This window comes from Lactobacillus sp. UMNPBX19 (assembly GCF_002553805.1).
Classification (GTDB): domain Bacteria; phylum Bacillota; class Bacilli; order Lactobacillales; family Lactobacillaceae; genus Lactobacillus.
The window spans coordinates 1-94,971 of record NZ_PCYR01000003.1 but is presented as its reverse complement, the minus strand read 5'-3'; the positions used below and the strand labels follow the sequence as shown (position 1 = coordinate 94,971).

101 protein-coding genes, 2 tRNA genes and 1 pseudogene are annotated in these 94,971 nt (G+C 35.3%); 17 read left to right on the top strand and 87 right to left on the bottom strand.

The genetic code is table 11. The annotated features are described in order from the left end of the window. Window positions 1-209: 209 nt before the first annotated feature. The 5 genes from CP370_RS01960 to CP370_RS01940 all read right to left on the bottom strand — a co-directional run bounded on the left by CP370_RS01960 (window position 210) and on the right by CP370_RS01940 (window position 3,403). Entirely contained in the window at window positions 210-1,145 is a 936-nt protein-coding gene (locus tag CP370_RS01960) for an AAA family ATPase (protein ID WP_012845667.1), read from the bottom strand. Window positions 1,146-1,254: 109 nt separating this feature from the next. Beyond that, a complete protein-coding gene (locus CP370_RS01955) occupies window positions 1,255-1,932 on the bottom strand; it encodes a 2,3-diphosphoglycerate-dependent phosphoglycerate mutase (RefSeq protein ID WP_087713269.1) in 678 nt (225 codons plus the stop codon). A gap of 21 nt (window positions 1,933-1,953) precedes the next feature. Further along, window positions 1,954-2,196, bottom strand: coding sequence for a hypothetical protein (locus CP370_RS01950; protein ID WP_012845665.1), 243 nt, complete (start codon window positions 2,194-2,196; stop codon window positions 1,954-1,956). A gap of 1 nt (window position 2,197) precedes the next feature. Continuing rightward, complete coding sequence (locus CP370_RS01945) at window positions 2,198-2,455, bottom strand: hypothetical protein (RefSeq protein WP_087713270.1); 258 nt, start codon at window positions 2,453-2,455, stop codon at window positions 2,198-2,200. A 63-nt stretch (window positions 2,456-2,518) separates the two neighbouring features. Then, window positions 2,519-3,403 (bottom strand): cation diffusion facilitator family transporter, encoded by an 885-nt coding sequence (locus tag CP370_RS01940; protein ID WP_012845663.1) that lies wholly within the window; start codon window positions 3,401-3,403, stop codon window positions 2,519-2,521. A gap of 95 nt (window positions 3,404-3,498) precedes the next feature. On the opposite strand from CP370_RS01940, the gene CP370_RS01935 reads away from it, so the two are divergent. Then, the gene (locus CP370_RS01935; RefSeq protein ID WP_012845662.1) at window positions 3,499-3,825 is read left to right on the top strand and encodes a helix-turn-helix transcriptional regulator; all 327 of its coding nucleotides are present in this window, start codon (window positions 3,499-3,501) and stop codon (window positions 3,823-3,825) included. A gap of 26 nt (window positions 3,826-3,851) precedes the next feature. Here the strand turns inward: CP370_RS01935 and CP370_RS01930 are convergent, their stop codons facing one another. After that, window positions 3,852-4,541: a histidine phosphatase family protein gene (locus CP370_RS01930; protein WP_004895816.1), complete on the bottom strand. Its 690-nt coding sequence runs from the start codon at window positions 4,539-4,541 to the stop codon at window positions 3,852-3,854. A 262-nt stretch (window positions 4,542-4,803) separates the two neighbouring features. Between CP370_RS01930 and CP370_RS01925 the strand changes: the two genes are divergently transcribed. Further along, complete coding sequence (locus tag CP370_RS01925; protein ID WP_087713271.1) at window positions 4,804-5,400, top strand: DJ-1 family glyoxalase III; 597 nt, start codon at window positions 4,804-4,806, stop codon at window positions 5,398-5,400. A 233-nt stretch (window positions 5,401-5,633) separates the two neighbouring features. On the opposite strand, the gene CP370_RS01920 is transcribed toward CP370_RS01925, so the two are convergent. The 4 genes from CP370_RS01920 to CP370_RS01905 form a co-directional block, all read right to left on the bottom strand. Next, window positions 5,634-6,500 (bottom strand): NmrA family NAD(P)-binding protein, encoded by an 867-nt coding sequence (locus CP370_RS01920; protein ID WP_087284770.1) that lies wholly within the window; start codon window positions 6,498-6,500, stop codon window positions 5,634-5,636. A 585-nt stretch (window positions 6,501-7,085) separates the two neighbouring features. After that, the gene (locus CP370_RS01915; protein WP_087713272.1) at window positions 7,086-8,288 is read right to left on the bottom strand and encodes a helix-turn-helix domain-containing protein; all 1,203 of its coding nucleotides are present in this window, start codon (window positions 8,286-8,288) and stop codon (window positions 7,086-7,088) included. Continuing rightward, the gene (locus CP370_RS01910; RefSeq protein WP_198324516.1) at window positions 8,288-11,068 is read right to left on the bottom strand and encodes a DNA methyltransferase; all 2,781 of its coding nucleotides are present in this window, start codon (window positions 11,066-11,068) and stop codon (window positions 8,288-8,290) included. Before CP370_RS01910 ends, CP370_RS01915 begins: the two co-directional genes overlap by 1 nt. Window positions 11,069-11,129: 61 nt before the next feature. Next, window positions 11,130-12,014 carry a hypothetical protein gene (locus tag CP370_RS01905; protein ID WP_087713274.1) on the bottom strand — a complete coding sequence of 295 codons (885 nt, stop codon included), beginning with the start codon at window positions 12,012-12,014 and terminating at the stop codon, window positions 11,130-11,132. Window positions 12,015-12,186: 172 nt separating this feature from the next. Here CP370_RS01905 and CP370_RS01900 point away from each other — a divergent pair, with 172 nt between their 5' ends. From CP370_RS01900 to CP370_RS01875, 6 genes are all read left to right on the top strand, one after another. Beyond that, window positions 12,187-12,498, top strand: a complete 312-nt coding sequence (locus CP370_RS01900) for a hypothetical protein (protein ID WP_003549061.1) — start codon at window positions 12,187-12,189, stop codon at window positions 12,496-12,498. Next, window positions 12,498-13,574 (top strand): cell division protein, encoded by a 1,077-nt coding sequence (locus CP370_RS01895; RefSeq protein ID WP_087713275.1) that lies wholly within the window; start codon window positions 12,498-12,500, stop codon window positions 13,572-13,574. The genes CP370_RS01900 and CP370_RS01895 overlap by 1 nt, the downstream gene beginning before the upstream one ends. Continuing rightward, window positions 13,571-14,101 (top strand): hypothetical protein, encoded by a 531-nt coding sequence (locus CP370_RS01890; protein WP_087713276.1) that lies wholly within the window; start codon window positions 13,571-13,573, stop codon window positions 14,099-14,101. The genes CP370_RS01895 and CP370_RS01890 overlap by 4 nt, the downstream gene beginning before the upstream one ends. Window positions 14,102-14,307: 206 nt before the next feature. Further along, a complete protein-coding gene (locus tag CP370_RS01885) occupies window positions 14,308-15,408 on the top strand; it encodes a Rep family protein (protein ID WP_087713277.1) in 1,101 nt (366 codons plus the stop codon). Window positions 15,409-15,465: 57 nt separating this feature from the next. Then, on the top strand, window positions 15,466-15,654 hold the full coding sequence (locus CP370_RS01880; protein ID WP_057717972.1) for a hypothetical protein: 189 nt from the start codon (window positions 15,466-15,468) through the stop codon (window positions 15,652-15,654). Window positions 15,655-15,731: 77 nt separating this feature from the next. Further along, window positions 15,732-16,784, top strand: a complete 1,053-nt coding sequence (locus CP370_RS01875; RefSeq protein ID WP_087713278.1) for a site-specific integrase — start codon at window positions 15,732-15,734, stop codon at window positions 16,782-16,784. A 69-nt stretch (window positions 16,785-16,853) separates the two neighbouring features. Here CP370_RS01875 and rpsI read toward each other — a convergent pair whose 3' ends face one another. The 39 genes from rpsI to rpsL all read right to left on the bottom strand — a co-directional run bounded on the left by rpsI (window position 16,854) and on the right by rpsL (window position 39,654). Beyond that, the gene (rpsI, locus tag CP370_RS01870; RefSeq protein WP_004895822.1) at window positions 16,854-17,249 is read right to left on the bottom strand and encodes a 30S ribosomal protein S9; all 396 of its coding nucleotides are present in this window, start codon (window positions 17,247-17,249) and stop codon (window positions 16,854-16,856) included. Between the two features lie 13 nt (window positions 17,250-17,262). Continuing rightward, window positions 17,263-17,706: a 50S ribosomal protein L13 gene (gene rplM / locus CP370_RS01865; RefSeq protein ID WP_011161528.1), complete on the bottom strand. Its 444-nt coding sequence runs from the start codon at window positions 17,704-17,706 to the stop codon at window positions 17,263-17,265. 102 nt (window positions 17,707-17,808) lie between these two features. Further along, window positions 17,809-18,600 (bottom strand): tRNA pseudouridine(38-40) synthase TruA, encoded by a 792-nt coding sequence (gene truA, locus CP370_RS01860; RefSeq protein ID WP_087284772.1) that lies wholly within the window; start codon window positions 18,598-18,600, stop codon window positions 17,809-17,811. Between the two features lie 3 nt (window positions 18,601-18,603). Continuing rightward, entirely contained in the window at window positions 18,604-19,401 is a 798-nt protein-coding gene (locus tag CP370_RS01855; RefSeq protein WP_004895828.1) for an energy-coupling factor transporter transmembrane protein EcfT, read from the bottom strand. A 189-nt stretch (window positions 19,402-19,590) separates the two neighbouring features. Continuing rightward, on the bottom strand, window positions 19,591-20,748 hold the full coding sequence (locus tag CP370_RS01850; protein WP_004895831.1) for an RNA-guided endonuclease TnpB family protein: 1,158 nt from the start codon (window positions 20,746-20,748) through the stop codon (window positions 19,591-19,593). A 142-nt stretch (window positions 20,749-20,890) separates the two neighbouring features. Beyond that, on the bottom strand, window positions 20,891-21,754 hold the full coding sequence (locus CP370_RS01845) for an energy-coupling factor transporter ATPase (RefSeq protein WP_087284775.1): 864 nt from the start codon (window positions 21,752-21,754) through the stop codon (window positions 20,891-20,893). Next, window positions 21,730-22,578 carry an energy-coupling factor transporter ATPase gene (locus tag CP370_RS01840; protein ID WP_012845647.1) on the bottom strand — a complete coding sequence of 283 codons (849 nt, stop codon included), beginning with the start codon at window positions 22,576-22,578 and terminating at the stop codon, window positions 21,730-21,732. The genes CP370_RS01845 and CP370_RS01840 overlap by 25 nt, the downstream gene beginning before the upstream one ends. Before the next feature lie 185 nt (window positions 22,579-22,763). Continuing rightward, entirely contained in the window at window positions 22,764-23,147 is a 384-nt protein-coding gene (rplQ, locus tag CP370_RS01835; protein ID WP_003649454.1) for a 50S ribosomal protein L17, read from the bottom strand. Window positions 23,148-23,173: 26 nt separating this feature from the next. Next, window positions 23,174-24,112, bottom strand: a complete 939-nt coding sequence (locus CP370_RS01830; RefSeq protein WP_012845646.1) for a DNA-directed RNA polymerase subunit alpha — start codon at window positions 24,110-24,112, stop codon at window positions 23,174-23,176. A gap of 45 nt (window positions 24,113-24,157) precedes the next feature. Continuing rightward, entirely contained in the window at window positions 24,158-24,547 is a 390-nt protein-coding gene (rpsK, locus tag CP370_RS01825) for a 30S ribosomal protein S11 (protein ID WP_003647813.1), read from the bottom strand. Window positions 24,548-24,571: 24 nt separating this feature from the next. After that, window positions 24,572-24,919: a 30S ribosomal protein S13 gene (gene rpsM / locus CP370_RS01820; RefSeq protein WP_003647814.1), complete on the bottom strand. Its 348-nt coding sequence runs from the start codon at window positions 24,917-24,919 to the stop codon at window positions 24,572-24,574. A gap of 33 nt (window positions 24,920-24,952) precedes the next feature. Further along, window positions 24,953-25,069, bottom strand: a complete 117-nt coding sequence (gene rpmJ, locus CP370_RS01815; protein WP_003647815.1) for a 50S ribosomal protein L36 — start codon at window positions 25,067-25,069, stop codon at window positions 24,953-24,955. A 14-nt stretch (window positions 25,070-25,083) separates the two neighbouring features. After that, window positions 25,084-25,305, bottom strand: coding sequence for a translation initiation factor IF-1 (gene infA, locus CP370_RS01810; RefSeq protein ID WP_003647816.1), 222 nt, complete (start codon window positions 25,303-25,305; stop codon window positions 25,084-25,086). Window positions 25,306-25,378: 73 nt separating this feature from the next. Continuing rightward, window positions 25,379-26,032 carry an adenylate kinase gene (locus CP370_RS01805; protein ID WP_087713279.1) on the bottom strand — a complete coding sequence of 218 codons (654 nt, stop codon included), beginning with the start codon at window positions 26,030-26,032 and terminating at the stop codon, window positions 25,379-25,381. A gap of 11 nt (window positions 26,033-26,043) precedes the next feature. Next, window positions 26,044-27,339: a preprotein translocase subunit SecY gene (secY, locus tag CP370_RS01800; protein ID WP_004895849.1), complete on the bottom strand. Its 1,296-nt coding sequence runs from the start codon at window positions 27,337-27,339 to the stop codon at window positions 26,044-26,046. Continuing rightward, window positions 27,339-27,779, bottom strand: a complete 441-nt coding sequence (gene rplO, locus CP370_RS01795; RefSeq protein ID WP_003649460.1) for a 50S ribosomal protein L15 — start codon at window positions 27,777-27,779, stop codon at window positions 27,339-27,341. Before rplO ends, secY begins: the two co-directional genes overlap by 1 nt. A gap of 25 nt (window positions 27,780-27,804) precedes the next feature. Then, window positions 27,805-27,990, bottom strand: a complete 186-nt coding sequence (gene rpmD, locus CP370_RS01790) for a 50S ribosomal protein L30 (RefSeq protein WP_024273012.1) — start codon at window positions 27,988-27,990, stop codon at window positions 27,805-27,807. A 9-nt stretch (window positions 27,991-27,999) separates the two neighbouring features. Then, on the bottom strand, window positions 28,000-28,524 hold the full coding sequence (rpsE, locus tag CP370_RS01785; protein ID WP_003647820.1) for a 30S ribosomal protein S5: 525 nt from the start codon (window positions 28,522-28,524) through the stop codon (window positions 28,000-28,002). A gap of 17 nt (window positions 28,525-28,541) precedes the next feature. Beyond that, on the bottom strand, window positions 28,542-28,901 hold the full coding sequence (rplR, locus tag CP370_RS01780) for a 50S ribosomal protein L18 (protein WP_004895852.1): 360 nt from the start codon (window positions 28,899-28,901) through the stop codon (window positions 28,542-28,544). Between the two features lie 27 nt (window positions 28,902-28,928). Beyond that, window positions 28,929-29,459: a 50S ribosomal protein L6 gene (gene rplF, locus CP370_RS01775; RefSeq protein ID WP_012845644.1), complete on the bottom strand. Its 531-nt coding sequence runs from the start codon at window positions 29,457-29,459 to the stop codon at window positions 28,929-28,931. 24 nt (window positions 29,460-29,483) lie between these two features. Then, window positions 29,484-29,882, bottom strand: a complete 399-nt coding sequence (gene rpsH, locus CP370_RS01770; RefSeq protein WP_004895856.1) for a 30S ribosomal protein S8 — start codon at window positions 29,880-29,882, stop codon at window positions 29,484-29,486. 24 nt (window positions 29,883-29,906) lie between these two features. Continuing rightward, window positions 29,907-30,092 (bottom strand): type Z 30S ribosomal protein S14, encoded by a 186-nt coding sequence (locus CP370_RS01765; protein WP_003647824.1) that lies wholly within the window; start codon window positions 30,090-30,092, stop codon window positions 29,907-29,909. Window positions 30,093-30,106: 14 nt separating this feature from the next. Beyond that, complete coding sequence (rplE, locus tag CP370_RS01760) at window positions 30,107-30,649, bottom strand: 50S ribosomal protein L5 (RefSeq protein WP_004895859.1); 543 nt, start codon at window positions 30,647-30,649, stop codon at window positions 30,107-30,109. 14 nt (window positions 30,650-30,663) lie between these two features. Further along, window positions 30,664-30,903 carry a 50S ribosomal protein L24 gene (rplX, locus tag CP370_RS01755; RefSeq protein WP_004895861.1) on the bottom strand — a complete coding sequence of 80 codons (240 nt, stop codon included), beginning with the start codon at window positions 30,901-30,903 and terminating at the stop codon, window positions 30,664-30,666. A 20-nt stretch (window positions 30,904-30,923) separates the two neighbouring features. Next, window positions 30,924-31,292 (bottom strand): 50S ribosomal protein L14, encoded by a 369-nt coding sequence (gene rplN, locus CP370_RS01750; RefSeq protein WP_003647826.1) that lies wholly within the window; start codon window positions 31,290-31,292, stop codon window positions 30,924-30,926. A 33-nt stretch (window positions 31,293-31,325) separates the two neighbouring features. Then, window positions 31,326-31,592, bottom strand: coding sequence for a 30S ribosomal protein S17 (gene rpsQ / locus CP370_RS01745; protein WP_003647827.1), 267 nt, complete (start codon window positions 31,590-31,592; stop codon window positions 31,326-31,328). Window positions 31,593-31,614: 22 nt separating this feature from the next. After that, window positions 31,615-31,812 carry a 50S ribosomal protein L29 gene (rpmC, locus tag CP370_RS01740; RefSeq protein ID WP_003647828.1) on the bottom strand — a complete coding sequence of 66 codons (198 nt, stop codon included), beginning with the start codon at window positions 31,810-31,812 and terminating at the stop codon, window positions 31,615-31,617. Beyond that, window positions 31,802-32,239, bottom strand: a complete 438-nt coding sequence (rplP, locus tag CP370_RS01735; protein WP_004895865.1) for a 50S ribosomal protein L16 — start codon at window positions 32,237-32,239, stop codon at window positions 31,802-31,804. The genes rpmC and rplP overlap by 11 nt, the downstream gene beginning before the upstream one ends. Before the next feature lie 2 nt (window positions 32,240-32,241). Next, a complete protein-coding gene (gene rpsC, locus CP370_RS01730) occupies window positions 32,242-32,910 on the bottom strand; it encodes a 30S ribosomal protein S3 (protein ID WP_004895867.1) in 669 nt (222 codons plus the stop codon). 14 nt (window positions 32,911-32,924) lie between these two features. Next, window positions 32,925-33,278 carry a 50S ribosomal protein L22 gene (rplV, locus tag CP370_RS01725; protein WP_003649465.1) on the bottom strand — a complete coding sequence of 118 codons (354 nt, stop codon included), beginning with the start codon at window positions 33,276-33,278 and terminating at the stop codon, window positions 32,925-32,927. 20 nt (window positions 33,279-33,298) lie between these two features. Beyond that, window positions 33,299-33,586, bottom strand: coding sequence for a 30S ribosomal protein S19 (gene rpsS / locus CP370_RS01720; RefSeq protein WP_003647831.1), 288 nt, complete (start codon window positions 33,584-33,586; stop codon window positions 33,299-33,301). Window positions 33,587-33,607: 21 nt separating this feature from the next. Continuing rightward, window positions 33,608-34,444: a 50S ribosomal protein L2 gene (gene rplB / locus CP370_RS01715; RefSeq protein WP_004895870.1), complete on the bottom strand. Its 837-nt coding sequence runs from the start codon at window positions 34,442-34,444 to the stop codon at window positions 33,608-33,610. A gap of 19 nt (window positions 34,445-34,463) precedes the next feature. Further along, entirely contained in the window at window positions 34,464-34,760 is a 297-nt protein-coding gene (gene rplW, locus CP370_RS01710; RefSeq protein ID WP_004895873.1) for a 50S ribosomal protein L23, read from the bottom strand. Then, on the bottom strand, window positions 34,760-35,377 hold the full coding sequence (rplD, locus tag CP370_RS01705; protein ID WP_004895875.1) for a 50S ribosomal protein L4: 618 nt from the start codon (window positions 35,375-35,377) through the stop codon (window positions 34,760-34,762). Before rplD ends, rplW begins: the two co-directional genes overlap by 1 nt. Before the next feature lie 14 nt (window positions 35,378-35,391). Then, the gene (gene rplC / locus CP370_RS01700) at window positions 35,392-36,021 is read right to left on the bottom strand and encodes a 50S ribosomal protein L3 (RefSeq protein ID WP_003649467.1); all 630 of its coding nucleotides are present in this window, start codon (window positions 36,019-36,021) and stop codon (window positions 35,392-35,394) included. Between the two features lie 26 nt (window positions 36,022-36,047). Further along, a complete protein-coding gene (gene rpsJ / locus CP370_RS01695; RefSeq protein WP_004895879.1) occupies window positions 36,048-36,356 on the bottom strand; it encodes a 30S ribosomal protein S10 in 309 nt (102 codons plus the stop codon). Window positions 36,357-36,626: 270 nt separating this feature from the next. Continuing rightward, window positions 36,627-38,723 (bottom strand): elongation factor G, encoded by a 2,097-nt coding sequence (fusA, locus tag CP370_RS01690; RefSeq protein ID WP_012845640.1) that lies wholly within the window; start codon window positions 38,721-38,723, stop codon window positions 36,627-36,629. Window positions 38,724-38,752: 29 nt separating this feature from the next. Continuing rightward, window positions 38,753-39,223, bottom strand: coding sequence for a 30S ribosomal protein S7 (gene rpsG, locus CP370_RS01685; protein ID WP_004895884.1), 471 nt, complete (start codon window positions 39,221-39,223; stop codon window positions 38,753-38,755). 23 nt (window positions 39,224-39,246) lie between these two features. Then, window positions 39,247-39,654, bottom strand: coding sequence for a 30S ribosomal protein S12 (rpsL, locus tag CP370_RS01680; RefSeq protein ID WP_003647838.1), 408 nt, complete (start codon window positions 39,652-39,654; stop codon window positions 39,247-39,249). Window positions 39,655-39,820: 166 nt separating this feature from the next. On the opposite strand from rpsL, the gene CP370_RS01675 reads away from it, so the two are divergent. Further along, the gene (locus tag CP370_RS01675) at window positions 39,821-40,492 is read left to right on the top strand and encodes an A24 family peptidase (RefSeq protein ID WP_012845639.1); all 672 of its coding nucleotides are present in this window, start codon (window positions 39,821-39,823) and stop codon (window positions 40,490-40,492) included. A gap of 74 nt (window positions 40,493-40,566) precedes the next feature. Here CP370_RS01675 and rpoC read toward each other — a convergent pair whose 3' ends face one another. The 16 genes from rpoC to pth form a co-directional block, all read right to left on the bottom strand. Continuing rightward, window positions 40,567-44,238: a DNA-directed RNA polymerase subunit beta' gene (gene rpoC / locus CP370_RS01670; protein ID WP_004895890.1), complete on the bottom strand. Its 3,672-nt coding sequence runs from the start codon at window positions 44,236-44,238 to the stop codon at window positions 40,567-40,569. A gap of 17 nt (window positions 44,239-44,255) precedes the next feature. Then, window positions 44,256-47,894, bottom strand: coding sequence for a DNA-directed RNA polymerase subunit beta (locus tag CP370_RS01665; protein ID WP_087284781.1), 3,639 nt, complete (start codon window positions 47,892-47,894; stop codon window positions 44,256-44,258). A 174-nt stretch (window positions 47,895-48,068) separates the two neighbouring features. Beyond that, on the bottom strand, window positions 48,069-50,525 hold the full coding sequence (locus CP370_RS01660; RefSeq protein ID WP_087284784.1) for an ATP-dependent Clp protease ATP-binding subunit: 2,457 nt from the start codon (window positions 50,523-50,525) through the stop codon (window positions 48,069-48,071). 163 nt (window positions 50,526-50,688) lie between these two features. After that, window positions 50,689-50,762: transfer RNA gene (locus CP370_RS01655), tRNA-Pro, on the bottom strand. A 40-nt stretch (window positions 50,763-50,802) separates the two neighbouring features. Then, window positions 50,803-50,877 (bottom strand) — tRNA-Gly (locus tag CP370_RS01650). A gap of 101 nt (window positions 50,878-50,978) precedes the next feature. Next, on the bottom strand, window positions 50,979-52,523 hold the full coding sequence (gene lysS, locus CP370_RS01645) for a lysine--tRNA ligase (protein ID WP_004895895.1): 1,545 nt from the start codon (window positions 52,521-52,523) through the stop codon (window positions 50,979-50,981). A 14-nt stretch (window positions 52,524-52,537) separates the two neighbouring features. Next, the gene (gene dusB / locus CP370_RS01640) at window positions 52,538-53,545 is read right to left on the bottom strand and encodes a tRNA dihydrouridine synthase DusB (protein ID WP_087284786.1); all 1,008 of its coding nucleotides are present in this window, start codon (window positions 53,543-53,545) and stop codon (window positions 52,538-52,540) included. Window positions 53,546-53,604: 59 nt separating this feature from the next. Then, window positions 53,605-54,480 carry an Hsp33 family molecular chaperone HslO gene (gene hslO / locus CP370_RS01635; protein WP_087713280.1) on the bottom strand — a complete coding sequence of 292 codons (876 nt, stop codon included), beginning with the start codon at window positions 54,478-54,480 and terminating at the stop codon, window positions 53,605-53,607. An 82-nt stretch (window positions 54,481-54,562) separates the two neighbouring features. Beyond that, window positions 54,563-57,265: a YfhO family protein gene (locus tag CP370_RS01630; protein WP_012845634.1), complete on the bottom strand. Its 2,703-nt coding sequence runs from the start codon at window positions 57,263-57,265 to the stop codon at window positions 54,563-54,565. A gap of 82 nt (window positions 57,266-57,347) precedes the next feature. Continuing rightward, complete coding sequence (ftsH, locus tag CP370_RS01625; protein ID WP_087713281.1) at window positions 57,348-59,474, bottom strand: ATP-dependent zinc metalloprotease FtsH; 2,127 nt, start codon at window positions 59,472-59,474, stop codon at window positions 57,348-57,350. A gap of 83 nt (window positions 59,475-59,557) precedes the next feature. Beyond that, the gene (gene tilS / locus CP370_RS01620) at window positions 59,558-60,853 is read right to left on the bottom strand and encodes a tRNA lysidine(34) synthetase TilS (RefSeq protein WP_087713282.1); all 1,296 of its coding nucleotides are present in this window, start codon (window positions 60,851-60,853) and stop codon (window positions 59,558-59,560) included. Between the two features lie 22 nt (window positions 60,854-60,875). Next, the gene (locus CP370_RS01615) at window positions 60,876-61,232 is read right to left on the bottom strand and encodes a S1 RNA-binding domain-containing protein (RefSeq protein ID WP_004895911.1); all 357 of its coding nucleotides are present in this window, start codon (window positions 61,230-61,232) and stop codon (window positions 60,876-60,878) included. Beyond that, window positions 61,232-61,609 (bottom strand): septum formation initiator family protein, encoded by a 378-nt coding sequence (locus CP370_RS01610; protein ID WP_004895915.1) that lies wholly within the window; start codon window positions 61,607-61,609, stop codon window positions 61,232-61,234. The genes CP370_RS01615 and CP370_RS01610 overlap by 1 nt, the downstream gene beginning before the upstream one ends. Window positions 61,610-61,697: 88 nt before the next feature. Beyond that, window positions 61,698-61,940: an RNA-binding S4 domain-containing protein gene (locus tag CP370_RS01605; RefSeq protein WP_012845630.1), complete on the bottom strand. Its 243-nt coding sequence runs from the start codon at window positions 61,938-61,940 to the stop codon at window positions 61,698-61,700. A 16-nt stretch (window positions 61,941-61,956) separates the two neighbouring features. Then, complete coding sequence (mfd, locus tag CP370_RS01600; protein ID WP_087713283.1) at window positions 61,957-65,454, bottom strand: transcription-repair coupling factor; 3,498 nt, start codon at window positions 65,452-65,454, stop codon at window positions 61,957-61,959. Between the two features lies 1 nt (window position 65,455). After that, window positions 65,456-66,013 carry an aminoacyl-tRNA hydrolase gene (gene pth / locus CP370_RS01595; RefSeq protein WP_004895921.1) on the bottom strand — a complete coding sequence of 186 codons (558 nt, stop codon included), beginning with the start codon at window positions 66,011-66,013 and terminating at the stop codon, window positions 65,456-65,458. Between the two features lie 184 nt (window positions 66,014-66,197). Between pth and CP370_RS01590 the strand changes: the two genes are divergently transcribed. Both CP370_RS01590 and cbpA read left to right on the top strand, forming a co-directional pair. Further along, window positions 66,198-67,169, top strand: a complete 972-nt coding sequence (locus CP370_RS01590; protein WP_004895924.1) for an L-lactate dehydrogenase — start codon at window positions 66,198-66,200, stop codon at window positions 67,167-67,169. A gap of 146 nt (window positions 67,170-67,315) precedes the next feature. Beyond that, window positions 67,316-67,996, top strand: coding sequence for a cyclic di-AMP binding protein CbpA (gene cbpA, locus CP370_RS01585; RefSeq protein WP_004895927.1), 681 nt, complete (start codon window positions 67,316-67,318; stop codon window positions 67,994-67,996). Between the two features lie 62 nt (window positions 67,997-68,058). Here cbpA and alr read toward each other — a convergent pair whose 3' ends face one another. The 13 genes from alr to CP370_RS01520 form a co-directional block, all read right to left on the bottom strand. After that, window positions 68,059-69,189 carry an alanine racemase gene (gene alr, locus CP370_RS01580; RefSeq protein WP_087713284.1) on the bottom strand — a complete coding sequence of 377 codons (1,131 nt, stop codon included), beginning with the start codon at window positions 69,187-69,189 and terminating at the stop codon, window positions 68,059-68,061. Next, window positions 69,189-69,548: a holo-ACP synthase gene (acpS, locus tag CP370_RS01575; protein WP_087713285.1), complete on the bottom strand. Its 360-nt coding sequence runs from the start codon at window positions 69,546-69,548 to the stop codon at window positions 69,189-69,191. The genes alr and acpS overlap by 1 nt, the downstream gene beginning before the upstream one ends. Before the next feature lie 75 nt (window positions 69,549-69,623). Then, complete coding sequence (locus CP370_RS01570) at window positions 69,624-71,078, bottom strand: DEAD/DEAH box helicase (RefSeq protein WP_087713286.1); 1,455 nt, start codon at window positions 71,076-71,078, stop codon at window positions 69,624-69,626. A 15-nt stretch (window positions 71,079-71,093) separates the two neighbouring features. Beyond that, a complete protein-coding gene (gene murF, locus CP370_RS01565) occupies window positions 71,094-72,461 on the bottom strand; it encodes a UDP-N-acetylmuramoyl-tripeptide--D-alanyl-D-alanine ligase (protein WP_012845624.1) in 1,368 nt (455 codons plus the stop codon). Between the two features lie 162 nt (window positions 72,462-72,623). After that, window positions 72,624-72,875, bottom strand: a complete 252-nt coding sequence (locus tag CP370_RS01560; protein ID WP_004895935.1) for a type B 50S ribosomal protein L31 — start codon at window positions 72,873-72,875, stop codon at window positions 72,624-72,626. Between the two features lie 116 nt (window positions 72,876-72,991). Then, a complete protein-coding gene (locus CP370_RS01555) occupies window positions 72,992-74,590 on the bottom strand; it encodes an APC family permease (protein ID WP_087713287.1) in 1,599 nt (532 codons plus the stop codon). Window positions 74,591-74,693: 103 nt separating this feature from the next. After that, entirely contained in the window at window positions 74,694-75,458 is a 765-nt protein-coding gene (locus CP370_RS01550; protein WP_087284804.1) for an ABC transporter ATP-binding protein, read from the bottom strand. Beyond that, complete coding sequence (locus CP370_RS01545; RefSeq protein ID WP_087713288.1) at window positions 75,451-76,350, bottom strand: ABC transporter permease; 900 nt, start codon at window positions 76,348-76,350, stop codon at window positions 75,451-75,453. Before CP370_RS01545 ends, CP370_RS01550 begins: the two co-directional genes overlap by 8 nt. Next, complete coding sequence (gene trpX, locus CP370_RS01540) at window positions 76,347-77,339, bottom strand: tryptophan ABC transporter substrate-binding protein (RefSeq protein WP_087713289.1); 993 nt, start codon at window positions 77,337-77,339, stop codon at window positions 76,347-76,349. Before trpX ends, CP370_RS01545 begins: the two co-directional genes overlap by 4 nt. Before the next feature lie 285 nt (window positions 77,340-77,624). Further along, the gene (gene glyA / locus CP370_RS01535; protein ID WP_004895940.1) at window positions 77,625-78,860 is read right to left on the bottom strand and encodes a serine hydroxymethyltransferase; all 1,236 of its coding nucleotides are present in this window, start codon (window positions 78,858-78,860) and stop codon (window positions 77,625-77,627) included. Window positions 78,861-79,007: 147 nt separating this feature from the next. After that, window positions 79,008-80,450 carry a sucrose phosphorylase gene (gene gtfA / locus CP370_RS01530; RefSeq protein ID WP_004895941.1) on the bottom strand — a complete coding sequence of 481 codons (1,443 nt, stop codon included), beginning with the start codon at window positions 80,448-80,450 and terminating at the stop codon, window positions 79,008-79,010. Window positions 80,451-80,460: 10 nt separating this feature from the next. Next, complete coding sequence (locus CP370_RS01525) at window positions 80,461-82,659, bottom strand: alpha-galactosidase (protein ID WP_087713290.1); 2,199 nt, start codon at window positions 82,657-82,659, stop codon at window positions 80,461-80,463. Further along, entirely contained in the window at window positions 82,643-84,604 is a 1,962-nt protein-coding gene (locus CP370_RS01520) for a PTS sugar transporter subunit IIA (protein ID WP_004895943.1), read from the bottom strand. Before CP370_RS01520 ends, CP370_RS01525 begins: the two co-directional genes overlap by 17 nt. A 221-nt stretch (window positions 84,605-84,825) precedes the next feature. On the opposite strand from CP370_RS01520, the gene CP370_RS01515 reads away from it, so the two are divergent. From CP370_RS01515 to CP370_RS01505, 3 genes are all read left to right on the top strand, one after another. After that, window positions 84,826-85,653, top strand: coding sequence for an AraC family ligand binding domain-containing protein (locus tag CP370_RS01515; RefSeq protein ID WP_087713291.1), 828 nt, complete (start codon window positions 84,826-84,828; stop codon window positions 85,651-85,653). A gap of 77 nt (window positions 85,654-85,730) precedes the next feature. Further along, entirely contained in the window at window positions 85,731-87,146 is a 1,416-nt protein-coding gene (locus CP370_RS01510) for a C69 family dipeptidase (RefSeq protein ID WP_087284813.1), read from the top strand. Between the two features lie 136 nt (window positions 87,147-87,282). Continuing rightward, window positions 87,283-88,041, top strand: coding sequence for an NADPH-dependent oxidoreductase (locus tag CP370_RS01505; protein ID WP_087713292.1), 759 nt, complete (start codon window positions 87,283-87,285; stop codon window positions 88,039-88,041). A gap of 146 nt (window positions 88,042-88,187) precedes the next feature. Here CP370_RS01505 and CP370_RS01500 read toward each other — a convergent pair whose 3' ends face one another. Then, the gene (locus CP370_RS01500; RefSeq protein ID WP_087284817.1) at window positions 88,188-88,790 is read right to left on the bottom strand and encodes a nitroreductase family protein; all 603 of its coding nucleotides are present in this window, start codon (window positions 88,788-88,790) and stop codon (window positions 88,188-88,190) included. 149 nt (window positions 88,791-88,939) lie between these two features. Between CP370_RS01500 and CP370_RS01495 the strand changes: the two genes are divergently transcribed. Continuing rightward, complete coding sequence (locus CP370_RS01495) at window positions 88,940-89,260, top strand: helix-turn-helix domain-containing protein (protein WP_012845615.1); 321 nt, start codon at window positions 88,940-88,942, stop codon at window positions 89,258-89,260. Here CP370_RS01495 and CP370_RS01490 read toward each other — a convergent pair whose 3' ends face one another. After that, entirely contained in the window at window positions 89,261-89,713 is a 453-nt protein-coding gene (locus CP370_RS01490) for a hypothetical protein (RefSeq protein WP_087713293.1), read from the bottom strand. It abuts the gene before it with no gap. 86 nt (window positions 89,714-89,799) lie between these two features. Here CP370_RS01490 and CP370_RS01485 point away from each other — a divergent pair, with 86 nt between their 5' ends. Next, window positions 89,800-90,516: a DUF4097 family beta strand repeat-containing protein gene (locus CP370_RS01485; RefSeq protein ID WP_087713294.1), complete on the top strand. Its 717-nt coding sequence runs from the start codon at window positions 89,800-89,802 to the stop codon at window positions 90,514-90,516. A gap of 41 nt (window positions 90,517-90,557) precedes the next feature. On the opposite strand, the gene CP370_RS01480 is transcribed toward CP370_RS01485, so the two are convergent. Beyond that, window positions 90,558-90,824: a hypothetical protein gene (locus CP370_RS01480; protein WP_087713295.1), complete on the bottom strand. Its 267-nt coding sequence runs from the start codon at window positions 90,822-90,824 to the stop codon at window positions 90,558-90,560. Window positions 90,825-91,136: 312 nt separating this feature from the next. Between CP370_RS01480 and CP370_RS01475 the strand changes: the two genes are divergently transcribed. Then, the gene (locus CP370_RS01475) at window positions 91,137-91,652 is read left to right on the top strand and encodes a hypothetical protein (RefSeq protein ID WP_011161442.1); all 516 of its coding nucleotides are present in this window, start codon (window positions 91,137-91,139) and stop codon (window positions 91,650-91,652) included. 149 nt (window positions 91,653-91,801) lie between these two features. Here the strand turns inward: CP370_RS01475 and CP370_RS01470 are convergent. The 6 genes and pseudogenes from CP370_RS01470 to CP370_RS01450 all read right to left on the bottom strand — a co-directional run bounded on the left by CP370_RS01470 (window position 91,802) and on the right by CP370_RS01450 (window position 94,756). Further along, window positions 91,802-92,318, bottom strand: a pseudogene (locus CP370_RS01470) (AAA family ATPase). Then, entirely contained in the window at window positions 92,315-92,788 is a 474-nt protein-coding gene (locus CP370_RS01465; protein WP_087713296.1) for a methylated-DNA--[protein]-cysteine S-methyltransferase, read from the bottom strand. Before CP370_RS01465 ends, CP370_RS01470 begins: the two are co-directional and overlap by 4 nt. Window positions 92,789-92,861: 73 nt before the next feature. Next, entirely contained in the window at window positions 92,862-93,626 is a 765-nt protein-coding gene (locus CP370_RS09935) for an MFS transporter (protein WP_232458508.1), read from the bottom strand. A 110-nt stretch (window positions 93,627-93,736) separates the two neighbouring features. Further along, a complete protein-coding gene (locus CP370_RS09930) occupies window positions 93,737-94,042 on the bottom strand; it encodes an MFS transporter (RefSeq protein WP_232457407.1) in 306 nt (101 codons plus the stop codon). Window positions 94,043-94,078: 36 nt separating this feature from the next. Then, on the bottom strand, window positions 94,079-94,231 hold the full coding sequence (locus CP370_RS09925; protein ID WP_223658185.1) for a hypothetical protein: 153 nt from the start codon (window positions 94,229-94,231) through the stop codon (window positions 94,079-94,081). Window positions 94,232-94,234: 3 nt separating this feature from the next. Continuing rightward, on the bottom strand, window positions 94,235-94,756 hold the full coding sequence (locus tag CP370_RS01450; protein WP_255408019.1) for a B3/4 domain-containing protein: 522 nt from the start codon (window positions 94,754-94,756) through the stop codon (window positions 94,235-94,237). Window positions 94,757-94,971 lie beyond the last annotated feature (215 nt).

The window sequence follows — 94,971 nt, the reverse complement described above, 5'->3', positions numbered from 1 at the left end:
GTGTCTAACTAAAAAAATAAATCGACACTAAAAGATGTTTAAGTTGAAATTTAAATAAAAAATGAAGCCAAACTTCTTATTATGCTTGACTTTACGTAGAAAAAACCTCGAAATTCTTGTCCGAATTTCGGGGTTCATATCAATTTTCTTAACTGCTTAATTCCTTCTTAAAACTATCCATCAATAGGATTTTACAAAGAGCCTTTTTATTACCAAATATGTAGCAAACGTGTGGGATCAATCTTACTTAAATTAAATTGATGAACATGCTGGTGTTCGTTCTCTGGAAATTCTTTTACAAAATCAGCAATATTATATAGCCCAGTTGAATAAGACCAAACTCCCTTTACTTTTCGAATAGGATCTAACATTTCATTTCGAATTGGATATGCAGAAATTAAAAAGTGCTTATGGTGGAATTTAAATACAAAATATGGAAGCCTAAATTTTTCGATTACTTCTTCTCTAGTTTTACCTAAAGTTATAACGTTTCTATATGTTCCGTATTTCTTAGTAAATTCATCATTAAAAGAAAAGTAAAAGTTAGAAATATGCACATGTGGAAAATCTTCTGGTCTTACCTTATCTGGTACACAAATCACATGTGAATAATGATCTAAATTCTTTTCTTTTTGACTTAAGGCCCGTTCCATTCCATTCGGTAAAATTGAATAAGCCCAAGACGGAACTTCCGGATGAGCTTTATATTGCTCATACATCATTTTAATTACGTCAGGTTTCACCCAATCATAGTGAATTCTAACCTGATTACGCTGCAGTAAGCTTTCTAAAGTGTTATTTTGCATTAAATCGACTACAAATAATTCATAGCGATATTTTTCAACCCATGGACGAAAATGTTCAATTTTATCTGGCGTGATATGAGTTCCATCAACAATGATAGTTTCTCCATAGGCCATCTTATGCTGTACCAAATTATCAACCATTTGCTCTGTACGTACAGTAACATGACGTGGAATAACTTGATGCAGGTGATCTGTACTTTCCTCATAATAAACCGTCAAATCAGCTAATAGCAGCCTAATTTCATCACGAGAAATAGCGTAAGGCTGCAAGTGGTGACGAGCAATAAAGGAAGATTTTCCAGATCCAGGTGCTCCTCTTAGTAAAAATATTTTACGCATTATTTTCTCCTACTCTACAAGAATTTGTTCAAATATACTCGTAAAAAATTTTACCATAAAAATACCTATACAAACTATTAAAAAAAGAGTAGACTAGTCGGCTACTCAATCAATGTAGAATTTCTTTCTTTATAATATGCAAATTAGTATCAAAAGTATAAACAATTGGCTCTGCATTGGGCACCTCTACTTTTACAATATCCTCATTACTGATATCTTCAATTTTTTTAATCAAGGCACGTAAACTTGAGCCATGGGCTACAACCAATTGATCATGACCTGCCATTAATTCAGGTGCAATATGATCCCAAAAATAAGGCATTAATCTCTCCTGCGTTTGATGTAGACTTTCTCCTTGGGGCATTAGACGCATATCATACCTTTGATATCTACGATCTTGCACGGGCTGCGTTAATAAAGGAGGCACACTGTCAAAACCACGTCTCCATTCTAAGACTTGCTTAGTACCAAAAATTTTCTTTGAAACATCCTTCTTAATACCGCGAAGTGCTCCATAGTGACGCTCATTTAAACGCCAAGTCTTAGTAATAGGTAAATATAAAAAGCTACAAACATCTGCAATAATATTAGCTGTCATAATTGCACGCGATAAGACAGAAGTATGAATATGCGTTGGCACAAATCCAGCTATTTTTTCCACCTTAAGACCTGCATTTTTTGCCTGTTCAATCCCCTTTTTACTTAAAGGCACATCATTCCAGCCCGTATAAACATTGTCACGATTAGCTATACTTTCACCATGCCTAACTAAAACTAATTTGGCCAACTTTCTTCTCACCTACTTCATTTAAATCATAAAAAACAAAACAATTCCGGTAATGGTAAAAACGACCCCTAATATTGTAAAGGAAATGATATCAGCTTTACTATCAGATGGAATACCAGTAAGCAATTTTTTTGTTCCATTAATAGAATCACTTTGAATTTCTTTCGTTGCTACTTTATGTTTTTGATAACGATTGTAGGCAGTGTATAAATCCCATAATCCAATTAATAAAACTATGACTGCAACCCAAATATTTACCTTCATTTTATTTATCATCCTTGTGTATGCCTGTGCCATTTACTTTTTGGTCTAAGTTTCGAACTGCTTTCTTAAAAGCTTTAACCGAATTCTGATAAGCTTTGCCACCGTTTTGTTTCAAAAAATCCCCAGCTTGTTGTCCTTTTTCAGTTAAGTAGTCTTTGATATCGGGCCAATCATTTTCAGCAAAATCTTTAAATTGGTCTGTAGCTTTCTTTTGATAATTTTTTAGATTTTCTTTTAGATCATTAGTATCGAATTTCATTTTTTCTCCTTAAAATAAAAGGCTTTGCCCCTATTTTACCAAATAGCAGCAAAACCAGATTAACTAATCTTCTTTATCATCAAAAATCATTTTATCACTAATTCCACGTGTACATTCTGCCTGAAGTGTCACATGGTTAATTCCAAGCGGCTTTAATTTTTTTGCAATTTCTGTGTATATCTTTTCTAATTGCACAGCATCTAAATTTTTATCCACATTAATATGTGCATCTAACATCGTCACATTGTCTGAATATTGCCAAACATGCACATGGTGAATGTTATTCACATGTGGACAAGATAAAACTAATTCATTTATCTTATTTAAATCAATGCTAGGATTCGTTTCCATTAAAATATTAGCTGCTTTAATAGTAACTTCATAAGCTTCTTTAAGTAAAAAGACGGAAGCTGCTATCGTTAAGACTGGATCGACCCAGTAAATTTTCCAAATTGAAATCACAATCGCTCCAATTACAACTGCTACACTAGTTATTGCATCTGAAAGCATATTTAAAAATGTAGCTTTTGCATTAAGACTCGTCTTAGCTTCCTTCATAACTACTAGCATAGAAATTAGGTTAGCAGCTAAGCCGATTAAAGAAACAATTAACATGATTTTTCCTTTAATCGGTTCTGGATGACTAAAGCGTTGAATTCCTTCGATAAATAAATAAATACTGATTACTATTAAAATTATCCCATTAGTAAAAGCTGCTAGTATTTCCGCTCGATCATAGCCAAAAGTCTTGCTATTATTTCGCTTTCTCTTAGCAATTAAATTAGCAACAAAGGCTAAAATAATTGATCCAACATCGCTTAAATTATGTACGGCATCCGAAAGCAGAGCAAGTGAGCCTGAAACTGCTCCACCGATAAATTCCGCAATTGTAATAATAATATTTAATAAAGTTACCCAAAAATAACGTAGTGATGATTTATTCTTCATATTTTTTCTCCATAAATATATCGAATTTGGTATACTTATTACAGAAAGTAATAATATTCCATTTTCGATATATTGTCAATAAGAGGTGCTAAATTATGACACAAACAGATACAAATTTAGTCAGTGAAGCAGCCAAAATCTATAAAGTTTTAAGCAATAGTAGACGAATTTCAATTTTATTTTTTTTACGGAATGCTTCAAAAGAAGTCGACGTCTCAACAATTGCCACTACTCTCGACCTTGCGCAGCCGGTTGTATCAAAACAATTAGGTATTTTAGAAAAATACAATTTGGTTAAACATCATAAACATGGAACTCATGTCTTTTATTTTTTAAATGACCCTGACGTTTTATCAATGATTGATGCCATGATTGAACATGTAGAACATACTGCCAAAGAACATCCCACAAACTTATACTAAAAAAGATGCAACTTGATAGCTGCATCTTATAAATTTGGAATGTCAGTGTTTTTTACACCATAATTAATTATTTTAAATTTTCCATTATCATCAATTATTCCACGTGTCACACTGCCATTGTCTGGAAAGGGAATATCGTGATCATGTGTAGTTTGATCCCAGTATTTAATTCCCAAAGTCTTAATAAAGTCTCCGTGAGACACAATTAAAACTCGTCCTAGCCCTTTTGTTTCTTCAGCTAGTTGGCTAACAGCTTGGTCCATTCGATTATTGAGGGCTTCTGCATCTTCTGCTAAATGACGTGGATCAGCTTTCTTAGTTGCTTCACGAAAATCATGGATTCCTAGGGTTTGAATGATTTTTACCACATCATTTGTTGGTTTCATCCCTCCAGCTACAGCAACTTTTTCCCAAGTTTCGTCAATATCGTCACCTTCAAAAGTACCAAAGAATACTTCACGAAAAGCTGGAAGTTTTTTTATTTTACCAATCTCAGAAACTTCATTTGTATCAGCAATTAAGTGAACTGTATCAATGGCTCGCTTTAAGTCAGAACTATACATTTTATCAAAATGAACCTGAGATAAATTAGATGCTGTTATTTTTAAGTCATTAATTCCTTTTACAGTTAGTGGAGAATCAGCCCAGCCTTGAACTTTATTCAACTGATTAAACATTGTTTCCCCATGTCTTACTAAATAAACTTCAGTAGCCATTTTTACCCTCTTTTCTTAAATTGTTTCACAAATTTTCTTTCAATTATCTCAATGTTAACAGAATATTGCGTTAATTCAAGTATTTTTAAAAGCAACCCTATATTTAGTGTTTCACAAAATTCTTAGTACAACATATCTTAGTTTTATCTATAGTTATATACGCAATTGTAAGTTTATTTTTTTAATCTTTAAATTAAAAAATACTATTTTAATGGGTTAAAATAAAAGTTGTATAGTACTTAATAAAAAGGAGGACTTTTTTATGACAAAAGTTGCTGTTGTCTTCGCAGATGGCTGTGAAGAAGTTGAAGGACTTAGTGTCGTTGATGTACTACGTCGTTTAGATATTGATTGTGACATGGTCGGTCTTGATAAAAAAGAAATTAACGGAGACCATCGTATCTTACTAACCTGTGATAAAGTTGTGGATGATTCACTTTTAGAGTATGACTTAGTAGCTTTTCCAGGTGGAAGAACTGGAGCTTTAAACCTTAGAAACAATGAAAAACTAGCTAAGCTTATGATTCAAAGAAATAAAGAAGGCAAATGGGATGCAGCAATGTGTGCCGCTCCGATTGCTTTAGGTCACTACGGCTTGCTAGAAGGAGCTAACTACACCTGCTATCCTGGCTTTGAAAAAGAAATTGAAAAAGAAATTGAAAAAGAATGTCCAAACGGCCACTTTAGCACTGATATTACAGTTGTGGATAAAGAACATAAAATTATCACCAGTCGTGGACCAGCTACAGCCTGGGCCTACGCTTATACAATTGCTCAAACCTTAGGTTATGACACCAAAGAATTAGAAAAAGCAATGCTTTATGATTATCTAGCCAAAAATATTAATCAAAGCCTCTAGTTAACCACATCGAAAAAGAGACCAGATTTTATATCTGATCTCTTTTTTCGTATATAACAGCTAAAATAAGCAAATAGCTTTTAATCTATCCCTTAAATTAAAAGCTTGTGTAGTTAATATCAAGCTTACGGTCTTGTCTCAGCACTGCACTACACTTAATTACAATTAATTTTTCTCTAAGCACTTATTATACTTAATGTAATATCTTTTATTTTAGATTAAACTAATTTATTTTATAAACGTGCGATTTGATAGCCATTTCTTAAAAAATGTTCCATTTCTTCTGGTTCTCTACCAGTTAAGCGATGAAAGTCATCAGATGTTGCACTAAGAAGTCCCTTAGCTCCTCCAGCATACATTGATGCAAGTTCTTTTCCATCGCCTTCAGCAGCATAAATCTTTGCAAATTCATCAGTTGTTACAGGTGCATAGCCAATTTTATGGTCAGTGATTCGAGACATAATATATGATAATTCAACCATATTATAATTTTTATCCATACTTAACAGATAAGTTTGCCCTTGATCTCGCATTACTGGTTGCATGGCTAAACAAGCAATTGCATGAGCACTATCATTTCTTGTAATAAAGGATAATGGTTCGGCCCCAACTGGATAAATAATATTTTTTCGTTTAATTAGTTCTTCTAGATATGGGACCAGCGGATCCGCATACAAACTATTTTTCACAATACTATATTCAATTCCTGAGCTAGCAAGTCTTCTTGGTACATATGCATAAAATGGAGACATTACAAATGGATTATTTTCTTGATCTGCAAAAAAACTTACAAAAATCAATTTAGATTTAACTTCTTTTACAACTTGTAAGACATTTTCAAATTCTGTAATTCTTTTCTGCAAGTTATAAGTAATGCTGGGAATATAAATTACCAGATCAACGCCAGCAACTGCTTTTTTAAGGGTGTTGATATCAAAATAGTCTAATTTTACTTTTTCTACCGCAAGATCACTAAATTTATTAGTCTTTTTTAAGTTATGGATTCCAACTCGGATATTCTTTTCCGGAGTCATTGTCCTCAGCCAACGAGTAACTTTTTCTCCTAAATTGCCTGTTGCGCCTGTAATTAAGTATTTCATATAAATAACATAGAACCTTTCTTAAGATTAACTTTCTATATTATTATAGTTCAAAACCTTTAGAAATTCTTAATGTTAGTTTAAATATATGGTTTTACTTATTGGGCTATTTATTATAAGTTATTGAATTTTAGCCATATATAAAAAAAGACATCCCTTTCGAGATGTCTTTTGCATAAAACGTAATATAAAATATTAACGCTTTGAGAACTTGTAGCTAGCAAAACTGGAACAATTATCCATTTTCAAGAATTAATATCCATTCGATTCCATACTATTTTTGAATTAATTCACCATATAATGGAAGAAAACGGAATAAAATTCTTTAACTTGGAAAGCATTGTGACCAATTGTGACCAATTTAGGTCGATTATCTTACTTAACTTCATCCTTAGTTGGATGGAGTTTTTTTGATATAAAACAATTAAGAAATAGGTTTACAATATAATCCCTTTCTATAAAGTAATTGATCAATAAGTTCAAACGCTTGCCTAAAATTCAATTATTTAACACCTCGTACTTGCGAGTTATTGCCAGTTCTATCAATGAAATTTTTGTCCTCTATTTTCTTGTCTAACACCATTTTTATCTTTCTTTACTAACTTTTGATTGAATAAACCTTTTTATATAATCTGCAGTATTTTGTTCTGTACACATTTGCTCAACCGCATTAATAAACTGAGGTAGCTGTGCCCTATTCAATTCTGCCTCGAGCTTAGCTTTTGCGTATTTTAATTGGTCTGATGAAGGTCTCACAAAACTTCTAACGGTATCAAGATCTTCTTCAAGCAACTTACATATTTGTTCCTTCTGAATTTCGTCTTTAAAAATTACTATATTTTTTAATAAAGTATCTTTCTGAAAAGCATCAGGACTAATACCTCTTTCTCTATTATTTAAGAAAAATTGTTCTATTGCAAAATCTAATGAGTCCGTTAATAAGTACTGAAAATATAATGGCTTGTCACTCAAAGGATTCAAAGAACCTATATTGGGCGCCACTGTTAAAAATCTTGTTCCATCAAGCCAAACAACCATAATTTCTTCCAATATCTGTCCGTGATACATGAGTTTTAAAGTATCCCAATTAATCGTAATTCTTGTCTGATTGAGAGAATATGATTCTACAATATTCCGCCCTTCATCATTGCTTTCCAAATACATACAATAATCGGGATCAAGAATATATCTAAATCCAACTTTATCAGTTTCAAAGTATTCCCAATTATCTATTTCATTTAATCTAGATTTGTATATTTCAATTGGAGTTAAATCCAAGTGGAATCTTTTTTTCCAAAGCCTTTCAACTTGAAAATCTGATGCAGTTCCATTAATAGGTGTTTCAACATCATTTAACCTACAAAAAATTTGACCTGGTCTAATAACATTCTTACATTCTTTTGGATGATACTCCTCATTTAAAAACACAGGAACATCATCACTATTTTTAATAATAATAACATCTATTTCATGATTATCTATTTTTAAACTTCTAACCTTAATATTAGGAACAGAGTGATTAGCAATTGGTAAATTATTTATATAACTTGTTAATTTGTCAGTAGTTAATCTATTATTATCATTTTCTACGCCTATAATTTTATGATCATTATCTCTAATACCAAGTAATATATAACATTCTTCATGATGAGGTGTATTAACAAAGCTAAATATATCTTTTATCATTTCATCCTTCTGGTGTTTGGTATACCACTCCAGCTTAAAATCATGAAGTTCATCTTCATCCACTTTTATAAGACTATTGATCTTTTTTTCAAAATCTGTCATCACTTTTCCCCAGCTATCAATTTTTCATACATCTTAAACAAGTGAGCAACAGCATCACTTTCTGTAGTTCCCTTAACAGGTAACCCATAGGCTTCCATCACTGCACGATCATTATTTTGATGCGCCTTAAGCAATTCTCTTGGCATAGTTAACGGATCATAGAGATCAGCTAGAGAACTATCTGGATATAATGCACGTGCGTCTAAGATAGCTTTTGCTGTCTCTTCTATTTTAGCTTTTTGTTCTTTAGTTGACTTAGGCCATGGGAAGTTATTATAAATTGCTGGTGCATACCTATAATCGCTTTTCAATCTACCACATACCGTTCTCATCCACGCCATGTGCATATTAGATGTTAACAAACCAAACAAATATATTGAATCTGTAGGAATTATATATAACTGATTGCTTGCGATAATATCTTTTTTAATAAATCCAATTGGAACATATCTTCTTTTACCACTTGACATTGCTGGAACAACTAAATAGTTAGTATCAGGTTGTCTGATTTGCGTAAATAAAGTTGGTGTAGAGGCATCTTCTCTCACTGAAGCAGTTTTACTATTTTTTCTAAATGATTTAACCCTATCTATTCTTTCAAGGATGAATTTGTTGTTCCTAATGTCTTTTGGATTGGTATTTACTAACCATAAACAATATCTTTGCTGATTATTGATAAATTCTCTACTTCCCATATATGGACGAATCAAGTCTATACTATCTGGATATTCTCTAATAAATTGTTGATATTCCTGCTCATTCAAAATTAGGTTATTACCATCTGTAGGCTGGCTTCCCTTAGTCATCTTAGGAAAATTTCCAAATCTTATTTTTCCTCTGGATTGTATAAAAACATCTGGTGCATCCAATAAATAGCCATTTATATGCTTTACTTTCTTAATTTTACCATCGTCAAATATGAATTTATCATCTTTAGTTTTATAATCTGTAAAACCAATTATTACACAGTGTACTGCCGCTTTGCTCTTAGCTTCACTTGTCCATACAAAGGTGTTATAAGCAAACTGAATTTCTAGATTCTTTTTTTCCAAGTATTGCCAAAGAATAGAAACTGATTCTCCTTGACAAATAGAATTCGTAGAAACCAAGGCAGCCCTAATCTTAGTTTTATGCATATAATTTATCGCCTTATTATACCAGGCACAAACATAATCTAATTTTCCATGTTTGCCTAAATCATGAAAAACTATTTCCATATCTCTTATTTGCTCACTATTTCTCCATTGATGTCCGATAAAGGGCGGATTGCCCATAATATAATGACAAGCATAGTTAGGAACTACCCTATTCCAATCCATCCTTAAAGCATTGCCTTCATGAATATTCGTATATGTTTTTAAAGGTAAGAAATCCCAATCGGCATAAAAAATATCTTTAGTTTCTTCTAGCATCTGGCTCTCCGCAATCCATAAAGCGGTCTTGGCAACAGATACAGCAAAGTCATTAATTTCAATTCCATAAAATTGCTTAATAGAGACTTTAATAATATCTTTAGCCTGACCAACATCAAGTGAAGGATTCGGATAAATCAATTTAATAGCATCATTTTCCAAGCGTCTAAGTTGCAAATATGTTTCTGTTAAGAAATTGCCTGAACCACATGCAGGATCAAAGAATGTTAGGTTTGCTAATTTTTCTTGAAATGCACTAGCCTTCTTTTTTAATATAGCAGGTTGTTTAGTCTTTTTAATTTCATTTAATTCATTTTTTAAACCAGCCATGAATAATGGATCAATTACTTTATGAATATTTTCAACAGAAGTATAGTGCATCCCTCCCTGACGTCTTGTTTCAGGGTTTAATGTTGACTCAAATACCGCGCCAAAAATAGTAGGACTAATCTCAGACCAATCAAATTCATCACTGGCTTTACGAAGGAGTAGATCTCTCAATTCATCAGTAAAAGGTGGAATTTCAATATTTTCATCCGAAAACATTCCACCATTAACATAAGGAAATTCTGCTAATTTTGGATCATCATCAGCTAAATAAGGATCACGGTCTTTAACTTTAGTATCTAATACCTTGAATAACCTAATCAAAGCACCTCTTATATGTCTAGAATCAAATTCTTCAAGGTAATCATGAAACATATTTTTCTTACCAAAGATGCCAGCATCTTCTGCATAAAGACAAAATACAATTCTGACACAGAGTTGATTAATACTTTTTTGTGAATGCTCATTTTCTGGATTTTTGTATTGATCTAAAAGTTCATCATAAATTTGACCAACCAGTTCACCCGCACTTAAGGAAACCTGTTTTTCTTTTTCTAGATGTTCATTACTCTTATCTACTAAGAATTCAAGTTGATAATAGCTAGTTTCAAGGTCTTTTAATTCAATCTTCACCGGTTCTGAATTAGGATGTTCCATATCATAGATACGAAATTCTCTAAAGTTACAAGTAACAATCCAACGTGGTCGGCGTGAATATGGTAATGCAGCAGAATATCTTTGAGCCTGTTGAAAGGGTGTTAATAACCTCCCATCTGATTGTTTAATTGCCTTATCTAAATCCTTATTACTTCCTTTTTGTTCAATCATCACATGTGTTTGCTCAATGTAGCCATCAATAAAACTATCGTGTGATAATTTTACTTTTTCTTCAAACTTAATGAAGTTTTCTGGATTTTCAACACCTAAAACTTCACGCAACAAAGACAGCCAAAATGATTGACTGTCTTGTTTTTCTCTTCCACGATCTTTCCAATCTTGTATAAATTGTTTTGCATTTCTTTTTTGTGTTGTTACGTCCATTGTTATACTCACTTTGTTTAGGATTCAATAAGTAGATTATATCTCAACTATTTTTTGGCTTCTATTCACTATCTAAAACTTCATCCAAATCGATTTCGGCTTGTAAGTTGTCACAAAAGAATGGATCCATCTCAGACTGTTCTTCTATTAAAGTGCTAATATAGGTTTCCCCTGCATCTATAACTTTTTCTCTCATTTCAGACCATGGTCTATCTGAATTAGTTACTGGTTGATGCGCATACCATTCTGGACCATTAACTAAAGATTCCATAAGATCATCAGTTTCATATTTAATAATCGAAGAGAACATATTAAATATTTCTAATCCATTATTATGGCTATCACTAACATATTTTTTTAATACTTTTGGAATTTCCTCAACAAAATATTTTTCTAATCTGTTATCTAATTTCTTTGTTCCTTTATCGAAAAAGACTTCTTGATGTGTTTTTTTTATCTCATCCGAAACATAATAGTATACATATGCTGTAGCTGACACAAGTGAATTAAAAACAGCTGAATCATCTGGCTTTTCAGGTCCAAGCGAATTCTCATACTTAGCAAAAATTTTTGTAAAAGGTAAGTAGGTATATAAGCAATTATGAACAAGATCGCTATATTCTGTACTTTGTTCCAAATATGTGACCCCTGTTTCAAATACCTCCCGCATAAGATAATCATATTCACTGTCTTTTCCCCACACTAATTCATATTGTGAAGAAAATTTAAGATTCCTAACAATACATTTTGATATTTTATCGTTCAATAAATACGGATTTCTTTTAGGTATTCTCTTATTATGCATAATACTAGATAATAATTTTTCTCTATTGCAATATCCATCAATTATTTGAAAATTCATAACTTTTAATTTTTGCTTTCTTTTTAACACACGATTAGCAATTTTAGTATAAATTTCTTCGGTAAGTTCCTGGATCGAATTCATAAGCAATCTCTTTCTAAAAAAGTAGTAGAAAATTTTTAAAAATATTTTATTTATACACCCATTCTACTACTTAAATTTGATAGATAATGTATTTAAATCAAAAAAGGACGTGATTATCATGTACTAATCAAAAAACAAGATTAATTATCAAAAAAGAAAGGAAAAATTTAATATGAAAATTAGACGAAATTCAGGCTACTCAAAAGAGGTAGCAAAAATGTACATTCCTAGTGATGTACAAATCTTTTCACTGTCAACTGAACTCACCAAACAGGTTAAGTGGATTGATGGTAAACCCACCAATGAAATAAATGGTTATCAAGCTTGGTTTGTCGCAGAAGGTACTGAACCTTTTAAAGTTAAATTTACTAAAAGAGTCAGTCTTCCAAAAATGTTAAATCAAATTTCATTAACAAATCTTGAGGCTTGTGAAGTTGGATCAAATGTGTATTTTAAAGCAACAGATCTCGAGGTGATTAACTAATGTTACATGAAGAAACTTCTCGATATATCACTCAATGTTTAAATATGGCACTAGATCTATCGGGTGAAACAAGCTATACCAACAGCTTCAAAGTGATGGTCAAATCCGATGGATTTCTATTCATTCCCAGAATGCCCGCAAGTTATCCACTTGATAATGATCTGTATCAACGGATTTATAAAATTGCTAATGCGGCATTATACCCATATAAATCATTGTTAAAGCAGTCAACCATGTATCTAGTAGCAACAGATGATATTGATTTTGGTTCAAAAAGAGCCTTCTACTACCCTTGGACTGGCGTAAGTAAAAGACTCCAAATCTCGGATATGAAATCATATCTTGCTTCTGATACTACTAAAGAAATTCAAATCATGCAAGATGTATCCATTGACTATAATAAAGTCACTTCAATCTTAATTGCTGGTAATAGTGGATCTGGAAAATCATATGCATTAACATACCTGCTTACGATGTTACATTTAAAAAATATTTCGGATCTTTATATCATTGATCCAAAATGTGACGTACCAGCACGTTGGGCTCATATTTATGGACTAGATGATAGAACTATTTTTCCAACTCAAGAAATCTCAAATAGTGACTTTGTCAACCGATGTAATGAGATTTTAGCTAAATTAGTTAAAACTATATACAACAGGCAACGGATTTTATACGAAAATCCACATCATCAATTTAAACATCTTACAGTTTGCATTGATGAGGTGTTGGCTCTTACAGATGGTTTGCCGAAAAAGATTAAGGATAGTTTCTTTTCATTACTATCACAAATATCTCTTTTAGGAAGAGCAACACGAGTTCATCTCTTATTAATAAGCCAACGTTTCAGCAATGACGCTATTCCAATAGCTGTTAGAGAGCAAGCTAACGTTTGCTTGCAACTTGGTAACATCAACAGGAAAACAACTCAATTTCTTTTCGATATTGACCCAGATGGCATTTTAGTGCCTACAGGAAAAGGAACTGGCTTATTTCAAATAACCGACAATACTCATCCTTTTCAGGTACTACCTTTGTTAACGCCTACTTATAAGATTAAGGACGGTATTTTATGACAAAACCCATTGAATATAAGCCTAGTCCATTTAGGCTATACTTTCCATTAATAATGTTTTGCAGTAGCTTAACATTAACACTCGTAAATATTGGACTGTATCATTTTTGGAAATACTCAGATATTTACCTATTAATTACAAACGTAATTAATATTGTTGGATTTTTTATTATTGTAATCATTCAAATAGTTCGTTCCACCTTTATTAACCACATTAAATCTCTATTTCTAACTTGGGATATCCATCACAAGCTAATTATTCCAAAGCAAATTAGTGATTTTACGACTAAGCCCAAGTCAAGCCCAACCAATGACATTTATAACTCATACCTGCGTCAAACGTATGGAGAATTTGTACACAATAACCTGTATATCTGTGTTAGAATTCCCAACAATATTGAAGTTGCTAAATTACTGGATGATAAATTAATCAAGTTACGTGAAAGCATTGTTAATCAATATCCTAAATATTCTTTCACAGGCTTTGAACGTAAAGGTGTTTATCTAATTAGTGTAGGTACAAAATAAGATTCTACGAGCGCCGTAGCACGCGTGCCCTGCCAAGGGATAACGCGTAAGCGAAGGCGCTCGTAACTTTATACAGTTTTTCTGTGTAAATATTATAAAAAACATTGATATATCGGGGCTGAGAGCTTGTTATCAGCCCCGAAAATAAAATGTGTAATTTGTGTAAAAAAAGATTTAATTTATATAATACGAGGAGAAAACAAAATGTGAAAAAGGCAATTAGAGCTAGACAATTCATGTACACCCAAGATCTTGACCATCTCCCTTTTAAAAAGGAAAAGCTAAAAGATATTCTCGAAAAGTCAGATGCCGAAGAATGGGCATATATACTCCATGATAAAGATATTGACAAAGATAGAAAATCTATTAGACCTCATTTTCATGTAGTTCTCAAGTTTAAGGATGCAAAGACAATTTCTCGGATAGCTAAATTATTTACTGATAAACAAGAATATATTGAAGTTTGGAGAAATACGATCGGGAATGCATATAGCTATTTAATTCATGAAACTAGTAATGCCAAAGATAAACACCATTATGATCCTATTGAAGTAGTATCTTCATTTGATTTTGAAACTAAAATCAAACAGATTAGAAAAAAAGTAGCTAAACCTTCTAAGAAAGATATAGACGACTTAATTGATGATTATTCTAACGAAATTTTGACGAAAACTAAACTTCAAGAAAAAATTGGTGTTTTAGAAATGGCAAAACACAAGACACTTTTAGATCACATTGATGATATTTTAGCTTACAAAAAACATCAAAAATTTCTTAAAGACTTTCAAGGACAAAAGTGCACAACTTATTGGATTTATGGAGAATCAGGAATCGGTAAAACAAAAATGGTCCGTGAAATTCTTGAGCAACTTCATCCAAATAATTTTGTAGTTCTTGGTTCACAACGTGACCACTTTCAAGAATATCGTGGAGAAGAATTTATAGTCATTAATGATTTACGCCCTCGTGACTATGAATACGGTCAATTGCTGACTTTACTTGATCCTTGGGAAATCGATAAGATGGCGCCAGCAAGATATCATGATAAGTATCTCAATGCCAGAGCTATCTATATTACAACCCCTTACAGTCCAATGGCTTTTTATAATGAATCAGGTATTGTAAATTCTTTGATTGATTCTTTTGATCAATTAAATAGAAGAATCCTATCTCTCCATCTTACTAGTGACACGTACAATCAAATGAAAGCTGACTTAATAAAAGACGACCAAATAGCAGAAGCAATATGGAAAATTAAAAAGAAAAAAATCACTAGTCAAACTGATAGCGACAAAAGTAATGACTAGCAACCTAAATATATGTTATTCAACTTTTGTTTCTTAGACAATTCTAGGAGAAACTTTATGGCTAAATTACTTACTCGTGAAGAAGCTTCAAAGTACATCGGTATCGATCCTAAAACTTTTGATAAAGTTTTTCGTGCTAATCCTGATTTTAAGAGATTTCCACTAAGTGACCATAGCGAGCGTTTTACTATCGAAAGTATTGAAGACTTCATAAAGCAAAAAGAAACAACTTTAAAGAAAATTTGATTGAAGGTCGACCATCTGCTACATTAAATCTAGTAAGATGATCGACCTTTTATTTTTTGAAAGGACGATTTAAACACATGGCAACTATTGAAAAACGTGGCTCTTCATACAGAGCTAGAGTAACAATTTATCAACATGGAAAGCGTGATTATTTAACCAAAACATTTAAGACAGAAAATGAAGCGAAAGTTTGGGGAACTACTCTAGAACTTGAAAAAGCAAAAGGTAAAGCTATTGCACATCAAAACACACTTTTTAAAGATTTCTATTACTTATATGTGCATACCATCAAAGTTAATGATGTTAGAAAAGCTACATTCAATAATTATGTAAAAGCTGGATTAGTAATTAATAACCTCTTTCCTACTGCCAAACTAGGAAAACTAGATGATGTACAAATGCAAAAAATTTTAGATAAGTATGGAGAAACACATTCTAAAAAGACTGTAGTTGAATTATTAAAGAAAATTAGGACCGCTCTTCGTTATGCTTACGCAAAAGGATACATTTATAATGACTTTGCTAGTCTGCTTAAAGCTCATGGTAAGGAATTACCTAAGCGTAATAAAGCTTTATCAATGTCTGATTTAACTAAGTTAAAACATTATTTACTTGAACATACAGACGATGAATTTAACCTGATGGTTTTACTTGAAATTAGTACTGGTTTACGACGCGGTGAAATTTTAGGTATCAAACCCGAAGATGTACATTATGATGGTCAATATTACTGCGTTGAAGTAAGAAGGTCAATAAGTCCTACTACTGACGATACTAAATTAAAAACTAAACATTCTAGACGTAGTGTAACTATTCCAAAAGATGTTTATGACCTATTAAAAACAATACCAAGCAAAGCTTCAGGCTACCTATTTGATTGGTTTAGTTTTAAGCAATCTGAGCTACTTAAAAAATTACTCAAAAAAATAGGTATCCCCTCAACCACATTTCATGGTTTAAGAGATACCCACGCTTCTTTTTTATTCAGTAATAATATTCCTTTATCCTATGTTAGCAAAAGATTAGGACATGATTCAATCTTAACCACTGAAAAATATTATCTGGAATTAATGCCAGAAAAAAAGCACTCGCAAGATGCGAATGCCTTAAATCTATTGGCTTCCCTATAGTATTGTGACCATAGGTGACCATTTGAAGTCTCAAAAACGTTGATATAACAACATTTCTGATAGTAAATATTAACGCTTTGAGAATTGTGAAGCTTTGCGGGCTTTCTTCAAACCTGGCTTCTTTCTTTCCTTCATTCTTGGGTCACGAGTTAACATGCCAGCCTTCTTAAGAGGACCACGGAAATCTGGGTCAACTTCAAGAAGTGCACGTGCAATACCTAAACGAATTGCACCAGCTTGTCCTGAGAAACCACCACCGTTAACGTTAACTAAAATGTCGTATTGACCTTCAGTTTCAGTTAATGCTAATGGTTGCTTCATATCTTGAACCAAGTTAGGGTATGGAATGTACTTAGTTACGTCTTCTTTGTTAATGGTAATTTGACCGTTACCTGGTACTAAACGTACGCGGGCAACAGAATCTTTACGACGACCAGTTCCAGCGTAAGCTGCTTGTTGTGCCATTATTTAAAACCTCCTAGATTAATTCGTTGATGTCTAACTTTTCAGGCTTTTGTGCTGCGTGTTCGTGGTCTTCACCAGCGTAAACATGCATCTTCATGAATTCTTGGTGACCAAGAGTATTCTTTGGCAACATGCCTTTTACAGATAATTCAACTAATCTTACTGGGTTCTTAGCTAATAATTCACCGGCAGGAGTAGCTCTTAAGCCACCACGGTAATCTGAGTGGCGGTAGTAGATCTTATCAGTTGCTTTTTTACCAGTCAACTTCAATTTAGCTGCGTTAACAACAATAACATAATCACCAGTATCAACATTTGGTGTATATTGAGGCTTATTCTTACCTCTTAAAATTGATGCTACAGCAGTTGATAAACGACCAAGTGAAACATCAGTCGCATCGATAACATACCACTTACGTTTAATATCACTAGTTTTAGCTAATGGGGTAGTACGCACTTTAAATTCCTCCGTTTTTCTTCTGTTTGACAAACAATAAGTTTCCGGGGCCTATCGTGGACAAACATACGTATACTAATTTACGTCGTTTTGCCTGAAAAGTCAATCCTTTTTAAGGTCCAAACGATATTTTTTAGGAATATCTTCATAAAAAACATGTTGTAAATATAATCCACTGGCTGGTGCAGTAGTTCGAACTTCTTGTCGGTCTTTCGCCTTTAAAACTCTTGGTATATCATCAACAGGTCTTTTTTGATTGCCTATTTCTAATAGAGTTCCAACTAGAATTCTTACCATGTTATATAAAAAGCCATTTCCAATAAAATCAAAAATGATCTGCTTTTTATCCGGGTCTGGCATAATATTCACATAGTAAATTGTTCGCACCTTATCCACAATTTGTCCACCGCTAGCAGCAAAACTAGTAAAATCGTGTTCACCAATCAAATCTTTAGCTGCTTGCTGCATTAGTGAAATATCTAAAGGATATGGATAGTGGCCTGTATAAAAACGATTAAAAGGGTCTGTAAAACGATGTTGATCCACTACATATCGATACCATTTTCCTTTAGTTGAATATTGAACATGAAAATCTTCATCAACAATTTCACTTTCAAAAAAAACTGTGTCAATCGGCATGAGGGCATTTAAGGCAAGCATCATATTTTTAGCTGGGATTTCTTTCCCCGGATAGTCAAAGTGAATAACTTGTCCTTTAGCATGAACACCAGCATCAGTTCTTCCAGATCCGTGCACTACCACTCTTTTTCCTTTAGTCATCTTTTTTAATGCTTCTTCAATCACCCCTTGGACAGTTCGTTCATTCGGTTGAATTTGAAACCCATGAAAAAGATGACCATCATAGGCCATGGTTAATTTATATCTTGTAGTCATTAATTAATACGTCCTTGTAAGTAATAAAATTAGCGTCAATAGCGCGAAATAGCCTAAGTTAATCCAATCATACTTTGACCACTTTAAAACTCGATAGCGGGTTCTTTTTGCCCCTTCTCGATAACCTCTTGCTTCCATAGCCGTAGCCAAATCAATTGCAACAGTTAAGGAACTAATAAATAAGGGAATTAAAATTGGGATAATCGAATGAATTCTCTTAATTAAGCCTCCACTATTAAAATCGGCTCCACGTGCTCTCTGAGCATTCATAATTCGTACTGCTTGGTCTAATAAAGTCGGCACAAAACGAAGAGCAATAGACATTACAAGAGCAATTTGAGCTACTGGAACTTTTAGGTAGCCAAGAGGTTTTAAGATCCATTCCATTCCATCTGCAATTTCTAATGATGTGGTCGTCAGCGTAAGAACTGTCGAAGTCAGAATAATCATTACAAAACGAATAAAGATAAAAATAGAATTCTGAATACCATATTCACTAATGTTGAAAACTCCCCAGTGCCAATAAACTTTTCCACCTGTAGTAAAAAATAATTGCAAAACTGAAGTAAATAGAATTAACCAAATTAATGGCTTTACTCCATCCCAAAATACTTTAGGCTTTAATTTTGTTGCCCAAACAGCAAGTAAAGTAAATATCGATAAAAAGAAGTAGGACAACCAATTATTAGCAAGAAAGATAATAACAATAAATAAAAATGTGGCAATTATCTTTCCTCGAGGGTCCATTTTATAAACAATAGAATTACCAGGAATATAACGTCCAATAATAATTTTACTCATCCATGTCTGCTATACAAAACATAGAAATATGTAGAAGAATACGAATTTTCTACATATCAGAAAGATATATTTTTCCTTTCTTTGTTTCATTTACTGTCGTCTTCACTAGTGTTCTGATATTCCAAATAGGAGTAATCACATTGACCAGCTCTTACAGTTTAAGGGCCTAGCCAGCCCCATTTATTTTCTTTATTTTGCTAAAGCTAAAAGGTTTAAAACCGCATTTTCATCTCGATCATTACTATAGCCGCACTGATAACAAATATACTCATTATGCTTTGTACCATGCTTTTTATTGCCTTGCAAAGTGATTTTTTCATCACCTTTTTTGACATAACCGCATTTAGCACATCTTTGAGTTGATGGGTATCTTTTATCAGCCAAGATCAATTCTTTGCCATACCAATCACACTTGTAAGTTAAGATCTGCCTGAATTTACTAAATAATGATCGCTGCATACCTTTGGAAGCTACATGTGTCATCATCATTTCTTTGACTGCTAAGTCTTCAACTACAATTTGGTCGTAATTATCCACGAGCTTAGTAGTAAATTTTTGTAACAGATCGTTTTGAATGTTGGCTACTTTGCGATAATCTTTTTGCAGTTTGGTTCTCACTGCAAAATAATTATTTGATTTAATAGCTAACTTACCGTTAACTTCTCTTTTACGTGCTAAGACTCTTTGATAATGTTTGATACGCTTATAAAGCTTTTGCAATTTAGCTGGCAAAACATTGATTTGCCCCTCGGTATAGTTAAAATGACCAACATTAACATCAACTGCTGTCTCTTGATGAGTTTTAGCTTTACTTGAAATCTCTTCTTCATAAGGCAAAGCAGCATAATAGCTCCCTTTTTCTTTGAAGATACTTACTACTTTGACTTCACTCATCTTTAAAGACTCATAACTTACTAGATCAAACCAAGACTCTTTTGAGATGCTTCTTGGTTTATCAAGACAAAGCTTGCCATTAACAATCTTAGCTCTGTCAGTTTTAAAGCCTTGTCTGGGAGCCTTTTTTGATTTAAAACTAGGTGTTCCCCAATCAGGCTGAGCTTTATCAAAGAAGTTCTTCCAAGCATTCGCCAAGTCTTTAACAGCTAGTTGCAAACATCTAGCAGACAAATCATATTGCCAGTCAGCTTTATTAGCAACTAGTTCATCACGGACTCTGCGTTCATTGGGACTTAGATTATCTTGCTTGTTCAAGCTATGGGCTTCATACATTAATTGCCAAGTTTCAAGTCCTTTATTCCAGCAGTATCGGCGATAGTCGCATAAAGCATCAAGATGCTTTTGCATGGTCTTATTAACTTTTAGCTTAACTACTTGAGTTTTAATCATTGCTTCACCTCCTAAAATACAAACATAAGTTTATCTAAGGAAGGAAAGCAAAACAAGTAAGTATTGAATTAAAGCTTATTTTCCATGTTTAGCTTTCTAAATAAGCCTAATCTTCTATAGATTTCTATATTTTGGTTAACAGTTAATTAGCTCCTTTCTTCTTTAGCTCATTTGCAACTTTACTTACTAACGACTCAATAGTTAGTGGCATCTCTGAAAATTGAAAACCACCTTTTTGTAGCTCCCGGGTTAGTCTACTAGTTGCTGGTTCATCGAGATAATGTTTTTTTACCCACTCCTGATCAGAAAAAATCTCTTGTGGGCAAGCATGTTTTATTAAATGACCATGCTCAAGGACTAACATATCATCTGCATATTCACTAATATCGTCCATATTATGTGAAATTAGAATAACTGTATGGCCAGCTCGTTGGTAATCTTTAAATATCTCAAACATTTGCTTCTGTCCTTCAGGATCTAGTCCAGCTGCAGGTTCATCGAGACATAAAATTTCTGGTTCATATGCCATCACACCTGCAATTGCCACGCGACGCATTTGACCTCCAGAAAGTTCAAAAGGAGATTTATCCATCATATCTTCAGAAAGGCCTACTTTTTTAATCCACTCTACTGCTTGCTCTTTTGCCTTTTGTTCTGAAAAGCCAAAATTAAGTGGACCAAACATCACATCTTTAAGCACAGTTTCTTCAAATAGTTGATTTTCAGGAAATTGAAACACTAAGCCTACTTTTTTTCGAATTGCTTTTAGTGACTTGCTTGAAGTATTTGCATTAATCTGCTCACCCGCTACAGTGATTTCACCCTTACTTGGAAGCAATAAGCCATCAAAATGCTGCATGAGAGTAGACTTTCCACTTCCGGTATGACCAGCAATTGCGACAAATGATCCTTTTTCTATTTTAAAAGATATATCTATTAATCCTTGAGTTTGAAATGGAGTTCCAGGCGCATAAACATAATCTACATTTTTGAATTCAATTGACACAAATACTTCACCAACTTTTCCTCACTATTGACTTCTCGAGGGATATGAATTTCTTTTTTTATAAGTTCATTTTTAACCTTATAAAATAAAGGGAGCTCTAATCCAGCACTTTTTATTAAAATCTCGTTTTCAAATATCTCTCTTGGAGAGCCACTAGCCAATAATTTTCCTTTATCTAAAACTAACATCTGGTCTGCTTGTACCGCTTCATTAATATCATGAGTAATAGAAAAGATAGTCAGACCATTTTTATTTTGTAAATCTCGTATAAGGCTAAGAATCTTCATTTTACCTGCTGGATCTAACATACTAGTTGATTCGTCTAAAATTATTAATTTTGGTCCAATCGCTAAAATGCCAGCAATAGCTACTCTTTGCTTTTGACCTCCAGACAAATATTGAGGTTCGCTTTTTTGAAAGTCAAGCATATCCACTTGCTCAAGCACATCATGAACAATAGTCTGCATCTTAGAACGAGAAACTTGACGATTCTCAAGACCAAAAGCTACATCATCTTCTACGGTAGCACCAACAAATTGATTATCAGGATTTTGGAATACAATTCCTACACGGTCTCTAATATTCCACATGGTTTTCTCTGTCAGCTCAATACCATCAACGTTAATTACCGTCCTAGGATTATCATTGGGTAAAAGAATGCCATCCAATAAACGGGCAATTGTTGATTTTCCGCTCCCATTATGACCTACTAAAGTAGTCCACGATCCTCTAGGAATTGAGAAACTAATATCATTTACAGCAGGTACTTTACTATCTTTATAGGTAAAAGAAAGATGCTTAACCGTTACTATATTATCTTTCATAAATATTCACTGCTCTTTTTCCATAATATGTCATTGTATCAATTATATATAAAAAAAGAGCAAAAAAAAATCATCCACAAAGAGGGATGATTTAACATCTAAGCTAGACTAGGCAAAAGCCACCATCATCACGCTTATTCTCGCTTTTGTGAAAGATTTATAAAATAATATTATATTTTACCTAATTAAACTAATTCAATGATTACCATTGGAGCAGCGTCACCCTTACGTGGGTTAGCTAACTTGTACATTCTGGTGTAACCACCATTACGATCTTTGTAACGAGGTGCAATGTCACTGAAAAGTTTTTGAAGTGCTGATTTTACAACAACTGCATCTTTTTCTTCATGAATATCAGCAATTTCATTACGAACAAAAGCAGCTGCCTTTCTTCTAGCACTTAAATCACCGCGTTTACCTAAAGTAATCATTTTTTCGGTGGTTTTGCGGATTTCTTTAGCACGGGTTTCAGTAGTAACAATGCGTTCGTTCATGATCAATTGAGTAGTCATTTCTCTAAGCATTGCTTTTCTGTGTGCACTATCGCGACCTAATTTACGGTATGCCATGAGTTTTCCCTCCTTATTATTCCTACTTAGTCATCTTGACGAAGTGATAGACCAAGATCGGTAAGTTTATTCTTTACTTCTTCTAATGACTTACGTCCTAAGTTACGTACGCGCATCATATCTGCTTCAGATTTATCAGTTAATTCTTGAACAGTATTAATTCCTGCACGTTTCAAGCAGTTATAGGAACGAACAGACAAATCAAGCTCTTCGATCGTCATCTCAAGCTTCTTTTCGTTCTTATCGTCCTCTTTTTCTACCATTACATCATCAAACTGCGCATCCATATCAGTAGACATAAATACTTTGAAGTGTTCTACAAGAATCTTCGCAGCGAAACTAAGGGCATCATTAGGTGTGATTGAACCATCAGTCCAAATTTCTAAAGTTAATTTGTCATAGTCATCTCTCTTACCAACACGAGCACTTTCAACTTGGTAGTTAACTTTTTTGATTGGTGAGAAGAGTGAATCAACGGGGATGACACCAATAGGCATGTCATCTGTCTTGTTTTCACTTGCGGGAACATAACCACGACCAGTCTTGATCGCAACGTTCATATGCAAATGGCCACCATCAGCAATACTACAAATATATTGATCTGGATTTAAGACCTCAATATCAGAGTCGACCTTCAAATCAGCAGCAGTTACAATTGCTGGTCCAGTTACATCGATTTCAGCAATTTTTTCTTCATCTGAGAGTGACTTTAACTCTAGTTTCTTCAAATTAAGAATGATCTTCGTGACGTCTTCTCTAACGCCAGGAACTGTTGAAAATTCATGTAACACACCATCAATCTGAATATAAGAAAGTGCCGTACCTGGAATAGAAGTAAGTAAAACTCGACGGAGTGAGTTACCTAAAGTAGTCCCGAAACCGCGTTCCAGTGGTTCGACAACAAACTTACCGTATGCCTCCTCTTGGTCTACTACGGTAATATTTGGTTTTTCAAATTCAATCATTACTGGGCCCCTTTCAAAACGTAATGTCCTGCACGCAGGAATAAACTAGACACGACGACGTTTTGGTGGTCTGGAACCGTTGTGCGGCACTGGAGTAACGTCGCGAATAGCAGTGATTTCAAGACCTGCAGCTTGAAGTGCTCTAATAGCAGCTTCACGACCTGCACCTGGGCCTTTAACTGAAACTTCAACATGCTTCATGCCTTGATCCATTGCAGACTTTGCAGCTGCTTCTGCGGCCATTTGAGCAGCAAATGGTGTAGACTTACGACTACCCTTAAAACCTAAAGCACCAGCGGAAGACCATGCGACTGCGTTGCCTTGTACATCAGTAATCATGACCAAGGTATTGTTAAACGTAGAATGAATATGAGCAACGCCGCTTTCAACATGCTTCTTTACACGGCGTTTACGTGCTGTTTTCTTTGCAGCCATTAACTTAACCTCCTATTTAATAAATTATTTTCTCTTTGAACCCTTACGAGTACGAGCATTATTCTTGGTATTTTGACCACGAACTGGTAAGCCACGACGGTGACGAATACCACGGTATGAGCCAATTTCAACTAAACGCTTGATGTTAAGGCTAACTTCACGACGAAGATCACCTTCAACACGGTACTTGTCTACTTCGCTACGTAATTTTTCTTGATCTTCTGGAGTCAAGTCATTAGTACGAATGTCTTCAGAAATACCAGCATCTTTACAAATCTTTTTTGCAGTTGGTTCACCAATACCATAGATATAAGTTAATGCGACTACAACTCTTTTATTTCTGGGTAAGTCAACACCAGCAATACGTGCCATTAAATTGCACCTCCTAATAAAAATATCTAACTATTAACCTTGACGTTGTTTGTGCTTAGGGTTTGCAGAGCAAATCACCATAACACGACCATGTCTTTTGATAATCTTGCAATGTTCACACATTGGTTTAACAGATGGTCTAACTTTCATGTTTGCCTCCGTAATTACTTAATAAAACGATACGTAATCCTACCCTTAGTTAAATCATATGGTGATAATTCAACTGTTACTCTATCACCAGGTAAAATTCTAATGTAGTGCATTCTAATTTTACCAGACACATGAGCTAAAATAGTTGCACCATTTTCTAATTCAACTTTAAACATAGCATTAGGTAAGGTATCGACTACCTTACCCTCAACTTCGATGACATCTTCTTTTGCCAAAATTGTTCCTCCACATGAACAAATAGTCACACTTAGGCATTATAACACGGAATTGTAAAAAAACAATAACAGACTAGTCTTTACTTAAAATTTTGTCAATGTCTTCAAATACTTTTTCCGGAGTTTGTTCACCGTTAACAGTTGAAAGAATTCCTTTTTCTTCATAAAAATCACGAAGAGGAGTATTCATTTTCTTGTTAACTTCTAAGCGATTTTTAACAACTTCTGGCTTGTCATCCTCACGTTGGAAAAATTCATGTCCTTCGCAACGATCACAAGTACCTTCTACTTTAGTTGGATTTGAAATCTTATTGTAAGTTGCACCACATTTTTTACAGATGTAACGTGCTGATAAACGTTTGATCAAAACATCTTCATCAACATCAATTGCAATTACATTAGTTAACGGTTTTTCCAACCGTTTAGTTATATCTTCAAGAAGTTCTGCTTGAACAGTGGTTCTTGGAAATCCATCCAAGATGAATCCGTTCTTAGTGTCGGGTTGCTTAAGTCGTTCTTCAACTAACTTAGCTGTAACTTCATCTGGGACCAAATTTCCTTTATCAATATAACTTTTAGCTTCCAAACCAACAGGAGTTTCATTAGCCATAGCTTCTCTAAACATATCACCGGTAGAGATATGTGCTAAGTGATACTTACCCACAATGCTTTCAGAAGCTGTTCCTTTGCCTGCACCAGGCAAACCTAAAAGAATTAAATTAATCATTTTTATCCTTACTATCTAATAAATCCAACGTATTCGCGTTTCATTAGTAACCCATCAACTTGACGAGCTAATTCTAAAACAACACCAATAACGATTAAAAGACTTGTTCCACCAAGACCAATTGAACTTGGTAAACCAAAAATATTTGTAGCAAGTTGTGGTAACAAGGCAACTAGACCTAAAAATACCGCACCTACTGTAGATAATCTAATCAAAATTTTAGATACATATTTTTGTGTATCTTTTCCTGGCCAAACGCTAGGAATATAGGCTCCTTGCTTTTGCAAGTTCTCAGCCAACTTTTCTGGATTTACTTGAACAAAGGCATAGAAGAAAGTGAACAAAATAATCAATAGTGTATAAATCAATGCACCAGGGGTAGTTTGTAAACTAAATATTTGATTACAAATCTTAAACCATTGTTCATTTCCATGGGATCTTTGGAAAGCCATCAAAATTGTAGCTGGTGTAATAATAAAGGAACTGGCAAAAATAACTGGAATAACTCCAGACACGTTAACCTTTAATGGTAGGAAACTTTCGGAGCCACTTGTTGCTGCTCTACGAGTATATTGAATAGGTACTCGTAAATCAGCTTGTTGAAACCATGTAACAAATTGAGTTACTAGTAAAATGGCAATAATGATCGCGATGAAGAACAAAATCCCTTGCCAACGATCGCTAGCACTATTATTAATGATGAAATCTTTATATAGTTGATAAATTCCATTTGGAAGGCGAGCAATGATACCTGCAAAAATAATAACAGATACACCATTTCCCAGCCCCTTATCAGTAATTTCATCACCTAGCCAGGTCAAAAGCATTGTCCCAGCAGTCATAATAATGGCAATCTCAATATAGGTTTGGGGAGTTTGCGTTTTAACCAAACCCATTTCAGTTAAAACGTTAAAACCAAGAGTAATTCCTAGACTTTGAACAAAAGCAACGACTAAAGTAAGATAGCGCGTTACCTGATTTGTTTTTCGTCTTCCGACTTCTCCTTGTTTCCCCCACTCAACTAACTTAGGAACAATATCCATTTGGAGTAATTGAATAACAATTTGAGCAGTGATATAAGGTGAAACCCCTAATGAAAAGATTGAATAAGTATCTAATCCACCACCGCTGACTGTATCCAACATTGGGACTAAACCAGTTTGTGCAACCCGAGTAATAGCTTTTGCATTAACACCCGGAACCGTAATATTAGCTCCGATTCGATAAAGCAATAGGATAAAGAGAGTAAAGAAGATTTTTGATCTAATATCTTTATCCTTAAAGGCGTTCTTCAAGGTCGAGAACATTAGATCACCTCAACAGTTCCGCCAGCGGCTTCAACAGCTTTTTTAGCAGCTTCTGAGGCTTTGTTAACTTTTACAGTTAACTTAACCTTTAATTCACCGTTAGCTAACAACTTAACTCCTGCAAGTTCTTTTTTAACTAAACCTGATGATTTTAATGTATCGATAGTTACTTCACTACCATCATCAAATCTGTTTAAATCATTTAAATTAATAATAGCGTATTCTTTGCGGTTAACGTTCTTGAAACCACGCTTAGGCATTCTTCTGAATAATGGCATTTGACCACCTTCGAAACCTAAACGAGTCTTACCACCAGTACGAGCTAATTGACCCTTTTGTCCACGACCAGCAGTTTTACCGTAACCACTAGAAGTACCACGACCAACACGTTTTCTGTTGCGACGTGAACCTTCATTTGGTTTTAATTCATTAAGCTTCATTAATTGGCACCTCCTTGGATTCTAATTACTTATTAACCTCTTCAACTGAGATCAGGTGAGCAATCTTCAATAAAGCGCCACGAGTTGCAGCGTTGTCTGGAAGAACAACAGTGCTATTTACCTTACCAAGACCAAGAGCTTTAACAATTTTTCTTTGTTTTGGAAGACGGTGTGCGACGCTTTTAATTAAGGTAACTTTTAAATCCATTATTTAATCTCCTTAATCTTCTAAGCTTTTTGCTGACTCACGAAGCTTCAAAACATCTTCACGAGTCTTTAATTTACTCAAACCGTCCATAGTAGCACGGATAACATTGATTGGTGTATTTGAACCAAGTGATTTAGAAGTAACATCTGAAATACCAGCTAAATCCATGATAATACGAACAGCACCACCAGCAGCAACACCAGAACCAGCTTCAGCAGGCTTCAACATAATGTTACCAGAACCGTAATGGCCCATAACTTCATGTGGAATAGTAGTACCAACAGTAGGTACCTTAATCATTCTCTTTTTACCAGCTTCAACAGCCTTGCGGATAGCTTCTGGGACTTCTTGAGCCTTACCAGTACCAAAACCTACATGACCTTTTCTATCGCCGACGATTACAACAGCAGCAAATCTCATGCGACGACCACCCTTAACAACCTTGGTGATCCGGTTAATTGCTACTAATTGATCTTCAATATCGTCTTTTTTACGATCTTTACGAGAATCTCTACGAGAATCGTTGCGGTTTGCCATTAGTTAATTCTCCTTTCCTAGAATTCTAATCCGTTTTCACGTGCTGCATCAGCAAGAGCCTGAATACGACCATGGTATAAGTAACCACTTCTGTCAAATACAACACTCTTGATGTTCTTCTTAGCAGCAGTTTCAGCTAAAGCTTTACCTACTTCAGCAGCTTGTTCCATCTTAGAACCTTCTGCTGAAATATTTTTATCATTTGTTGAGGCACTTGCAAGCGTTACACCCTCTACATCATCAATTAATTGAGCGTAGATGTTTTTGTTTGAACGGAAAACACTTAAGCGTGGGCGCTCAGCAGTACCAGAAATCTTTCCACGAATACGTTTATGACGCTTTAAGCGTAATTTGTTTTTATCTGGTTTAGAAATCACAATTTCACCTCAAAAATTTTCTATTTATTATTTACCAGTCTTACCTTCCTTGCGACGTACATATTCGTCTTCGTAACGAATACCTTTACCCTTGTAAGGTTCTGGTGGACGAACGTCACGAATTTCTGCCGCAAATTGACCAACAACTTGTTTTGAAATACCTTCGATTTCAATTGAAGTTGCTGATGGAGTTTTAACAGTAATACCTTCTGGTGCTTCAAATTCAACTGGGTGAGAGTAACCAACATTTAAAGTTAATTTCTTACCTTGTGCAACTGCACGGTATCCAACACCAACTAAAGTTAACTTCTTAACATATCCATCAGTTACACCTTCAATCATGGAAGCAAGGTTTGCTCTTTCAGTACCGTGAATAGCTTTGTCAGCTTCACTTGAACGACTAAAATGAATTTCTCCATCTTTTTGTTCAAAGGTAATGCGTGGATCAAAGTATCTAGTTAATTCACCTTTTGGTCCCTTAACAGTGATGTCGTCACCATTCTTGGTAACTGTGACCTTTTCAGGAACCTCGATGACCTTTAAACCAATTCGGCTCATTAATAGTTCTCCTTTCTGTCAAAATTACCAAACGTAAGCAATAACTTCGCCGCCGACGTTCTTTTCTCTAGCTTCTTTATCAGTAATCACACCTGCAGAAGTAGAAATGATAGCAATACCAAGACCATTAAGAACTTTTGGTAAGTTTTCAGCACTTACATAGTTTCTTAAACCAGGCTTAGAAATACGCTTTAAACCTGAAATAACGCGTTCGTTATTAGGACCGTACTTCAAGAAAATCTTGATCATACCTTGTTTGTTATCATCTTCAACTTGGTAATCGCGAATAAAGCCTTCGTTCTTTAAGATTTCACTAAGTGATTTCTTCATTGATGATGCAGGAATCTCAACAGAAGTATGTTTTGCCATGTTGGCATTTCTAATTCTAGTCAAGTAATCTGCAATAGGATCTGTCATGACCATTTAATTTGCCTCCTTTACCGTTAATTACCAACTTGCCTTTTTAACACCAGGAATTTGACCCTTGTGTGCTAAGTCTTTTAAGCAAATACGGCATAATTTGAACTTGCGGTAAACAGAGTGTGGACGGCCACATCTCTCGCAACGAGTGTATTCACGAGATGAAAACTTAGCAGGACGATGATTTCTGACGATTTGTGATGTTTTAGCCATTAATATCCTCCAAATTATTTAGCAAAAGGCATACCAAACTCAGTAAGAAGTTCACGAGCTTCTTCATCTGTCTTGGCAGTAGTTACAATAACAACGTCCAAACCTCTAACACGGTTTACCTTGTCGTAATCAATTTCTGGGAAAATTAATTGTTCTTTGATACCTAAAGTGTAGTTACCACGACCATCAAATGATCTAGAACTAATTCCACGGAAATCACGAACTCGAGGAAGAGAAACGTTGATTAATTTGTACAAGAAATCGTACATTCTATCGCCTCTAAGAGTTACCTTAGCACCAATAGACATACCTTCACGTAAACGGAAGTTTGCGATTGATTTCTTAGCTTTAGTAATCAAAGGCTTTTGACCTGAGATTAAAGTCAATTCTTCTACAGCTTCATCAAGATTCTTTGCATTAGAAACTGCATCACCGACACCCATGTTTAAAACGATCTTATCAATCTTAGGAATTTCCATAACTGAATCGTAATTAAACTTTTTGTTCATAGCTGGTGCGATTTCATTTGAGTATTTTTCTACTAAACTGTTTGCCATGTGCGTCCTCCCTCCTATTTGTTGTTATCTTCTTTTTTAGCAATAACTTTTACATTAGATGCATGGATAGAACCTTCTTTTTCTACCACACCACCATTAGCGTTGGTTTGTGAAGGTTTCTCATGCTTTTTGATCTTATTAACACCTTTGACAACGATACGGTTAGTCTTGGCGTTGACTGAAAGTACAGTGCCTTCTTTGCCTTTATCTTTACCGGCAATAACTTTTACTTTGTCACCTGTTTTAACAAACATCAGTGCACCTCCCTAAAAAATTATAAGACTTCAGGAGCAAGAGATACGATCTTCATGAAATCGTGCTCACGCAGTTCACGGGCTACAGGCCCAAAAATACGAGTTCCACGAGGACTCTTATCAGCATTAATTACAACTGCTGCATTTTCGTCGAACTTGATGTATGAACCATCTTCACGGCGTGCACCTGATTTTGTTCTAACAATAACTGCTTTTACAACATCACCTTTTTTGACAACGCCACCTGGTGTTGCTTGTTTAACAGCAGCAACTACGATATCACCAATATTACCGGTCTTACGCTTAGAACCACCTAAAATCTTGATAACTAGGAGTTCTCTTGCACCGGAGTTGTCAGCAACCTTTAAACGGCTTTCGTGTTGGATCACTAGTTTATCCTCCCCTCAATAAAATCCGCGTAATTAAATTGACTTCTTAACAATCTTAGTTAGACGGTAACGCTTCGCATGTGATAATGGACGGGTTTCCATGATACGAACAGTATCGCCAATCTTAGCTTCGTTGTTTTCATCGTGAGCGTAATACTTCTTTGAGTACTTGATACGCTTCTTATAAACAGGGTGGTTCTTGTAGGTATCTACAACAACTGTAATAGTCTTATCCATCTTGTCAGAAACAACTCGACCTTGGTATACGTGACGATTATTTCTTTCGTTAGTTTCGCTCAAGTTAATAACTCCCTTCCGTTAACTAATTCTTGCTCAATTCTTTTTCGCTAAGAATTGTCTTAATTCTAGCAATGTTCTTGCGGACTTGTCTCAAGCGAGCGGTGTTCTCTAATTGACCCGTTGCTTGTTGGAAACGCAAATTAAAAAGTTCTTCTTTATATTGCTTTTCCTTTTCTAACATTTGATCAGTGGTTAATGCTCTGATATCTTTAGCCTTCATTAGATTCGCCACCTACTTCCGAACTCTTCTTAACAAACTTAGTCTTAATTGGAAGCTTGTTTGAAGCAAGTCTTAAAGCTTCACGAGCAACGTCTTCTGAAACGCCACCGATTTCAAACATAATCTTGCCTCTTTTAACGACAGCTACCCAACCAGCTGGTGCACCTTTACCGGAACCCATACGAACACCAACACCTTTTGCAGTGTAGGATTTTTGTGGGAAGATTCTAATCCAAACTTTACCGCCACGCTTCATGAAACGAGTCATAGCAATACGAGCAGCTTCGATTTGTCTATTAGTAATCCAGTGAGATTCAACAGCTTCTAAACCATATTCACCAAATGCAATGGTCTTTCCACCTTTGGCTTCACCACGCATTTTACCGCGGAATTCACGACGGTGCTTTACACGCTTAGGTACTAACACTATTAGTTTCCTCCCTTCGCTTTCTTAGAAGGTTTGTTCTTACGTTGTGGTAAAATTTCACCACGGTTAATCCAAACCTTAACACCAATTTGACCATAAGTAGTTGCAGCTTCTACCCAAGCATAATCAATATCTGCTCTTAAAGTATGAAGTGGAACACTACCTTCAGTATGCCATTCTCTTCTTGCCATATCAGCACCATTCAAACGACCAGCAGTTTGAACCTTGATACCTTTAGCACCAGAACGCATAGATCTTTGAGTTGCTTGACGAGTTGCACGTCTAAATGCAATTCTTGCTTCAAGTTGGCGAGCAATGCCTTCGCCTACTAATTTAGCATCTAAATCAGGTTTCTTAATTTCAACAATATTAATGTGAACGTTCTTGTTAGTTAAAGCACTAAGTTGTTTTCTTAAAGCTTCAACTTCCTTACCACCTTTACCAATAACCATACCAGGTTTAGCAGTGTGGATAGAAATGTTAATTCTGTTTGCAGCACGTTCAATTTCCACAGTGGAAACAGATGCATCAGCTAACTTTTCAGAGATGAACTTTCTAATACGTAAATCTTCATTTAAAGTGTCAGCGTAGTTTTTGTCTGCATACCACTTTGCTTCCCAACCACGGTTAACACCGAGACGGAAACCATTTGGGTTAATCTTTTGACCCATTAAATTTACCTCCCTTAATCGTTCTTCTCAGATACTACAACTACTACGTGGCTAGTTCTCTTATTAATTGGAGAAGCCATACCCTTAGCACGTGGACGGAATCTCTTTAAAGTTGCACCTTCGTTAACGTATGCTTCTGATACGTAAAGGTTTGCACTTTCAAGATCGTAGTTGTGTTCAGCATTTGCAATAGCTGACTTCAATACTTTTTCAACGATTGGGGAAGCAGCTCTTGGCGTAAATTGTAAGATTGCGAGAGCTTCAGCAACACTCTTTCCACGAATAAGGTCTACTACCAAACGGGCTTTTCTAGGAGCGATGCGAACTGTTCTTGCTTCAGCTTTAGCTGAACTAATTTGTTCTGCCATTTAGATGTCTCTCCTTCCTATTATTTACCTACTGTAGTAGTGGCCTTATCAGCGACCTTGTGGCCGCGGAAAGTTCTAGTAGGTACGAATTCACCTAACTTATGACCAACCATATCTTCAGTAATGTATACTGGCACATGTTTTCTTCCATCGTAAACAGCTATTGTGAAACCAACAAAGGAAGGGAAAATAGTTGAACGACGAGACCATGTTTTAATTACTTGTTTCTTTTCGGAACCTTCTTGGGCTTCGATCTTCTTTAAAAGGCTTGCATCAGCAAAAGGACCTTTTTTAATACTACGGCTCATTAATTAACCTCCTTCGTTTAATTATTTGTTACCTTTACGGTGACGAATAATAAGTTTTTCACTTCTAGCCTTAGAGTTTCTAGTCTTAATACCACGAGACTTCTTACCCCATGGAGTCATAGGTTGTGGACGACCAACTGGTGCCTTACCTTCACCACCACCATGTGGGTGATCGTTAGGGTTCATTACGGAACCACGAGATTGTGGACGTTTACCCAACCAACGACTACGACCAGCTTTACCTAATTGAATTAATGAGTGTTGTTCATTACCAACAGAACCGATAGTAGCACGGCAAGTTGACAAAATCTTACGAACTTCACCACTTTGAAGTCTAACTAAAGTGTACTTACCATCATTACCAAGAACTTGTGCAACAGTACCAGCACTTCTTACTAATTGTCCACCTTTACCAGGCTTTAATTCAATATTGTGAATTTCAGTACCAGCTGGAATAGCAGATAATGGTAATGCATTACCTGGCTTAATATCAGCATCTGGACCAGATTCAACAACAGCACCAACTTTTAGACCCTTAGGTGCTAAAATGTAAGCTTTAATACCATCAGTGTAGTGAAGAAGAGCGATATTAGCAGTTCTGTTTGGATCGTATTCGATAGCCTTAACAACTGCTTTTACATCATCCTTGTTACGCTTGAAGTCAATGATACGGTATTTTTGTTTGTGACCACCACCACGGTGTCTAACAGTAATATGACCGTATGAGTTACGACCAGCAGTATGACTTTGAGATTCAAGTAAAGTCTTTTCAGGCTTTTTCTTGGTAATTTCAGCAAAGTCGGAAGAAGTCATATTACGTCTGCCGTTTGTAGTTGGCTTATATTTGATAATTGCCAATTGACTGACCTCCTATTTACTAATTTTCTTTATTATCATTGAAGATCTTAATGTCATTAGAATCTTCAGTTAAAGTAACGATTGCTTTTCTACGGCGAGCAGTCTTACCAGTGTAACGACCAACTCTCTTTTCTTTACCGCGAACGTTCATAATGTTAACATTTTTAACTTTTACATCAAAAATTTCTTCGATTGCATTACGAACTTGAGTCTTGGTAGCTGATACAAGCACATCAAAAGTATACTTTTTATCATCCATTAAGTTCATGGATTTTTCGGTAACTACAGGCCGTAAGATGATATCACGTGCATCCATTATGCCAAAACCTCCTCAATTCTCTTAATAGCGTCTTGAGTTAATACAAGTTTTTGGTAGTCAACCGCATCAACAACATTTAAGCCATTAACAGGTACAACTTTCACTTTTGGAAGGTTCTTACCTGATAATTGAACATTCTTATCATCAGACACAACTAAAACCTTACCAGAAACATTAGCATTATCTAAGATAGCTTTTAATTCTTTAGTCTTAGGTGCTTCTAAAGTTAATTGATCAAGAATGATTAGATCATTGTCAGCAACTTTTTGGGAAAGAACTGACTTCATAGCTAAACGACGTGCTTTACGAGGCATATCCATCTTGTATGAACGAGGAGTTGGGCCAAATACAGTACCACCACCACGCCATTGTGGAGCTCTAATAGAACCTTGACGAGCACGACCAGTACCTTTTTGTCTCCAAGGTTTCTTACCACCGCCACGAACAGCTGATCTGTTCTTTACAGCAGAAGTACCTTGACGCTTACCAGCTCTTTGTCTAATGATAGCATCAAAAACAACACTTTCATTAGGTTCAATACCGAAGATTTCTTCATTTAAATCTACATTACCTGCAGACTTACCTTTTTGATCGATAATTTCTAAATTAGCCATTATAGTCCTCCTTCCTATTTAGCAGCTTTAGCAGCAGATTTTACAAAAATTAATGAGTTCTTTGCACCTGGAACATTACCTTTAATTAAAAGTACGTTCTTTTCAGGTACAACTTTTTCAATTACTAAGTTTTGTACGGTAACTTTCTTGCCACCCATGTGACCAGGTAACTTTTTACCCTTAGGTACACGGTTAATGATTGAACCCATTGAACCTGGGATTCTGTGGTATCTTGAACCGTGGGTTTCTGGACCTCTTGATTGGCCCCAACGCTTGATGTTACCTTGAGTACCATGACCTCTTGTAGTTCCAGTAACGTCAACTACGTCACCTTCACTAAATGAGTCCACCGTGATTTCTGAGCCGACTTCGTAGTCCTTAAGCTCGACATCGCGGATTTCCCGAATGAAGCGCTTAGGTGAAGTCTTTGCTTTTGCAGCATGACCTTTGGCAGGCTTGTTGCTCAATACTTCACGCATATCTTGGTAACCTACTTGAACTGCTTCGTAACCGTCTGATTCGTTAGTTTTAACTTGTAAAACAACGTTAGGGGTTGCTTCGATAACAGTTACAGGAACCAAAATACCGTTTTTAGTGAAGATTTGAGTCATACCGACCTTTCTTCCTAAGATTCCTTTGGTCATGATTACACCTCCATATATGTTTTAAATTATAATTTAATCTCGATATCAACGCCGCTTGGTAAATCAAGCTTCATTAATGAATCAACAGTCTTAGGTGTTGGATTCAAAATATCAATTAAACGCTTGTGTGTACGGATTTCAAATTGTTCACGTGAATCCTTGTTCATATGTGGTGAACGTAAAACAGTGAATAAAGTTCTTTCCGTAGGTAGTGGAACAGGGCCAGAAATTTGTGCGCCTGTTCTTTCAGCAGTAGCTACAATCTTAGCAGCTGATTCATCGAGAATACCATGTTCGTATGACTTTAATCTAATACGAATTTGTTGACTTGCCATCTAATAACCTCCTTCGTCTTCTTTAAAAGATGACTAGCTCGGCAAAAATTACCGACTCACCTCTGTGGCAATGCAGCCTGGTGTGCCGCAACCTTTTGCGTCAAAGCATTGCTTTTGTGCACGGGGTATACCCCTCCAATATTTTCGCACGTTTACTATTGTACTGTGTCTTTCCTTAAATAGCAAGCTTTCTCAGCATTTTATTTTATTTTTTTGTACAAAAAAAGAGATATCCTTCGATATCTCTTTTCTTTAACTCTCTAATTAAAATTATTCAGCGTCTTCGCCACCACGTTTTTTGATGATATCAGCTTGAATAGACTTAGGAGTTGGTGAGTAGTGGTCAAATACCATAGTAAATGTACCACGACCTTGAGTTGATGAACGCAAAGTAGTTGCGTAACCAAACATTTCTGAAAGTGGAACAAATGAGTTGATTACTTTAGCACCAGCTCTATCTTCCATACCTTCCATAGAACCACGGCGTGCAGTGATTGAACCCATTACATCACCTAGGTATTCTTCTGGAGTAGTTACTTGAACTTTCATGATAGGTTCAAGAATAACGGCACCAGCCTTAGAAGCAGCATTTCTCAAAGCAAGAGATGCAGCAACCTTAAAGGCAGCTTCTGATGAATCGACTTCGTGGTAACTACCATCATATAACTTAGCCTTAACATCAATTAATGGGTAGCCAGCAAGAACACCATTCTTCATAGCTTCTTGTAAACCTTGGTCAACTGAAGGAATAAATTCACGAGGAACTACACCACCAACGATAGCGTCTTCGAATTCGTAACCCTTTCCTTCTTCATTTGGAGTAAATTCGATCCAAACATCACCATATTGACCTTTACCACCAGATTGACGAACAAACTTACCTTGTGCTTTAGCTTCCTTAGTGAAGGTTTCACGGTAAGCAACTTGTGGTTCACCAATAGTTGCTTCAACGTTAAATTCACGTTTCATACGCTCAACCATGATGTCTAAGTGTAATTCACCCATACCAGAAATCAAAGTTTGACCAGTTTCTGGGTTAGTTTCAGCACGGAAAGTTGGGTCTTCTTCAGTAAGCTTTTGTAAAGCAACATCCATCTTATCACGGTCAGCTTTTGACTTAGGTTCAACAGATACTTGGATAACTGGATCTGGAACTTGTAAACTTTCCAAGATAAGTGGGTGAGCTGGATCAGTTAAGGAATCACCAGTAGTAGTGTTCTTCAAACCAATAGCACCAGCGATATCACCTGAGAATACTTCTGGAATTTCAGTTCTTGAGTTAGCGTGCATTTGAAGCAAACGACCAACACGTTCACGAGAGTTCTTTGATGCATTTAATACGTAAGAACCTGATTGAAGTGAACCAGTGTAAACACGGATGAAAGTTAAACGACCAACAAATGGATCAGTTGCAATCTTAAATGCTAAAGCTGCAAATGGTTTCTTATCGTCAGCCATAAGTTCAACTTCGTCACCAGTCTTAGGATCATGAGCAACGTAAGGTTTTACGTCAAGTGGTGATGGTAAGTAATCAACAACACCATCAAGCATCATTTGAACACCCTTGTTCTTGAATGCTGAACCTGCGTAAACTGGGAAGAATTCTAAGTTTAAAGTAGCTTTACGGATAGCTGCCTTTAATTCATCGTTAGAAATTTCTTCACCGCCTAGGTACTTGTCCATGATACTATCATCAACATCAGCAACAGCTTCAATTAATTCGTTACGACGCTTTAAAGCTTCTTCCTTGTATTCATCAGGAACTGGAATAGTATCCCATTTTGAACCAAGTTTATCTTCATCATAAACATCAGCAACCATGTTGATTAAGTCAATAACACCTTCAAAAGTGTCTGCTGAACCAATAGGCATTTGAACAGCTTGTGCGTTTGCATTTAAACGTTCATGTAATGATTTAACAGACTTATCGAAGTCAGCACCGATCTTGTCCATCTTGTTAACAAAAACAATACGAGGAACACCGTAAGTTTCAGCTTGACGCCAAACATTTTCAGTTTGTGGTTCAACACCAGCTTGAGCATCAAGAACAGTTACAGCACCATCAAGAACACGAAGTGAACGTTCTACTTCGATAGTGAAGTCAACGTGTCCTGGGGTATCGATAATGTTAATTCTGTAATCCTTCCATTGAGCAGTAGTAGCTGCGGAAGTAATAGTGATACCACGTTCCTTTTCTTCTTCCATCCAGTCCATTTGTGAGTCACCTTCGTGAGTTTCACCAATTTTGTGGATCTTACCAGTATAGTACAAAATACGTTCAGTAGTAGTAGTTTTACCGGCATCAATGTGGGCCATGATACCAATGTTACGTGTCTTATCCAAAGGGAATTCACGTTTGTTAGCCATAAGATTAATCTCCTTTTACAAACTAACGATTAGAAGCGGTAGTGAGCAAATGCACGGTTTGCTTCTGCCATTCTGTGGACGTCTTCACGTTTCTTAACTGCTGAACCAGTGTTGTTAGCAGCATCCATAATTTCATTTGCAAGACGTTCATCCATAGTATGTTCATTACGTAAGCGTGCGTATGAAACAAGCCATCTTAAGCCAAGAGTAGTTCTTCTTTCTGGACGAACTTCAACTGGGATTTGATAGTTAGAACCACCGATACGGCGTGCTTTAACTTCCAAAACTGGCATAACGTTGTTCATTGCTTCTTCAAAAACTTCAACCGGTTCCTTACCAGTCTTATCTTGAATAATACCAAAAGCATCGTAAAGAATTGAAGATGCCTTTGCTTTCTTACCATCAATCATTAAGTGGTTAATTAACTTAGTAACCAATTTAGAGTTGTAAACTGGATCTGCTAAAACATCTCTCTTAGCAATATTACCTTTTCTAGGCATTAGTAGTCCCTCCTATTAATTGTTTAACCCTTCTTAGCACCGTACTTAGAACGGCCTTGTTTTCTACCATCAACACCTGCAGTATCCAAAGCACCACGAATAATGTGGTAACGAACACCAGGAAGGTCCTTTACACGACCACCACGAATTAAAACAACGGAGTGTTCTTGTAAGTTGTGACCAATACCAGGGATGTAAGCAGTAACTTCAATTAAGTTTGAAAGACGAACACGAGCGTACTTACGTAAAGCTGAGTTAGGCTTCTTAGGTGTCATAGTACCTACACGAGTTGCAACTCCACGCATTTGAGGTGCTGGGTTGTAGTTCATTTTTTTCTTCATGCTGTTGTAAGCATAGTTTAAAGCTGGTGAATCAGATTTAGTCGTCTTTGAGTGACGGCCTTTTCTAACCAATTGGTTAATTGTTGGCATTAAAATTTCCTCCTAAAATTGTTCACACATCCGGGAGTTTCTTTTCTGACCTCACGGACATCATGTTTTTAATAGCACAATGGCTAGTGTAACACGATTTTTTAATTCAGTAAACAATTTAAAAAACTTTTTTTGATTTTGCGTATATAAATATTGGAGGTATAAAATGCCAACATTATTCATTTATGGACTTAATTTTATATTCGGAACTATCATCGGTTCCCACTTGTTAGTAGTCGTACAACGTTTTGGACAGGAAAATTTTATCTCAGAGAAATCTCACTGTGATAGTTGCAAAATTCCTCTTACCCTTCTTAATCAAATTCCTATATTTTCATTTATACGATATAAGGGACATTGCTTTTTCTGCAATGCACCTATTCCTATAGAAGCATTATATTGTGAATTACTCGGTGGGATTGCATTTTTGCCCTTAAATCCTTATCTTGATCAATCTTCCTATTTATTCATTACCTTTATTTTTCTAATTAGTATCTTTGATTATTTTGACCACTCTTTTCCTATCTCTCTCCTTTTCCCCTTAATTTGTATCATCGTTCTTACTCGTGCCTTTTTAAACTACGAGTTAATAGAATGGGGATTAATATTTGCTATAATTTTAATTTTTTTAATAATGAATTTAAAAAATAAATTCGGCTATGGTGATACAATCATTTTTGTTATTCTAGTTTTTTACTATGATTTTTATACTGCACAATATATTTTCCTTCTAGCTTCTATTCTTTTACTTATTAATCACATACTTGGTGACAAACGGAACACCTATCCCTTTGTTCCTTTCATTTTTTTAAGTCTTATATTTTATAATTTTCTCTAATAACACAAAAAAGCCTACTCGTTTCTACACGAATAGGCTTTTTTAACACAAATGTTTAAGTTTTGAAAGGACGATTAGTCAGCTGAACCATTGTCTTTCTCTGCATCAGCTGCAGCTAATTTCTTTTCAATATCAGCTATAGAATAAACTGACTTTTTCTTTTCATCTTCAGGAACATCAACTTTAGGTTCCATTTCACGGTAAACTGGCATACCAGTACCTGCAGGAATAATCTTACCAATAATAACATTTTCCTTAAGACCAAGTAATGGATCGTTCTTACCACGAATAGAAGCATCAGTAAGAACACGAGTAGTTTCTTGGAAGGAAGCTGCAGATAAGAAACTATTAGTTTCAAGAGCGGCCTTGGTAATACCAAGAATTACACTTTGCGCAGTAGCAGGAATACCACCGGAAATAATTACTTCACGGTTTCTTGCCTTAAATTCACCAATATCCATCAATTCACCTGGTAAGATATCAGTTTCACCTGGGTCAAGAATACGAACCTTTTGAAGCATTTGACGTGCCATAACTTCAACGTGTTTGTCGGCAATTTCTACACCCTGCATTCTATAAGCTTTTTGAATTTCACTTAGAATGTATTTTTCGGTAGTCAATGCATCACGTACACGAATCAGTTCCTTAGGATCGATAGAACCAAGAGTCAACTTATCTCCACGTACAACATGATCGCCTTCAGCAACTGCTACTGAAGCAGTATATGGTACGTCATAAGTACGAGTATCAGTTTGTCCCTTAACGGTAATTTGACGAGTGTGTTCGGCTGGATCTTCTTCAATTGAAGTTACTTCACCAGTTACTTCAGAAATTGTAGCACGACCCTTAGGATTACGAGCTTCAAACAATTCTTGAACACGAGGTAAACCTTGAGTAATATCTGCAGCACCGGCAACACCACCGTTGTGGAAGTTACGCATAGTTAACTGAGTACCAGGTTCACCAATTGATTGAGCGGCAACAGTACCAACTGCTTCACCAACTTCAACGTCGTCACCAGTAGCAAGGTTCATACCGTAACATTTCTTACATACACCATGTTGAGTGTTACAAGTAAATACGGAACGAATTGTTACTTCAGTAACTCCGGCATCAACGATCTTATGAGCCATATCTTCGTCCATTAAGACATCAGCTGGACAAATTACTTCATGAGTTTCTGGATCGTAAACACTCTTAGAAGTGTAGCGACCAACTAAACGGTCAAATAATGGTTCAATCATTTCATCGCCTTCAGTAATTGCGTGAACAGTTAAACCACGATCAGTGCCACAATCTTCTTCACGAATAATAACATCTTGAGCTACGTCTACCAAACGACGAGTTAAGTAACCAGAGTTGGCAGTCTTCAAGGCGGTATCTGTCATACCCTTACGAGCACCGTGAGTGGACATGAACATTTCCAAAACAGACAAACCTTCACGGAAGTTTGAAGTAACAGGAATTTCCATCATTCCTCCGTTAGGAGCGGCCATCAAACCACGCATACCAGCAAGCTGAGTAAAGTTAGAAATGTTACCACGAGCACCAGAATCAGCCATGATTGTAATTGGATTTCTTGGTGCATGAATTTGAGCAATTTCATTTTGAACAATTTCTTTACAGTTATTCCAAATACTAATTACTCGATCATGTCTTTCTTCATCAGTGATTAAACCACGACGGTATTGCTTAGACACAACATCAACTTTCTTACGAGCTTCTGCTACAATATCATCTTTATCACTAATTGTAGGGATATCTTCAACACCGATAGTTAAACCAGAAGTGGTACATACAGTGTAGCCTAGTTCCTTCAAATCATCCAAGAAATCAGAAGTTCTTTGAACTTTGTAATCCTTGTAAATTTGAGCAATAGAATCTGATAAGAATCCCTTCTTAAAGGCTTGACCAAGTTTCATATTGTCAAGCTTTTCATGGATATCTTCACCAGGTTGTAAGAAGTATCTTTCATCTACTGGGTGAGTAAGATTTTCTTGAGTAGGATCGTTAATGTAGTAGAAATCTTTAGGGAAAATTTGGTTGAATACTAACTTACCGTAAGTAGTTACAAAAATTCCATGTTCGTAGCCCTTTGGCCATGGCTTTTCTGGCATTGAGTCAGCTGCTAAACCAATACGAGTATGATAGTGAATATCACCATTTGCATATGCAATAGCTGCTTCAGCTGGTGAATCAAAGATCATTCCTTCACCTTCACGACCACGCTCTGCTTGAGTTAACCAGTAGTTACCCAAAACAATATCCTGAGAAGGTGTAACGATTGGCTTACCATCCTTAGGAGCCAAGATATGGTGAGCAGCAAGCATCAGCAAACGTGATTCTGCTACAGCTTCATCAGATAATGGAACGTGAATGGCCATCTGGTCACCATCAAAGTCGGCATTGTAAGCTTCACAGGCAAGTGGGTGAAGACGAATTGATTTACCAGGTACCAAAACTGGTTCAAAGGCTTGAATACCTAAACGGTGAAGAGTAGGTGCACGGTTTAAAAGAACTGGTCTTTCTTTAATTACATCTTCTAAGATATCCCAGATATCATCATCTTCACGATCAATCTTACGCTTAGCATTCTTAATGTTAGATGCTAAACCACGTTTTACTAATTCGTGCATTACAAATGGCTTAAATAATTCTAGAGCCATTGGACGTGGCACACCACATTGGTAAAACTTCAATTCAGGTGAAACATCGATAACTGAACGACCTGAGTAGTCAACACGTTTACCAAGTAAGTTTTGACGGAAACGTCCTTGCTTACCTTTCAACATGTGAGAAAGAGATTTAAGAGGACGATTACCTGGTCCGACAACTGGACGTCCACGTCTACCGTTGTCAATTAATGCGTCAACTGCTTCTTGAAGCATACGCTTTTCGTTTTGAACGATAATTCTTGGTGCATTTAAGTCTAACAATCTCTTTAAACGATTGTTACGGTTGATTACACGTCTGTATAAATCGTTCAAGTCAGAAGTTGCGAAACGTCCACCATCAAGTTGAACCATTGGTCTCAAGTCTGGTGGAATAACAGGAATACAATCCATAACCATCCATGAAGGCTTGTTACCTGAATTCTTAAAGGCATCCAAGATGTCTAATCTTCTGATAGCCCGAGTTCTCTTTTGACCAGTAGCAGTCTTTAATTCTTCTTTTAGTTCATGAACTTCTTTATCAATATCTACTTGTTCTAGAAGTTCTTTTACAGCTTCAGCACCCATTTTAGCTTCAAAACGGTCACCGAATTTTGCTTTCTTTTCACGATATTCAGCTTCTGTTAAAAGTTGCTTATCTTCAAGATCAGTATCACCTGCATCAATAACAATGTAAGCAGCAAAATAAATTACTTCTTCCAATGCACGAGGTGAAATATCTAAGACTAATCCCATACGAGAAGGGATACCTTTGAAATACCAGATATGTGAAACCGGTGCAGCTAGTTCAATGTGACCCATACGTTCTCTTCTAACTTTAGCAGAAGTAACTTCAACACCACATCTATCACAAACAATGCCACGGTAACGAATACCCTTGTACTTACCACAAGCACAAGACCAGTCCTTAGTTGGTCCGAAGATTCTTTCATCGAACAAACCATCTTTTTCTGGTTTCAAAGTACGATAGTTGATAGTTTCTGGTTTTTTAACTTCACCATAAGACCAACTTCTGATCTTGTTTGGAGAAGCCAAACCGATTTGCATACTTTCAAACTTATTTACGTCGATCAAAAGTTTAACCTCCTATATTACTTAGAAACCTTATCATCAGATGAAGTTGAAGAATCACTTTCATCTACAGGTTCATCTGGCTTATCATCCTTTTTTGCAGCTTCTTCAGCTAACTTCTTCTTTTCTTGTTGTTCAGCAAGTTTAGATAAAGTATCGATATTGAAATGATCGTTAGAGTCATCATCCATATCACGTAACTCAATTTCTTTATGATCCATATCCAACACCTTGATATCTAAACCAAGAGATTGTAGTTCTTTAACAAGAACGCGGAATGATTCTGGAACACCAGGTTTTGGAATTCTTTCGCCCTTAACAATAGCTTCATAAGCCTTAACACGACCTACAACGTCATCTGACTTGTAAGTTAAGATTTCTTGTAGTGTGTAAGCAGCACCATAAGCTTCAAGAGCCCAAACTTCCATTTCACCGAAACGCTGACCACCAAATTGTGCTTTACCACCAAGTGGTTGTTGAGTAACAAGTGAGTAAGGCCCAATTGAACGTGCGTGGATCTTATCATCAACCATGTGAGTCAACTTCAAGTAGTACATAATACCTACTGAAACACGGTTGTGGAATGGTTCACCAGTACGTCCATCATAAAGAACAGTCTTACCATCTTTACCAATACCAGCTTCACGAACCATATTCCACATATCATCTTCAGAAGCACCATCAAATACTGGAGTAGCAACGTGAATACCTAGTTGCTTAGCAGCAATACCCAAGTGTAATTCAAGAACCTGTCCAATGTTCATACGTGAAGGCACACCCATTGGGTTCAAACAAATATCTACTGGACGACCATCTGGTAAGTATGGCATATCTTCTTCAGGACAAACTAAGGCAATAGTACCCTTGTTTCCGTGACGACCAGACATCTTGTCACCGACTTGAATCTTACGTTTTTGAACGATGTATACACGAACCATCTTATTTACACCAGGTGGCAATTCGTCGCCTGCTTCACGAGTAAATACTTGAACGTTTTGAACAATACCGCCACCACCGTGAGGTACACGCAAGGAAGTATCACGAACTTCACGAGCTTTTTCACCAAAAATAGCGTGAAGTAAACGTTCTTCAGCTGATAATTCAGTTACACCCTTAGGGGTTACTTTACCAACTAAGATGTCACCATCTTGAACTTCAGCACCGATGCGGACAATACCTTCTTCATCAAGGTCTTTAAGTGCATCTTCACCGACATTTGGAATTTCACGTGTGATTTCTTCAGGTCCTAACTTAGTATCACGAGCTTCTGATTCATAATCTTCAATATGGATAGAAGTGTAGACATCATCTTTAACCATACGTTCAGAAATCATAACGGCATCTTCATAGTTGTACATGTTCCAAGTCAAGAATGCAATGATTGGGTTTTGACCTAGAGCTAATTCGCCGTTTTTCATTGCTGGACCATCAGCAATAACTTCATCTGCAACTACTCGTTCACCTTGCTTAACAGCTGGAGTTTGATTGTAGTTCTTAGTTGCGTTTGAACGACGGAATTTTTCAAGAACATACTTATCTAAAGTATCATCGTCTCTTCTAATTCTAATTTCGTTTGCATCAACATATTCAACTACACCAGGAGCTTTAGCAACTAATGCATCCCCAGAGTCATGTGCTGCACGGTATTCCATACCAGTACCAACAATTGGTGCATGTGGATTAATCAATGGAACAGCTTGACGTTGGTGGTTAGCCCCCATCAAAGCACGGTTAGAGTCATCGTTTTCAAGGAAAGGAATACATGCAGAAGTTACTGAAACTACTTGCTTAGGAATAACGTCCATGTAGTCAATCTTATCAGGGGTAACTTCTAGGTTATCTTCCTTATGACGGGCTAAAACAATCTTATCTTTGAAAGAACCATCTTCATTTAAGCGAGCGTTAGCACCGGCAATAATGTAATTATCTTCTACATCAGCAGTTAAGTAGTCGATCTTATCAGTAACCTTGTGAGTATCCCAAGAAACACGACGATATGGTGTTTCAATGAAACCATACTTGTTAACAATAGCGTAAGTTGCTAAAGAGTTAATCAAACCAATGTTAGGTCCTTCAGGAGTTTCAATAGGACATAAGCGACCATAGTGAGTATAGTGCACGTCACGAACTTCATATCCAGCACGGTCACGAGACAAACCACCAGGTCCTAAGGCTGACATACGACGCTTGTGAGTTAACTCGCCAAGTGGATTGTTTTGATCCATAAATTGTGATAATTGTGATGAACCAAAGAATTCCTTAACTGAAGCAACAACAGGACGAATATTGATTAATTGTTGTGGTGTAACAGTAGAAATGTCTTGGATTGACATTCTTTCACGTACAACACGTTCCATTCTTGCTAAACCAATTCTAAATTGGTTTTGAAGTAATTCACCTACACGACGAATACGACGGTTACCTAAGTGGTCAATATCATCAGTAGTACCAATATTATCTTGAAGGTCGAAGAAGTAGTTAATTGATGCCAATACATCAGCAGGAGTTAAATGTTTAACATCATCTGCAATGTGGCCGTTAGACATTAACTTAACTACACGTTCAGGATCAACTTTAGAATATACCTTAATTTCTTGAACTGTTACTGGATCAGGTAACACACCTTCCTTTGAAGGTTCATAAGTTACCATCTTAAAGTCATCACGATCTAAGTAAGGTGATAATTTATCAAGAAGTTCGTGGGTAACAACGTCACCCTTTTTAGCAATGATTTCACCAGTATCAGGATCAGCTAAAGTTTCAGCCAAAGTTTGTCTTAGTAAACGATTCTTTAAAGAAAGTTTCTTATTGATCTTATAACGACCAACTGGAGCTAAATCATATCTTCTTGGATCAAAGAATCTAGCATATAAAAGTGAACGAGATGAATCAGTTGTCTTAGGTTCACCTGGACGTAGTCTTTCATAAATATCCTTTAATGCTTCTGCAACGCGAGAATCAGCAGGATTCTTGTGGATATCTTTTTCTAAAGTGAAACGAAGTGAGTCACTTTCACCAAACATATCCGCAATTTCACTATCGGAACCAAATCCTAAAGCACGAATTAAAACAGTTAAAGGAAGCTTACGAGTACGATCGATACGAACATAAGCTAAATCTTTAGCATCAGTTTCATATTCAAGCCATGCACCACGGTTAGGAATAACTGTAGCACCGAAAATTTGGCGACCATTTTTATCAAAATCTGAATGGTAGTAAACACCAGGAGATCTAACAAGCTGAGAAACAATAACTCTCTCAGCACCATTAATAACGAAAGTTCCTGAATCAGTCATTAATGGGAATTCTCCAAAGAAGACGTCTTGAGTCTTAATTTCTCCGGTCTCATGGTTGGTTAACTTCAAAGTTACATGAAGAGGAGCAGAGTAATTAGCATCATGATCACGTGCTTCTTCAAGAGTGTATTTTGGCTTCAAGAGCTTGTAATCAACAAACTCTAAAGAAAGTTTTCCTGAAAAGTCTGAAATCGGCATAATGTCGTCAAACATTTCACGAATACCTTCATTAAGAAACCACTTGTAAGATTGCGTTTGTACATCAGTCAAGTTAGGTAACTTCAATACTTCTTTAATTCGAGAGAAGCTACGTCTTGTCCGGTGACTACCGTAGTTCACAGCGTGTCCTAACAAAGAAAACATCCTTTCTTATATAAGAATCTAAATATTACATTTGTGTTACAAATTGCAAAAAGCCAAAATTTGGGTACAAAAAAACAAAAACAACGTAAATGTCGTTTTTGTTTTATCATCTCGCTGGACAATAGATCAGCGAAATCCTGAATTTCAGCCTTTTAAACGTTTAGTAGTTTACACTTATATTACTAATTCGTCAAGAATTGTAAATTTTAATTTACCTTGATGAGCTCCAACTTTTACAATTTGGTCAGCCTTAATTTTTTCACTAATTAAATCTTCAGCAATTACATCTTCAAGTTCATGTTGAATTGCACGACGTAATGGACGAGCGCCCATCTCTGGATCAAATCCATCTTTAGCTAATACATCTAAAGCCGCTGGTGAAATCTTTAAGGTTACGTCTTTTTTAGCTAAGCGATCTACCAAATGACCAGTCATTAAGCTAACAATTTCACGCAATTGTTTTTTAGTTAAGCTATCAAAGACCACGGTCTCATCAATTCTATTTAAAAATTCTGGTCTGAAGAATTGTTTAACAGCTGCCGTAACTTTTTCTTGTTGAAGTTTATTTTTATCGGCATTATCAGCTGCAAATCCAACTGTCTTATCTTCTTGTAAACTACGTGAGCCAAGGTTAGAAGTCATGATAATAATTGTATTTCTAAAATCGACTTTTCTACCTTTAGAATCAGTTAAAAATCCTTCATCCAAAACTTGAAGCAATAAATTAAACACATCCGGATGAGCTTTTTCTACTTCATCCAATAAAATTACTGAATATGGATTACGTCTTACACGTTCTGAGAGCTGACCACCCTCTTCATATCCTACATATCCTGGTGCCGAACCAATTAATTTGCTTGTTGCAATCTGATCCATGTATTCAGACATGTCTACACGAATAATATTCCGTTCTGAGCCAAAGACTGCTGCAGCAAGAGCCTTAGCTAATTCTGTCTTACCAACACCAGTAGGTCCTAAGAATAAGAACGAACCGATTGGACGATTTTCATCCTTAATTCCGCTTCTACTTCGTCTAATTGCTCGACTTACGGCACTGATAGCTTCGTCCTGTCCAATTACACGTTCATGCAAAATACTTTCTAAATGAGCTAAACGTTTAGTTTCACTCTTCTTCATTCTAGTAACGGGCACACCAGTCCATTCAGATACAATTTGAGCGATCTTATCAGAATCAACAATCGACTTTTTAGAGTTTTTATTCTCTACTTTTTCGATTAATTTATTCCGATCCTGTGTAAGCTTATTTTCCTCATCCCGTAACTTAGCTGCTTGAACAAAATTTTGATTTTCTGCAGCTTGTTCTTTCTGATGAATAACATCATTAATTTGTGTATCCAATTTAGTTAGACGAGGATCACTTTTACCGATTGCTTGAATTTTTACAGCTGCACTTGCTTCATCAATCAAATCAATTGCTTTATCAGGTAAGAATCGGTTAGCAATATAACGTGTTGAAAATTCAACTGCATCATTAATTGCCTCATCTTCAATTTTTACATTGTGGAATTTTTCATATTTAGGGCGCAAGCCTTTTAAAATATCCACAGTTTCTTCTTTTGAAGGTTCACCAATTTTTACTTGTTGAAAACGTCTTGCTAAAGCTTGATCTTTTTCAATATATTTTTGGTACTCATCAAAAGTCGTAGCACCAATCATTTGAATATCGCCACGTGCTAATGAAGGCTTTAAGATATTTGAAGCATCAATTGCACCTTCCGCGCCACCTGCACCAATCAAAGTATGCATTTCATCAACAAATAAGATAACTGAACCATCCTGTTGAATTTCTTTTAGAATCTTCTTCATTCTATCTTCAAATTCACCACGATATTTAGTTCCAGCAATTAAACTCCCCATGTCCAAGGCCATAACTCGTTTTTTAGCTAGAGTATCTGGAACTTCATGATTTACAATTGCGGCTGCTATTCCTTGTGCAACTGCAGTCTTACCAACACCAGGTTCTCCTACCAAAACGGGATTGTTTTTGGTTCTTCGAGATAAGATTTGAATTACTCTTTTTATTTCTTTATCTCTACCAATTACCGGGTCAATTGCCCCTTCACGGGCTCTTTTATTTAGATTCACACTAACTTTATCTAAATTTGGAGTCAATGACTTACCTTTTTTCATGCCAGTGGCTGAAGAAATACCAAGAACATTATCTTCTTCCCCAGAACCATCCATGAAACTATCATTTACATCCTGACTTAAATCTCGTGGATCTACACCAATATTTTTCAAAATTAAACTTGCTAAAATTTGATCACTAGCTAACAAACCTAGCAAAATATGTTTTGTCTCAATTTGAGCAGTCCCTAATTCGTCAGCCTTTTGTTTAGCAAAATTCAAAACTAAACTTAAGCGTGGGGACATTTCCATATATGTGGCCTTTGGACTTGAACCATAGCCAGTATATCTTTCAATTTCTTCTCGCACTAAGGTTGGTGTTACATTTCTTTCACGCAAAAGTTTTCCAGCATCCCCATTAGCTTCAATTACTAAAGCAAGCAGAACATGCTCTGTTCCAATAATTCGATGGTGAAAGTTTTGTGCTTGCTCTTTAGCAATTTCAAGAACATTTTTTGCACTATCACTATATGATTTTTCCATTTTGCACCGCCTTACTTCTTTTAAGATCATACTACAATCTTTAGACAAATATCTTATCACTTACAATTAGTAAATGTAAACCTTTTGATATTTCATGAACATTATATACAAAAAAGTTCGTCTTTCTAACCCAAGACGAACTTTTTAATAAAATAATATTCAATCGGGATGACAGGATTTGAACCTGCGACTTCTACGTCCCGAACGTAGCGCTCTACCAAGCTGAGCCACATCCCGAATAACAAAAAAGACTCACGCTTCGGTGAGTCTTTTATACTGGAGCGGAAGACGGGATTCGAACCCGCGACCCCCACCATGGCAAGGTGATGTTCTACCACTGAACTACTTCCGCAGTACATTTATTAGTATAGCAAAACATCTTTTTATTGCAAGCATTTTTTTGAAAAAATATAAAAAAAATAGACCGTCCTCTACGACAGTCTATTTAAAAAATTATTTATTCTTTTTATTCTTCAAATCTTCTTGAACTTCAGCTTCAACACTTTCCACCTTTTCAGGGCGCATTGTTGGGAAGAGTAAGACATCACGAATAGCAGGAGCATCAGTTAAAAGCATTACCAAACGATCAATACCAATCCCTAAACCACCTGTAGGAGGCATACCGAATTCCATAGCACGAAGGTAATCTTCATCAATCATATCAGCTTCATCATTACCAGCTTCTCTTTCAGCCATTTGGTCTTCGAAACGATGACGTTGATCATCTGGATCATTTAATTCTGAGAATGCATTACCATATTCAGCACCCATAATGAAGATTTCAAAACGATCGGTAAATCTTGGATCATCAGCATTCTTCTTAGCAAGTGGTGATACTTCTACTGGGTGTCCATAAACAAAAGTAGGTTGAACAATTGATCCTTCACCGAATTCTTCAAAGAAGGCATTAATAATGTGACCAACCTTCCAGTAGCTTTCATAGTGAACGTTGTGTTCATCAGCAACTTTTCTTGCTTCTTCAATAGTCATTGGCTTCCAGAAGTCAACACCAGTCTTTTCCTTGATCAAATCAACCATGTGAACACGGCGGAATGGCTTACCTAAGTCAATATCAGTTCCTTGGTAAGTAATCTTACCATCTGGTGAAACAACTTTAGCAGCTGCTCTAATAATTCCTTCTGCCTCATCCATTACATCATGGAAGTCCCAGTAAGCTGCATAAGTTTCAAGTTCAGTAAATTCTGGGTTGTGCTTAGTATCAAGACCTTCATTTCTAAATACACGGCCGATTTCATAAACACGTTCCATACCACCAACAATTAAACGCTTCAATGGAAGTTCCAAAGCAATTCTCATGTAAAGATCAATATCCAACGCATTGTGGTGAGTAATAAATGGACGGGCTTCAGCACCACCAGGAATATTGTGGAGAACTGGAGTTTCAACTTCTAAGAAATCTCTATTATTTAAATAATCACGAATAGCTTGAATAATTTGAGTACGGTGAACAAAACGCATGTAACTATCATGATTTGTAATTAAGTCAAGGTAGCGCTGACGATAAATTTGTTCAACATCCTTTAAACCATCCCATTTATTAGGTAATGGACGAAGAGCCTTAGACAAGAAAGTAATGTGAGTAGCACGAATAGTCAACTCACCAGTATCGGTCTTCATTACTTCACCATCAATACCTAAAAAGTCACCAATATCAGACTTCTTAAAAATCTTGTAGTTATCTTCACCAACGATATCTTTACGTACGTAAATTTGAATTTTACCAGTACGGTCATAAAGATCTGCAAATCCAACTTTACCTTTACCACGTTTTGCAAGCATACGACCTGCAATCTTAGTCATAGGCATATCAGCATTTAATTCATCTTTATCTTCATTACTATACTTTTCATTCAAAGTACGAGCTAAGTCTTGACGATCAAATTTTCTTACGCCAAAAGGTTCAATACCGTTTTCACGCATTTCGTCCATTTTTTCACGACGAGCGATTAGTTGGTCGTTCATTTCATTCTTTGCCACTCTAAAAACTCCTTTTATTGGTTAATTTGCTTTTGTCTCGCTTCATATTTTTCCACAAAATCATCTAACAAGTCAAAAACTTCTTTTTTCGTCCAAACATCATTTATTTTAGCACGGGTTCGAGCTGAACGGGGAATTCCTTTTAAATAATAAGCTGCTTGTCTTCTAAATTCAGGAACAGCAATTTTTTCTCCCTTAAGATCAATTAATCCATTTAATTGATCTTTAGCAGTTTCTACTTTTTCTTCAACAGTTTGCGGACGTAGTTTCTCTCCGGTATCCAAATAGTGGACCATATCTTTAATAATCCATGGATTCCCTAAAGCCGCTCTACCAACCATTACTGCATCTGCTCCAACATCTTCTAACATTGCTTTTGCCTTTTCAGGAGTAGTAACATCCCCATTACCAACAAAAGGAATAGTCAAAGCATCTGCTACATCCTTCAAAGTTTCCCAGTCAGCTTCGCCCATGTACATTTGCTTTCTAGTCCGGCCATGCATAGCAACAGCACTAGCACCAGCTTCTTGAGCAGCTAAAGCATTTTCAACAGCAAAAATATGTTTTTGATCCCAGCCTGTTCTCATTTTAACAGTAACTGGTTTACTTACATTACGAACAACTGCATGGACCATTTGATAGATCTTATTTGGATCTAATAGCCAACGAGCTCCGGCATCAGTTTTTGTTACCTTTGGTACCGGACAACCCATATTAATATTGATAATATCAGCTGCTGTATGAGTATCAACATAATGAGCAGCTTCAACTAAAGTTTCTTCACTTCCACCAAAAATTTGAATGCTCATTGGATGCTCTCTAGGATCAACCGTTAACATCTCTAAAGTTTTTTTGTTACGATAAATAATTCCATGATCTGAGATCATCTCGCAAACTACGAGGCCTGCGCCAAATTCTTTACATACTACTCGGAAAGCAGCATTTGAAATTCCAGCCATCGGTGCAACTACTACGCGATTAGGAATTTCAACATCCCTAATTTTCCAACTATCGTTTTTCACACTTGCTCACCCTTTCAAATACCCTAATATCATAGCAAAACTATTCATTACACACCACTTTAATTTGCCTTCTTAAGGACATCTTTTAACTCATCTTCAGTAAAATGATATTTTTCCTTACAAAAGCGGCAAACTAACTCTGCACCATGATCCTTCTCAATCATTTCTTTTAATTGTGCTGGTTTTAAGGTAGCCAAGATTTGACTATATTTTTCTTTCGAACAATCACAAGCGAAAGAAACATCTTCTTTAGCTAAAATTTTACAATCAGTCCCTAAGATTCTCTCTGCCAAATTTTCAGGTGTCATTCCATCTAAAAATAAAGTAGAAAGATTAGGAAGAGCCTTGATTCTCTTTTCAACTTCAGCCAATTGCTTATCAGTAGCTCCAGGTAATGCTTGTAAAATAAATCCGCCAGCAGCCCCAATCTCATTATTAGGCTCAACAAATACTGATAGACCAACAGCTGAAGGAATTTGCTCTGATTTGGCTAGATAATATGTAAAATCTTCTGCAATCTCTCCGCTCACAATTGGAACTTGACCAGTATAAGGCTCTTTTAAGCCTTGATCTTTTGTTACTTCAAGCCATCCTTCTCCTACAGCCTTTGCTACATCAATATGCCCATCTTTTTTAGGTGGAAGTGCAATATGTGGATTTTGTACATATCCCTTAATAGTCAGATCAGCTTTTGCAGTCACAACAGTTGCTCCCACTGGGCCATTTCCAAGTAGTCTAATTGTTAACTCATCTTTATCTTTTAATAATGCTGCCGATAAAAGCAAACCACCGATTAAAGTTCTCCCTAGTACAGCTGATGACGCGCTCCAAGTATCATGCCTTCTTTGGGCTTCGCCAACTAAATCTTTGGCATTAACTGTAATCAATCGCAAATTCTTAGTTTTATCAATTGCTTTTACTAAATAATCTTTCATTTCTTCTTTCCTCTAAAAAATAAAGCCTATAAATCATAGACTTTATTCTTTAACCAATATTTTCAATATATGTTTGGTTTTGCTACCTTATAGATTTTCTCTTTAAATACCAAGTATAAATTACTAATAAAATTACTCCCACTATACTTATCATAACTCCGATAAATAAACCGGGTGTTCTATATTTTAGAGTAACTTGGTGTGTTCCTGGTTTTAGTTTTAGACCAACAAACACCTTCAAAGTTCGATTTATCTTAACAGGCTTTCCATCTACTTCTGCTTTCCAACCCTTACTATATGGAATAGTAGTTACAAGATTTTCATTTTTTCCAACTTTAATATTTCCGGTTACATAGCTATCTCTAAATGTAGAAAATTTCATTCGTTTACTATCTGCTTTCTTAACCTTATTACTTAAAGCAGTAGGATTAATGCTTACAAAGCGAGGATACTTAAATTTAACTTGATCAGCTTTTCCATCTAAAGTCATCTGGATTTTTAATTTTCCGTCTTTATCTGCACGAACACCAATAAGTTGATCTGTATATTCTTGAAGTTGGACATTCTTTCCATTTATTTTTACAGAAAAAGGAAGTCTATAATTAGGATCTTGCTTTTTAGTTTGATAACTATTTAAAACTAGAACCAATTCCATTAATCTCTTACTGAAGCGAATATATCCTACTTGGTTAGGTTTTAAATTGTCATAAGTAAAACTTATAGTACCAGGTTGCTGTTTATTATTCCTTTTAACAGTGAAAAATTTTACTTTTGTATGCTTAGTAATTGTCTTATGCTTTTTTGTTACTTTATATTTTAATTTACCATATTTTACAGATAGATTATTTGTTACAATCTTGGCTTTTTTTGAACTATAATCTAAAACATTTGTTTTTGTTTGAGTTAAAGAATTTAAAACTAAATTTTGATTATATACTGGATTTTCATCTTTAAACTTTAATTTATTAGATAAATTCCCTGCAAAAGCAAATGGTAAAGTTTCATTTCGATACACAGTCTTATCCCCTTGCTTGAGAATCACTCGATGTGTCTTTAAATCATCTCTCAAACCATAACTTATATATTCTGGAGAAACACTTTGACTGTCCAATGAACTATTAATAAATGTTTTCACATTGAAGATAGCATCTGTTACTACTGTTCCAGTTTGATAATAGTAAAAGTAGCGGAAAGTTGAAAAACCCAGATCAGTCATTAAAGAACTAATTCTTGAATCATTGTTAGATGAAAATTCTTCCATACCACGGTAATGGAATGTATATCCCTCACCACGATCATTATTCAATTCATAATTCTTAGCAATTCTACCTGATTTATCAGAAGCGGGTATCTTAGAAAGAATTTTTTGATTTTCAGAAACATAGCTCGGATAAATTCCGCTCTTCATACCTAAGTGATCAAGGCCAATATATGCATTAGCTGCTAATTCAATTACTCCTACTAGTAATAATATCGTTCGAACAAACTTCTTATCTGAGAAATAAACTAAAATTCCAAAGATAAGTACTAGTAAAACCGCAATCCATGCATAAGCATTCCAAGGTCCAATTCTTTTACGAATGTAAACAACCGCTAAACTTATTAATAAATATATTGCTGTAGCAACTAACCGTTCTTTTTTATTGTTGGTTATATTGGATAACTCCCGTGCCGCCAACAGTAAAATCCAAAATATAATGATAAACCCAAATCGGTATGGATAAGCAATAGTTTGTTGTCCACCATGCCAGAATAAATAGATCTTTGGTACTGTAATACTTAAAACAAAGAAAATACCAATGACTAAATTAATAATTCTTTCTTTAATTGAATTGTGCGCATCAATAAAGTAAAGAATAAATACAATCATTGCTAATGTACCTACAAAGACTGGTAACCAATCATTATAAGTATCACCAATAAAAAGTCTAGAAACGGCCTTTCCCCCACTAATCAATGTCTTCATCTCAAAATTAGAGTTGAAATCTGATTGAGATAATTTATTACTAGAGAGATTAAGAAAAGTAGGCAGAATAACTACCGCACTAATTAAGCCACTAATAACAGAACTAATTGCAAAACCTACAAATTGGTGAATAAAATTCCTACGATTTTCAAAGTTGTTGATCGCGTATGCTAAAAATAGCATTACTAAAAAGATACATACCATGTAACCAATGTAGTAATTAAATATAATAGTGCATGCTAATAAGATACTATAAGTCAGCCATTTATTAATCTTTATTCCTCTAATTAAAGCGTAGGATACTAAAGGTAATAAGACTAATCCGTCTAACCACATTACATTTCCAGCATAGGCAATTGAATATCCACTTAACCCATAAGCAATCCCTAAAAATATAGGATAAGCATTACAGTTGAAGTTAAACCATTTCAAAACTAGCCAAGTAAAAGTCCCACTCATCAATCCTAATTTAATTAGAATTATTAAATACACAGCAAGATTAATTTTACTTGCAGGAAAAAGAAAAACTATAAAATTAAGCGGACTAAGGAGATAATAACCAATATTTCCAGCCATATCTCCACCAAATCCATTAAGGAAACTAAAACCAGCACTACTCCAATTGCCTAACAGTAATTGTCTATAATATTGAAAAAATGATAAATATTGATTAGGCAAATCTCCGCTGTACAGAACCCCATTAAAAAATGGATTACAATCTGTCAAAGTAGATAAAAGGAAAAAGAGTACTATAGTTGTTAAACAGCTTATTAGACTTAATTTTAAAATCTTTTTGTCTTTTTTACTTAAATATTTCATTCTTAATACCAAAAAACTCCTTTCTAAAATCTGTAATTTCAGTATTAGAAAGGAGTATAAACATTACTCTTACAATAAACTCTTAATTATCCTTGTTTTCATCTGAATTGTGTTCACTAGAATCCTTCTTTTCAGATGGTGGATTAAGTGGAATATCGTCAATATTCTTATGATCATCAGGAAGCGGATGAATATCTTCTTTATCATCCTTGTTTTCAGTTTCTTCTCTTTGCTGATCTTTCTTTTCCATTGCAGCTTTTGCTTCTTCATAAGTTGAAGCTTTAGACTCACTTGGAAATTCATTTTCATCATTTTCTGGCATTTTACCAGTCTTGAATAATGAAAGAATTTGTTTTTCATTTAAAGTTTCATACTTGAGTAAGGCTTCTGCAATAATCTTATGAGTTTCACGGTGACTCTTAATGATATCAATTGCTTGTTTATGACCTTCATCAAGAATTTCCTTAACTGCTTCATCAATCTTAGCAGCTGTAGCTTCACTATATGGCTTAGTTCCATAAGGTAATTGCATACTTGGAGATTCAAGCTCAGTCATACCAACATCAGTCATACCATATTGAGTAACCATACCCCTAGCGATGTTAGTTGCTTGTTCAAAGTCATTTGAAGCACCAGTAGACTTATCGCCCACAACTACTTCTTCACCAGCACGACCACCCATTAAACCAGCAACTTGTTCCATCAACTGCTTCTTAGTAATGATGTTTTCATCTTCTTTTGGAAGCATGATGTTATATCCACCAGCACGGCCTCTAGGAACAATTGTAACCTTACGAACAGTTCTTGAATCACTAAGAACCAATCCAACAATTGCGTGTCCTGCTTCGTGGTAGGCAACACGTTTTCTTTCTTCTGGAGAAATAACAGTATCTTTCTTAGCTGGGCCGGCAATAACTCTATCTTCAGCTTCATCAATATCAGAAGCTGTAATTTCAGTCTTATTACGACGAGCAGCAACTAAAGCAGCTTCGTTTAAAACATTTTCAAGATCAGCACCAACGAAGCCAGGAGTTTGACGTGCTACTTCCTTTAAATCAACATCAGGAGCTAAAGGTTTATTCTTAGCATGAACCTTTAAAATAGCTTCACGGCCTTTAACATCTGGGCGACCAACTAAAACTTTACGGTCAAAACGACCTGGACGAAGAAGTGCGGGATCAAGAACATCAGAACGGTTAGTAGCTGCCATAACAATGACACCTTCATCACCTTCGAAACCATCCATTTCAACCAGTAATTGATTTAAAGTTTGTTCTCTTTCGTCATGGCCACCACTTACGCCATTACCACGTTTACGCCCAACAGCATCAATTTCATCAATAAAGATGATACTTGGTGCATTTTTCTTAGCTGTTTCAAACAGATCACGTACACGAGATGCCCCAACACCGACAAACATTTCTACAAAGTCTGAACCAGAAATTGAATAAAATGGTACACCGGCTTCACCTGCAACTGCACGTGCAAGTAAAGTTTTACCAGTACCTGGAGGACCCTCAAGAAGAACACCAGCCGGAATTCGAGCACCTAATTTAGTATATTTTGCTGGATTCTTTAAGAACTCAACAATTTCAACCAATTCTTGCTTTTCTTCTTCTTCGCCAGCTACATCTGAGAATCTAACTTTATTTTTGCTTGGATCTTGTGGTTTAACATGTGATTTACCAAAGTTCATCATGCCGCCACCACGGCCTTGTCCACCTTGATTCATCATCATCCAAAGCATAACAATGAAAATCAAAGTTGGAACAAGCATTACGATAGTAGAAATCCAAGTTCCCGATTGAGACTCTCCTTGTCCAGAAATTGATGCTCCGCTCTTTTGGGCAAGATCTGAAACTGTCTTAACCATTGAATCATTTTGAAGCATCGTAGTACTGAACCGGGTTACTTCATTACTACTTTGTAAACTTGGAATTAGTCCAAATCCATTATTATTTTGATTATTTGACTTTTGAGCTTTCTTATAAGATCCAGTAACCGTATATACACCATTAGATGGTTGTACATTGATACTCTTGACTTTACCCGCTTTTAAATCTTTTACTAATTGAGAATAACGGATATTTTCTGTGGAACCATTACTACCGGAGCCTCCCACGGCCCAATTGATTCCAGCCAAGAGGATCACGAATACTATGATATAGAAAAGACCGTTAGAAAGCAGTCTATTTCTTCTATTTTTCATCTATTAACCTCCGCGACACTTCTTGGAATTACTCCAACGATTTTACCACAAATTATGCTTTTACCATAGAACTTTGCATAAACTTAAAAGTAAATATATACATTATAGCGTACAAAATTGGGGTTATATTCTTGATTTTGATAAACACTTTCAACATAGACTGGATTTTCCTCTTGCCAGACTGTCAAACAATACGGCCTTAAAGCTAAAGGAATCCCATTTTCAGCAAATTTTTTCTTGGCCTTAGTTTGTTTTCCTGTAGCTAACTTTAATGTACTACCTTGTGGCAAGCTTCCTACCTCTAAATACTTTGCTTTTTCGCCATAAAAATAACCAGCCAATTTTTGTGACTTTTCATCCTGGGTAATTAAATATTTTTTTCCGTTCAAAGAAAATTTTTCATTTAATTTAACTAGTTTTTTTTCAGGATCAATTACAGCTAATTCATTTCTATTAATCAAATAGTAATATTTTTGATAAAAAAGTAATTGAAAATTTTCTTTATTGAAAATCACATTTTTATTCAAGTCAATTTCATTGAAATGGATTCTTTGATGCCACTTTTTATAGATTAAATAATCGAAAAAAGCTGCCGCTTCATGTGTATTTAACCGAGCTAAATCTTCCTTTTTACCTCGTAGCGCTTTACTAAAATTTATTGGAGAAGGTAAACTATCAAAGAAATCACTCTGACACTTTGAAAGTAAAGCTACACTCTCACTAAAATGGTTAGCATTTTTAACTAGATGAGTTGTATCTTTCTTTAATAATGGAACAACATGATGTCTCAAACGATTTCTTAAAGTGTCATCTTCAAAATTAGTTTTATCTTCAATGAAATCAAGATGATGGTCCTCATCATATTTCAATAATTCATCTTTGGAATATTTAACTAAAGGACGCAACAATTTCATTGAACCGAGATTTCCCACAATTTGAAGACTATTCATTTCAGCTACATCCCCAGAGCGAATAAACTTCAATAAAATATTTTCAATTAAATCATCCCCGTGATGTGCTGTTAAAAGATAATCAGTTTGATACTTTCTTCCAACCTCTGCTAGGAATGCATAACGGTACTCTCTAGCTTTTGCTTCAACCCCAGCTTGCGGATGAAGTTCAACTGGCCACTTTTTTTCTACTAGCTTTACTTTAAGGGCTGAAGTTAATCTTTGTAAAAGTTGGCTTTCTAAAAAGCTATCATCTCTTAGACAATGGTCCAAATGTGCAACAATCAATTGTTCAGATGGATTAGGTAAAAAATTAACCAGCATCTTCAGCAACGCTACTGAATCTGGACCGCCACTTGCAGCCAGTAAAAGTTTTTTATTTTTTATTTCAATATTATTTTCAGTAAAAAAAGTTGTAAATTTTGTCATTTTTAGATTAAAAAAGTGACCCCTACCGGTCACTTAAATTCAATTGATTTTTTAAATTAGCTATTTTATCAGTAGATTTCTCTAATAATTTAGCTAGTGGAGTAAAATCTTTACTATCTTTAAATTCATTAGTTGGATCAACTAAATCAGGATTATTTACCTGACTCAATGATAGAGAAATTTTTCCTTCATGATTATTGATCACAACAACACGGATTTCGTCTCCAACACTATACTTCTTTTTAACACTTTCCCACTTATCACCGAAGTCTTTATGGAAAATCAAACCATGATGTTGATGTGGTAAAGTTACAAAAATCCCAAGTTTAGTAATATTATTCACTTTAGCATTGAGCCTTAATCCAATTGGAAATTTCACTAATAATCCTCCTCTTTTTCAGGAAGAGTATAAATTGATTCACCAGATTTAGAATAATAGAACTTATAACGAATTACTTTAGCCACATAATCAGGATCTTTTAAGTCCGCAACTTGTGATTTTAATTTTTTATTAGTTTTGTTAACCTGGTTTAATTCTGCTTTATTAGTTTGAATTTGACTATTAATTCTACCAGTTTGCACATGGACCATAATTAGTTGCAGTCCAAAAATTAAAATTGCAATTGCAAAACAAGCAATAATTCGGTTCTTCCTTACGCGATGAACCTCTTTTTCTTTTCTAGCCGCTTTACGCCGCAAACGTGCTAGGCGTTCCTCATCGCTTAAGGCATTATAAAGTCGTGGCCCTCTCTGCATACGGATGTCCCTGCCTTTTCGTTAATATTCTAAATCTTAATTATATCACCACTTGGTATTAATATAACACCTTACTCTTCCCTTGTCATTAATTAATTAGCTCATACAAGTCGCTGGCTTCTGCCTTCTTAGTTGTTTCTCTTAAGTCAAGTACACGAGCTTTTAATTGTTTTGTACCGAATCCGATTTCAATAACATCACCTAGTTTAACATCATAGCTAGATTTTACTACTCGGTCATTAACTTTTACTCGTCCTTGATCAGCCATTTCTTTAGCAACAGTACGTCTTTTAACTAATCTAGATACCTTTAAAAACTTATCGATTCTCATTACTTTCTTTCTCCCTTTATTTTTGAACAATCTCACTAGCTGTTTCTAAGAATGTATGAAGCTCATTAAATAATTGTCTAGTACTCATATTTTTCTCAAGCTCAAGCATTACGTTCAATCTCTTTTGCGAATCCATATTAATTCGTGCTCTTAGAGATACGTGTTCTAGGGCCTTAAAAATATTTGGTCCTTCTAATTCCTCACTAGCCTGATTATTAAAAATGACTTGCAACTTATCATTTGATTTTTGAGTAAGAGATACAACTTGAGCTAAATCTGCATCTGCCTTAACTGTAGATACATTCAAAAGATTTTCTACAGCAAGTGGATAATCACCAAAGCGATCAATTAATTCATCTGCGATATTGTCCGCCTCTTTTTGATCATTGATCCCCTTAATTTTCTTATAGAATTCAATTTTTTGTTCTTGATCTGCAATATAATCATCGGGAATATATGCTTCCAAATCAAATTGAACTTCTGCATTAGATTTAACCGCAACTTTTTTACCTTTACGTTTCTTAATTGCTTCGTCTAACATTTGGGCATATAAATCGTAACCAACACTATCAATGAAGCCATGCTGCTGTTTTCCAAGCATATTACCGGCCCCTCTAATTGATAAATCACGCATAGCAATTTTAAAGCCGGATCCTAATTCAGTAAAGTCGCGGATTGCACTAAGCCGTTTTTCACCAATTTCAGTTAAGACTTTATTTGGTTGATAAAGGAAATAGGCATAGGCTAAACGGGCACTTCTGCCTATTCGACCACGTAATTGATATAGCTGACTTAATCCATAATGATCTGCATCTTCAACAATCATAGTATTAACATTTGGCATATCAACGCCAGTTTCAATAATTGTTGTTGTTACCAAGATATCAAATTCGTTTTTTGAAAAACGATACATAATATCTTCCATTTGGTTTTCACTCATGCGGCCATGAATATATTCAATTTTGGCTTCTGGAATCAGTTCTTCTAATTGACTAACAACTTTATCGATATCATCAATCCGATTATGTAAGAAAAATACTTGCCCGTTACGCTTCATTTCTCTAAGGACGGCCTCACGAACAATACTTGGCATTTCTTCCATAACATAAGTTTGAATTGGATAACGGTTAGTAGGTGGCGTCTCCATAACTGAAAGATCTCGTACTCCTACCATCGACATATGTAAAGTACGAGGGATTGGAGTAGCAGTCAAAGTCAAAACATCGATATTGGCTTTTAATTCTTTTAGCCTTTCCTTATGCTTAACTCCAAATCGCTGTTCTTCATCAATAATTAACAAGCCTAGGTCTTTAAATTGGACATCTTTTGAGAGCAAGCGGTGTGTTCCAACAACCATATCAATCTTGCCACTTTTTACACCTTCAACTATCTCCTTCACTTCAGTAAGAGTTTGAAAACGTGATAAAAGCGCACAATTTACTGGAAAATCTTTAAAACGGTCTTGCATGGTTTCAAAATGTTGTTGCGCCAAAATAGTAGTTGGAGCTAAAAAGGCAACTTGTTTTCCATCCCGAATTGCTTTAAAAGCAGCTCTCAAGGCAACTTCAGTTTTACCAAAGCCTACATCTCCCACTAAAAGTCGATCCATTGGCTTCGTACTTTCCATATCAGCCTTAATTTCTCTAATTGAACGAAGCTGATCTGGAGTTTCAGGATATGGAAAAGCATCTTCAAATTCTTTTTGTAAATCATCATCCGGACTGAAAGCAAATCCTTTTTCAGATTCACGTTTTGCGTACAGTTCAATCAAATCGTCTGCGATATCTTCAACTTTTGACTGAACCCGTTTTTTAGTCTTAGTCCACTCAGAACTTCCCAATTTATTAATATGAGGAACTCTGCCTTCAGAAGCCACATATTTTTGTACTAAACCTAATTGGTCAGCAGGAACAAATAGCTGATCATGATGTTGATAAGTAATAGTGATGTAGTCACGTTTTTTACCGTCTACATCTAAGGTTTTAATTCCTTCAAACCGTCCAATACCATGATTGACATGAACAACATAATCGCCTGGCTTTAATTCATTATAGTTTCTTAACCGTTGAGCATTTTCAAGAGTTTTAACACGTTTGCGGTGATGTGGTCTTTGATTGAATAATTCTCGTTCAGTTAAATAAACCAAATCTAAACTAGGTAAAGCAAAACCATGTGCAAAATTACCTACAGTTATTTGAGCTTTATTTAATAAAAGTTGATCTGCTTTTACAACCGGAATATCAACACCATAATCAACTAAATTTTGAGCGATTTGCTTAGCACGAGTTTCTGAATCAGCTTGCAAAATAACTGTATTTCCTTCATTAGAAAAGCCTGTTAGCTCACTTTTAATCAAGGGCATTTGACTAAAGAACTGTTGAACTTCTCGTGTGGTAAAGTTAAGAATTTGATCAAATTTTAATCGTCCCATTCCTTTTTGAAATAGCGAGAATAACATCTGAGCTTGCTTTGATTTTTGAACAACTCGCTCAAAACTATGGCGTAATTTTTGACTATTCAGCATTGCTCCGGCTTTTATTTCTTCGGAAATAAAAGCTTCATTTTGAGCATCCACATCAGCTACATTCTTTTTTATGGACTGCCAATCATCAAATAGTAATAAGCCATCTTTATCTAAATAATCAATTAAATTGAAAGATCGCGGAAGTAAATAATCAATCAAAAAGGCATAGTTATCTGGCAAACCACCAGCTTCTAATAAATCAATTGCCTTAACAAAATGATTTTTAACGCTCTCTTCTTCAGCAGTTGATTCGCTCATATCCTGCTTTATTTTTTCTACCGCTTCTTGAAAATTATGTGGTGAAAATACTCGATCTAGAGCTGGGCCAATTGAAATACTGTCTTTTTCTTCTAAACTACGCTGTGTAGCTGAATCAAACTCCTTTACGGTATCAACTTCATCCCCAAATAATTCAATTCGAATCGGATTCTCTTGATCCAAAGGATAAATATCAAGAATATCTCCTCGACGAGCAAATTCTCCAGGACGGGCTACAATGCTTTCTCTGCGATATCCTGCCTGCGTAAGCCATTCAGTTAACTTATCTAAGTCGAATTCTGCCTCAGGCCTAAATATCTTTTTTGCCTTAGTAAAATCTCTCGGATCACTCAACTTATATTGTAAAGCTTGGGGCGTTACTACAACAATCCCCGCTCTCTTTTCAGCTAAAAACTCTAAGGTCTGTAATCTTTGACTAAGTTCGTCCGGAGATGCAATAGCCGTTTGAGTAGCAATTGTAGCATCAACTGGGAAGCCAAATACCATATCATCAGGCAATAAGTTTCCTAATTCATCTAAAAGCGTCTGCGCCTTCTCTTCATTATCTTCAACTAAAATCAATGTCTGCTGCCAAGCTTTTAACATTTGCATCAGTACAGCAGCAAAAGCACCTGAATTTACTCCAGTTAAAAGTGATCTTTTTTCTACTGGAGCTTTTTCAATAAAATTATTTAACTCTTTATCTTTTTTTATTAACTCTGTAATGTTCATTCTAATTATACTGATTCATTAAATATTGGGCGTTCTTCCCTTTAATAAAATCATTAATGACATTCTCACTTGTCTCAAAAGCTGTATCCATCAGTTTTTGCTGGTCATTATTAAAGGGACTTAATACCCAAGAAACAACACTTTCGTTTTCAGGATGGCGAATTCCAATTTTTAATCGATTAAAATTGTTCGTTCCTAAACAAGCCATAATGCTCTTAATTCCATTATGACCTCCTGATTTACCATTTGCACGAATTCTAATCTTTCCAATTGGCATGTCCATATCATCATGAATAACTAAAATATCTTCAGGCTTAATTTTGAAGAAATTGGCTACTTGCGCGATTGATTTTCCCGAATCATTCATAAAAGTCTGTGGTTCAAGAAAAATCACATCTTCACCATTGATCTTTTGTTTTGTCCATAAGCCTTCAAACTTATCCTTATCTAGAGTTAAACCATTTTTCTCTAAGTAATGATCTAATGCCATAAAACCTGTATTATGCTTAGTCTGATCATATTTTCTACCTGGATTTCCTAAACCTGCAATTAACTTCATTCTTTTTCATCCTCTTTGATAAATATTTCATTCTAAATCTGCTTATTGCTCTTGAGATTATAGCACACGCTTACTTACAAATAATTAATTAGATCTTTAAAATTATATTTTTAATTTTTAAATTCCAATATGATATAATCTTTATTGTTAAATAAATCACTAATATGAAAGGAAGTATTAGCAAATGTCAGAAGAAAAAATTCATAAGATTATTCTTGTTGGTGACGGTGCTGTAGGTTCTACTTACGCATTCTCATTAGTTCAACAAGGTATCGCACAAGAATTAGGTATCGTTGATATCATTAAAGAAAGAACTCAAGGTGATGCTATTGACTTAGCAGACGCTACTCCTTGGATTGCACCAAAGACTATTTACTCTGCAGAATACTCAGACGCAAAAGATGCTGACTTAGTAGTTATTTCTGCTGGTGCTCCACAAAAGCCAGGTGAAACTCGTCTTGACCTTGTTAACAAGAACTTAAAGATTTTATCTTCAATCGTTGAACCAATCGTTGAATCAGGTTTCAATGGTATTTTCTTAGTTGCTGCTAACCCAGTTGATATCTTAACTCACGCAACTTGGAGAATGTCAGGATTCCCTAAGGATCGTGTTATCGGTTCAGGTACTTCACTTGATACTGGTCGTCTTCAAAAAGTTATCGGTGAAATGGAACACGTTGACCCACGTTCAGTTAATGCATACATGCTTGGTGAACACGGTGATACTGAATTCCCAGTATGGAGCTACAACAATGTTGGTGGCGTAAAAGTTAGCGATTGGGTTAAGGCTCACCCAGAAGTTGGTGAAAACAAGCTTGAAGCAATCCACAAGGAAGTTGCTGACATGGCTTACGATATCATTAACAAGAAGGGTGCTACTTTCTACGGTATCGGTACTGCTTTAGCATTCATTACCAAGGCTATCTTGAACAACGAACACAGAGTTCTTCCACTTTCAGTACCTATGGATGGTGAATACGGCTTACACGATATTCACATCGGTACTCCAGCAGTTGTTGGTCGTCACGGTTTGGAACAAGTTATTGAAATGCCATTAAACGCTGACGAACAAGCTAAGATGGAAGCTTCTGCAAAACAATTAAAGGAAGTTATGGACAAAGCCTTCAAAGAAACTGGCGTAAAGGTTCGTCAATAATAATTAAGACTTTTTCCTGTAAGAGAGCATTCACATTTTGTGGATGCTCTTTTATTTTTTAAATTAAAGTTGTTTAATCAGTCTTTAATTTTTATATAAAACTATGGTATAATGGCTTGTAAATCTCAGATGTATGGAGGCTAATCATGCTAATTAAATCTCTTGTCTATAAAAAAGATTACTTAACTACAGTCAACGAAAAAGCTACTCTTGCCGAAGCATTAAAAATATTAGAAGACTCCGGCTTTCGTTGTGTCCCTATTTTAGATGATACAGGAACCATTTTCCGGGGAAACATTTATAAAATGCACATTTACCGTCACAAGTCTCAAGGCGGCGACATGAATCTACCTGTAACTTACTTGCTTAAAAATGCCACCAAAACAATTAAGGTAAATTCACCATTCTTTCGTGTATTCTTTAATATTAAAGACCTCCCATACATTGCTGTATTGGATGAAGAAAACCATTTCTATGGAATTTTGACTCACTCCCGTTTACTAGATATGCTTTCTGATGCTTGGAATATCAAAAATGGTTCTTATGTTTTGACTATTCTTTCAGATAATGATCGTGGTAATTTAGTTAAAATGGCAAAAATTATTTCTAAATATAGTAATATTGCCGGTTGTTTAACTTTAGATGTTAAAACTGGTGAATTAGTTCGCCGTAACTTATTTACTCTTCCTATTGGTGTTTCTCGCGAAACGATGACTGCTATCGTCAACCGACTCGAAAAGAAAGGTTTCGTTGTTGCTGAAATTGAAGATCTTCAATCAGGTCTAACAATCCGTAGCGCAGAAAAACCTGGAGAATTAAAAGACTAATTATCTTGATTACTATAGTAAAAAAGCTTGTTTAGCCAAATTGGTTAAACAAGCTTTTATTTTTAATTTTCGTAATATACACGTGGTAAACGATCATTTAATAAGCAAGCAACTTCATAATGAATTGTGTCAACATAATCGGCCGCAGCTTTAATATTATTTTGATCATTAGGATTAGAAGAAATGATGGTTACTTTGGTCCCTACTGGCATCTTTTTAGGCATCTTAACCATAAATTGATCCATACAAATTCGGCCAACAATTGGACAGTACGTATTTCCCACTTTAACCTTGAAACCTTGAAACTTTCTAATAAAACCATCTGCATAACCAACGGGTACGGTTCCAATAATTGTATCTTCATCTGCAATAAAGGTCGAGCCATATCCAACACCATCACCTTGGTGAATTGTCTTAACATGAGTTAGTTCACTTTCAAATGACAAGGCCGGCTCTAACGGAATATTTGATTTTAAGTCTGAAGAATTGGGATTAGAAGAAGGATTTAAACCATAAATTCCAATACCAAATCTAACTAAATCACTTTTAATTCCATCATGAAAAATACTTGCTGCCGTATTATCAACATGAATCCACTTTGGCTTTACAGTAAGCAAGCTCTTCATATGATTAAATTTTTCACATTGATGTTTGAAATAAGTTTCATCACTACTATCAGCAGAAGCAAAATGGGCAAACATTCCTTCAATAAAGAAATTATCGTTATTCTCTAAAAACTCATTAGCGGCAATAAAGTCTGCATATTCATTAAATCCGATTCTACCCATCCCGGAATCAATACCTAAATGAATCTTTAATTGCAAATTTGCATCTTTTAAGTACTTCTCTGCTTCTTTAAGCCATTCTAAGTTTGGAACAGTTAATGAAACGTTATTTACAGCAGCAATTGGAGCATATTCAGGAGAAACAACGCCTAAAACTAAAATTGGTTTTGTAATATCTGCACGTCTTAACTCTAATGCTTCGTCCAAAATTGCAACGCAAAAGCCAGCTGCTCCTACCTTATCTGCAACTCTAGCTACTTCTACTGCACCATGTCCATAACCGTTAGCTTTTACAACTGCAAGCATCTTTTGTCCGGGCTCTAGATGCTCCATCTCATTTTCAAGATTTCTTTTAATAGCGCCCAAGTTTACCTTTACTACGGCTGGACGATGAATTCCTGGAACCATTAATCTAATTCCTCCAAAACTACAACTGTTATAATCTCATGATCATCATGTGTGATACTAGGAAAAATATTTCCAGAAAACTTTGTCGAGGTCATTACTGGATGCCCTAAGTCATCCCATAATGTTTCAATATCTTGAAAACCAACATATTTGCCTAATCCAGTTCCCATTGCCTTTGAAAAAGATTCTTTTAAAGAAAAACGTCCACCAAGATACTCTACCTTGCGCTTTCCTTTTAATTGTTGATATTGTTCAAATTCTTTCGGAGTTAATACCCTTTTAGCAAATTTATCGCTTTTTTCAACTATCTTTTTCATGCGTTCAACTTCAACTGAGTCAATTCCTACGCCTCTAATCATTATTTTCACCTCACACATTGATACATTATATTACAAAAAAGAGCTGTAGCAACTACAGCTCTCCAGTAACAAAAATTAATCTTTTTTCTTTATAACGAAATCATGCTTTCTACCACCTTTACGGGCACTAGGCTTACGATGATATCGTTCATTTCGATCTCCACCACGTTTGAAATTACGTTTAAAGTTTCGATTATTACCATGCTTTGATTTAAATGGTAATGGCTTTTCAGGTGTAATTTTTACTTTTACACTATCTGCATCTTTAGACAAGTTCTTCAATAAAGCGGCCACTAAATCAATCGCAGAATAATCGTCAAGAAGTTGAGATGCTTCTTCAGTATATTTAGAAAGATCGCTATCAAGCAATTCTGCTACTTTTTTATTAGCTGCACTTAGCTGACCTTTAAATGCTTCTTCATCAGTTGGTGGCTTAAGTGGCATCATCTTTTTATGCGTTAATTGTTCTATAGTACGCATATAGCCAATTTCATTTGGAGTAACAAAAGTTACAGACATTCCGTTCTGGCCAGCACGTCCAGTTCTACCAATACGGTGAACATAAGAATCTGGATCCTGCGGAATATCATAGTTATAAACATGACTTACTCCAGAAATATCTAATCCACGAGCTGCCACATCAGTTGCAACTAAAATATCTAGCTTACCTTTACGGAATCTCTTTAACACGCTCATTCGCTTAGCTTGAGAAAGATCACCATGAATTCCAGCAGCGTTATATCCACGTGCTTGTAGCCCACGTGTTAATTCATCAACACGTCTCTTAGTTCTACCAAAAATAACAGCTAAATCAGGATTTTGAACGTCAATTAAGCGACATAGGATGTCGAACTTTTCATTTTCTTTTGCTCTCACAAAATACTGATCAATTAAATTAGCAGTTAATTCTTTTCCTTTGATTTTTACAATCTCAGGATCATTCATGAATTTTTCACCAATTCTTAAAATTGGCTTTGGCATTGTAGCAGAGAAAAGTAATGTTTGATGTTTACTTAATGCATATTTCAAAATACTTTCAATATCTTGAATAAATCCCATATCAAGCATTTCATCTGCTTCATCTAAAACAATTGTTTTGATTTTAGAAATATCAATGGTGCCACGTTTTAAATGATCAAGCAAACGTCCAGGTGTTCCTACCAAAATTGCTGGTGTTTGCTTTAAAGCACGAATCTGACGTCTAATATCAGCACCACCATAAACTACTTGAACGCGAGCTTTTTCATCACGACCTAAACGGAACAACTCTTCTTGGGTTTGAATAGCCAATTCACGGGTAGGTTCAATAATAATAGCTTGAATTGAATCGTGTTGCTTATCTAAGTTTTGTAAAATTGGCAAACCAAAAGCAGCAGTTTTACCAGTCCCTGTCTGGGCTTGACCAATTACATCTTTTCCCTCCAAAACTAGGGGAATGGTTTTTTCTTGAATTGGTGTAGCTTCTTCAAAACCTGAACGCTTAATAGCTTTTAAAATTTCAGGTTTTAAGTTCATTTCAGAAAATTTCAAATATCTAATTCCTTCCTACATGAGACGGTCTAAAACCTTTTCCAAATGCATCCCATGTGATCCCTTTAGCATTACAATATCAGCTGGCTTAATATCATTCTTTAAGTCATCAATCATATGATTCATTTGATCTTGTGGATAATAGTGCAAATTTTCTTCTGGGTACTTATCAACAAGAGCATCATATAAGTTTTTCATCTCTGGACCATATAAATATAGTTCATTAATAATTGCTGGATCCAAGCTAGCGGCAAGAGACGCATGAAGATCGGCTGATTCATCCCCAAGCTCTAACATATCACCTAAGACAGCAATTCTGCGCCCACCATCTTCGACCATTACTTGTCCAAACGAAGTCGTAACAGCCCTAACCGCAGTTGGATTTGAATTGTAGACATCATCCATAATTGCTTCGCCTACATCACCCTTCTTCCATTGCATTCTATTTGCTGTTGGAGTGAAGTTAGCTAAAGCTTGGGCAATTTGTTCATCATTTTCACCAAAATGGCGTCCTACACTAATAGCTGCAAGAGCATTAGAGACATTATGTTTTCCAATCATTGGAATCTTAAATTGCTGTGTTGACCCATTTACTTCAAAAGTAGCATGGTGCATGTAAGATCTAAATATAGTGGCAAAAACAGTATCTTCTTCTCTAAAACCAAAAGTACTCTTTTCTTGCTTAATCTTAGCTGCACGCTCTTCTAGTAAAGGTTCATCGCCATTGTAAATAAACTTACCGTCTTCTTTTAAGAAGTCAGTAATTTCCATTTTAGCGTCTGCAATCTTATCTCTAGTACCAAAGAACTCAATATGAGCTTCACCAATCATTGTGATGACACAAACATCGGGTCTTACTAATTCACTTAAATGATGTAATTGTCCAGGGCGATCCATCCCCATTTCAAGAACTAAAATTTCAGTAGATGGTTTCATCTCTAAAATAGTTACGGGTACCCCAATTTCATTATTAAAGTTAGCCTGTGTCTTATGCACATTAAATCTTTTTGATAAAACCGCTGCAACCATATCCTTAGTTGTAGTTTTACCATTAGATCCAGTAATTCCAACAACAGTTGGATTAACTTTACCTAAGTAATATTTAGCTAAATTTTGAAGCGCAGTTAGCGGATCTTCCACTTCAATAACTGGCACATCAGTAGGCATACCCTCATGTCCTTTTTTCCAAAGGGTTGCTTCTGCTCCGTTTGCCATTGCATTAGATACAAAATCATGTCCATCCCTTGCACCATCTAAGGGAATAAACAAAGAATTGGGAGTTGCTTTTCTTGAGTCAAAAACAACAGAGGTAATGACCTTATCTTCTCCCATATTAACTGAACTATTTAATGCTTTAGCGATCTCAGCAAGTTGCATTTTCATAATAAATAAATTACTCCTACCTAAAATTGCATGTACTCCTATTATACTGACTTATCACAGTCAGAAAAAGGTCTCACGCATATCAATAAGAATTATACCACGTTAAGCATAAAAAAAGAGCAGTCCAAAGTGGGCTGCTCTTTTGGTAAAAACCAAGAATTATTAGTTCTTTGAAGACATACCGTACTTCTTGTTGAATTTTTCGATACGACCATCTGCTTGTGCAAACTTTTGCTTGCCAGTGTAGAATGGGTGAGAATCTGAAGAAATTTCAACACGAACTAATGGGTAAGTCTTACCTTCGAATTCAACTGTTTCTTCTGGTTTTAAAGTAGAACCAGCTACGAACTTAGCACCAGTTGCTGAGTCCATGAAAACAACTTCTTGGTAATCTGGATGAATCCCTTTTCTCATTGTTTAATACTCCTTTGCCATGACCAATATTTCAGATCATAGATTATTTTACGACTAGTTAAGGATAGCACCTTTCTAACTATAATTCAAGCTAATTTAGACTAGTGTACTTAATTCTAGTCATTCTTAAGCTTAATTTTTTCGTTTACTTTTATCGCTGCCGGGTCAACTTTTTCTAGTCCTGTATCAATTGCAACTTTATAGAAGATCAAGGAGACAATTGCAATCAACAGAAAATCCCACGGATATTTAATCCAGTTTTGTCCACCAAAGCCGTCGCTACCACAATAAGACATAATAGAAATAAATACTAAATACCCTAAAAGCCAAGCAGCATGCTTAAACTGCGATTTAAAATCTTTCTTTTGATATTTAACTTCATAATAGAAATAAATTGGAATTCCCACAAGAATAACCAAAATAACTTGAATTGTTGTTGGCCACATCGTCCAATAAATAGCTAAACTAGTTAATACAAAAGTTAAAGGAGCAAACCAGCGCATATAATTAGGTTTATATGGTCTTTCCAAATCTGGTGCTATTTTTCTCAAAGTAATAGTAGTAACTGGACCAGTTAAATAAGCAATCAAAGTTGCACAAGTAATTACTGTTGCAAGTAAATTCCAGTTCCTAAAGACACTTACTAAAACCATTGCCAAAATTAAATCTGTAATCATCGCAAAACGAGGCACTAGATAGCGTCTATTAAGTCTCCCTAACCAAGCTGGTAAGTGTTTTGTGTACGTCATTGCAGCCAGGGCTCTTGATGCAGTTGCAACAAAAGCTACTCCAGTCCCAAAAGGTGAAACAAAAGCATCCATATAAAGTAAAATTACAAGCCAATTAATTTCTAAAAGGATTGCAATATCTGCAAATGGGGACGCAAAATTAATTCCATGCCAGGATTTCTTAGCAAGCATTGCCGGATCAACCGCTCCAATAAAGGCTACTTGAAGCAAAATATAAATTGCAGCCGTCACAAACATGGAAATTAAAACTCCACGAATAATATTCTTTCGCGGATTCTTTAATTCACCACCAATATTAATTATTGTCTGAAATGCGTCATAAGACATAATGATACCAGCGCCAGAAGCTGCTTCAAAGATGGCTCTACTTCCATAAGGCATAAATGTTTTTACATCGTGACCAAAGTTAGCAGGATGAAAACTAGATGCAAACAGCATAATAATTGTTATCGTAGGCAAGAGTACTTTAAAAACAGAAATTAAGTTAGTAAAGTGGGTCATGATTTTAATTGACCAGAAGTTAATTAAAGTAAAAATAATCATGAACACAAATACCAATAATAGCCCCGGTGTAGTTATATTTCCGTCTTGCATAAAGTGATGTGTCCAGTTTGCCCACTTCCATGGCCAAGAACTCATGTATTGAACAGCCGCAACTGCCTCCATTGGCACCAAAGTTACCAGCGAAATCCAATTTGCCCAAGCAGCGATAAAGCCAAGCATGGGCCCATGGCTATATTGAGCATATTTGCTCATTCCCCCACTTTCAGGAAACATAGTTCCTAGCTCAACATAAGTCAAGGCAATTGCAATAATAATAACTGCACCGATTATCCAAGATAATATAGCCGCTGGGCCGGCAATTTTTGCTGCCGAGCCTGAGCCAAAAAGCCATCCGGATCCAATCAACGAATTAAGGGCTAGCATTATTGCTGAAAATAAACTTATTTTATGTCCCTTATTCACATCTCTTCCATCCCTTCTTTATAAAAATTAAATCTATACTTAAAACAATTAAAAATTATTTTAACTAAAAACCTAGAACCGACAACCAGCCCTAGGTTCTAGATCAATCTTCAAAATAGCTATAAAGATCACTTACTTTTAAATTTCTTTTTTCTTCTTCACTAATATCTGCTTTAACTTTACCATCCTTTAACACTAAAAGACGATTTCCATATTTTAAAGCATCCTCCATGTGATGTGTAATCATTAAGGCAGTTAATTTATTTTCTTTAATTTGCTTATCAGTTACTGCTAGTAGATTTTCACTAGTATGAGGATCTAAAGCTGCTGTATGCTCATCTAATAATAAAATATCGGGCTTTTCTATTGTAGCCATCAAGAAACTCAAAGCTTGTCTTTGGCCTCCAGATAAGCCCTCCACAAACGTATTTAAACGATTCTCTAAGCCATTATTCATAACTGCAGCTAGCTTTTTAAAACGAGGTAAGTTTTGCTTAAGTCTTCTAATCTTTAAAAATCTTCTCTTTCCCCGTTTTGTTGCTAGTAATAAATTTTCTCCCACCGTCATTCGCGGAGCCGTCCCCATCTTAGGATCTTGAAAAACTCGTCCAATAAATTGTGTCCGCTTTTCTTCACTCATTTTAGTAATATCCTGCCCATTATGCCGAAGAATACCACTATCAGGTTTTAAACTACCCGCAATCGTATTAAAAAGTGTAGACTTACCCGCTCCATTTGTCCCAATTATAGTAATAAAATCTCCAGGTCTAATTTCTAAATTAATTCCTTTTAAAATTGGAACAATTTCACCATCAGCTGTTTTAACAGTTGTTTGGACATCTTTTAATTCTAAAATTGGCTTAGTCATGCTTTTTCACACCTCTTTCTACTGGCTTTTTCAAATGTAAAAACTTTTCTAACTGCGGAAGCATCATACATAGAGCTAAGACAATTGAAGAGATTAAATTTAAATCATTAGCTGAAAATCCAAGTTGCAGTACAGCGAGTAAAATCAAACGATAGATAATACTACCTAAAGTTACAGCTACTAAACGCTGATTTAAGGTCAATTCTCCAAAAGCTACTTCACCAATAATAATTGAAGCTAAAGCAATAACAATAGTTCCAATTCCCATATTAATATCGGCATAACCATTATTTTGCGCAATTAATGCTCCACATAAGGCAACTATTCCATTTGATAGCATTAATCCGACGATCACCATAAAATCTGTATAAATTCCTAATGATTTAGCCATGCTCGGGTTATCTCCGGTAGCAATAAAAGCTTGGCCAAAATCTGTATTTAAAAAGAAAATTAAGATTCCCGTAATTACTATTACTACTACGATACCTAAAACAACACCGTTAAAATATTGGGGTAAACTTTCTAAAAATTCATTGTTGAGTAATGTCTTCTTACCAATCAGTGAAATATTAGAACCGCCCATAATTCGTAAATTAATAGAATAAATTGCCGTCATTGTTAAAATACCAGCAAGTAGAATTGGAATTTTTCCTTTTGTATATAATAATCCCGTTACTAAACCTGCTGCCATTCCAGCTAAAAGGGCTAAGAAAGTAGCTAAGTATGGGGACATTCCGTGTGAAATATTAGCTACTGCAACAGCTGCACCCAATGGAAAGGTTCCTTCTACGGTCATATCAGCAAAATTCAAAATTCTAAATGTCAAATATAATCCTAAGCCAAGCAAAGCCCATAGCAAACCCTGGCCAATAGCAGATACGATCAAGTTCATCTATATACAACTCCTTTTTTCTGACATTCTTCTAAAAATCGTTGAGGTACTTGAAGATTTAATTCTCTGGCTTCTTTTAAATTAACAACTGGTTCTCCCTTTCTCACTCTTTCGATTGGTAAAGAACTAACTTTTTTACCCTTTAAAATTTCAATAGTTATCTTTCCAGTCATTTTTCCTAACTCATATTGATTAACACTATAAGTTGCAAGACCACCCTGTTTTACCATAGTAGCTGCGGCAGGGAAAATTGGCTTTTTAGCAGCATTACCATTTTTAACTAATGTTTCCATCGCTCCAGCAATTGTGTTATCAGTTGGTACAATGACGGCATCTACTTGACTAAACATCTGCTCTGAAACTTGATTAAGATCGTTACTATTTGCAATTGAGAAAGATTTTAAAGATATTTTTCTCTTTTTACATTCACGTTCAATCTCATGAAAGCCGCTAACTGCAGACGAATCACTAGAAGTATAAATTACCCCTAAAGTTTTTAAATTGGGTAAAAACTCTCTAATTAAATCTAATTGTTGCTTAATTGGAGCAGCATCTGATACACCAGTAATATTTTTTTCGGGATGTCTTTCATTTTTTACTAGCCCACTAGTTTTGGGACTTGTTACAGCACCTAAAACTAGTGGAATTTTATTCGTTGTATTCGCTAATGCTTGGGCAGCGGGAGTAGTAATTCCAACTAATACTCTTGATTGCTCATCAGTTAGTTTTGTTGCCATCGTACGTAAATTACTCTGATCATTATTTGCATTTTGATAGTCAATTTTGATATTTTTTCCATTTACGTAGCCCTCTTCTTTCAGCTCATCTCGAAAGCCGCGATATATCTCATCAAGAGCTGGATGACGCATCAAAGTTAATACACCAACTCGGGGAATTTTATTATTTTCTTCTTTCTGTTTATTCTCTCCAAAAAAAGCTATGGTTAAAAAAGCTACTAAAATTACAATTAATCCATACATTCTTTTCATAATTTTTCTCCAAAAAAACAGGAATCTACCTTCACATGCAGATTCCTGTTACTTTTTTATCACAAAAAGAAAAAGGTCTGCATGTTACTCCATGCAGACCACAATAAATACACAGCCAGCACAGATACAATCTGAATCTTTCAGGTTGCATCTTGCTTAACAACCTGATTTACTGGCCTTGCCAACGATTATTTTTCATAAACTTAGCTTGTGTATTCATAATTAACTACTCCTTAAAAAATTTAATTATATTGTAATTGGCTTATATTTTTCTGTCAATAGCTTTTATTTGATCGGATATCTCTGAATTAACCCCTTAACTCTTTCTTTTGCCTGAGCTAGGACTCCTGCATCTTCAGGATTATCCAAAACTTCAATAATTATTTTAGCAACTTCTTTAGCATCAGATTCCTTAAAGCCCCGACTAGTTATTGCTGGTGTTCCAATTCTCAATCCACTAGTAATAAATGGACTTCGTTTATCGCCAGGAATAGATTCTTTGTTAGTCGTAATATTCACAGAGTCTAGTAAATTTTGGGCATCTTTTCCTGTTACGCCGGTCTTGGTAATATCAATAATCATCAAGTGATTATCAGTTCCACCTGAAACCACGCGAATATTTTTGCTATTTTTAAATTCTTCAGCCATGGCTTTTGAATTCTTAATTACTTGATCAATGTATTGAGTAAATTCTGGCTGTAAATCTTCATAAAAAGCTTGAGCCTTTGCAGCAATAACATGCTCTAATGGTCCACCTTGCGTTCCTGGAAAGAGAGCTGAATCAATTTTCTTCCCTAATTCTTTATTGTTAGATAAAATCATCCCTCCACGCGGACCACGTAAAGTTTTATGTGTGGTTGTTGTAACAACGTCAGCTATAGGTATTGGGCTCGGATGTGCTCCAGTTGCAACTAAGCCTGCAATATGCGCCATATCAACCATTAGATAGGCACCAACTTCATCCGCAATATCACGAAACTTCTGCCAATCAATAATTCTGCTATAAGCAGAAGCGCCAGCAATAATTAATTTTGGCTTCTTCTCTATAGCAATCTGTCTAATTCGCTCAAAATCCAATTCTTCAGTTTCAGGATTTAGGTCATAACTAATAGAATTAAAAATTTTCCCTGAAAAGTTAACCTTCGCCCCATGCGTAAGATGCCCACCAGCATCCATACCCATTCCTAAAATTGTATCTCCTGGCTTTAACAAAGCATTATAAACTGTCATGTTTGCCTGTGAACCAGAATGAGGCTGAACATTGGCATATTCTGCATTAAATAATTTTTTGGCATAGTCAATTGCCAATTGTTCTACCTTATCAATATATTGACAGCCACCATAATATCTCTTTCCCGGATATCCTTCTGCGTATTTATTGGTGAGAACAGATCCTTGTGCTTCTCTGACAGAATCGGAAACAATATTTTCTGATGCAATTAATTCAATTGTATCTTCTTGTCTTTTCTCTTCACTTTTAATTGCATCCCAAAGTGCAGGTGATTTTTCTCCATAATTCATCTATAAATTCCTCCCATGCTTGCAGAATTTTTTCATTAATCAAATTATACCTTATATTGTCTATAAACTTAGTTTCTAGATCTGCTTCAAAAAAAAGAATTAAGCAATTTCTACCTAATTCTTCTTCAAAAATATTTATAGTTTGTATTAAAAAGCCATCTCTCGCCCATTCACTAACACTTTATAAGCTAAGGTTTCTAAGTTTGCACGTAATTCTGCTTTTCGTGTTTTGTCCTGATTCAAACGGATAATATGAATTTCATTTTCAGTAGGAGTAGTAACCTCAATACTTCCATTCAAATCAAATGCCGCTTCATTATTTCTAAATCTTAATAAGTTAATTAAAGAACTAACAACAGGACGTTGAACTTCTTCATGAATTTCTTCACGACTATAATAATGACGATTAATATTTCGACCTTCTTTTGTCTTTTCAAGAAGTTCAATATCATTTTTACCAGCAAGCATTCCAACATAATAGACTTGGGGAATTCCAGGTGCAAATACTTGTAAAAGTCGAGCCATAAAGTATTTTTTATCATCATCACCAAGTGCAGAGTAGAAAGTAGAGTTTATTTGATAAATATCGAGGTTATGATATTCCGCACTTGAGTATTTCTTTTTAACATTAGCGCCGACCTTATACAATTCATTGCTTGTGTATTCTATCTCATTCGGAGTTAAGATATCACGAGCATCTACTACACCAATTCCATCATGAGTATCTAATGTCGTAAACTGCTTCATTGGACTCTTTTTTAGCCATGAAGCAAGACGCTGACTTTTACCGCTATATAGTGAATAAAGCACCACCATTGGTAAGGCAAAATCATAAATAAAGTAACCATGTCTTGCAATCTTAAATGGCATTGAATAGTGTTCATGAATTTCAGGCAAAATTAGCGCGCCTTTAGCTGAAATATCATCTTGAACTTCTTTCAATAGATCCCAAATTTCTGGTTCTACGAAAAAGTCATTAGTATCTAGCTTCTTAACAGCATAAGCAAACGCATCTAGTCGAATGATGTCACTGCCATGATCAATTAAATTATTTAAAGTCTGCTTAATAAACTGTTTAGTTACATCTTTGCGAACATCAAGATCAATTTGCTCTTCACCGAAAGTATTCCAGAGTTTTTCCTTACTTCCATCCGCAAAAATAATTTCCTGATATGGAGCACGATCTTTTCTCTTGTAAATAAGGTCAATATCTTTTTGCGTTGGTCGATTCTTAGGCCAGAACTTATCCCAACTCAAAAATAAATCAGCATATGGACTTTGATCCTTATTTTTTTGAAAGTTACGGTAATATTTAGACTGGCGAGAAATATGATTAATCATAAAATCAAACATAAGATAGTATTCTTCGCCTAACTTTTCAACGTCCGACCAGTCCCCAAATTGAGGATCAACCATTGAATAATCCGTTGGAGCAAAGCCGCGGTCACCAGTTGAGGGAAAGAATGGTAACAAGTGAACTCCTCCAACAGCACCTTTTAAGTCTGTGTGCAGTACGTCATCTAAATCTTTAATATTTTTACCTAAACTATCTGGATAGGTTATGAGCATTACTTTATTTGAAATTGCCATTACTATATTCCTAATCTATTGCTTTAAAGTGATAAATATAGGCCTTGAAATCACCGTGTTCAACTGGATCATAAATTCCTAAATTCATCAATTCATCTCCGCCGTATACCTCATGAGTATTTTGATCTTCATAGTACTTTTCTGGGGCAAGTCCGACCATCTTGGTCTTAGTTAAATATGGCTGAGCACTTGCCATTACTTTAACTACTGATAAAACAGCTTCAGTTTTATCTTTCGAAACAGTTTCCCAGGCACATTGATTACTGGTTTGAGCACTCTTTAAACGATAAAAAGTGCCATACTGAGTAACTTCTCTAATTTTTTTATATTCTGCCACCTGCTCTTTAACTGCTTGACGATCCTCTTTGCTCATCTTAGTTAAATCAAGTTCATAACCTAAATCACCCCACATTGCTACAATTCCACGTGTCTTAAATGGTGTAATTCGACCATTTTGTTCATTTGGACTAACTGAAACATGAGAAGTCATCATTGATTGTGGATAAGCTAAACTAGTACCATATTGAATACTTAATCTATCAATTGCGTCACTATCATCACTAGCCCAAATTTGTGGGTTGTAGTATGCCATACCAGCGTCAAAGCGTCCGCCTCCGCCAGAACAACCTTCAATTAATAGATCTGGATAAGAATTAACTAATCTTTCAAGCAAGTCATAGAGTCCTAAGACATAACGGTGGTAAGTTTCACCCTGTCTTGCAGCTGGTAAATCTGCTTCATAAATATCTGACAAGTGACGATTCATATCCCACTTGATATAATCAATCTTTCCTGATTCAAGAATTTTGTTCATTTGCTCAAAGATATTGTCACGAACTTCTTTTCTACCTAGATCAAGAACATATTGATTACGAGATGGACTTGGAGTTCTTCCTGGAACATGCATTAAATAGTCAGGATGCTCTTGATATAAGTTTGAATCCATTGAAATCATTTCCGGTTCAAACCAAAGACCAAATTTTAATCCTTGTTCATGAACATAATCCGCAAAATGGTCTAATCCATGTGGGAATTTCTTTTCAAAAACACTCCAGTCTCCTAATGAAGAATTATCATCATCACGATGGCCAAACCAACCATCATCAAGAACAAACATTTCAATGCCCATTTCCTTCGCATCATCAACAATTGGCTTCAATTCTTCTTCGTCAAAATCAAAATAGGTAGCTTCCCAGTTATTTACTAAAATTGGTCGAACTTGATCTTTATACTTACTTCTAATAACACGATCATGAATTAAACTGTGGAATGCTTGACTCATCTTGTTCAAGCCTTGAGCAGAATATGTCATCAATACTTCTGGAGTTTGGAAACTAGAATTTGGTGTTAGTTCCCAGCTAAAGTTGAAATCATCAATACCGATATTGACATGGGTTTGTGCAAATTGATCTTTTTCTACTTCAAATTTGTGATTACCGGAGTAAACAAAGGCAAAACCATAAGCATCCCCAGAAAATTCAGTAGTAGCTTTATCAACTAAAGCCATAAATGGATTCATTTGATGACTAGAAGTACCACGATGACTAGAATAGACATGAATACCTTGATTAATTTCGCTACGTTCTACTCGTCTTTCATGTGCATGAGCACCAGGTAAGGTAATTGATTCAAAGTCACGGTCTACAAAGTCGATTTGCATTGAAGCAACTTTTTCAATGTTAACTGCTTTCTCACCCTCATTAACAACTTTTACTGAGCGCGTGAGTACGGGGTAATCGCGATAAATTGTATAAGCTAATTTAAATTCAACTTTGCTCTTTTCATCAAGTAAATTGATAATTAAAGTTTCAGCTTCATCATTATTTTCAACAAAGGAATGTGGCAATCCTGCTAAATCTGGCTTACCTGCTACAATTTTATAATCTTGGTAAGTCAAAAATAGTGCGTTAGATCCATCCTTTTGGCGAACTACTGCTGCTGGAGTATGGTAATCCATTTCACCAGCTGTACTGTATTCTTTTGGTAAAGAATCACGTGAAAAAGTTCTATCTAGTGAGCCCGGTAAATTACCAGAAAAGCCTCGGTCTACTCGCGGATAGCGTAATTGCCCATGATATTGTTTAATTGTTTTACCAAAATACACGTGAGCAAGTGTATTTCCATCTTCAACTGCTAATAAGTATGAAATTTGATCATTATGTAAATGAAAAACTTTATTTTTTTTATCAAAATTAATTAGTTGGTTCAACTTCTCCGCCTCCTAATACTGGCTCTTCCTTCTTTACTTTTAATTCTAAAATATTATCTTCTGCTTGTACGGCTTGACCAGTTTTCGCCATTAAGTCAATATCTGAAAACTTACCAGAATTTGTTACTATTACAATAACCGTGTCATCTAGACCAGCCTTTTTAATAGTAGGGTCCCAGAATTCAATTAATTCTTGGCCCTTCTTTACCCTTTGACCCTGTTCAACATATGATACAAATCCAGTTCCGTTTAGTTCTACCGTTCCAAGTCCAATATGAATTAATAGAACTACCCCGTTATCACCAACTAGCCCAACTGCATGTCTTGTAGTAAAGACCTGTCTAACTGTCGCATCAAATGGAGCCAGGACCTTTCCATCACTTGGCTTAATTGCAAAGCCTTGTCCAACTGACCCAGATGAGAATGTTTTGTCATTAACCTGGTTTAAATTTATCAATTCACCAGAAATTGGAGTGGCAATGAGGACATCACTATCAACATCATTATCACTATCCTTATCAAATTTCTTGCCCCAGGTCTTTTCAAGCTCAGCTACGATTTCTGCATGTTTCTTTTCACTTAAAATAACCTTACTTGCAAAAATTAAAATTGCAATTACAAGCATAACAGCAGGTACAGCGAACATCATTATTTTAAAATTAAGCTTACCAGCTGCTGTAATTGAAGAAGCAGTAGCACCAGTAGTCATCCCAGCCATAATCGCAATTTGACCAACAACACCATTTGAAACGGCACCGCCAAACTTATCAATTAATGGACGAACAGACAACGCAAGTGATTCGTCACGATGCCCAAGTTTTAACTGACCATATTCAACTGAGTCAGTAATAACCATTAAAACGATTAAAAATACCATTGGTTGTGGAAAGCCAAAAATTGAGGCAGCAAGCAAAACCAGTGGTAAATTACTTCCAGCTACTGCAAATAATCCCATTCCACAAAGCATTACAGCTAAACAAGAAGTAAAGAGTGCCTTACGACTCATTTTTTTAGATAAAAGTGGAAATAATGACGTCGCAATAATTCCTAAGAATACATTAATCGTTGAAAAAATAGAAAATGCTTTTGGCATTCCCATAATATATGTAAAATAGTAAACTTCAAGAGATCCAGTAATATTAATTGCAACCCCATAGAATAAGTATGCAAGTGCAACCCACATTAATTGATCATTACCTGATAAAGCTTTAAAAATACCAATAATTCCCTTAGTATCTTTCTTATTTTTACGAATATCGCTGTTAACTTCTCTAGTAAATAAACCAACACACCATGCAGAAACAAATGCAATTGAGCAAATAATTGCTGCAAAAATGAACCAACCACGATCATCCCCCGTAGAAGTTGGACGGGCTGAGAAGTAGATAACAGCTGGCATAACTAGAATTCCAACTAACCCACCACCAATAGTAGATCCTACACGAGCATAAGTAGCAGTTTTTTCTCGTTCTCTAGAATTAGTTGTTAAAGATGGAAGCATTGACCAAAAGCCAACATCTTTAAATGAATAAAAGATATCCATTGTGATGTATAGAACTGCAAAAACAATCATGTATAAGATTGCATTCTTTTGATAAAGTCCGCCTAAGTTAGTGAACAATATCAATAAAATCACAGCTGAAACGCTACCACCAACTACAACCCATGGTCTAAAATGGCCCCACTGGGTCTTAGTTCTGTCAATTGCATTTCCAATAAATGGATCAATAAATAATTCAACAATTCTTAACACCATGATAATCAATGTAACCATACTGATCATTCTGGCATCTTCAGCCGCATTACCTGTATTAAATAAATGCGAGGTAATAAACATAATTAAATATCCTGATAGTAATCCATAAAATGAATCATTACCAAATGCACCAAAACTGTATGCTAGTCTAGCACCCAGTGACATTTTTCCCTGATCTTTATCTTTCATAATCTTCCCTCTTTTAGTTTTTTGTATTCGCTTTCAGCAATATTTATTATGCATAATGTATGCGCTTTACAAAATAGCTAGATTAAGTCAGATTATGTCAATTTGTTTTTAATCATAATGATATGTTTTACCGTAAAAGTGGTATCATTATAAGTACTAAATATATTTTTGAAAACATATATCCATCATTAACATGGGAATTTGATAAGAGGATAAGAGCAATGAATGGTGAATATCATACATTAAACAATCACAGTATTGAGACTAAAGTTTTATTTTTTGGACAAGAAAATTGTCTTCCAAACTACTTTTTCAAGGGTAATAATGTCCGTAACAACTATGTCATTCACTATATTCAATCAGGTAAAGGAACCTTTTCGGTAGCTAATCACCATGCTGTGAACTTAAAAGCTGGCGATATTTTCCTTCTTCCAAAGGATATACCTTGTTTTTATCAAGCTGACGGCACTGAACCCTGGTCATACTTCTGGATTGGTTTTTCAGGTATAAAAATCAAGGGATTACTAGACAATTCTAAGTTGACTAAAAAATATTATTTACGTCAGCTTCAAACAAGTGAAACTTACGAAAGCCTAAAACAACTTTTCGATTCACTTCACTACCGTAGTTTCCTTGCTAGCGATGTATTAATTGAGTCATTAATCTATACATTCTTTTACCACTTAATCACCGAATATCCTGCTGAATTAAATTCTAAAGCTAAAAACGCTAATGAAGAATTGCGTCTAGCGGTTAATTATTTAGAACAAAATTCTGCTAATTCTACTTGTACAATTAGTGCTCTATGTAATGATCTCGACCTATCTCGAAGCTACTTATACAGCATTTTTAAGAAAAATCTGAACCTTTCTCCACAAGCATTTCTTACCCAATTACGGATGGAAAAAGCGAAAGAAAAACTATTAAACAGTAATTACGCTATTCAGCAAATTGCAAATATTACCGGGTATACGGATGCCTTTACTTTTTCAAAAGCTTTTAAACGCTATACTGGCCTTAGTCCCAAATACTATCGAGAAAAGCATTAACTAGTGCCAGATTATTTCCTAAGACCTTACATTTTCGCGTACAATAGTAAGTAAAGAATTCAGAAAGGATTTTATTTATGAAACCAACCGAATGTACTACTATCTTAGTCGGAAAAGATGCAACTATTGATGGTTCAACAATGATAGCCCGTAGTGAAGATGGCGGCCGTACTATTATTCCTGAGCGATTTGATGTAGTAATGCCAGCTGATCAACCTAAACACTACGAAAGCGTAATTAGTCATCAAAAGATCGACGATGAAGATCTTCTCCCTAACCCACTTCGCTACACTAGCGCACCTGACGCATCAGGTGAAAATGGAATTTGGGCTGCTGCTGGTATTAATTCAGATAATATTGCTATGACTGCAACTGAAACTATTACCACTAATTCAAGAATTCAAGGTATTGATCCCCTCCTTGAAAAAGGGGGTCTAGGCGAAGAAGACTTCGTGACTCTAACTTTGCCATATATTCATTCTGCCTATGAAGGTGTAGAACGCGTAGGCTATCTCCTTGAAAAGTATGGTACTTACGAAATGAATGGAATGGCTTTTTCTGATAAAAACGAAATTTGGTACCTTGAAACTATTGGTGGCCACCACTGGGCAGCTCGCCGTATTCCAGATGATGCATACGTAATTGCTCCTAACCGTCTAAATATCGATGAATTTTATTTTGATAATGATGATTTTGCTTCATCAGAAGATTTAAAAGATTTAATTGAAGAATACTACTTAAATCCAGACCTTGAGGGCTATAACTTGCGTCATATCTTCGGCTCCTCAACAATTAAAGATGCGCACTACAATAATCCACGTGCTTGGTATATCCATAACTATTTTGATCCTAATTTTGGTGGCGAGCCAAGTGATCAAGATCAACCATTCATTTGCCACGCAAATCGCAAGATTAGTATTGAAGACATTAAATGGGCTGAAAGTTCTCACTATCAAGATACTCCTTTTGATGCATATGGAGATCAAGGTACACCTGAACAAAAGAAGACATTCCGTCCAATTGGTATTAATAGAAACTTTGAAACTCATATTTTACAAATTAGAAATGACGTTCCAGAAGAAATTGCCGGTGTTCAATGGTTAGCATTCGGACCAAATACTTTTAACAGCATGGTTCCTTTCTACACTAATATCACTACCACTCCAGCAAGCTTCCAGACTGGTCCTAAATTCGATTTAAATAAGATCTTCTGGTTGAATAAACTAACTGCTCAATTAGGTGATACTAATTTCCGTGTTTATGGTGAATTAGAAGCCGATTTTGAACAAAAGAGTCTTGCTCAATGCCATAAAATTCAACATGAAACTGATAAAGAAATCGAAAACTACTCTGGCGATGAACTCCAAGATAAGCTAAACAAAGCAAATCAAAAGATGGCTGATACAGTTTACAACAATACTGTTGAATTACTAGGAAACATGGTTAACGAAGGTCACGGCTTAATGACCTTAAAATATGACTTACTTGATTAGGTAAAAATAAATACATACAAAGATGCATAGAAGTTATCTCCTATGCATCTTTTTTTATCCAAAATTAATGACAAAAAAAAATAATGATAACTATCTGCTATAATATACTTACTAATTATTAGCAAGAAGGATGAAAATGATACATAACAAGACTATTGATACACAATTAAATCACCGTTCAATTCGAAAATTTAAAGATACAACTTTAAATAAGGAACAATTGGAAACTTTATACTCAGTTTTTGCACAAACTCCAACTAGTATGTTTATGCAAAATGCTAGCTTGATACATATTATTGATCCTGAGCAAAAGAAAAAAATTAGAGAACTATGTAATCAAAAATATGTTGGTGCAGAAGGTGATTTATTCATCTTTGTCGTTGATTTATATCGTAATCAACAAATTAGAAAACAACTTGGCACGGATGATGGTCGTGTGCATACTACTGATATCTTTTTCCAAGCAATGGAAGATACCTTACTTGCCTACCAAAATGTCGCTAATGCCGTAGAAAGTATGGATTTAGGCTACGTACCACTTGGAACAGTTAATGATCATCCACTTGAAATGCTTAAGACACTTGATTTACCTAAATTGACTTTTCCAGTATTAGGAATGCAAGTTGGCGTACCTGATCAAAAGCCACAATTAAAACCACGTTTACCATTACAGTTCACTTGTTTTGAAGGAAAATATAACAAGGACTTCGATGTAAAAGAACTACGTGATTATGACAAAGTAGTTACTACTTACTATGATTTACGTGACTCAAATCGTCGTATTGACTCATTTACTAAACAAATTACTGGCGCTAAGCTAGATAATCACAAAACTGATCGTGACGAATTGCCTGAAGAACTGCATAAACAAGAGCTTTGCTTAGACTGGAGGTAAAAATATTAGAATCGGATCAAATGATTCGGTTCTTTTTCTTTCTAAAAATAAAAAGTGAGAAGAAAATAATTTCTTCTCACTTCACTTGTTTGTTCAAATTTATCAGTATCTTAACCTAACGAAATTACTTGAAAAAATGTATTTTATTATTTAATCAACTTAAATACTTCATTTTCATCAAGATAATCTTTCTCACCAGCTGGAGCTTCAATAGAGCCAAATGGCATTTGTGCACGAAGTTTCCATTCTTTAGGTAAATCAAAGGCTTCATGAATTGCATCATCAATTAATGGATTGTAATGCTGCAAACTTGCACCAATATTTTGTTCAGCTAAAGCAGCCCAAACAGCTTGTTGTGCTCCGCCAATGCCTTGTTCTGCCCAGTCAGCACAATTATCTGCATACAGAGGAAAATCTCTTTCTAACTTTTCCACAATTGCTGTATCAGTTAAGAAAAGAATTGTGCCAAATCCAGCTCTAAAAGTAGCAATTTTTTCTTTTGTTTTAGCAAAGGCTTCTTCGTCAGGTACCTCAGATTTTAATCTGTCTTCAACAATGTCCCATACCTTATTTGAAGCTTTTCCAAATAAAACAACTGTACGCACAGTTTGACTGTTAAAAGCAGTTGGAGAATTGCGAACCGTATCCTTAATCAAGGTATAAATGTCCTCAGGAGTTTCTTTTACATTATCCCCAAGTGCATAAATTGAACGACGTTTTGCTAATAAATTATTAAATTCCGTTTTCATGCTTGTACCTCTCTATTTACAAAATAAGTTTTACAAGTTAATGTATTTATATATTTCACTTACTTATAGTAACTTACTTTTAAAAAGTAACAAGACGTGAATTTATTTTCACCTAGTCACAATTTATTCACCAGAAAGGAATGTTATTAATGGAAAAATTATCTGCTTCTAGTTGCTCACTAGAAAATACCTTAAGTATAATTGCCGGAAAGTGGAAAAGTGTTATCATTTACTATCTATTACAAAGAAAAGTGTGCCGTTTTAGCGAATTACAGAAATTAATTCCTGACTGCTCTAAAAGAATGTTAGCTCTCCAATTAAAAGATTTAGAAAAAGCAAAAATTATTAACAAGAAAGTTTATCCGGTAGTTCCTCCTAAAACTGAATATTCCTTGACTGATTTAGGAAAGACACTCTTTCCAGTTATTAAGGCGATGGATGATTGGGGCGCAAACTACCATAATTCTTAATTACTTACTAGCCTTAGGTGGACGAAGAGCGCCGCGTTTAATCGTGATTGGTAAATCCTTTAAAGCCCCATAAACCTTTTCAAGTTCAGCCATAACCTCTTTTTCATCTAATCCTTTTTCCTTGATAACTTCAGAGGCCGCTTTAGCATAGTTACGTTTAAATTTTGCATTCACTTCATTCCAGTTAACTGATGTAAAATTATCAGCTAATTTTTGATCAAAGGATATTTTCCCTTGCAACATCAAAACTGCAATTATCGGATACCCTGCATAACCTTGCCAATAAGTCGCATTGTCATTTGAATGGTAAATGTTATCCTCCCAGCTTACCGTATAGGTCTTTGCACCATTTGATGAGGTAACCAAAGCTTCATTATTTTTTAATTCCACATGTTTATCCACAATTGCTGTGTAAGCTTCTAAAATTTTTTGAATTGGTGGCATCTTTTTCATTATCTTTCCCTCCAATTTTCATTTAAATTTACTTTACTCAATAAATATAAGATAATTAGTCCTAACTATTATCTTAGGAGTTTTTTATGAAAAATATTAGTAAAAAGTTCGCCTTAATTTTTATGCTGCTCTCTCTTGGACTGGCTCTTTCAGCTTGCAGCATTATTATCTCTAACAACAATAACAATAAACCGGAAATTAAAACTACTATTAGTAATCAAGGTTTTAATCAACTAAAAGTCTCTGTTACCGCAACAGACATTTCTGTTAAATATGGCGATAAATATAACGTTGAATACGAAGGGCCTAAGAATTTAAAGCCTACTGTTAGCAGAAAGAATGGTAGTCTAACAATTAAGCAATCAGCCTCTGGTATTCACCGCATTAACGGAGATCCTACTATCACTATTACCGTACCAAAACACCTATTGAAGAGTTTAAATCTTTCAACAGATGACGGTGATATTGAAGTGGAAAACATTGCTACCACAAATCCTATTTCTTTGAATACTGATGATGGAGATATTGATATTAACAATTTAAAATCTCCAAGTGGAAAAATTGATACTAGTGATGGAGATATAACTATCAACAAATTAAATAGTAAAAATGGCTTTAAGATAAACACAGATGATGGCGATATTCATATCTCTATGTCTAATTTTAGTGGCTATAACCTTAATGTAGATGATGGGGACATCAAAGTTAAAGGTGATTCATCTAGCGATACTTTTACACAGAATAAAAATAGCACTAATGTATTAACAGCTTCTACACAAGATGGAGATATCAAAATTAAATAGAATATAAGTAAAAATGACAGATTGTAGCCTTTTACAATCTGTCATTTTTGCTTGCTTAAATATAATTTGTTACTTCGTGGAAATTCTATCTTTTGTAATTTTTTCATTCTCTTTAAAACTTCTATTTCAGTTAAATTTTCCCACACTATTTGGCGATATCCATTTTCAACTACTGTAAAAGTATCTCCACCCTTTTCCACAAGGATGCTTCGATCTTTTTTATAAGTTAAAAATTTAATTTTATCACCCTTATTCATCTTTTGAAGTTCAATTCTTAGGAGCTGCAACAAATTTTTATTATCTATCATAGCTTAATTCCTTCACAAAAAAAGAGATAGGAACTCATCTTATCTCTTAATTATATACATAATTTTTATTTAAAACATATGTAGCTATAATACTTACTGCATGACTTAAAAAATTTTTATCCGCTAGTTGACCTTACGATACTTACAAAAGACAGTTCTAAGCCTATCTCAGCTGTCTTTTCTTACTACTATTTCTCTAAACTTTAATTAATTTTATAAATAACTAAAGTCCTACTTTAATCACTATACTTTACTTTAAAATGCGTCTATAATATAGATTCATAAGATATATAAAGAGGTGAATTTCTGATCATGAAAAGTGTAAATTACACTAAAAAACATCACATGTATTTAATGAACCATACTAATGGTGACGTTATTGAAGTGAAGACTGACAAAAAAAATAAATCATTCAAAAAATTACGTCTTTACCGTCAAGATGGTCTAGGGAACTACTATCTGGATCCACATGCAGAGTTAAAAGATCGGAATAGTTTAGCCACTAAAGAAAATATTGTGGAGGCTGGCAAAAAAGTTAGTCGTCATGTTGCTAGTGCTCGTCACTGGCATCATAAAGTAAGACCAATTTTTAATGCCGATCATAAGATTATTGATTTTGAACCTCGCTTAAATCTAAAGCATCACACTCAGGTTCAAAATGCTAAGAGATATCTACGTCACCTTGAAAATCATCATGCTGATTTCCTTTTCCGTAAAAACAATAAAGGTCGCCTAATGGCACCCTGGAACTACGTAAAAGACGCAATTTATGAAGATCGAAACAAAGAAATGGTTTTGGCTCATAAAGTACATAAATTAACTAAGTAAAAAGCTTCTCGTTCAAATTGAACGGGAGCTTTTTTGTTTTATATGGTACAAAAATTAATATCTTATATTTTCTCTATATAGCAGACAATAAAAACATATAAAGCTTTTTAGTCCTTAATTACTTATTAACCAGCTGAGTTTTTACTTTTCTAATCATCCAAATCAATCTCAATCTTATACTGCTCATTAATTAGCACATAGTTTAAACCATACTTTTTAGCCATTTGTAAATAATGAGTATTATCTTCTAAGATATCCTCTATTGAGCAACTATCGTCTAACCGATTTTCGATTTTATTTGCATATTTTTTAATATTTGCAAAATTATTCTCGATATATTTTTTACTTATTACAAGACAATAATATTTAATCTGCTCTAAATATTTTTCATCAAAATAATTTTGCCAGTCAAAAGGAATATATCATCCCTCAACAATTAAATTCTGTTTACTCTCAATCGCAGTTTTAATCATTTCTCATACAATCGGCCACAAACAGTTCGTAAGTTGATCATCATCTTCAGATGTAAGCTTTTTGTAATCAGTACGGCTCATCCCCATCTCTAAATGATCAATAAGATAAATATGGGTATTTATATTTTTCAAGTAAATGCTGTGCCAGAGTAGTTTTTCCAGTATGGGATGCACCAGTTATTAGTACAATCATTTATTTTTCCTTTCAAGCTCAAGTAAAAACTTTTTTGCTTTCGTACCATAGGCATAGCCAGTTAGACCTCCATTTGCGCCGACAACTCGGTGACAGGGAATCAAAATCATAATCGAATTATTGTGAGTGGCCCTTCCAATAGCTCTCGCAGCCCTTGGCTTATCTATTAATTTAGCAATCTCACCGTAAGTTTTTGTCTCCCCATAAGGAATTTGTTTAAGTTCTTGCCACACTTTCTTTTGAAATTGTGTTCCTTCTTGCTTCAAAGGAAGATCAAATTTTTTTCTTTTTCCAGTAAAATACTCTGTTAGTTCTACTTTACACTCTTGAGCTAACTTATTTGCTGCTTCATTTCCCACTATATTTTCTTCATGACCAGTAGGTTTTATGCTGACTATTGCTTCATCAGTAGCAATTATCCGCAGTAATCCTATTGGTGTGGTTACGGTTAATTTGCTAATCTCGCTCATTTTTATCCTCCTTTTTTATTATTTTAGTTAACCAAATACAAGAAAACTATTCAATTTCATGAGTAGCTTATTTTTATCGCTCTTGCTTTTTAATCCCAAAAATCAACAAAGTTGCCAACAATGTAACTAATATCGTTGTACTAAGTGACCACTGGTAGCCACTGATAACAGATCCTGTCTGATCTTGAACCAGATTTTTAGTTGTTACTGCCAGTGCCGTACAGAAGGAATTGGCAACCTGAACCATCGTCACAATAATTGTGTTTCCTGAAACTACGCTCTCTTGGGGCAGAGCATTTAAGGCGTAAACTTGTGCAGGTGTGTAGCACAAGATTAGTCCCGCACATCTAATTGCATAAAGTAGCGTAAGCCACCCTAGAGAAGTCTGTGCATTATAGAAAAACATTGGTACTGCAGTAATTAATCCTAAAAGTGCCCCAATCATGGTCATTTTCTTAATACCCATTTTATCGTAAAGTCTTCCAGCAAATGGTGATAAAAACGCCATTGCCAATGCACTTGGAATCATTACTTCACCAGAAATGATTGGGCTAACTTTCAGAATATTCTGGTTAGAGAGCGGCAGCATCAACTCGGATGCCATAATCGCTCCTGATACTAGCAACGTGATCAAAATCCCCAATCGATATTGCTTATAGGCAAAAGCACGTAAATTAAGGAGTGGCTGCTCAAGCTTAAATTGGCGTTTAATAAAGCTCATAATAAAAACTATTCCAACAATTGCAAATAAAGCTGTATAAATTCCATTACTGCCACTTTCTCCTAAACGTCCTAAACTATAGAGTAGTGAGCCCAGTCCAATAATTGCATAAAGCACAGATGGAAAATCTGCACTTATCTTCTTAGGTTCGAGCACATTTTCAACAAAAAATTGTGTACAGATTAAGGTCAAAATGTAAATGGCAACAACACAATAAAGAGCATGCGTCAGTCATAAAATTCTAATATTACTCCTGATAAAGTAGGTCCAATTGCTGGTCCCAAGTTAATGATGATACCCGCAATCCCAATGGCAAGACCACGATTTTTAGCCGGAATGATGATTGTCAATACATTCGTAACCAGCGGCATATTGATTCCCACAGCAATAGCTTGAACTAAACGCCCAATCAATAAAAATATAAAGTTTGGCGCAAAAGTTGAAATTAAATTTCCAATTAAGAAGATGCCCATTGTCATGGTAAACAAACGCTTCAAAGGAAAACGGTGCATGAAAAATGCGGCTAAAGGCATTATCATTCCTGCCACCAACATATACCCTGTGTTCAGTCACTGCGCACTCATTTGACTGACATGCGTTTCTTCCATAATCATTGGTAAACCATTGTTCATCAACGTTTCTGCCAAAGTCGTAATAAAACTTCCTAGCAAAAGCGTGGCCATCATTAAAATTACTTTGCTACGATTATTCTTTATTGCCATTAATTATTCCCATTCAAATTCTGGATGATTACGATCTACATACCCGACTTGCGTTTTTACACCAAAAATTTCAGTAATCTTCATCGCTAAATCCGTCCGGGCTTTATTTACAGTATTTTTATTCACATCGGTAAAACCATCAATTGGGAAGAAAACGTCATGGGTTTCATTAGTAATCTTTCCATGCTCGCTTTGACGCCAAGTCCATCTACGCGTTCTCACATCTTTTCCAACTGCATAAACAACTTCACCTTCATCAGGTTCTTCTATTTTATCGGTTCCAAGAGGAATAAAGTTATCTCCCGATTGAGCCACACGCATCATAATACTATCTTCAATTCCATCTAAACTATGCGTTCCCATGGGGAGTGTGTACTTTAGCGAAATCGCATTATTTAGATCGACAATTGGATTGATGTGAGACAAGTCTTTTCCTTTTGATAACCGTTTAAACAAAGCTTCCGCAGAACAAGGATAACGATTAGGATTAATATCAATTTTTCTGAGCGCTTCTCTATATGGGATAATTTACTCATTTTGCTTAACATTCACACCATCAAATTTTTCTTGTGAGAAGTTCATGTATTTATTGAGTAGCTCATTAATTTTAGAATAATCCTGACTATTATCGACTTCCTTTGCCACTACAACTCCTACATACAAATTTGGTAATTTTTCAAAAATCCGCCGATTGTAAAATCAAATTGAACACTTTAGAAAAATAAAAAGTCCATCTGGAC

Bases quoted from the DNA above. Each gene is read 5' to 3' on its own strand.
- CP370_RS01960 (WP_012845667.1), bottom strand. From the start codon at position 1,145: ATGCGTAAAATATTTTTACTAAGAGGAGCACCTGGATCTGGAAAATCT.
- CP370_RS01950 (WP_012845665.1), bottom strand. From the start codon at position 2,196: ATGAAGGTAAATATTTGGGTTGCAGTCATAGTTTTATTAATTGGATTA.
- CP370_RS01945 (WP_087713270.1), bottom strand. From the start codon at position 2,455: ATGAAATTCGATACTAATGATCTAAAAGAAAATCTAAAAAATTATCAA.
- CP370_RS01940 (WP_012845663.1), bottom strand. From the start codon at position 3,403: ATGAAGAATAAATCATCACTACGTTATTTTTGGGTAACTTTATTAAAT.
- CP370_RS01935 (WP_012845662.1), top strand. From the start codon at position 3,499: ATGACACAAACAGATACAAATTTAGTCAGTGAAGCAGCCAAAATCTAT.
- CP370_RS01930 (WP_004895816.1), bottom strand. From the start codon at position 4,541: ATGGCTACTGAAGTTTATTTAGTAAGACATGGGGAAACAATGTTTAAT.
- CP370_RS01925 (WP_087713271.1), top strand. From the start codon at position 4,804: ATGACAAAAGTTGCTGTTGTCTTCGCAGATGGCTGTGAAGAAGTTGAA.
- CP370_RS01920 (WP_087284770.1), bottom strand. From the start codon at position 6,500: ATGAAATACTTAATTACAGGCGCAACAGGCAATTTAGGAGAAAAAGTT.
- CP370_RS01915 (WP_087713272.1), bottom strand. From the start codon at position 8,288: ATGACAGATTTTGAAAAAAAGATCAATAGTCTTATAAAAGTGGATGAA.
- CP370_RS01910 (WP_198324516.1), bottom strand. From the start codon at position 11,068: ATGGACGTAACAACACAAAAAAGAAATGCAAAACAATTTATACAAGAT.
- CP370_RS01905 (WP_087713274.1), bottom strand. From the start codon at position 12,014: ATGAATTCGATCCAGGAACTTACCGAAGAAATTTATACTAAAATTGCT.
- CP370_RS01900 (WP_003549061.1), top strand. From the start codon at position 12,187: ATGAAAATTAGACGAAATTCAGGCTACTCAAAAGAGGTAGCAAAAATG.
- CP370_RS01895 (WP_087713275.1), top strand. From the start codon at position 12,498: ATGTTACATGAAGAAACTTCTCGATATATCACTCAATGTTTAAATATG.
- CP370_RS01890 (WP_087713276.1), top strand. From the start codon at position 13,571: ATGACAAAACCCATTGAATATAAGCCTAGTCCATTTAGGCTATACTTT.
- CP370_RS01880 (WP_057717972.1), top strand. From the start codon at position 15,466: ATGGCTAAATTACTTACTCGTGAAGAAGCTTCAAAGTACATCGGTATC.
- CP370_RS01875 (WP_087713278.1), top strand. From the start codon at position 15,732: ATGGCAACTATTGAAAAACGTGGCTCTTCATACAGAGCTAGAGTAACA.
- rpsI (WP_004895822.1), bottom strand. From the start codon at position 17,249: ATGGCACAACAAGCAGCTTACGCTGGAACTGGTCGTCGTAAAGATTCT.
- truA (WP_087284772.1), bottom strand. From the start codon at position 18,600: ATGACTACAAGATATAAATTAACCATGGCCTATGATGGTCATCTTTTT.
- CP370_RS01855 (WP_004895828.1), bottom strand. From the start codon at position 19,401: ATGAGTAAAATTATTATTGGACGTTATATTCCTGGTAATTCTATTGTT.
- CP370_RS01850 (WP_004895831.1), bottom strand. From the start codon at position 20,748: ATGATTAAAACTCAAGTAGTTAAGCTAAAAGTTAATAAGACCATGCAA.
- CP370_RS01840 (WP_012845647.1), bottom strand. From the start codon at position 22,578: ATGAAAGATAATATAGTAACGGTTAAGCATCTTTCTTTTACCTATAAA.
- rplQ (WP_003649454.1), bottom strand. From the start codon at position 23,147: ATGGCATACCGTAAATTAGGTCGCGATAGTGCACACAGAAAAGCAATG.
- CP370_RS01830 (WP_012845646.1), bottom strand. From the start codon at position 24,112: ATGATTGAATTTGAAAAACCAAATATTACCGTAGTAGACCAAGAGGAG.
- rpsK (WP_003647813.1), bottom strand. From the start codon at position 24,547: ATGGCTGCAAAGAAAACAGCACGTAAACGCCGTGTAAAGAAGCATGTT.
- rpsM (WP_003647814.1), bottom strand. From the start codon at position 24,919: ATGGCACGTATTGCTGGTGTTGACTTACCCAGAAATAAAAGAGTTGTA.
- rpmJ (WP_003647815.1), bottom strand. From the start codon at position 25,069: ATGAAAGTTAGACCATCTGTTAAACCAATGTGTGAACATTGCAAGATT.
- CP370_RS01805 (WP_087713279.1), bottom strand. From the start codon at position 26,032: ATGATTAATTTAATTCTTTTAGGTTTGCCTGGTGCAGGCAAAGGAACA.
- secY (WP_004895849.1), bottom strand. From the start codon at position 27,339: ATGTTCTCGACCTTGAAGAACGCCTTTAAGGATAAAGATATTAGATCA.
- rplO (WP_003649460.1), bottom strand. From the start codon at position 27,779: ATGAAGCTTAATGAATTAAAACCAAATGAAGGTTCACGTCGCAACAGA.
- rpsE (WP_003647820.1), bottom strand. From the start codon at position 28,524: ATGGCAAACCGCAACGATTCTCGTAGAGATTCTCGTAAAGATCGTAAA.
- rplF (WP_012845644.1), bottom strand. From the start codon at position 29,459: ATGAGCCGAATTGGTTTAAAGGTCATCGAGGTTCCTGAAAAGGTCACA.
- rpsH (WP_004895856.1), bottom strand. From the start codon at position 29,882: ATGGTCATGACAGATCCTATTGCAGATTACTTGACTAGAATTAGAAAT.
- CP370_RS01765 (WP_003647824.1), bottom strand. From the start codon at position 30,092: ATGGCTAAAACATCACAAATCGTCAGAAATCATCGTCCTGCTAAGTTT.
- rplE (WP_004895859.1), bottom strand. From the start codon at position 30,649: ATGGCAAACAGTTTAGTAGAAAAATACTCAAATGAAATCGCACCAGCT.
- rplX (WP_004895861.1), bottom strand. From the start codon at position 30,903: ATGTTTGTTAAAACAGGTGACAAAGTAAAAGTTATTGCCGGTAAAGAT.
- rpmC (WP_003647828.1), bottom strand. From the start codon at position 31,812: ATGAAGGCTAAAGATATCAGAGCATTAACCACTGATCAAATGTTAGAA.
- rpsC (WP_004895867.1), bottom strand. From the start codon at position 32,910: ATGGGTCAAAAGATTAACCCAAATGGTTTCCGTCTCGGTGTTAACCGT.
- rplV (WP_003649465.1), bottom strand. From the start codon at position 33,278: ATGGCAGAACAAATTAGTTCAGCTAAAGCTGAAGCAAGAACAGTTCGC.
- rpsS (WP_003647831.1), bottom strand. From the start codon at position 33,586: ATGAGCCGTAGTATTAAAAAAGGTCCTTTTGCTGATGCAAGCCTTTTA.
- rplW (WP_004895873.1), bottom strand. From the start codon at position 34,760: ATGGATGCACGTGATATCATCTTACGGCCTGTAGTTACCGAAAAATCC.
- rplD (WP_004895875.1), bottom strand. From the start codon at position 35,377: ATGGCTAATTTAGAAATTATCGATCAAAAAGGTAAGTCTGCAGGTAAT.
- rplC (WP_003649467.1), bottom strand. From the start codon at position 36,021: ATGACCAAAGGAATCTTAGGAAGAAAGGTCGGTATGACTCAAATCTTC.
- rpsJ (WP_004895879.1), bottom strand. From the start codon at position 36,356: ATGGCAAGTCAACAAATTCGTATTAGATTAAAGTCATACGAACATGGT.
- fusA (WP_012845640.1), bottom strand. From the start codon at position 38,723: ATGGCTAACAAACGTGAATTCCCTTTGGATAAGACACGTAACATTGGT.
- rpsG (WP_004895884.1), bottom strand. From the start codon at position 39,223: ATGCCTAGAAAAGGTAATATTGCTAAGAGAGATGTTTTAGCAGATCCA.
- rpsL (WP_003647838.1), bottom strand. From the start codon at position 39,654: ATGCCAACAATTAACCAATTGGTTAGAAAAGGCCGTCACTCAAAGACG.
- CP370_RS01675 (WP_012845639.1), top strand. From the start codon at position 39,821: ATGCCAACATTATTCATTTATGGACTTAATTTTATATTCGGAACTATC.
- CP370_RS01665 (WP_087284781.1), bottom strand. From the start codon at position 47,894: ATGTTTTCTTTGTTAGGACACGCTGTGAACTACGGTAGTCACCGGACA.
- CP370_RS01660 (WP_087284784.1), bottom strand. From the start codon at position 50,525: ATGGAAAAATCATATAGTGATAGTGCAAAAAATGTTCTTGAAATTGCT.
- hslO (WP_087713280.1), bottom strand. From the start codon at position 54,480: ATGAAAGATTATTTAGTAAAAGCAATTGATAAAACTAAGAATTTGCGA.
- CP370_RS01630 (WP_012845634.1), bottom strand. From the start codon at position 57,265: ATGAAATATTTAAGTAAAAAAGACAAAAAGATTTTAAAATTAAGTCTA.
- ftsH (WP_087713281.1), bottom strand. From the start codon at position 59,474: ATGAAAAATAGAAGAAATAGACTGCTTTCTAACGGTCTTTTCTATATC.
- tilS (WP_087713282.1), bottom strand. From the start codon at position 60,853: ATGACAAAATTTACAACTTTTTTTACTGAAAATAATATTGAAATAAAA.
- CP370_RS01610 (WP_004895915.1), bottom strand. From the start codon at position 61,609: ATGCAGAGAGGGCCACGACTTTATAATGCCTTAAGCGATGAGGAACGC.
- CP370_RS01605 (WP_012845630.1), bottom strand. From the start codon at position 61,940: ATGAGAATCGATAAGTTTTTAAAGGTATCTAGATTAGTTAAAAGACGT.
- mfd (WP_087713283.1), bottom strand. From the start codon at position 65,454: ATGAACATTACAGAGTTAATAAAAAAAGATAAAGAGTTAAATAATTTT.
- pth (WP_004895921.1), bottom strand. From the start codon at position 66,013: ATGAAGTTAATTGCAGGTTTAGGAAATCCAGGTAGAAAATATGATCAG.
- CP370_RS01590 (WP_004895924.1), top strand. From the start codon at position 66,198: ATGTCAGAAGAAAAAATTCATAAGATTATTCTTGTTGGTGACGGTGCT.
- cbpA (WP_004895927.1), top strand. From the start codon at position 67,316: ATGCTAATTAAATCTCTTGTCTATAAAAAAGATTACTTAACTACAGTC.
- alr (WP_087713284.1), bottom strand. From the start codon at position 69,189: ATGGTTCCAGGAATTCATCGTCCAGCCGTAGTAAAGGTAAACTTGGGC.
- acpS (WP_087713285.1), bottom strand. From the start codon at position 69,548: ATGATTAGAGGCGTAGGAATTGACTCAGTTGAAGTTGAACGCATGAAA.
- murF (WP_012845624.1), bottom strand. From the start codon at position 72,461: ATGAAAATGCAACTTGCTGAGATCGCTAAAGCATTAAATAGTTCAGTT.
- CP370_RS01560 (WP_004895935.1), bottom strand. From the start codon at position 72,875: ATGAGAAAAGGGATTCATCCAGATTACCAAGAAGTTGTTTTCATGGAC.
- CP370_RS01550 (WP_087284804.1), bottom strand. From the start codon at position 75,458: ATGACTAAGCCAATTTTAGAATTAAAAGATGTCCAAACAACTGTTAAA.
- CP370_RS01545 (WP_087713288.1), bottom strand. From the start codon at position 76,350: ATGAACTTGATCGTATCTGCTATTGGCCAGGGTTTGCTATGGGCTTTG.
- trpX (WP_087713289.1), bottom strand. From the start codon at position 77,339: ATGAAAAGAATGTATGGATTAATTGTAATTTTAGTAGCTTTTTTAACC.
- glyA (WP_004895940.1), bottom strand. From the start codon at position 78,860: ATGAATTATGGAGAAAAATCACCTGCACTTTGGGATGCAATTAAAAGT.
- gtfA (WP_004895941.1), bottom strand. From the start codon at position 80,450: ATGGCAATTTCAAATAAAGTAATGCTCATAACCTATCCAGATAGTTTA.
- CP370_RS01520 (WP_004895943.1), bottom strand. From the start codon at position 84,604: ATGAAAGATAAAGATCAGGGAAAAATGTCACTGGGTGCTAGACTAGCA.
- CP370_RS01515 (WP_087713291.1), top strand. From the start codon at position 84,826: ATGAATGGTGAATATCATACATTAAACAATCACAGTATTGAGACTAAA.
- CP370_RS01510 (WP_087284813.1), top strand. From the start codon at position 85,731: ATGAAACCAACCGAATGTACTACTATCTTAGTCGGAAAAGATGCAACT.
- CP370_RS01505 (WP_087713292.1), top strand. From the start codon at position 87,283: ATGATACATAACAAGACTATTGATACACAATTAAATCACCGTTCAATT.
- CP370_RS01500 (WP_087284817.1), bottom strand. From the start codon at position 88,790: ATGAAAACGGAATTTAATAATTTATTAGCAAAACGTCGTTCAATTTAT.
- CP370_RS01495 (WP_012845615.1), top strand. From the start codon at position 88,940: ATGGAAAAATTATCTGCTTCTAGTTGCTCACTAGAAAATACCTTAAGT.
- CP370_RS01490 (WP_087713293.1), bottom strand. From the start codon at position 89,713: ATGAAAAAGATGCCACCAATTCAAAAAATTTTAGAAGCTTACACAGCA.
- CP370_RS01485 (WP_087713294.1), top strand. From the start codon at position 89,800: ATGAAAAATATTAGTAAAAAGTTCGCCTTAATTTTTATGCTGCTCTCT.
- CP370_RS01480 (WP_087713295.1), bottom strand. From the start codon at position 90,824: ATGATAGATAATAAAAATTTGTTGCAGCTCCTAAGAATTGAACTTCAA.
- CP370_RS01475 (WP_011161442.1), top strand. From the start codon at position 91,137: ATGAAAAGTGTAAATTACACTAAAAAACATCACATGTATTTAATGAAC.
- CP370_RS01465 (WP_087713296.1), bottom strand. From the start codon at position 92,788: ATGAGCGAGATTAGCAAATTAACCGTAACCACACCAATAGGATTACTG.
- CP370_RS09930 (WP_232457407.1), bottom strand. From the start codon at position 94,042: ATGCCTTTAGCCGCATTTTTCATGCACCGTTTTCCTTTGAAGCGTTTG.
- CP370_RS09925 (WP_223658185.1), bottom strand. From the start codon at position 94,231: ATGGCAATAAAGAATAATCGTAGCAAAGTAATTTTAATGATGGCCACG.